At 65.3% G+C, this 111,801-nt stretch carries 111 protein-coding genes, 2 tRNA genes, 1 pseudogene and 2 riboswitches (2 of these 116 cut by a window edge); of the genes and pseudogenes, 58 read left to right on the top strand and 56 right to left on the bottom strand.

All coding sequences use genetic code 11. The annotated features are described in order from the left end of the window. A protein-coding gene (gene pgeF, locus ACODSN_RS06155; RefSeq protein WP_489053947.1) for a peptidoglycan editing factor PgeF crosses the window boundary here: on the bottom strand, positions 1–392 show its 5' portion. The gene continues 367 nt to the left of window position 1, outside the view; 392 of the gene's 759 nt are visible here — the first part of the coding sequence; the start codon lies at positions 390–392; its stop codon lies off the left edge, out of view. A 154-nt stretch (positions 393–546) separates the two neighbouring features. On the opposite strand from pgeF, the gene ACODSN_RS06160 reads away from it, so the two are divergent. Further along, entirely contained in the window at positions 547–2,163 is a 1,617-nt protein-coding gene (locus tag ACODSN_RS06160) for an amino acid permease (protein WP_489053948.1), read from the top strand. A gap of 40 nt (positions 2,164–2,203) precedes the next feature. Here ACODSN_RS06160 and ACODSN_RS06165 read toward each other — a convergent pair whose 3' ends face one another. Continuing rightward, positions 2,204–3,475, bottom strand: a complete 1,272-nt coding sequence (locus ACODSN_RS06165) for a multidrug effflux MFS transporter (protein WP_489053950.1) — start codon at positions 3,473–3,475, stop codon at positions 2,204–2,206. A gap of 214 nt (positions 3,476–3,689) precedes the next feature. Between ACODSN_RS06165 and ACODSN_RS06170 the strand changes: the two genes are divergently transcribed. Continuing rightward, positions 3,690–3,986, top strand: coding sequence for a hypothetical protein (locus ACODSN_RS06170; protein ID WP_489053952.1), 297 nt, complete (start codon positions 3,690–3,692; stop codon positions 3,984–3,986). Positions 3,987–3,992: 6 nt separating this feature from the next. Here the strand turns inward: ACODSN_RS06170 and ACODSN_RS06175 are convergent, their stop codons facing one another. The 5 genes from ACODSN_RS06175 to ACODSN_RS06195 are packed head-to-tail and all read right to left on the bottom strand — an operon-like array spanning position 3,993 to position 7,241. Continuing rightward, the gene (locus ACODSN_RS06175; RefSeq protein WP_489053953.1) at positions 3,993–5,129 is read right to left on the bottom strand and encodes a GNAT family N-acetyltransferase; all 1,137 of its coding nucleotides are present in this window, start codon (positions 5,127–5,129) and stop codon (positions 3,993–3,995) included. After that, a complete protein-coding gene (locus ACODSN_RS06180) occupies positions 5,122–5,850 on the bottom strand; it encodes a glycerophosphodiester phosphodiesterase family protein (RefSeq protein ID WP_489053955.1) in 729 nt (242 codons plus the stop codon). The genes ACODSN_RS06175 and ACODSN_RS06180 overlap by 8 nt, the downstream gene beginning before the upstream one ends. Beyond that, positions 5,834–6,295: a RidA family protein gene (locus tag ACODSN_RS06185; protein ID WP_489053956.1), complete on the bottom strand. Its 462-nt coding sequence runs from the start codon at positions 6,293–6,295 to the stop codon at positions 5,834–5,836. Before ACODSN_RS06185 ends, ACODSN_RS06180 begins: the two co-directional genes overlap by 17 nt. Then, on the bottom strand, positions 6,292–6,960 hold the full coding sequence (locus ACODSN_RS06190) for an HAD family hydrolase (protein ID WP_489053958.1): 669 nt from the start codon (positions 6,958–6,960) through the stop codon (positions 6,292–6,294). Before ACODSN_RS06190 ends, ACODSN_RS06185 begins: the two co-directional genes overlap by 4 nt. Beyond that, complete coding sequence (locus ACODSN_RS06195; protein WP_489053959.1) at positions 6,957–7,241, bottom strand: DUF3572 family protein; 285 nt, start codon at positions 7,239–7,241, stop codon at positions 6,957–6,959. Before ACODSN_RS06195 ends, ACODSN_RS06190 begins: the two co-directional genes overlap by 4 nt. A gap of 73 nt (positions 7,242–7,314) precedes the next feature. On the opposite strand from ACODSN_RS06195, the gene ACODSN_RS06200 reads away from it, so the two are divergent. After that, positions 7,315–7,677 (top strand): response regulator, encoded by a 363-nt coding sequence (locus tag ACODSN_RS06200; protein ID WP_489053961.1) that lies wholly within the window; start codon positions 7,315–7,317, stop codon positions 7,675–7,677. Between the two features lie 246 nt (positions 7,678–7,923). On the opposite strand, the gene rpmG is transcribed toward ACODSN_RS06200, so the two are convergent. Further along, the gene (gene rpmG / locus ACODSN_RS06205) at positions 7,924–8,091 is read right to left on the bottom strand and encodes a 50S ribosomal protein L33 (RefSeq protein ID WP_007687342.1); all 168 of its coding nucleotides are present in this window, start codon (positions 8,089–8,091) and stop codon (positions 7,924–7,926) included. Between the two features lie 212 nt (positions 8,092–8,303). Between rpmG and ACODSN_RS06210 the strand changes: the two genes are divergently transcribed. The 3 genes from ACODSN_RS06210 (at position 8,304) to ACODSN_RS06220 (ending at position 9,834) form a co-directional block, all read left to right on the top strand. After that, positions 8,304–8,636 carry a hypothetical protein gene (locus ACODSN_RS06210; RefSeq protein WP_489053963.1) on the top strand — a complete coding sequence of 111 codons (333 nt, stop codon included), beginning with the start codon at positions 8,304–8,306 and terminating at the stop codon, positions 8,634–8,636. Between the two features lie 18 nt (positions 8,637–8,654). Next, on the top strand, positions 8,655–9,221 hold the full coding sequence (locus tag ACODSN_RS06215; RefSeq protein WP_489053964.1) for a TMEM165/GDT1 family protein: 567 nt from the start codon (positions 8,655–8,657) through the stop codon (positions 9,219–9,221). Positions 9,222–9,342: 121 nt separating this feature from the next. Continuing rightward, positions 9,343–9,834 (top strand): Dps family protein, encoded by a 492-nt coding sequence (locus ACODSN_RS06220; RefSeq protein WP_489053965.1) that lies wholly within the window; start codon positions 9,343–9,345, stop codon positions 9,832–9,834. A gap of 57 nt (positions 9,835–9,891) precedes the next feature. Here ACODSN_RS06220 and ACODSN_RS06225 read toward each other — a convergent pair whose 3' ends face one another. The 6 genes from ACODSN_RS06225 to ACODSN_RS06250 all read right to left on the bottom strand — a co-directional run bounded on the left by ACODSN_RS06225 (position 9,892) and on the right by ACODSN_RS06250 (position 16,052). After that, positions 9,892–10,362, bottom strand: coding sequence for a GreA/GreB family elongation factor (locus ACODSN_RS06225; RefSeq protein WP_489053967.1), 471 nt, complete (start codon positions 10,360–10,362; stop codon positions 9,892–9,894). A gap of 6 nt (positions 10,363–10,368) precedes the next feature. Beyond that, positions 10,369–12,198 (bottom strand): cobaltochelatase subunit CobT, encoded by a 1,830-nt coding sequence (cobT, locus tag ACODSN_RS06230; RefSeq protein WP_489053969.1) that lies wholly within the window; start codon positions 12,196–12,198, stop codon positions 10,369–10,371. Continuing rightward, on the bottom strand, positions 12,195–12,980 hold the full coding sequence (locus ACODSN_RS06235; protein WP_489053971.1) for a tyrosine-protein phosphatase: 786 nt from the start codon (positions 12,978–12,980) through the stop codon (positions 12,195–12,197). Before ACODSN_RS06235 ends, cobT begins: the two co-directional genes overlap by 4 nt. Next, positions 12,977–13,984 carry a cobaltochelatase subunit CobS gene (cobS, locus tag ACODSN_RS06240; protein WP_489053972.1) on the bottom strand — a complete coding sequence of 336 codons (1,008 nt, stop codon included), beginning with the start codon at positions 13,982–13,984 and terminating at the stop codon, positions 12,977–12,979. The genes ACODSN_RS06235 and cobS overlap by 4 nt, the downstream gene beginning before the upstream one ends. 84 nt (positions 13,985–14,068) lie before the next feature. Then, positions 14,069–15,364, bottom strand: a complete 1,296-nt coding sequence (locus ACODSN_RS06245) for an Hsp70 family protein (RefSeq protein WP_489053973.1) — start codon at positions 15,362–15,364, stop codon at positions 14,069–14,071. 73 nt (positions 15,365–15,437) lie between these two features. Then, positions 15,438–16,052, bottom strand: coding sequence for a molecular chaperone DnaJ (locus ACODSN_RS06250; protein WP_489053974.1), 615 nt, complete (start codon positions 16,050–16,052; stop codon positions 15,438–15,440). A 44-nt stretch (positions 16,053–16,096) separates the two neighbouring features. Between ACODSN_RS06250 and ACODSN_RS06255 the strand changes: the two genes are divergently transcribed. Then, positions 16,097–16,381, top strand: a complete 285-nt coding sequence (locus tag ACODSN_RS06255) for a BolA family protein (RefSeq protein ID WP_489053976.1) — start codon at positions 16,097–16,099, stop codon at positions 16,379–16,381. 37 nt (positions 16,382–16,418) lie between these two features. Continuing rightward, positions 16,419–17,324: a pirin family protein gene (locus ACODSN_RS06260; protein WP_489053977.1), complete on the top strand. Its 906-nt coding sequence runs from the start codon at positions 16,419–16,421 to the stop codon at positions 17,322–17,324. A gap of 8 nt (positions 17,325–17,332) precedes the next feature. Here ACODSN_RS06260 and ACODSN_RS06265 read toward each other — a convergent pair whose 3' ends face one another. Next, positions 17,333–18,133: an MJ0042-type zinc finger domain-containing protein gene (locus tag ACODSN_RS06265; protein ID WP_489053979.1), complete on the bottom strand. Its 801-nt coding sequence runs from the start codon at positions 18,131–18,133 to the stop codon at positions 17,333–17,335. A 169-nt stretch (positions 18,134–18,302) separates the two neighbouring features. Here ACODSN_RS06265 and ftsE point away from each other — a divergent pair, with 169 nt between their 5' ends. Genes ftsE through ACODSN_RS06285 form a run of 4 tightly spaced genes read left to right on the top strand, consistent with a single transcriptional unit; the run spans position 18,303 to position 21,176 of the window. Further along, complete coding sequence (gene ftsE, locus ACODSN_RS06270) at positions 18,303–19,016, top strand: cell division ATP-binding protein FtsE (RefSeq protein ID WP_489053981.1); 714 nt, start codon at positions 18,303–18,305, stop codon at positions 19,014–19,016. Next, the gene (locus ACODSN_RS06275) at positions 19,013–19,933 is read left to right on the top strand and encodes a cell division protein FtsX (protein WP_489053983.1); all 921 of its coding nucleotides are present in this window, start codon (positions 19,013–19,015) and stop codon (positions 19,931–19,933) included. Before ftsE ends, ACODSN_RS06275 begins: the two co-directional genes overlap by 4 nt. Beyond that, positions 19,930–20,460, top strand: coding sequence for a YdcF family protein (locus ACODSN_RS06280; RefSeq protein WP_489053984.1), 531 nt, complete (start codon positions 19,930–19,932; stop codon positions 20,458–20,460). Before ACODSN_RS06275 ends, ACODSN_RS06280 begins: the two co-directional genes overlap by 4 nt. A 17-nt stretch (positions 20,461–20,477) precedes the next feature. After that, the gene (locus tag ACODSN_RS06285; protein ID WP_489053985.1) at positions 20,478–21,176 is read left to right on the top strand and encodes a lysophospholipid acyltransferase family protein; all 699 of its coding nucleotides are present in this window, start codon (positions 20,478–20,480) and stop codon (positions 21,174–21,176) included. 64 nt (positions 21,177–21,240) lie between these two features. Here the strand turns inward: ACODSN_RS06285 and ACODSN_RS06290 are convergent, their stop codons facing one another. From ACODSN_RS06290 to ACODSN_RS06300, 3 genes and pseudogenes are all read right to left on the bottom strand, one after another. After that, entirely contained in the window at positions 21,241–22,146 is a 906-nt protein-coding gene (locus ACODSN_RS06290) for a prephenate/arogenate dehydrogenase family protein (RefSeq protein ID WP_489053986.1), read from the bottom strand. A gap of 3 nt (positions 22,147–22,149) precedes the next feature. Continuing rightward, positions 22,150–23,247, bottom strand: coding sequence for a histidinol-phosphate transaminase (hisC, locus tag ACODSN_RS06295; protein ID WP_489053988.1), 1,098 nt, complete (start codon positions 23,245–23,247; stop codon positions 22,150–22,152). Between the two features lie 40 nt (positions 23,248–23,287). Next, positions 23,288–24,239: pseudogene (locus ACODSN_RS06300) on the bottom strand (2-hydroxyacid dehydrogenase). 84 nt (positions 24,240–24,323) lie between these two features. Between ACODSN_RS06300 and metX the strand changes: the two are divergent. Both metX and metW read left to right on the top strand, forming a co-directional pair. After that, the gene (gene metX / locus ACODSN_RS06305; RefSeq protein ID WP_489053989.1) at positions 24,324–25,460 is read left to right on the top strand and encodes a homoserine O-acetyltransferase MetX; all 1,137 of its coding nucleotides are present in this window, start codon (positions 24,324–24,326) and stop codon (positions 25,458–25,460) included. A 14-nt stretch (positions 25,461–25,474) separates the two neighbouring features. Then, positions 25,475–26,065 carry a methionine biosynthesis protein MetW gene (metW, locus tag ACODSN_RS06310; RefSeq protein WP_489054134.1) on the top strand — a complete coding sequence of 197 codons (591 nt, stop codon included), beginning with the start codon at positions 25,475–25,477 and terminating at the stop codon, positions 26,063–26,065. A gap of 309 nt (positions 26,066–26,374) precedes the next feature. Here the strand turns inward: metW and ACODSN_RS06315 are convergent, their stop codons facing one another. The 10 genes from ACODSN_RS06315 to hisN all read right to left on the bottom strand — a co-directional run bounded on the left by ACODSN_RS06315 (position 26,375) and on the right by hisN (position 36,176). Further along, the gene (locus ACODSN_RS06315; protein WP_489053991.1) at positions 26,375–27,253 is read right to left on the bottom strand and encodes a TIGR03619 family F420-dependent LLM class oxidoreductase; all 879 of its coding nucleotides are present in this window, start codon (positions 27,251–27,253) and stop codon (positions 26,375–26,377) included. Between the two features lie 127 nt (positions 27,254–27,380). Continuing rightward, positions 27,381–28,958, bottom strand: a complete 1,578-nt coding sequence (locus ACODSN_RS06320; protein ID WP_489053993.1) for a peptide chain release factor 3 — start codon at positions 28,956–28,958, stop codon at positions 27,381–27,383. A gap of 69 nt (positions 28,959–29,027) precedes the next feature. Further along, positions 29,028–29,693 carry a DsbA family oxidoreductase gene (locus ACODSN_RS06325; RefSeq protein WP_489053994.1) on the bottom strand — a complete coding sequence of 222 codons (666 nt, stop codon included), beginning with the start codon at positions 29,691–29,693 and terminating at the stop codon, positions 29,028–29,030. Beyond that, complete coding sequence (locus ACODSN_RS06330) at positions 29,690–30,616, bottom strand: aldose 1-epimerase family protein (protein ID WP_489053996.1); 927 nt, start codon at positions 30,614–30,616, stop codon at positions 29,690–29,692. Before ACODSN_RS06330 ends, ACODSN_RS06325 begins: the two co-directional genes overlap by 4 nt. A gap of 19 nt (positions 30,617–30,635) precedes the next feature. Continuing rightward, complete coding sequence (pheT, locus tag ACODSN_RS06335; protein WP_489053997.1) at positions 30,636–33,053, bottom strand: phenylalanine--tRNA ligase subunit beta; 2,418 nt, start codon at positions 33,051–33,053, stop codon at positions 30,636–30,638. After that, positions 33,050–34,141 (bottom strand): phenylalanine--tRNA ligase subunit alpha, encoded by a 1,092-nt coding sequence (gene pheS, locus ACODSN_RS06340; RefSeq protein WP_489053998.1) that lies wholly within the window; start codon positions 34,139–34,141, stop codon positions 33,050–33,052. Before pheS ends, pheT begins: the two co-directional genes overlap by 4 nt. A gap of 61 nt (positions 34,142–34,202) precedes the next feature. Further along, positions 34,203–34,529, bottom strand: coding sequence for a GIY-YIG nuclease family protein (locus ACODSN_RS06345; RefSeq protein WP_489053999.1), 327 nt, complete (start codon positions 34,527–34,529; stop codon positions 34,203–34,205). 125 nt (positions 34,530–34,654) lie between these two features. Continuing rightward, positions 34,655–35,020, bottom strand: a complete 366-nt coding sequence (gene rplT / locus ACODSN_RS06350) for a 50S ribosomal protein L20 (protein ID WP_489054001.1) — start codon at positions 35,018–35,020, stop codon at positions 34,655–34,657. 13 nt (positions 35,021–35,033) lie between these two features. Continuing rightward, positions 35,034–35,237 carry a 50S ribosomal protein L35 gene (gene rpmI, locus ACODSN_RS06355; RefSeq protein WP_007711873.1) on the bottom strand — a complete coding sequence of 68 codons (204 nt, stop codon included), beginning with the start codon at positions 35,235–35,237 and terminating at the stop codon, positions 35,034–35,036. A gap of 144 nt (positions 35,238–35,381) precedes the next feature. Beyond that, positions 35,382–36,176, bottom strand: coding sequence for a histidinol-phosphatase (gene hisN / locus ACODSN_RS06360; protein WP_489054003.1), 795 nt, complete (start codon positions 36,174–36,176; stop codon positions 35,382–35,384). 96 nt (positions 36,177–36,272) lie between these two features. On the opposite strand from hisN, the gene ACODSN_RS06365 reads away from it, so the two are divergent. After that, positions 36,273–36,509 (top strand): hypothetical protein, encoded by a 237-nt coding sequence (locus tag ACODSN_RS06365; protein ID WP_489054004.1) that lies wholly within the window; start codon positions 36,273–36,275, stop codon positions 36,507–36,509. An 81-nt stretch (positions 36,510–36,590) separates the two neighbouring features. On the opposite strand, the gene ACODSN_RS06370 is transcribed toward ACODSN_RS06365, so the two are convergent. Next, a complete protein-coding gene (locus ACODSN_RS06370) occupies positions 36,591–37,526 on the bottom strand; it encodes a ribose-phosphate pyrophosphokinase (RefSeq protein WP_489054005.1) in 936 nt (311 codons plus the stop codon). A gap of 179 nt (positions 37,527–37,705) precedes the next feature. Between ACODSN_RS06370 and ACODSN_RS06375 the strand changes: the two genes are divergently transcribed. The 9 genes from ACODSN_RS06375 to gltB all read left to right on the top strand — a co-directional run bounded on the left by ACODSN_RS06375 (position 37,706) and on the right by gltB (position 50,366). Further along, entirely contained in the window at positions 37,706–39,367 is a 1,662-nt protein-coding gene (locus ACODSN_RS06375) for an NAD+ synthase (RefSeq protein WP_489054006.1), read from the top strand. Further along, positions 39,364–39,570, top strand: a complete 207-nt coding sequence (locus ACODSN_RS06380) for a hypothetical protein (RefSeq protein WP_489054008.1) — start codon at positions 39,364–39,366, stop codon at positions 39,568–39,570. Before ACODSN_RS06375 ends, ACODSN_RS06380 begins: the two co-directional genes overlap by 4 nt. Beyond that, on the top strand, positions 39,567–40,910 hold the full coding sequence (gltX, locus tag ACODSN_RS06385; RefSeq protein WP_489054009.1) for a glutamate--tRNA ligase: 1,344 nt from the start codon (positions 39,567–39,569) through the stop codon (positions 40,908–40,910). Before ACODSN_RS06380 ends, gltX begins: the two co-directional genes overlap by 4 nt. Positions 40,911–40,914: 4 nt before the next feature. Further along, a riboswitch (yybP-ykoY riboswitch) is annotated at positions 40,915–41,117 on the top strand. A 12-nt stretch (positions 41,118–41,129) separates the two neighbouring features. Further along, entirely contained in the window at positions 41,130–41,708 is a 579-nt protein-coding gene (locus ACODSN_RS06390) for a TMEM165/GDT1 family protein (RefSeq protein ID WP_489054010.1), read from the top strand. Between the two features lie 97 nt (positions 41,709–41,805). Further along, a complete protein-coding gene (locus tag ACODSN_RS06395) occupies positions 41,806–42,732 on the top strand; it encodes a complex I NDUFA9 subunit family protein (RefSeq protein WP_489054011.1) in 927 nt (308 codons plus the stop codon). A gap of 36 nt (positions 42,733–42,768) precedes the next feature. Next, a complete protein-coding gene (locus tag ACODSN_RS06400; RefSeq protein ID WP_489054013.1) occupies positions 42,769–43,578 on the top strand; it encodes an undecaprenyl-diphosphate phosphatase in 810 nt (269 codons plus the stop codon). A 178-nt stretch (positions 43,579–43,756) separates the two neighbouring features. After that, positions 43,757–45,205 carry an NAD(P)-dependent oxidoreductase gene (locus ACODSN_RS06405; protein WP_489054014.1) on the top strand — a complete coding sequence of 483 codons (1,449 nt, stop codon included), beginning with the start codon at positions 43,757–43,759 and terminating at the stop codon, positions 45,203–45,205. Then, positions 45,205–45,768 carry a hypothetical protein gene (locus tag ACODSN_RS06410; RefSeq protein WP_489054016.1) on the top strand — a complete coding sequence of 188 codons (564 nt, stop codon included), beginning with the start codon at positions 45,205–45,207 and terminating at the stop codon, positions 45,766–45,768. Before ACODSN_RS06405 ends, ACODSN_RS06410 begins: the two co-directional genes overlap by 1 nt. Before the next feature lie 83 nt (positions 45,769–45,851). Next, positions 45,852–50,366: a glutamate synthase large subunit gene (gene gltB / locus ACODSN_RS06415; protein WP_489054018.1), complete on the top strand. Its 4,515-nt coding sequence runs from the start codon at positions 45,852–45,854 to the stop codon at positions 50,364–50,366. Between the two features lie 6 nt (positions 50,367–50,372). On the opposite strand, the gene ACODSN_RS06420 is transcribed toward gltB, so the two are convergent. Further along, the gene (locus tag ACODSN_RS06420) at positions 50,373–50,807 is read right to left on the bottom strand and encodes a hypothetical protein (RefSeq protein ID WP_489054019.1); all 435 of its coding nucleotides are present in this window, start codon (positions 50,805–50,807) and stop codon (positions 50,373–50,375) included. A 177-nt stretch (positions 50,808–50,984) separates the two neighbouring features. Between ACODSN_RS06420 and ACODSN_RS06425 the strand changes: the two genes are divergently transcribed. Together ACODSN_RS06425 and ACODSN_RS06430 are read left to right on the top strand one after the other, a co-directional pair. After that, a tRNA-Leu gene (locus ACODSN_RS06425) sits at positions 50,985–51,071 on the top strand. After that, on the top strand, positions 51,042–51,554 hold the full coding sequence (locus tag ACODSN_RS06430; protein ID WP_489054021.1) for a hypothetical protein: 513 nt from the start codon (positions 51,042–51,044) through the stop codon (positions 51,552–51,554). The genes ACODSN_RS06425 and ACODSN_RS06430 overlap by 30 nt, the downstream gene beginning before the upstream one ends. A gap of 830 nt (positions 51,555–52,384) precedes the next feature. Here ACODSN_RS06430 and ACODSN_RS06435 read toward each other — a convergent pair. The 10 genes from ACODSN_RS06435 to pspF form a co-directional block, all read right to left on the bottom strand. Beyond that, positions 52,385–52,663, bottom strand: a complete 279-nt coding sequence (locus tag ACODSN_RS06435; RefSeq protein ID WP_489054023.1) for a hypothetical protein — start codon at positions 52,661–52,663, stop codon at positions 52,385–52,387. A 1,299-nt stretch (positions 52,664–53,962) separates the two neighbouring features. Continuing rightward, positions 53,963–54,307, bottom strand: coding sequence for a hypothetical protein (locus ACODSN_RS06440; protein ID WP_489054025.1), 345 nt, complete (start codon positions 54,305–54,307; stop codon positions 53,963–53,965). Continuing rightward, positions 54,300–54,638, bottom strand: coding sequence for a hypothetical protein (locus ACODSN_RS06445; RefSeq protein ID WP_489054027.1), 339 nt, complete (start codon positions 54,636–54,638; stop codon positions 54,300–54,302). Before ACODSN_RS06445 ends, ACODSN_RS06440 begins: the two co-directional genes overlap by 8 nt. A gap of 98 nt (positions 54,639–54,736) precedes the next feature. After that, positions 54,737–55,837 carry a tyrosine-type recombinase/integrase gene (locus ACODSN_RS06450; RefSeq protein ID WP_489054135.1) on the bottom strand — a complete coding sequence of 367 codons (1,101 nt, stop codon included), beginning with the start codon at positions 55,835–55,837 and terminating at the stop codon, positions 54,737–54,739. Positions 55,838–56,137: 300 nt separating this feature from the next. After that, a tRNA-Val gene (locus ACODSN_RS06455) sits at positions 56,138–56,213 on the bottom strand. Between the two features lie 85 nt (positions 56,214–56,298). Beyond that, complete coding sequence (locus ACODSN_RS06460; protein ID WP_489054137.1) at positions 56,299–57,291, bottom strand: MarR family transcriptional regulator; 993 nt, start codon at positions 57,289–57,291, stop codon at positions 56,299–56,301. A gap of 230 nt (positions 57,292–57,521) precedes the next feature. Further along, positions 57,522–58,373 carry a D-amino-acid transaminase gene (locus ACODSN_RS06465; RefSeq protein WP_489054029.1) on the bottom strand — a complete coding sequence of 284 codons (852 nt, stop codon included), beginning with the start codon at positions 58,371–58,373 and terminating at the stop codon, positions 57,522–57,524. Between the two features lie 81 nt (positions 58,374–58,454). Next, a complete protein-coding gene (locus ACODSN_RS06470; RefSeq protein ID WP_489054030.1) occupies positions 58,455–59,906 on the bottom strand; it encodes a DNA recombination protein RmuC in 1,452 nt (483 codons plus the stop codon). A 30-nt stretch (positions 59,907–59,936) separates the two neighbouring features. Further along, entirely contained in the window at positions 59,937–61,145 is a 1,209-nt protein-coding gene (locus ACODSN_RS06475; protein ID WP_489054031.1) for an aminotransferase, read from the bottom strand. A 47-nt stretch (positions 61,146–61,192) separates the two neighbouring features. Continuing rightward, the gene (gene pspF / locus ACODSN_RS06480; RefSeq protein WP_489054033.1) at positions 61,193–62,206 is read right to left on the bottom strand and encodes a phage shock protein operon transcriptional activator; all 1,014 of its coding nucleotides are present in this window, start codon (positions 62,204–62,206) and stop codon (positions 61,193–61,195) included. 181 nt (positions 62,207–62,387) lie between these two features. Here pspF and ACODSN_RS06485 point away from each other — a divergent pair, with 181 nt between their 5' ends. The 8 genes from ACODSN_RS06485 to ACODSN_RS06520 all read left to right on the top strand — a co-directional run bounded on the left by ACODSN_RS06485 (position 62,388) and on the right by ACODSN_RS06520 (position 65,533). After that, positions 62,388–62,540 carry a hypothetical protein gene (locus ACODSN_RS06485; protein WP_489054035.1) on the top strand — a complete coding sequence of 51 codons (153 nt, stop codon included), beginning with the start codon at positions 62,388–62,390 and terminating at the stop codon, positions 62,538–62,540. Between the two features lie 37 nt (positions 62,541–62,577). Then, the gene (pspA, locus tag ACODSN_RS06490) at positions 62,578–63,258 is read left to right on the top strand and encodes a phage shock protein PspA (protein WP_489054036.1); all 681 of its coding nucleotides are present in this window, start codon (positions 62,578–62,580) and stop codon (positions 63,256–63,258) included. A gap of 4 nt (positions 63,259–63,262) precedes the next feature. After that, positions 63,263–63,529 (top strand): envelope stress response membrane protein PspB, encoded by a 267-nt coding sequence (gene pspB, locus ACODSN_RS06495; RefSeq protein ID WP_489054037.1) that lies wholly within the window; start codon positions 63,263–63,265, stop codon positions 63,527–63,529. 1 nt (position 63,530) lies between these two features. Then, positions 63,531–63,911: an envelope stress response membrane protein PspC gene (gene pspC / locus ACODSN_RS06500; protein WP_489054039.1), complete on the top strand. Its 381-nt coding sequence runs from the start codon at positions 63,531–63,533 to the stop codon at positions 63,909–63,911. Positions 63,912–64,007: 96 nt separating this feature from the next. Further along, positions 64,008–64,259 carry a hypothetical protein gene (locus ACODSN_RS06505; protein ID WP_489054040.1) on the top strand — a complete coding sequence of 84 codons (252 nt, stop codon included), beginning with the start codon at positions 64,008–64,010 and terminating at the stop codon, positions 64,257–64,259. Between the two features lie 27 nt (positions 64,260–64,286). Next, positions 64,287–64,520 (top strand): hypothetical protein, encoded by a 234-nt coding sequence (locus ACODSN_RS06510; protein ID WP_489054042.1) that lies wholly within the window; start codon positions 64,287–64,289, stop codon positions 64,518–64,520. A 57-nt stretch (positions 64,521–64,577) separates the two neighbouring features. After that, positions 64,578–64,991: a SufE family protein gene (locus ACODSN_RS06515; RefSeq protein WP_489054043.1), complete on the top strand. Its 414-nt coding sequence runs from the start codon at positions 64,578–64,580 to the stop codon at positions 64,989–64,991. Positions 64,992–65,044: 53 nt separating this feature from the next. Continuing rightward, the gene (locus tag ACODSN_RS06520; RefSeq protein WP_489054045.1) at positions 65,045–65,533 is read left to right on the top strand and encodes a hypothetical protein; all 489 of its coding nucleotides are present in this window, start codon (positions 65,045–65,047) and stop codon (positions 65,531–65,533) included. On the opposite strand, the gene ggt is transcribed toward ACODSN_RS06520, so the two are convergent. Further along, entirely contained in the window at positions 65,534–67,243 is a 1,710-nt protein-coding gene (gene ggt / locus ACODSN_RS06525) for a gamma-glutamyltransferase (RefSeq protein ID WP_489054047.1), read from the bottom strand. Positions 67,244–67,258: 15 nt separating this feature from the next. Next, on the bottom strand, positions 67,259–68,296 hold the full coding sequence (locus ACODSN_RS06530; RefSeq protein WP_489054048.1) for a quinone-dependent dihydroorotate dehydrogenase: 1,038 nt from the start codon (positions 68,294–68,296) through the stop codon (positions 67,259–67,261). 357 nt (positions 68,297–68,653) lie between these two features. On the opposite strand from ACODSN_RS06530, the gene ACODSN_RS06535 reads away from it, so the two are divergent. From ACODSN_RS06535 to ACODSN_RS06580, 10 genes are all read left to right on the top strand, one after another. After that, complete coding sequence (locus ACODSN_RS06535; RefSeq protein ID WP_489054049.1) at positions 68,654–69,607, top strand: AraC family transcriptional regulator; 954 nt, start codon at positions 68,654–68,656, stop codon at positions 69,605–69,607. 170 nt (positions 69,608–69,777) lie between these two features. After that, a complete protein-coding gene (locus ACODSN_RS06540; protein ID WP_489054050.1) occupies positions 69,778–70,218 on the top strand; it encodes an RrF2 family transcriptional regulator in 441 nt (146 codons plus the stop codon). After that, the gene (gene sufB, locus ACODSN_RS06545) at positions 70,215–71,702 is read left to right on the top strand and encodes a Fe-S cluster assembly protein SufB (RefSeq protein WP_489054052.1); all 1,488 of its coding nucleotides are present in this window, start codon (positions 70,215–70,217) and stop codon (positions 71,700–71,702) included. Before ACODSN_RS06540 ends, sufB begins: the two co-directional genes overlap by 4 nt. 31 nt (positions 71,703–71,733) lie before the next feature. Further along, on the top strand, positions 71,734–72,189 hold the full coding sequence (locus tag ACODSN_RS06550; RefSeq protein WP_489054053.1) for a hypothetical protein: 456 nt from the start codon (positions 71,734–71,736) through the stop codon (positions 72,187–72,189). A gap of 2 nt (positions 72,190–72,191) precedes the next feature. Then, the gene (sufC, locus tag ACODSN_RS06555; protein ID WP_489054054.1) at positions 72,192–72,938 is read left to right on the top strand and encodes a Fe-S cluster assembly ATPase SufC; all 747 of its coding nucleotides are present in this window, start codon (positions 72,192–72,194) and stop codon (positions 72,936–72,938) included. Then, positions 72,935–73,687, top strand: coding sequence for a SufD family Fe-S cluster assembly protein (locus ACODSN_RS06560; protein WP_489054055.1), 753 nt, complete (start codon positions 72,935–72,937; stop codon positions 73,685–73,687). Before sufC ends, ACODSN_RS06560 begins: the two co-directional genes overlap by 4 nt. Continuing rightward, positions 73,684–74,910, top strand: a complete 1,227-nt coding sequence (locus tag ACODSN_RS06565; RefSeq protein ID WP_489054057.1) for an aminotransferase class V-fold PLP-dependent enzyme — start codon at positions 73,684–73,686, stop codon at positions 74,908–74,910. Before ACODSN_RS06560 ends, ACODSN_RS06565 begins: the two co-directional genes overlap by 4 nt. Next, complete coding sequence (locus ACODSN_RS06570; protein ID WP_489054058.1) at positions 74,903–75,361, top strand: SUF system Fe-S cluster assembly protein; 459 nt, start codon at positions 74,903–74,905, stop codon at positions 75,359–75,361. The genes ACODSN_RS06565 and ACODSN_RS06570 overlap by 8 nt, the downstream gene beginning before the upstream one ends. Then, positions 75,361–75,720, top strand: a complete 360-nt coding sequence (locus ACODSN_RS06575) for a HesB/IscA family protein (RefSeq protein ID WP_489054060.1) — start codon at positions 75,361–75,363, stop codon at positions 75,718–75,720. Before ACODSN_RS06570 ends, ACODSN_RS06575 begins: the two co-directional genes overlap by 1 nt. A gap of 29 nt (positions 75,721–75,749) precedes the next feature. Further along, positions 75,750–76,547, top strand: a complete 798-nt coding sequence (locus ACODSN_RS06580; RefSeq protein ID WP_489054062.1) for a Rossmann-fold NAD(P)-binding domain-containing protein — start codon at positions 75,750–75,752, stop codon at positions 76,545–76,547. A gap of 5 nt (positions 76,548–76,552) precedes the next feature. Here the strand turns inward: ACODSN_RS06580 and ACODSN_RS06585 are convergent, their stop codons facing one another. Continuing rightward, positions 76,553–77,581 (bottom strand): threonine aldolase family protein, encoded by a 1,029-nt coding sequence (locus tag ACODSN_RS06585; protein WP_489054063.1) that lies wholly within the window; start codon positions 77,579–77,581, stop codon positions 76,553–76,555. Positions 77,582–77,716: 135 nt separating this feature from the next. On the opposite strand from ACODSN_RS06585, the gene ACODSN_RS06590 reads away from it, so the two are divergent. Continuing rightward, positions 77,717–78,808, top strand: a complete 1,092-nt coding sequence (locus tag ACODSN_RS06590; protein WP_489054064.1) for a branched-chain amino acid aminotransferase — start codon at positions 77,717–77,719, stop codon at positions 78,806–78,808. 63 nt (positions 78,809–78,871) lie between these two features. Further along, entirely contained in the window at positions 78,872–80,080 is a 1,209-nt protein-coding gene (locus tag ACODSN_RS06595) for a UbiH/UbiF/VisC/COQ6 family ubiquinone biosynthesis hydroxylase (protein ID WP_489054066.1), read from the top strand. Positions 80,081–80,437: 357 nt separating this feature from the next. Here the strand turns inward: ACODSN_RS06595 and acs are convergent, their stop codons facing one another. Beyond that, on the bottom strand, positions 80,438–82,396 hold the full coding sequence (acs, locus tag ACODSN_RS06600) for an acetate--CoA ligase (protein ID WP_489054068.1): 1,959 nt from the start codon (positions 82,394–82,396) through the stop codon (positions 80,438–80,440). Between the two features lie 153 nt (positions 82,397–82,549). On the opposite strand from acs, the gene ACODSN_RS06605 reads away from it, so the two are divergent. Then, positions 82,550–83,221, top strand: a complete 672-nt coding sequence (locus tag ACODSN_RS06605; RefSeq protein WP_489054069.1) for a glutathione S-transferase family protein — start codon at positions 82,550–82,552, stop codon at positions 83,219–83,221. Positions 83,222–83,248: 27 nt separating this feature from the next. Here the strand turns inward: ACODSN_RS06605 and ACODSN_RS06610 are convergent, their stop codons facing one another. Next, on the bottom strand, positions 83,249–84,403 hold the full coding sequence (locus ACODSN_RS06610) for a GGDEF domain-containing protein (protein WP_489054071.1): 1,155 nt from the start codon (positions 84,401–84,403) through the stop codon (positions 83,249–83,251). A 75-nt stretch (positions 84,404–84,478) separates the two neighbouring features. Beyond that, positions 84,479–85,357, bottom strand: coding sequence for a LysR substrate-binding domain-containing protein (locus ACODSN_RS06615; protein WP_489054073.1), 879 nt, complete (start codon positions 85,355–85,357; stop codon positions 84,479–84,481). Positions 85,358–85,689: 332 nt separating this feature from the next. On the opposite strand from ACODSN_RS06615, the gene ACODSN_RS06620 reads away from it, so the two are divergent. The 3 genes from ACODSN_RS06620 (at position 85,690) to ACODSN_RS06630 (ending at position 90,108) form a co-directional block, all read left to right on the top strand. Next, positions 85,690–87,978: a CDC48 family AAA ATPase gene (locus ACODSN_RS06620; RefSeq protein WP_489054074.1), complete on the top strand. Its 2,289-nt coding sequence runs from the start codon at positions 85,690–85,692 to the stop codon at positions 87,976–87,978. Positions 87,979–88,115: 137 nt separating this feature from the next. After that, the gene (locus ACODSN_RS06625; RefSeq protein WP_489054076.1) at positions 88,116–88,763 is read left to right on the top strand and encodes a class I SAM-dependent methyltransferase; all 648 of its coding nucleotides are present in this window, start codon (positions 88,116–88,118) and stop codon (positions 88,761–88,763) included. 79 nt (positions 88,764–88,842) lie between these two features. Then, the gene (locus tag ACODSN_RS06630; RefSeq protein WP_489054138.1) at positions 88,843–90,108 is read left to right on the top strand and encodes a glutamate-5-semialdehyde dehydrogenase; all 1,266 of its coding nucleotides are present in this window, start codon (positions 88,843–88,845) and stop codon (positions 90,106–90,108) included. 44 nt (positions 90,109–90,152) lie between these two features. Here the strand turns inward: ACODSN_RS06630 and kdsA are convergent, their stop codons facing one another. Further along, positions 90,153–90,983: a 3-deoxy-8-phosphooctulonate synthase gene (gene kdsA, locus ACODSN_RS06635; RefSeq protein WP_489054078.1), complete on the bottom strand. Its 831-nt coding sequence runs from the start codon at positions 90,981–90,983 to the stop codon at positions 90,153–90,155. Beyond that, the gene (locus ACODSN_RS06640; protein ID WP_489054079.1) at positions 90,980–91,273 is read right to left on the bottom strand and encodes a hypothetical protein; all 294 of its coding nucleotides are present in this window, start codon (positions 91,271–91,273) and stop codon (positions 90,980–90,982) included. Before ACODSN_RS06640 ends, kdsA begins: the two co-directional genes overlap by 4 nt. A gap of 21 nt (positions 91,274–91,294) precedes the next feature. On the opposite strand from ACODSN_RS06640, the gene ACODSN_RS06645 reads away from it, so the two are divergent. Both ACODSN_RS06645 and ACODSN_RS06650 read left to right on the top strand, forming a co-directional pair. Beyond that, positions 91,295–92,428: a hypothetical protein gene (locus ACODSN_RS06645; RefSeq protein WP_489054081.1), complete on the top strand. Its 1,134-nt coding sequence runs from the start codon at positions 91,295–91,297 to the stop codon at positions 92,426–92,428. Next, positions 92,425–93,801 (top strand): cytochrome P450, encoded by a 1,377-nt coding sequence (locus ACODSN_RS06650; protein WP_489054082.1) that lies wholly within the window; start codon positions 92,425–92,427, stop codon positions 93,799–93,801. Before ACODSN_RS06645 ends, ACODSN_RS06650 begins: the two co-directional genes overlap by 4 nt. Before the next feature lie 7 nt (positions 93,802–93,808). On the opposite strand, the gene ACODSN_RS06655 is transcribed toward ACODSN_RS06650, so the two are convergent. From ACODSN_RS06655 to ACODSN_RS06670, 4 genes are all read right to left on the bottom strand, one after another. After that, the gene (locus tag ACODSN_RS06655) at positions 93,809–94,690 is read right to left on the bottom strand and encodes a transglutaminase family protein (RefSeq protein WP_489054084.1); all 882 of its coding nucleotides are present in this window, start codon (positions 94,688–94,690) and stop codon (positions 93,809–93,811) included. Next, positions 94,687–97,155 (bottom strand): circularly permuted type 2 ATP-grasp protein, encoded by a 2,469-nt coding sequence (locus tag ACODSN_RS06660; protein ID WP_489054086.1) that lies wholly within the window; start codon positions 97,153–97,155, stop codon positions 94,687–94,689. The genes ACODSN_RS06655 and ACODSN_RS06660 overlap by 4 nt, the downstream gene beginning before the upstream one ends. Positions 97,156–97,157: 2 nt before the next feature. Next, a complete protein-coding gene (locus ACODSN_RS06665; RefSeq protein ID WP_489054087.1) occupies positions 97,158–100,502 on the bottom strand; it encodes a transglutaminase family protein in 3,345 nt (1,114 codons plus the stop codon). 78 nt (positions 100,503–100,580) lie between these two features. Beyond that, the gene (locus ACODSN_RS06670; RefSeq protein ID WP_489054089.1) at positions 100,581–102,677 is read right to left on the bottom strand and encodes a prolyl oligopeptidase family serine peptidase; all 2,097 of its coding nucleotides are present in this window, start codon (positions 102,675–102,677) and stop codon (positions 100,581–100,583) included. An 84-nt stretch (positions 102,678–102,761) separates the two neighbouring features. Further along, positions 102,762–102,868, top strand: a riboswitch (TPP riboswitch). A gap of 36 nt (positions 102,869–102,904) precedes the next feature. Here ACODSN_RS06670 and thiC point away from each other — a divergent pair. The 3 genes from thiC to ACODSN_RS06685 all read left to right on the top strand — a co-directional run bounded on the left by thiC (position 102,905) and on the right by ACODSN_RS06685 (position 106,453). Further along, positions 102,905–104,800 carry a phosphomethylpyrimidine synthase ThiC gene (gene thiC / locus ACODSN_RS06675; RefSeq protein WP_489054090.1) on the top strand — a complete coding sequence of 632 codons (1,896 nt, stop codon included), beginning with the start codon at positions 102,905–102,907 and terminating at the stop codon, positions 104,798–104,800. Positions 104,801–105,007: 207 nt separating this feature from the next. Next, a complete protein-coding gene (locus ACODSN_RS06680; RefSeq protein WP_489054091.1) occupies positions 105,008–105,313 on the top strand; it encodes a LysR family transcriptional regulator in 306 nt (101 codons plus the stop codon). Between the two features lie 285 nt (positions 105,314–105,598). Continuing rightward, complete coding sequence (locus tag ACODSN_RS06685) at positions 105,599–106,453, top strand: cupin-like domain-containing protein (protein ID WP_489054092.1); 855 nt, start codon at positions 105,599–105,601, stop codon at positions 106,451–106,453. A gap of 13 nt (positions 106,454–106,466) precedes the next feature. On the opposite strand, the gene ACODSN_RS06690 is transcribed toward ACODSN_RS06685, so the two are convergent. From ACODSN_RS06690 to ACODSN_RS06700, 3 genes are all read right to left on the bottom strand, one after another. Continuing rightward, the gene (locus ACODSN_RS06690) at positions 106,467–107,915 is read right to left on the bottom strand and encodes a helicase HerA domain-containing protein (RefSeq protein WP_489054094.1); all 1,449 of its coding nucleotides are present in this window, start codon (positions 107,913–107,915) and stop codon (positions 106,467–106,469) included. 50 nt (positions 107,916–107,965) lie between these two features. Then, the gene (locus ACODSN_RS06695) at positions 107,966–108,151 is read right to left on the bottom strand and encodes a hypothetical protein (protein ID WP_489054096.1); all 186 of its coding nucleotides are present in this window, start codon (positions 108,149–108,151) and stop codon (positions 107,966–107,968) included. A 133-nt stretch (positions 108,152–108,284) separates the two neighbouring features. After that, positions 108,285–108,839 carry an outer membrane beta-barrel protein gene (locus ACODSN_RS06700; protein WP_489054097.1) on the bottom strand — a complete coding sequence of 185 codons (555 nt, stop codon included), beginning with the start codon at positions 108,837–108,839 and terminating at the stop codon, positions 108,285–108,287. A gap of 328 nt (positions 108,840–109,167) precedes the next feature. On the opposite strand from ACODSN_RS06700, the gene ACODSN_RS06705 reads away from it, so the two are divergent. Then, positions 109,168–109,749 (top strand): hypothetical protein, encoded by a 582-nt coding sequence (locus tag ACODSN_RS06705; RefSeq protein ID WP_489054098.1) that lies wholly within the window; start codon positions 109,168–109,170, stop codon positions 109,747–109,749. Continuing rightward, positions 109,749–110,444, top strand: a complete 696-nt coding sequence (locus ACODSN_RS06710) for a hypothetical protein (protein ID WP_489054099.1) — start codon at positions 109,749–109,751, stop codon at positions 110,442–110,444. Before ACODSN_RS06705 ends, ACODSN_RS06710 begins: the two co-directional genes overlap by 1 nt. Here the strand turns inward: ACODSN_RS06710 and ACODSN_RS06715 are convergent. Continuing rightward, entirely contained in the window at positions 110,425–110,877 is a 453-nt protein-coding gene (locus ACODSN_RS06715; RefSeq protein ID WP_489054100.1) for a peptidylprolyl isomerase, read from the bottom strand. The genes ACODSN_RS06710 and ACODSN_RS06715 overlap by 20 nt on opposite strands. A 147-nt stretch (positions 110,878–111,024) precedes the next feature. On the opposite strand from ACODSN_RS06715, the gene mgtE reads away from it, so the two are divergent. Then, positions 111,025–111,801 carry the 5' portion of a magnesium transporter gene (mgtE, locus tag ACODSN_RS06720; protein WP_489054101.1) on the top strand. 657 nt of this gene lie beyond the right edge of the window, so 777 of the gene's 1,434 nt are visible here — the first part of the coding sequence; it begins with the start codon at positions 111,025–111,027; its stop codon lies off the right edge, out of view.

Here is a 111,801-nt window from a genome sequence, read left to right on the forward strand (position 1 = left end):
AGAGCGCCCTTCCAGCCTGCATGGGCCGCACCCACCACGCCCGCCACAGGGTCGGCAAAGAGGACGGGCACGCAATCGGCGGTCAAGATACCCAGCACCAGCCCCGGCCGCGCCGTCACCATGGCATCCGCCGCCGGGCGGGCCTCCTCGGCGATCGCCTCCTCCACCGTGACGACATCGGCGGAATGCACCTGCCGCACGGTCACAAGAGACGCGCCCGGCAACAGCGCATCGCGCGCCATTTCGCGGTTGCGCACTATCGCCTCGCGATCGTCTGTCGATCCCAGCCCGACGTTCAATCCCGCATGCACCCCGGTCGAAACGCCGCCGCGCCGCCCGGCAAAGCCATGCGGCACATCGGCCAGCGCCCCGGCCTGCAACAATTCGATCATCCTGGCTCCTGTTTCCGGCATCGACGCGGGCGTCGCCCGGTGACGCAACATACTTGCGCGCGCCGGATTAGGCGATAGTCTCCCGCACCATGGCAAGACGGGATGCGCCGGTCGGCATCCCGCCTCACGCAAAAACAGACAAGGGGCTCCATTCATGATCTTCGGGCGCATCAAGCCGCTGGACGCGATATTGGCGACAGCGGCGAAAAAGTCGCTGGCGCGCACGCTGGGTCCGGTCCAGCTCACCCTGCTCGGCATCGGCGCGGTGATCGGCACCGGCATCTTCGTGCTCACTTCGGCGGCCGCGCAAAAGGCCGGGCCGGGCATGATGTGGAGCTTCGTCATCGCGGGCGCCGTCTGCGCCATCGCGGCCCTGTGCTATTCCGAACTCGCATCGATGGTGCCGGTTTCGGGGTCGGCCTATACCTATACCTATGCGGTCGTGGGCGAACTGCTCGCCTGGATGGTGGGATGGGCGCTGATCCTCGAATATGCCGTGGCCGCGAGCGCGGTTTCGGTGGGCTGGTCCGGCTATTTCATGGGCCTGCTCAAAAGCGTGACGGGGCTGGAATTGCCCCGAGCGCTGGCGTCGGGGCCGGTCTGGACCATGAACGGTTTCATGCCCCATGCGGATTTCAGCGCGGGCGTCATCAATATTCCGGCGATCGCGGTCGCATTGGGCATCACCTTGCTGCTGATGATCGGCACGACCGAAAGCGCACGGGTCAACGCCGTGCTGGTGGCGATCAAGGTGACGGCGCTCACCGTGTTCATCGCGCTGACCCTGCCGGTGCTCAAGACCGGCAATTTCTCGCCCTTCACACCGCAGGGCTGGTTCGGCCCCGCCGGCACCAGCGGCATGGGCGTGGTAGGCGCCGCCGCCTCGATCTTCTTTGCCTATGTGGGCTTCGACGCGGTGTCGACCGCCGCCGAGGAAACCAAAAATCCGCAACGCAACGTGCCGATCGGCCTGATCGGCAGCCTGACCATCTGTACCATTTTCTATCTGCTGGTGGCGGCGGGCGCGATCGGTGCGATGGGTGCGCAGCCGGTCGTCGGTCTTGACGGTTCGGTGGTCCAGCCGGGTTCGGCCGGCTTCGTCGCCGCCTGCGCCACGCCGGCCTATGCCGAGAGCCTGGTCTGTTCCAACGAGGCGCTGGCCCATGTTCTGCGCGTCATCAACTGGCCGCTCGTCGGCAACGCACTCGGCCTTGCGGCCAACCTCGCGCTGCCTTCCGTCATCCTGATGATGATGTTCGGCCAGACCCGCATCTTCTTCGTCATGGCGCGCGACGGCCTGCTGCCCGAAAAGCTCGCCAGCATTCATCCCAAGTGGAAAACCCCCCATATCGTCACGCTGGTAACAGGCGTATTCGTGGCGATCGGGGCTGCGTTGCTGCCGGTCGGGCAACTGGCCGACATCTCCAATTCGGGCACCCTGTTCGCCTTCTTCATGGTGGCGGTCGCCGTGTTGGTGCTGCGGATCAAGGACCCGACGCGCCACCGCCCGTTCCGCACCCCGGCGATCTTCGTCGTGGCTCCGCTGGCGGGAGCCGGGTGCCTCTTCCTGTTCTTCAACCTGCCGGTGGACGCGATGCTGGTGCTGCCGCTCTGGGGTGGTATCGGCCTCGTCATCTATTTCCTCTATGGCTATCGCAAGAGCCATGTCGGGCGCGGCCTGATCGAAACGCATGAGCAGGATGCGGGCACGCCGCCCGTTCCGGTGCCGCCACTGCCCGGAGCGCCGACGCCGGGCGGCCGCGACGCCTGAACTCAATAAGGGGGCGGTTCGATGGCCGCCCCTTTTGCATTCAGGCGACGGTTTCGAATTCGGGATCGCGCAGCGCGTCGCGACGGGGTCGGGTGAACATCCGCCCCCGTTCTGTCCAGACGAGCACAAGCAGCGCGCTCGAACCAAAGCACAGCAGCCCCAATGTCAGCGGGATGGTGGTGCCGTCGAACGCCATCCCCACCATCCCGCCCAGCACGCTGGACACAGCGGTGGTGAGGAACGACTGGAACGACGATGCCACCCCTGCCCCCCGCCCGAACGGCTCCATCGAGATCGAGCTGAAATTGGAGCCGGTGAACGAGAAGGTCATCAGGATCAGCGCCTGGAACAGGATGAAGCTGCCAACGCTTTCCCAACCCGCGGCGATCACGCCGAGATGCAGCAGCGCCAGCATGATCAGCCCGCAAAGCGCGCCCTGACTCAATCGCCGCGCGCCAAACCGCGACACGAGGCGGCTGTTGATGAGGGCGCCGACCCCCATGCTGCCCGCCATCACCGCAAAGGCCAGCGGGAAATAGCGCTGGGCGTGGAAGATATCGAAGAAAATCTGCTGCACCGACAGGATGAAGGCGATGATGCACGACATCACGATGCCGCTCGCCACCATATAGCCGATCGATTCGCGGATGATGAAGATACGCTTCACCGTTCCCAGAATCGCGCGGGCGCTTATCGGCAGCCGGTTTTCGGCCGACAAGGTTTCAGGCAGGCGCAACAGCATCCATGACAGGATCATCGTCGCCAGTATCGCCAGCGCCCAGAAAATCCAGCGCCACGGCGCGAACCACAGGATGAACTGGCCAAAACTTGGCGCGAACACCGGGATCAGGATGAAGACGGAAAAGATCAGCGACATGACCCGCGCCATCGCATCGCCCCTGAAGCGATCGCGCACGATGCTGACGGTGATGACCCGGCTCGCGCCGGCGAAAAACCCGGCGCACAGGCGCCCCGCCAGCAGCATGGTGAAGCTGTGCGCGCTGGCGCAGGCGATGGAGGACAGGATAAACAGGACCATGGCGCTGCCCATCACCCGCTTGCGCCCGAACCTGTCGGAAAGCACGCCGAACAGTAACGATCCAACGCCCAGCCCCACAAAATAGAGGCTGATGATCAGCTGCCGGTCGTTGGGATGGGGAATGCGCAGATCGCGGGCGATGTCCGGCAACGCGGGAAGCATCGGATCGACCGACAGCGCGTTCATCGCCATCAGGCAAGCGCACAGCAGCACGAATTCGCGAAAGTGAATGTCCCGGACGGGGGAATGCGGGGTGGAGGCAGGATCGGACATGCCGCCGCTATGGGCAGATTCGCCATGCCGCGCCACCCTTAAACTGGACCCGCCAGAGGAGGGGCGCTGACGGCATTAACCCTGCCGTCGCCGGTAATGTCTCCAGCGCGGGCGAAATTTGTCGCGATCGCGTTAACCATTTTTTAGCGCGCTGCGGTCCACCCTGTTTCCTGTCGAAATCCATAAAGTCGAAATCCATACAGGGGGGTTCGTCATGGCGAATGGGAGCAAGAGCGCGCAGTTTCTGATGGAGAGTCGATTCTCCGGCGCGGATTATGGTTCAGCGGAGGCATGCTTCGACCGGGGCGTGGCCTATAGCTGCGGTACGGGCGGCATGCCGATCGATCTGGTCGAGGCGCATAAATGGTTCAATCTCGCGGCGCTTGGCGGTTGCGAGCATGGCCAGACGATGCGGGCGGAGATCGCCGGGGAAATGACCGCGCGCGAAATCGCCGAAGCGCAGAAACAGGCGCGTGCGATCCTCGCCGCTACGCACAGAGGCGCCGCCTGACGTTCATTACTGGCTGCTTTTCCTGAACGGCGTCCGCTCGACCAGCCATTCGCGGTCATTCTGCACGCTGGCCCGCTCAGCGGCGAGAAAATCCCCGACGGCGCGGCGAAACCCCGGATCGGGAATATGATGCGCCGACCATGTCGGCTGGGGCGCATAGCCCCGCGCGAGCTTATGGCTGCCCTGCGCACCGGCCTCCACCCTCTTCAGCCCCAGCGCGATGGCGACATCGATCGCCTGATAATAGCACAGCTCGAAATGCAGGTTGGGCACCTCTTCGCTGCACCCCCAATAGCGCCCATAAAGCGCATCCACGCCGATCATGTTGAGCGCCCCGGCGATCGGTCGCCCGTCGCGCTGCGCCAGGATCAGCAGTACCCGGTCGGCCATGGTTTCGCCGATCAGCGAGAAGAAGGCTCGGGTCAGATAGGGCTGCCCCCATTTGCGCGCGCCCGTATCCTGATAGAAATGCCAGAAGGCGTCCCAATGCGCTTCGGTGAGCGCCGCGCCGGTCAGATGGACGATCTCCAGCCCCTCAACCGCCCGCGCCCTTTCCTTGCGGATCGTCTTGCGCTTGGCGCTGGACAGCGCGTCGAGGAAATCGCCGAAATCGCGATAGCCGCCATTGGTCCAGTGGAACTGGCTATCCTCGCGGATCAGCCAGCCCGCCGCCTCGAACAGGGGGATCTGGCTTTCCGCGATGAAGGTCGCGTGCGCCGACGACAGATTATTGCGCTCCACCAGCGTCTCGACCCCGGCGATCAGCGCGGGCGCGAGCGCCGGGTCGCGCAACAGGAGGCGCGGGCCGGGCACGGGGGAAAAGGGCGACGCGATCTGAAGCTTGGGATAATAGCGCCCGCCCGCGCGCTCCCACGCATCGGCCCAGCCGTGGTCGAACACATATTCGCCCTGGCTGTGGGTCTTGGCATAGAGTGGCGCAGCGGCGGCGAGCGCGCCATCCGCTCCGTCGATCAGCAGCGGCAGCGGTTGCCAGCCAGTCCCCGGCCCGACGCTACCCGATTGTTCGAGCGCGGCCAGGAAATCCCAGCTGACGAACGGATTGCCATCGCCCGCACAGGCGTCCCACTGCGCGCGGGGCACATCGGCGACACCCGCCGCGATCCGCGCCACCACGTCAGTCATGCGCCTGCTCGAAGATGATCTGGTCGGCATGATCCGCTGCGGTCGCCCGGTCCGCCGCACTGCGCACCGTCCAGCTCAGCACCGGCAATCCCCGGCGGCGGAAGGCGCGGGCGAAGGGGGAGGGCAGGTCGCGAATGTCACAGGCCAGAAAATCGGGCCTCGACAGCCAAAGTGCAAGAGCGCGCGACACGCGACCCCGCCATTTCCCCTTATTCCGCTGCGTCACCACCAGTCCGCGCACCACCTGCGGCGCATGCCACGCGAACCAGAACGGCACGAGCGGGTTGAACGACATGATGGCAACGGGCGCACCGGGATGCCGGCGAAGGTCCGCCGCCACCGCCGCACATAACGGTCCCGCCCACCGCTCGTCGGCCTTGATCTCCACCAGCAGCGGGGTCACGCCACCGCACCGATCGAGCAGCGCCGCCAGTCGCGGCGGCGCGCTGCCATCCGGCAACGGAATCGCGCCCAGTTGCGCCGCCGACAGGTCACGCACCCGCTCGGGCCTGTCCATCAGGCGGTCCAGCGTGGCGTCATGAAAGGCGATCGCCTGGCCATCGCGGCTCAGCCGCACGTCGCATTCGATGCCGAACCCGGCGGCGAACGCCGCGTCGAACGCCATCATCCCGTTTTCGCTTCGCCCCTGCCCATGCAGCCCGCGATGCGCGAACGGTCGCGTCGTCAGAAACGCGCGCGCCGCCTCAGGACGGCCGGACAAGCACGACCGCATCGATTTCCACCACCGCGCCCAGCGGCAGCACCGGCACGCCCACTGCGCTTCTGGCGTGACGGCCTGCATCGCCAAAAATCTCGACCATCAGGTCCGACGCGCCATTGGCGACCTTGGGCTGGTCGGTGAAGCCCGGCGCGCTGCTGATGAAGGCGCCGAGCTTCACGATCCGCTCGACCCGGTCAAGGTCGCCGAGCGCGGCCTTAATCTGCGCGATCAGGTTGAGCGCACAGGCGCGGGCCGCCCGGACTCCATAGTCCAGATCGCGATCCTCGCCGAGCCGGCCGGTCATCAACGCCCCGTCGCTGAGCGAAATCTGGCCGGAAATATGCAGCAGGCCGTTCGCCTCGACAAAGGGAACATAGGTGGCCACGGGCGCAGCCGGTGCGGGCAGGGTGATGCCGAGTTCGGCAAGGTGGGCGTCGATGCTCATGGGATGGCTCCATCGGTATGGGAAGATAAGGTGGGCGCGTCCGGCTGCGCCGGCCCTTCGGCCAGCCGCTCGACGATCCAGCGTTCCGCCTGCGCCCATTGGTCGATCCGTGCATGCGCGTCGGGGCAGGGGGGCATATTTTCGGCGATTTCGGGTTCGCCGATCAGATGCAGCCGCCACACCGATGGCGCATGCTGCGCGACCGATTCGTGATTTTCCGCAATATCGTCGATGAACAGCGCCACCGACGGCTGACGCTCGTCGACGATCCGCGCCAGTTGCGGTCCCTTGCCGCCCCTGTTCCAGAAAACCGGGACATGCAGGCCGTGGTTCGCCAGTTGCTCCACCCGCCCCTGCGCATGGTCCTCGCCGATATTGGTCAGCACGACGATGTCGGCGATTGCGCTCAGCCGGTGCATCGCCTCGATCGCGCCGGCGATCGGCGTCTGACGCGCCATCTCGGTGTCGAAAAAGGCGACGAGCAGCTTCCACACCAGGTCCCGCTCGACCGTCAGGCCGCTATCCTTGTGCCGCAGCGCGTCGCCAAAGCCCTGCATGCGAAAATCGAAATGCACGCCATGCGCTTCATCGAGCCAGCTACGAAAGGGAACGACCATATGCAGCAGCACTTCGTCGCAATCGGTGATGATGAGCGGGCGGGTCATCGGGTCAGTTCCTGTCGCGCGGCGATCAGCGCCGTCGGCGTCGAATCGATCGCGTCGGCGCAGGCGATCAGGTCCGGCTCGTGATCGGCCAGGAACGCCAGCACTTCGCCCAGCACCGCCGGATTGTCGATCCCGTCGCGCAGCGCCTGCGCATCCAGCCCGGTCAGCGCCAGCAGACGGTCGGCGCGGCGTTCGTCCGCGAGCGTCCAGCCAAGCGCGAGCAGCGCCAGCGTGGCCGCGTCGGCGCCATCGCGCTTGCCATATTCGGGATCGGGTCGCATGATCGGGCCTTGAACGAGGAAGCGGCGGGAACGGGGCGCATCCGTCGTCTATTTTTCCGGAAGCGGGTGACTGGTGACAAAGCGCGTGCTCGTTGTCGAGGACAACGAACTTAATCTCAAACTTTTTTGCGATCTGCTGCGCGCCCATGGCCATGAGGTGCTGCCGGTGCGCGACGGGCGCAATGTGGTGGAACTGGCGCGCGAGTTCGGTCCCGACCTCGTCATCATGGACATTCACCTGCCCCATGTCAGCGGCATCGACCTCATCATTTCGCTGAAGGCGGACGGGGACCTCGCGCGCGTCCCGATCATGGCCGTCACCGCCTATGCCGGGAAGGGTGACGAGGACCGCATTCGCGAAGCCGGGGCGGAAGCCTATGTTTCCAAGCCGATCTCGGTCCTGCGCTTCGTCGATCAGGTGAACGCGCTGCTGTAAGAATCTGTTTGGAAATGCGCGGAAGAGCGCATTTCACGAGACCGCACCAGCCCTCACCCCCACCCGACCGCCCATCAGGATACCATGTCTGGGCGGTCGGGTGGGGGTGAGGGCTGGTGCGGATGCGCCAAAAGCGCATTTCCAAACAGACTCTAGCAACGCACAAGAAAAGGCCCGTTCCCTCATGCGGGACGGGCCTTTTATGGATCAACGATCAGGCGCGCGAGCCGGGCGGCCCGCAGCGGCTTACTTGATCTTGGCTTCCTTGAACTCGACATGCTTGCGCACGACCGGGTCATATTTGCGGAAGCTCAGCTTCTCGGTCTTGGTGCGCGGGTTCTTCTTGGTGACATAGAAGAAGCCGGTGTCAGCCGAGCTGACGAGGCGGATTTTGACGGTTGCTGGCTTGGCCATGGCCCTGATCCCTGGTCGAAAATTGCGTAAATAGAAAAGCGGCCCCCAGCATCGGAAGGGAACCGCCCGTTTCAGCAGCGGCCCTTGCGGCAGATTCGCGCCGCTGTCAAGGCGAAGGCCGGTATCCGGCCCCATGCTCTCACGCTTTACGCGCCCTTAACCAGCGTGCGCGCATGCTGCGATCCGGGACGAGTGGATGGGGGAGTGATCCCATGAGACAGGATGCGATGCTGGCCATTTTTGCAGATCTGCTGCGGCGGATCGACGGGCTTGCGAACCAGCGCGGGCATCTGTCCGTGCCGCGCCTGTATGACGAGGTCGACCAGATTCGCCATATCGCGCGCGCTTTCCACATCGACGGCGTCGAATCGCTGGCTGACACGTTGCAATCGGCGCTGTCGCTGCACGGCCTCGGCCCCGTGGTCCTTTCCTACCTCGATCTGATGCGCGACGCGATCGCGACGGATATGCCGCCGGTCGGGATATTGACGCTGCCGATGACCGTCCGGTCGCCGCACGCCCTGGGGGCGGCGCTGCGCGCCTGATCGCGTCGGCCTTTCTTCATGGACGCATTGCTCATCGCCCTGCTCGGCTGCCTGCTCGGCGAAATCGGCGACAAGAGCCAGTTGCTCGTGCTGGCGCTCGCCACCCGCTATGATCGCAACGGTGCGGTCATTGCCGGACTCATTGTCGCCGCCATCGCAAACGCCACGCTATCCGCGCTCGCCGGGGCCTATATCGGGCCGATGCTGGGCGCCGATGCGCGGCTGTTGTTCTTCGCCCTGTCGCTGCTGTTTTTGGGCGCCGGCCTGCTCTGGCCGGTCAAGTCCCCCGATCCGCTGGCGAAATGGCCGATCGGCGCCTTCCTGACCACAACGCTTGGTCTTTTCATCCTCGGCTTTGGCGATGGTCCCCAGTTCCTGATCCTCGGTATCGCGACCCATAGCGCCAATCCGGCGCTGGCGGCGATCGGCGGGGCCGTGGGCGTAATCGCGGCGTCCTTGCCCGTCGTCCTGCTGCGCGGGCGCATTTTCGCCATGCTGCCCGTCCGTTCAATCCGGCTTGGCGGCGGCGTTCTGATCCTGCTGATTGGCGGGACATCGGCCTTGTCGGCGCTCGGCCTGTTCTGATCGAGCCGCTCCATCAGACTGAACGACAATTTGCACATGCGAATCGCGGGTGCACGTGGCACCATGTCGACCGCCGATCATTATATGTCCGAAATCAATTTCCCGAGCAGGAGGACCCCGCATGACCGCGCCCGATCTCAAGACGCCCACGGACCTGAAAAGCAATGCGACCAAATCGGTGGCGCAGGCGCTGAATGGCGTGCTGGCCGACAGCTATGCGCTGTATTTCAAGACGAAGAATTTCCACTGGCATGTGTCCGGCCCGCACTTCCGCGACTATCATCTGATGTTCGACGATCAGGCGACGCAGATTCTCGCCACCACCGACCTCATCGCCGAGCGCGTGCGCAAGACCGGCAACACCACGCTGCGGTCGATCGGCGACATCTCGCGCCATCAGACGGTGACGGACAATGACGCCGATTATGTCAGCCCCGCCGACATGCTGAACGAATTGCGCGAGGATAATCTGCGGCTGGTCGAGGCGTTGCGGGCGGTGAAATCGGCCGCGACCGAGGCAGGCGACAATGCGACCGAAGGCATCGTCGACGACTGGACCGACCAGGCCGAGGAACGCGCCTGGTTCCTGTTCGAAGCCGGCCGCGGCGCGTAAACAGCGTTAATGGCAGCCATCCGGTTCAAGCTTCGAGCGAACCGGATGGCCATCGCTTCAATCCTGATCGACTATTTCAATCGCCAGGATGTTGATCGCATCGTCCTTGCCCGCGAAATCGACCGTCTCTCCCTTGCCGGCGCCCATCATCGCGCGGGCCAGCGGTGACGTAAAGCTGATCCGTCCTTCATTCGGATCGGCTTCATCATCCCCGACCAGTGCAACGCGTTTCTCGCGCCCGTTCAGCCTGTAGGTCACGCGGGTGCCGAACGCGACGCTTTCGCCGTCCGGCACCGGCCGCAGCTCCGCCGTCGCCAGCCGCGTGCGCCAGTAGCGCAACACCCGCTTGTGCTTGTTGCCATCCTCTTCGGAAAAGCCCTCAATCGATACCGCCTCCAGCGCTTCGACCTTCTCCCGCGTCAGCCGCAATCCGCGCGCCGTGACCCAGTTGGGACCGGGCGGGATCGGCAGTTCGAATTTTGGTTCGAGATGTTCGTCATCGCCCTCGCGACGAAAGGCGACGCTCATCGCCGCCTAATCCTCATCGAACAGCCCGGCGAGCTGCTCCACCATCGTGCCGCCCAGCTGCTCGGCGTCCATGATCGTCACCGCGCGCCGGTAATAGCGGGTCACGTCATGGCCGATGCCGATCGCGACGAGCTGCACCGGCGAGCGATTCTCGATCCAGTCGATCACCTGCCGCAAATGTCGTTCCAGATAGGTGCCGCTGTTGACCGACAAGGTGCTGTCGTCGACCGGCGCACCGTCGCTGATGACCATCAGGATGCGGCGTTCCTCGTTACGCGCCAGCAGGCGGTTATGCGCCCATAATAGCGCTTCGCCGTCGATATTTTCCTTCAGCAGCCCCTCGCGCATCATCAGGCCCAGATTCTTGCGCGCGCGCCGCCATGGCTCGTCGGCCTTCTTGTAGATGATATGGCGCAGGTCGTTCAGCCGTCCCGGCATCGGCGGTCGGCCCGCCGCCAGCCAGTCCTCACGGCTTTGCCCGCCCTTCCAGGCGCGCGTGGTGAAGCCCAATATTTCGGTCTTGACGCCGCAGCGCTCCAGCGTGCGCGCCATGATGTCGGCGCTGATCGCCGCAATGCTGATCGGCCGGCCGCGCATCGAGCCTGAATTGTCGATCAGCAGCGTGACAACCGTATCGCGAAACTCGGTATCGCGCTCGATCTTGTAGGATAGCGACCGCGTCGGATCGATGACGATGCGCGCCAGCCGCGCCGCGTCGAGCATCCCTTCGTCCTGATCGAAGTCCCAGCTACGCGATTGCTGCGCCATCAGCCGCCGTTGCAGCCGGTTGGCGAGTTTCGTCACCGCGCCCTGAAGGCTGACCAGCTGCTGATCGAGGAAGCCTCGCAACCGCAGCAGTTCGTCCTCATCGCACAGGTCCGCGGCGGTGACGATCTCATCATGTTTCGACGAATAGGGCTTATAGTCGAAGCCGGGCGGCAGATCGGACAGCGGACGGTTGGGCCGGACGGGCATCATGCCCTCCTCACCCATATCGCCGCCGCCATCGCCGCCGTCGCCCTCAAAATCGTCGCCGGAATCATTGTCGCCGTCGTCGGTGTCGCCACCATCATCCTCGGCGCGGGCTTCGGCGTTCACGTCGCTGTCGCCGGGCTGATCCTCGCCCGAATCGCCTTCTTCCTGCTGCTCCTGCTCGTCCTCTTCGCCTTCGTCCTGCTCTTCAGGCTCGTCGGTCTGGGGCGGCACATCGGCGTCGATCAGCGCGAGATGTTCGAGCATCGCCGTGGTCAGCTTCTGGAACGCGCGCTGATCGTCGATGGCAAGCGCGAGCGCGTCCAGATCGGCCCCGGCCTTGTCCTCGATCCAACGATCGATCAGCGCCATGGCGGGTACGACGTCGGCGGGCGTCGGCTGTCCGGTCAGCCGCTCGCGTACCTTGAGCGCCAATGCGGTCGAGAGCGGCACTTCATCGGCAGAGCGCGCGCGGCGCATCGGATCGGATTTCAGCCGCATCGCCAGTGCTTCGTTCAGGTTGGCGCGCACGCCCTCCATCTGGCGCGATCCGATCGCCTCGACCCGCGCCTGCTCGACCGCGTCGAACACCGCGCGCGCGACGGGATCGCCCGGCGCGGACCCATTATGCGCCCTGGCATCATGATGGCGCAGACGCAGCGCATGAGCATCGGCGAAGCCCCGCGCCAGCGCGACCTGTTCGGCGGGCAGCGCGCGGCTGGGCGTCGGCACCTTGATCGCCTTGCCCGCCATATGCGGCGCGTCGGCGGTGAAGCCCACCTCCACTTCGGCATCGCGCGCGATCGATCGCGCCGCGCCCGACAGCACGTCCTTGAAGGCGTCGAGAGGTGTCCGCTCGCTCATGCTTCGAGCAGCGCATCCTGCAAGGCCGCGCGCGCGGCAGCATCGATGCCCAGCACATCCTCCAGATAGGCTTCGATCCCGCCATGCGCGGCGTCCAGCGTCTCGAACAGGGTTTCGATATAGAGAGCATCGGCCAGTAGCACCGGCGCGATCACCTCCTTCATCGAGCGATGCGCACGGGCGAGGCGGCTTTCCTCAAGCGACAGGCGCCAGTCCCAGTCGGCATGGGTGTTGGTCAGCAGATAGTCCTCGACGATCGTGGCGCGTGGCACGCCAAGCGCCGCCAGTATCAACGCCGCGCCGACGCCCGTGCGGTCCTTGCCCGCCGAACAGTTGATGAGGATCGGTACGCGCCCGCCCGCGATCTGCCCGAACATCGCACGATAGGATGGCGCATATTCCATCGCGATCTCGCGATAGAGCGCGACCATCGCGTCATGCATCTCCTGCCGCGTCACCGCCTTGCCGTGCAGCATCTCGCCGAGCACGCCGGTCGAACCGCTGTAATCCCGGCAATGATAATCGACCTCCGCCCCATGCCAGCGCGTCGGTTCTTCCTGGCGCTCGCTCGGACGCCGGAAGTCGCAGATCGCCCGGATGCCGAGCGCGCGAAACTGGTCGGAATCCTCGTCCGTCAGCAGCGCCATCGTGCCCGAGCGATAGAGCATGCCCCGCCGCACCATTCGTCCGTCCGCCGTCGCATAGCCGCCAAAATCGCGCAGGTTGAACGCGGTGGCGATCGGCACGCGCCGGTCGTGCGGTGTGGCAACGCCGGCCGTCATCCCGCCTTGCCCACGACGCTCTCGGGCAGGTCCTTGCCGAACACGCGCTGATAATATTCCGCCACCAGCGCGCGCTCGGCCTCGTCGCACTTGTTGAGGAAGCTCAACCGGAAGGCGAAACCGACATTCTTGAAAATCAGTGCATTCTGCGCCCAGCTGATGACGGTGCGCGGAGACATGACGGTGGAAATGTCGCCGTTGACGAAGCCCTGCCGCGTCAGCTCCGCCACCTTAATCATATTCTCGACTTCCTTGCGGCCGCCCTCATGATCATATTCGCCAGACTTGGCCAGCACCACCTGCGCTTCGGTCGCGGCCGGCAGATAGTTGAGCGCCACCACCAGATTCCAGCGGTCCATCTGGCCCTGATTGATCTGCTGCGTGCCATGATACAAGCCGGTCGTATCGCCAAGGCCGACCGTATTAGCGGTCGCGAACAGGCGGAAATTGGGGTTCGGCCGAATGACGCGATTCTGGTCGAGGAGGGTCATCTTGCCGTCTGTTTCCAGCACGCGCTGGATCACGAACATCACGTCCGGGCGGCCCGCATCATATTCGTCGAACACCAGAGCCACCGGCCGCTGCAACGCCCAGGGGAGCAGGCCCTCGCGAAATTCCGTCACCTGCTGCCCGTCCTTGAGCACGATGGCGTCGCGGCCCACCAGGTCGATACGGCTGATATGCGCGTCCAGATTGATGCGGATGCACGGCCATTTCAGGCGCGCGGCGACCTGTTCGATATGGCTCGACTTGCCGGTGCCATGATAGCCCTGCACCATGACGCGGCGATTATAGGCAAAGCCCGCCAGAATCGCGAGCGTGGTGTCCGGATCGAACACATAGGCGGGGTCGAGATCGGGCACGCGCTCGTCGGCCTGGCTGAACGCGGGCACGCGCATGTCGATGTCCACCCCGAACAGCTCGCGCACATCGACTTCGCGGTCGGGCTTATCGAGCAGCGTGTCGGCGCGGGTATCGGGCTGGACGTTCGAAATCTCGGTCATATCGTCATCTTCCTGCGAGTCACTCCAGCCCCTAACCGATCGGGGAAGGGCGTGTCGATAGCGTGGGGTTTGGGCGCTTAACGATCAAGCGGCCCATTCGCCCAAATTGGCTTCCTGTCCGACCAGCGCCAGTCCATGGGCGATCGAGGTCAGTTCGCCGCCGGTCGCGATCCGGTCCCGCCCGAAACGCCGGTCGAATATCGCCCGGATCGCCGGGATCAGCGACGATCCGCCGGTCAGGAACACGCGGTCGATCGCTTCGGGCGCGACCCCCGCCTTACCGAGCGCACGATCGACCGTCGCCTCGATCCGTTCGATGTCGGGCGCGATCCAGCGTTCGAAATCGGCACGCGCCACCTCGACCTCGATCGACAGGCCACCGCCCTCGAACCGGAATGGCGCTGTGTCGGCCGCCGAAAGCGCGCGCTTGAGCATGCCCACGGCGTCGTAGAGCGCATAGCCCAGTTCCCTTTCGATCACGGTGATCATCCGGCCGATCGCCGCGCCGTCGTCCGCGCTTTTCCGCAAGCGGGCCAGTTCCTCTAGCGTCCGCCGGTTGCGCATCAGCGCGAGCCGCGACCAGTCGGCAAAGTCGGCGAAATAGCTGCGCGGGATTTCCAGCGCCTTGCCGAAACTCTGATAGCTGCCGCCCTTGCCCAGCATCGGCAGGACGAGCTGGTCCATGATGCGATAGTCGAAGCGGTCGCCCGCGATGCCGACGCCCGCCGATCCCAGCGGCACGCAGCGCCGTGCCGCGCCCGGCGCTTCCACCCGTACGATTGAAAAATCGCTCGTGCCGCCGCCGAAATCCGCCACCAGGATCGTCGCGGGTTGCGTCAAGCGGCTCGCATAGCTGAACGCCGCGCCCAATGGCTCATAGACATAGTGAATTTCGGTCCCGAACCCGGCGAACATGGCGTCATAGCGTTTGCGCGCCAGCGCCTCGTCGGGCCGCGACCCGGCATATTCGACCGGGCGCCCGACGACGACGCGGTCGGGCCGCGCATCGAGCGCGCCGCCCGCATGGGCGACCATCCGCGCCAGAAACATCTGCCCCAACTCCTCGAAGCGGAAGCGCTTTTCGAAGATGTTCGCGCTTTCGAAGATCGGGCTGGCGGCGACCGATTTGAACGATTGGAGGAAGCGGCTATGTTCGGGATATTCCATATATTCCGCGATCGCCCACGGCCCTGCTTCGTGCGCGAGGCCGCCCTTTGCGCCTTCTTCATGCCAGAAACAGAGCGCCGATCGGAACACGGGACCGGATGCCTGCGCGCCGGTGAAGTCGATCAGGTCCGATTGCCCGTCGGCGGATGCGATGGCCGCGACACTGTTGGTCGTGCCGAAATCGAGGCCCAGGGCGCGGGGCTGGGGGGACATGGCGGTTCTCCGGAAAGGGCGGGGGCCTATGGCAGCGGCCCGCCGCCGTGACAAGCCCGCCGCCCGGCGCGGTTCAGGCGAACGCCGCAGCCTTGCGCAGATGGCCGTAAGCGGCGATCACGCCCTGCAACGCCCCTTCATGACTGCGGTCGCCGCCATTATGGTCGGGATGATAACGGCGCAGCAGTTCGGTATAGCGCTGGCGCAGCGCCCGGCGGTCGGCATCGATCGGCAGTTCCATCACGCCCAGCGCCTTGCGGTCATCGGCGGACAGGAACGCCCCGTCCTGCCGCACCTGCGCATCCGCCCGCGCCCTGGCCATGCGTTCCTTGAACTTCGTGCCGATGGCATCGAGCGGATCGGAGAAATCGGCCCATTTGGGCGGCGGGCTATGCGCATTGCTGGAAAAGGCGCGAGTCTCCCGCTCCCACCCGGCAAAGGGGCGTTGCGCCGCCGCGATCTCGTCCGGGGTCATGCCAGTGAAGAAATTATAGCCCTGATTGAATTCGCGTACATGATCGAGGCACAGCCAGCGCCAGCGTGGCCCCTCCTGATGCGGGGAACCATCGAGCGCTGGCGCGCGGAACTCACCCGGCTCCGGGCATCCGGGGACCGAACAGGGGCGGTCGCTCTCCACCCTTCCGTGAAAGCGGTTGAAGCGGCGGTTCGAGAAAGGGTCGGTCGACACGTCTGTCCTGATGCAAGGCGCGGCAAAGCGTCTATATAGGGGCCATGACCCAGATTCTGAAAGGCCCGGTGGCCACCGAAATCGAAGCCCGCCTGCGCGCGGCGCTCGACCCGCAGCAACTCGACGTGATCGACGACAGCGAAAAGCATCGCGGCCATGCGGGCCATGACGGGTCGGGCGAAAGCCATTTCACCGTCGAGATCGTCTCGGATCGCTTCGCCGGTCAAAATCGCGTGACGCGCCAGCGACTGGTCAATGCCGCGCTCGCCGACCTGCTGCGCGACAAGGTTCATGCGCTCGCGATCAAGGCGCGCGCGCCCGGCGAATGAACGCTGGCCCTTCTTCCTCCATCCGACTGGACGCAGCATGACCCTGGACGACCTCGTGATTCAGACGATCACGCCCACGACCCATGATCTCGGCGATTTCAAGGTGTACCGATCGCTGCCGGTCAAGGGGCGGACGATGGTCGGCCCCTTCATCTTCTTCGATCAGGCCGGTCCCGCGAAGTTTGGCGCGGGCGAGGGCATCGACGTGCGACCCCATCCGCACATCAGCCTCGCGACCGTCACCTACATGTTCGAAGGCGCGTTCCTGCACCGCGATTCGCTGGGCAGCGAGCAGTTGATCGAGGCCGGGGCGGTCAATCTGATGACGGCGGGCAAGGGCATCGTTCATTCCGAACGCTCGCCCGATAGCGAGCGCGCTAAGCCTTCCAAACTCTCCGCTATCCAGACCTGGCTGGCGCTGCCCGACGCCCGAGAGGAAATGGACCCGGCGTTCGAGCATGTCGCCGAGAACCGGCTGCCAGTAATCGATTTTGGCCAGGCGCGCGCGCGCATCATCATGGGGTCGCTCTGGGGCGAACGCGCGCCCGTCACCACCTATGCGCAGACCCTCTATGCCGATATCCAGCTTTCGCCCGGCGGGATGGTGCCGATCGAGCCGACGGCGGACGAACGCGCTATCTATGTCGCGGGCGGCGACGCGGCGCTGGACGGCGTCGGCCTGTTGCCCCAGACGCTCTACGTGCTGCGCCCCGGTACGCACGCCACGCTGACCAGCGTCGATGGCGGGCGGGTGATGCTGTGCGGTGGCGAGGCGTTTACGACACCGCGCCATGTCTGGTGGAATTTCGTGTCGTCGAATCCCGACCGGCTGATGCAGGCGCGTGAGGATTGGGAAGCGCTGCGCTTCCCGCTGATACCCGGCGACGATTCGGAGTTCATCCCGGTCCCGCAGGGCCGGCCAAAGACGGTCAGCTATCCGTAGCTGCGATCTTACTGCACGAAGGCGAGCGAAAGATTTTCGGCATTTTTCGGAATGTCGATCCGGCTTTCGTTGATCGACGCTTCTTCACCGGGCTTTAGCAGGGTGCGGTCGGCCTTGGTCGTCCAGCTGAACACCAGCCGGTTCTGCCGGTCGCGCAGCTGCACCAGCACCGGGGGCACCGGCAGCGCCTGCTTGCCGCTGTTCACGATCCGCGCGCCGAACGCGAAATATTCCTCGCCGGTCGGCAATTTGCGTCGCTCGGCGGGCTTGGACAGGTAGAAAAGTAGGTCGGGATCGCCCTCGTCCGCGACCAGCCCGAGATTGACCGCCCAGCTGGGTGGCCCGAACATATAAAGCGCGCCACCCGTCGCCGCGACGATCAGGAAAAAGCCCACTGCGGCATAGGTCCACAGCTTGAGCGGATTGCGGCGTGGCCGGGATAGCGACGCGGGCGCGACCGGAACATCGCTTTCCACCCGCGCTTCCGGGGCGCGGGCATAGATATCGTCGAAGCGGTTATCCGGCACGGGCGAAGGCGCGTCGGCGACTGGTTCCGGTATGGACGGGGGCGAAGCTTCGGCGTCAGGCTCGTTCACCACCGCAGCCGCAGCCGCTGGCGCAGTCGCGACAGGGGCGGGTTCCGGGACGGGCGCGGATGCAGCTGCATCCGGCGTGCGATCGGGCAGCGCGGCGGCGTCCTGAAACCAGCTATGCTTGCACGCCGCGCATCGCACCTGGCGACCATTCGCACCGACTGCGGTGTCGGGAACAATGTAGCGCGTGGCGCAGTTCGGGCACACCAGGATCATTCCGCTTCATAGGCATGGCAGGGACTCGAGGGCAAGCGGTCGATGACGCTGCCTGTCGCATGGTCGCGACTCGCGGTTTGCGGCCATGGGCTTTACGGCTCCCCGCCCGCTGTGCCATGGCTGTGCAGTTGGGGAAGCAGGGGAGCGCGAAAGCGCCGGTTTTTATAGCATGTCGACCATCGTCCAGTTCGAGAATGTCGGTCTGCGCTATGGTCTGGACAGCGAAACCCTGTCCGACGTCAGTTTCTCGCTGCATGGCGGCGGCTTCTATTTCCTCACCGGCGCCTCCGGTGCAGGCAAGACCTCGCTTCTGAAGCTGCTATACCTCGCCCAGCGGCCCAGCCGGGGCGTCATCCGCCTGTTCGGCGAGGATGTGGTGACGCTGCCGCGCAACCGCCTTCCCGGCTTTCGCCGTCGCATCGGGGTGGTGTTTCAGGATTTCCGCCTCGTCCCGCATTTGTCCGCCTATGACAATATCGCGCTGCCGCTGCGCGTCGCTGGCATGGAAGAAGCGGAGGTGGATGCGCCGGTCAGCGAAATGCTGAACTGGGTCGGCCTGGGCGATCGCGGGCAGTCGCGACCAGCGACATTGTCCGGCGGAGAGCAGCAGCGCGTCGCGATCGCCCGCGCGGTGATCGGCCGCCCCGAAATCCTGGTCGCGGACGAGCCGACGGGCAATGTCGATGCGGACATGGCGCACCGGCTCATGACCCTGTTCGAAGCGCTCAATCGGCTCGGCACGACGATCGTCGTGGCAACCCACGACCTGCCGCTGATCGGACAGGTGGCGGGCGCGCAGATGATGCGGCTCGACAAGGGACGACTGGCCGATCCCACAGGAGCGTTGCGCTATCCGCCGCGCGCACCGGGCACGAACGGATGACCGCCGGCCTTGACACAATCAGGCCCGACAAGGCCGGGGCGGCGGCGGCGCGCCACAGGCTGCTGCCGGAAGGGCGGGTGGCAGGCCCGATGCCCTGGATCATCGCGATCATGATGTTCCTGACCGTGCTCGCCGCTGCGGCTGGCCTGGCCCTGGGTGCAGCAGTGCGATCGATGGGCGCGGATCTGGCGGGACGCGCCACCGTTCAGATCGTGGAGGCCGAACCGCAGGCGCGCGACCGGCTCGCGGCGCGTGTCGTGCAATCCCTGCGCGCCGCGCCGGGGGTCCGCGCCGTCAACCCGGTCGATCCGGCGACTCTCTCCGATCAATTGCGCCCCTGGCTTGGTCAGGATGCGGCCAGCGGCGACCTGCCCATTCCCGCGCTTATCGACATCGAACTGACGCCCGGCGACGCCACCGCGAAGGTCGGCCAGTTGCGCCGCCTGTTGACCGGCCTGTCGGACAAGGTGCGGATCGAGCCGCATGCCGCTTTCCTGCTGCCGATCGCTGGCTTGTTGACCGTGCTCGGCTGGCTCGCCGCCGGTGTCGTCGCGCTGATGACGCTGGCGACCGGCGCGGTCGTCGTGCTGGCCGCGCGGGGCGCGCATGACAGCCATCGCGTGACCATCGACGTGCTGCACCTGATGGGCGCGACCGATGTGCAGATCGCGCGGCTGTTCCAGCGCCGCATCGGTCTCGACGCGCTGCTGGGGGCGGTCGCGGGCTTCATGGCGGCGCTGATCGTCGTCGCTTTGCTGGGCGCGCGCCTGATGGCGACCGGGTCCGATCTGTTGCGCGCCGTCCATCTGGCCCCGAGCAGCTGGCTGTGGCTCGCGCTGCTGCCGGTGGGTGGCGTCGTCCTTGCGACCGTGGCCGCGCGCTGGACCGTGCTGCGCGCGCTGGGTCGCTCGCTATGATCGTCCGGGCGGCGGCTCTTTCCCTGCTCGCCTGGATGCTGGGCTTTGCCTGGTTCGCGATCTTCCTGCCACAGCCGCTCGACGGGCGGGCGACGGACGCGATCGTGGTGCTGACCGGCGGGGCGGGCCGGATCGACCGCGGCATCGCACTGATGGAGGCGGGCGCGTCTCGCCGCATGCTGATTTCGGGCGTGGATCGCGCCGTGCGCCCGTCCGAACTGGCGGCGCAGTATAAGGCGCCGGATCGGCTTTTCACTTGCTGCATCACCCTGGGCCGCGAGGCGATCGACACCCGGTCCAACGCGATCGAAACCGCGCGCTGGCTGGAGCGGCGCAATTATGCGACGGTGCGTCTTGTCACGACGGACTGGCATATGCGCCGCGCCGCGCTGGAATTGCGGCAGGCTTTGCCCGATCGGGTTACGCTGGTCTATGATGCGGTGCCCAGCCGGCCGACGCTGCCGGTGCTGGTTCGCGAATATAATAAATATCTGCTCCGCCGGGCCGCGGCGCTGATCGGCATCTGACGGATATTGATCCTCCCATGATTACAGCATTGCGTTCCCTCGCCTTCACAATGGCCTTTTATCCCGGCAGCCTGCTGTTCGTGCTGGCCGCGCTGGCGGTGAGCGGGATCGCGCCGGGGCAGGTCCAGCATATCGCCACGCGCTGGAGCCGCTATCATCGCTGGTGCGCACGCTGGCTGCTGGGGCAAAAGGTGCATATCGACGGGGAGATTCCGCGCGGCCCCTATCTCTACATCGTCAAACATGAATCGATGTTCGAAACGATTGATATTCTCAGCATCTTCGACCGGCCGGTACTCGCCGCCAAACGTGAACTGTTCAATATTCCGCTGTGGGGCGTGATCGCGGCGCGCTACGGCCTGTTGCCGGTGGAACGAAGCGGTGGCGCGAGTGCGATGCGCGCGTTGCGGGCGGGTGCGAAGGCGGCGCATGCGGAAGGCCGCGCGCTGTGCATCTTTCCGGAGGGCACCCGCGTCCCCCATGGCGAAGCGCCGCCGCTGCGGTCTGGCTTCGCCGGGCTATACGCGCTGCTCAAATTGCCGGTGGTGCCGATCGCGATCGACAGCGGCCGGGTGTCGCCGCGCGGCAGCTTCCTGAAACGGCCGGGGGTCATCACCTACAAGGCGGGAGAGATTGTTCCCGCCGGTCTCGATCGCGAGGAAGCCGAACGCCGTGTCCACGCCGCGATCAACGCGCTGAACAAAAAATCGACTTAATGACTTGTCTGGAACTGCCGGTGCGGCAAACCTGAAATACGCTCTTCCGCACATTTCCAACTACCTAATGACTCCGCCCGAAATCGGGCTTGGCGTCGTCCTGACCCTGTTCGATGATCGACCGGCGGATCGCGCGGGTGCGGGTGAACAGGTTGAACAGCGCATCGCCATCGTTCCAGCGGATCGCGCGTTGCAGCGCCGAGAGATCCTCCGAAAAGCGCTGGAGCATTTCCAGTACGGCGTCCTTGTTTGCCAGGAACACATCGCGCCACATCGTCGGGTCAGACGCGGCGATGCGGGTGAAGTCGCGAAAGCCGCCGGCGGAATATTTGATGACTTCGGACTGGGTGACGTCCTCCAGATCGCTGGCGGTGCCCACGATCGTATAGGCGATCAGATGCGGCAGATGACTGGTCACGGCCAGCACCAGATCATGATGGGCCGGGTCCATGATCTCGACATCGGCGCCCACACGCCGCCACAGTTCCGACACGCGCTCGACGGCGGCGGGATCAGCTGACGGTGGCGGGGTGACGATGCACCAGCGCCCCTTGAACAGCGTCGAAAAGCCCGCTTCCGGTCCGCTATTCTCGGTGCCCGCGACCGGATGAGCCGGAATGATCGAGCGGCCGGGCAAGGCGGCGGTGATCTGCGCCAGCACATCCGCCTTGGCCGACCCCACATCGCTGACGATCGCGTCGGCCGGCAAGTCGTCGGCGATTTCCGCCGCCGCCGCGCCCATCGCGCGCACGGGTACGCACAGCACCACCAGATCGGCGTCGATGACCGATGCGCCCGCCGTGTCGGTGATGTCGTCGCACAGGTCGATCGCGCGGGCGATCTCCCGCACCGCCGGGCTGGTGTCATGCCCGGTGACGCGCACTGTCGGCATCGTCTCGCGAATGGCGCGGGCCAGCGAAGAGCCGATCAGGCCAAGACCGATGATGGTGACGCGGGCGAAAGGCAGCATGGCTCAGGCGGCTTCCGCCATGGCGCGCAGCTTGGCCGCGACCGCGCGCACCTGCTTCTTGGTGCCGATGGTGATACGCAGGCCGTTGGGCAGGCCCTGCCCCGGCAACCAGCGGGTCGCATAGCCTTCGTCCCACAATCCCTTCATCGCGGCTTCGGCGGTCAGCGTGCCGTCGAACAGCACGAGCAGGAAATTGGTCTTGCTCGGCACCGCGCGCAGGCCGTGATTGGAAAGCGCCGCGATCTCGTCCGCCAGCCAGCTGCGCCAGCGGGCGTTGTGCGTCCGGCTGAAGTCGACCCATTGCGTGTCCGCGATGGCCGCCGCCGCCGCCGCCTGCCCGGCGCTGGTGACGTTGAACGGCGCGCGGATGCGATGGAGAATGTCGATCACCTGCGCGCTCGCATAGCCCCAGCCGATCCGTTCGGCGGCGAGGCCATATATTTTCGAGAAGGTCCGCGTGACCAGCACGTTACCGGCATTCTTCGCAAGCGCCAGCCCGTTATCATCCTCATCGGCGTCGAGATATTCGGCATAGGCCTGATCCAGCACGAACAATATGTCCGGACGCAAACCTGCATGGAGGCGCGCAATCTCCGCCGCGCTCGTCATCGTGCCGGTCGGATTGTTGGGATTGGCGAGGAACACGACCTTCGTCTTGTCCGTCACGGCGGCGAGCAGTGCATCGACATCGGTCGCATAGTCGGCGTCGGGGGCGATCACTGGCGTAGCGCCTACGCGCCGCGCGGCGATATCATAGACCGAGAAGCCGTAGCGAACGTAAAGAATTTCGTCCCCCGGCCCCGCATAGGCGCTGGCTGCGAGGTGCAGCAGTTCGTCCGAGCCGGTGCCGTAGATGACCCGCGCGGGATCGAGACCGTAATGACCGGCGATCGCCTCGCGCAGCAGGGTCGCGCCGGGATCGGGATAGGTGGCGAGGTCGGCGGTCGCGGCGACCATCGCCTCGCGCGCCGCCTGCCCCGTGCCAAGCGGATTTTCATTGGCGGACAATTTGATGAGCGGGCGGCCATCGTCCGCCGCCGACTTGCCGGGAACATAGGGCGCGATGCCCAATATCCAGTCCTTGGGTGCTGGTGTCGTCATGCCGCGCGCTGTAGCCTTGTCTCGAACAGAAGGCAAAGCGCTAGACGACCGGCGTCGGCAGTGGTTGTCCGGCGAAATGCGCATCGAGATTGGCGAGCACGAGATCGGCCATCGCGGTGCGGGTTTCCACCGTGGCGCTGGCCTGATGCGGTTGCAATACGACATTGTCCATTGTGAGCAGCGCGGGCGGCACATGAGGTTCATGCGCAAAACACGTCGAGGCCCGCTCCGCCGATCCGCCCTTGTTCCAGCGCCGTCACCATGGCCTGCTCGTCGATCACCGCGCCGCGGCTGATATTGATGATGACCCCCTTAGGCCCGAGGGCTTCGATCGTTGCGGCGTCGACCAGACTGGTCGCCTCCGGTCCACCCGAGGTCGCGACGATCAATATGTCGCTCTCCCGCGCAAGCGTGACCGGGTCGGCCACATAGTGATAGCCGCAATCTGCTACCTCCCGCCGGTTGTGATACATGATTCGGGAGGCAACCGGCTCCAGACGGATGGCGATCGCACGGCCGATTCGTCCAAGCCCCAATATGCCGATCCGCTTGCCCGTCACGCGCCCGGACAGCGCCGGAACCGCGCCGCGTTCCCAAGCGCCCGACCGTATCAGCCGATCGTTGGCGGCAATATTGCGCACCGTGGCGTATAACAGCCCGATCGCGAGATCCGCGACATCGTCGGTCAGCACATCGGGCGTATTGCTTACCCGAATGCCCCGCATCCGCGCATGATCGATATCGACCTTGTCGTAGCCGACCGAGAACAGGGCGATGATCTCCAGAGCCGGCAACGCGTCCATAACGGCGGCGGACGCGCCCGCGCCACCGAAACTGACGAGCGCCCGCGCATGCCGCACGGCTGGCGGCGGCGTGGCCGGATCGGCCCCGACCGGCAGGCCATGGACCGCGAAACGCTGCTCCAGCGCAGTCAGCAGATAGGGGGACAGCGCGCCATAGGCGACGATGGGTATACGGGCGGAGTCGATCATCGCCGCTTCATAGTCATGCCGATCGCCTCTCGCTATCGCAAAGGCCAGATTGACAGCTTCCGGTGGCGGTCCTAGCCGATTCTCATGGCATCCATCCCTCTATCCGATGACAGCCGCTTCGGCCTCCGCCGGCAGGTGCGTCTCGCCGGCCCGTTGCGGCTGGACAGCGGCGCCAGCCTCGCGCCGGTCGAGATCGCCTATGAAACCTATGGGGCGATGAATGCGGAGCGATCCAATGTCATCCTGATCTGCCATGCGCTGACCGGCGACCAATATGTGGCGTCCGATCACCCGTTTACCGGCAAGCCCGGCTGGTGGTGGCGCATGGTCGGGCCGGGGAAGCCGGTCGATCCGGCGCGGCATTTCATCGTCTGCGCCAATGTCATCGGCAGTTGCATGGGATCGTCCGGCCCGGCGACGCCCGATTCGGCCACCGGCGCGCCCTATGCCATGCGCTTTCCGGTGCTGACCATCGCCGACATGGTGCGGGCGCAGGCGTTGCTGCTCGACCATCTGGGCATCGACCGGCTGAGCGCGGTGATCGGCGGATCGATGGGGGGGATGCAGGCGCTGACCTGGCCGACGATATTCCCCGAGCGGGTCGAAAGCTGCATCGTCATCGCCTCCACCGCCCGGCACAGCGCGCAGAATATCGCCTTTCATGAAGTCGGGCGGCAGGCGATCATGGCCGATCCGCACTGGCGCGGCGGCGATTATTATGCCGACGGGCAGGTGCCGAGCGCGGGCCTGGCCGTCGCGCGCATGGCCGCGCACATCACTTATCTGTCCGAAGCGGGGCTGACCGAGAAGTTCGGCCGGCGTTTGCAGGCACGAGACGCCAAGACCTTCGGCTTCGACGCGGATTTTCAGGTGGAAAGCTATCTGCGCCATCAGGGGCTGAGCTTCGTCGAGCGATTCGACGCCAACTCCTATCTCTACATCACCCGCGCCATGGACTATTATGACATTGCCGAGGATCATGGCGGCAGTCTGGCCGGCGCCTTCACCGCGTCGAAAGCGCGCTTCTGCCTCGTCAGCTTTGATACCGACTGGCTCTATCCCACCAGCGAATCGCGAATCATCGTCCATGCGCTCAACGCCAGCGGCGCGCCGGCGAGCTTCGTCGAACTGTCCAGCCCGTTCGGCCACGACGCCTTCCTGCTCGAATGTCCGGAGCTGAACCGGGTGGTGGACGGCTTTCTCAAGGGCGGCCGGGCGTGAGCGGGGCAGTGGGAATCGAGCCGCTGCGTCCCGACCTCGCCCTCATCGCGCGGACGGTGCGGCAGGGCGCGCGGGTGCTGGACGTGGGCTGCGGCGACGGGGCGCTGATGGCGGCGCTGCGCGATGCCAAGCAGGTTGACGCGCGGGGGCTGGAGATCGACGGCGGCAATGTCGCGGCGGCGGTCGGGCGCGGGCTTTCCGTGGTGCAGGGTGACGCCGACACCGACCTAGGCTATTATCCCGACGCCAGTTTCGACTATGCGATCCTCAGCCAGACGCTCCAGACGACGCGGCGGCCCGACATGGTGGTGGACGAACTGCTGCGCATCGGGCGTCAGGCGTTCGTGTCCTTTCCCAATTTTGCCCACTGGCGCGGTCGGCTGTCGCTGATGTGGGGCGGGCGGATGCCGGTGACGCGGCTGTTGCCCGATACCTGGTATAATACGCTCAACATCCATCATGTGACGGTGGACGATTTCCGGGCGCTGGTTCGGACACGCGGCTGGACCATCGATGGCCAGTGGTTCCTCAAGGGCGACCGGGAAACCACCCACGCCAACGCGAATCTTTTCGCCGAACATGCGGTGTTCCTGCTGCGCAAATAGGACGCGGGCGGACGAATGGCTCGCCGCATCGCCGCTTTTCCGCCGAAGTATACGCTCTGGCGCGTGCGCGCCTGCGCGCGCGTAGGCGCGAGGGCAGGGATTTCCCGACAGTTCAAAGACCGGGAGAGAGTATTTCGGCAGACTGGCGATAGGACAGGGTGAAAATGCCGTTCCGGGAGGAAATAGGACGGCTTTCATCGCCCCTGTGGCCGCAGGGCGACAGCACGCCATCCGCCACGCCTCCCGTTCCACTGCGGACACCGCGCCGATGATAGGCGGGAAGGGAAGGCGTGACGGCTGGCGAACGACCTACTGGAACGCCTTGGCGATCGCGCCCAGCCGGTCCAGGCTTTCCCACTGGACCTCGGCGGGTTCCTGCATGAAATAGAGCAGCATGCGCTTGAAGCCCATCGCGTGCAGTTCCTCGACCCGCTTTTCCACGCCGCCGGACGTCGAAAAAGCCGCCAGCGGATCGATGAGGACCGTAAGATCCATATCGTCGAAGGACCGGCCGAGGCGGTCGCATTCTTCGCGCAGTTCGGTGACGCAACTGGCCATTCGTTCGCCCTGATCGACCGGCAGCCACCCGTCGCAATAGTCCGCGGCGCGGGGCAGAGCCAGCCTGTTCCATGCACCCATCAGCACGCGCGGGCCGCCCGGCTGGACCGGCTTGGGACCGCACCACATCGGATCGAAATGGATCATTTCGCCCGAAAATTCGGCGATTTCGTTGTTCCAGATCTCGCGCATCGCCAGGACGGATTCCCGCGTGAACTTCCAGCGATCCTTGAAGTCGATGCCATAATCCGCCATTTCCTCGGCGCTCCAGCCCGCGCCGACGCCCAATATCACGCGGCCCCCCGAAATCTGGTCGAGCGTCGAAATCATCTTCGCCAGACGGATCGGATGATGTTCGGGAAGGATGAGGATCGACGTGCCAAGCTTCAGCGTGGTGGTCGCGTCGGCGATGTTCATCAGGGTGAGGAGCGGATCATACAGCTCGCGATAGGTGGCGGGCGTTTCCTTATATTCGGGGCGCAGCGATTTTTGCCCGGTGGGAACGTGGGAATGTTCGCCGATCCAGATCGATTCGAAGCCATTCGCCTCCGACCATTGGGCGACTTCCTTGGGCGAAAGCATGAAGTTCGTGAAAGCGCTCGTCAGACCAAAGATCGGGCCGTCACCCATATTGTCTCTCCCATAGGCACCAGGCGTCGCGTTGCGCCTGCGGGCTTATCGAAGTCTGGCGATGCGTTGGCAACAACCCACCGGATCGACCAGTAGCTGCCCTTCGTCGTGCCTGAACGGACGGCCCTTACCGTTCCTTTGTTGCGCTGAACTTCACCTTGGGGTGGCGTTCCTGCTGGTAGCCGATGTCCCACGCGCTTTTCGCCATGAAGACGAGGTTGCCGTCGCGATCCTTGGCCATGCTGCCGCCATTATAGGCGACCAGATCCTTGATCGCGGCTTCGTCGCCGCTGATCCAGCGCGCGGTGTCGTAGGGGGAGGGTTCCAGCCCGGCGGCGACCTTATATTCCGCCTCCAGCCGGGAAATCAGCACTTCGAGCTGCAATTGCCCCACGACGCCGACAATCCAGTTGCTGCCGATGTCGGGATAGAAAACCTGGATCACGCCCTCTTCGGACAGGTCATCCAGCGCCTTGCGGAGCTGCTTGGTCTTGGTCGGGTCCTTGAGTTGCACCCGGCGCAGGATTTCGGGCGCGAAATTGGGCAGGCCGGTGAAGCGCAGCCCCGGTTTCTCGCTCAGCGTGTCACCGACCCGCAGCGCGCCATGGTTGGGAATGCCGATGATGTCGCCGGGAAACGCCTCGTCCGCCAGTTCGCGGTCCTGCGCGAAGAAGAGGATCGGCGAATGCACCGCGAGCGGCTTGCCCGATCCGCTCGGGGTCAGCTTCATGCCGCGTTTGAATTTGCCCGACACCAGTCGCATGAACGCGATGCGGTCGCGGTGCATCGGGTCCATATTGGCCTGCACCTTGAAGATGAAGCCGGTGACTTCGCTGCCCTCCGGCTCGACCGGCGCGGGCTGCGCCGGCTGGGCGCGCGGCGGCGGCGCATGGGCGGCGAGCGCGTCAATTAGTTCGGTGACGCCGAACAGCTTGAGCGCCGAACCGAAATAGACGGGGGTCAGATCGCCATGGCGATAGCGGGCGAGATCGAAATGGGCATAGCCGCCCTGCGCCAGTTCCGCCTCCTCGCGCAGCTTTGCAAGGCCCCGCGGCGAGATGAAGTCGGCGAGCCTTGGATCGCCCAGCCCGGTGAACTGGTGCCGTGTCCCGTCAAATTCCTTGCTCGGCCCGGTCGGCTGCATCAGCCGGTTGGTGGCGAAGTCGTAGATACCTTCGAACTCGCCGCCCATGCCGACCGGCCAGCTCATCGGGCACACGTCGAGCTGCAACTGGTCCGCCACCTCGTCGAGCAGGCCGAAGGTCTCGCGCCCTTCGCGATCGACCTTGTTGACGAAGGTGATGATCGGCACATTGCGCAGGCGGCACACCTCGAACAGCTTGCGCGTCTGCGGCTCGATGCCCTTGGCCGCGTCGATCACCATGACGGCGCTGTCGACGGCGGTCAGCGTGCGATAGGTGTCCTCGCTGAAATCCTCATGCCCCGGCGTGTCGAGCAGGTTGAAGGTGATGGTTTCGCCATCGCGGGTCCGTTCGAACGTCATGACCGAGCTGGTGACGGAAATGCCGCGCTGCTGCTCGATCTTCATCCAGTCCGATCGCGCGCGCCGGTTCGCCCCGCGCGCCTTGACCTCGCCCGCCATATGGATCGCGCCGCCTTCCAGCAGCAGCTTTTCGGTCAGCGTGGTCTTGCCGGCGTCCGGGTGGGAAATGATCGCGAAGGTGCGGCGGGATGGAATGCTCATGGCCCGCTCCTATAGCGATTATCGCCGCCCGCGCCAGCATTCCGGGCCGCGTTCCGGCCACACTCCGAGTCAGTGCGGCAGCGCCTCCGCCGGCTCCGCCGCGATCTGGCGCAGGGCCTGTTCGAACGTCTCCACCGGCTGCCCGCCCGAGATCAGATATTTTCCGTCGATCACGATCGCCGGGACGGACTGGATACCGCGATTGCGCCACAACGCCTCGTCCGCGCTGACCTCCTGCGCATAGCGGTCGCTGGTGATGACGGCGCGCGCGGCATCCGGGTCCAGCCCGGCGCGGGCAGCGATGGCGGCCAGCACATCGGGATCGTCCATCGCCTCGCCCCGCGTGAAATGGGCGTCGAACAGGGCGCGCTTGCAGGCATGTTGCTTGCCTTCCAGCCCCGCCCAGTGCAGCAGCCGGTGCGCATCGAACGTATTATAGACGCGCGCTGCGTCCGACACGCGCATGTCGAACCCCTCCGCCGCCGCGCGTTCGGCAATGGCTCCGCGCTTCTCCAGCGCATCCTGCGCCGAGCCACCGAACTTGCGCTGCATCAGGTCGGTCAGCTTCTCGCCGCCGCGCGGCATGTCGGGTTGCAGCTGGAAGGGCTGGAAGTGGAAATCGACCGCGACCTCGCCTTCCAGCCGTTCGACCGCTTGTTCCAGCGCGCGCAACCCGATGATGCACCAGGGGCAACTGATGTCGGATATGAAGTCGATGCGGATGGATCTGGTCATGCGGCGTCTCCCGGTTGCGCCCCGACATAGGGTGCCGGGTCCGGCGGCGCCAGCGTCACAGCCATGCGGAAGGACCGCGTGTCGCCGGGCAACAGGCTCATGATCCCCTGTTTGTCCCAGACGTCGCCGGCGAAGCCGACAAGGTCCGCCATCCCCGCCCATGGCTCGACGCACAGATAATGCGCGCCGGGCTTCTGCCACAGGCCTAGCCAGGAGGTGTCGGGGAAGTCGATTTGCAACCGGGTCCGACCGGGCACGCCCCAATACAGGCTGCGGCTGTGCAAATCATCCCAGATCAGCGCGTCGCCCTCGAACATGGCATAGGTCGGTGCCAGCACGTCGCCGTCCACCGGTGAGGCGATGCTCTCCCGCGCGATCAGGCCCGGCTCGTCGCCGACTTTGCGGATCGGCGCTGGCTCGGATCGTTCGAACAGGATGCGATGATCCTCGACGGCACCGCCATAGGGCAGGGGCCAGGCGAAAGCGGGGTGATAACCGAAGGAAAAGGGCATGGCCGCCTCGCCCCGGTTGCTGACGGTCGCCGTCATCATCAGCGTCGCGCCGCTCAGGGCAAAGCGCATGTCGAGCCGGAAGTCGAACGGATAGACGGCGCGGGTGGCCGCGTCAGCCTCCAGCCGGAAGGTGGCGCTGTCCGTCTCCCGTTCGATCGGATCGAACGTCATTTTCCGCGCGAAGCCATGCTGCGCCATCGAATAGTCGCGCCCGTCGAGCCGATAGACGTCGCCGCGCGACCGGCCGACGAAGGGAAACAGCAGCGGCGCATGCCCGGTCCACCAGCGCGGATCGGCATCGGTCATCAGCGCGCGCCCGTCCGCATCGCTCAGCGACCACAATTCCGCGCCCAGCGGGTTGATGGCGGCGGACAGGGCCTCCGATCGAATCGAAACCAGATCGTCCGCCATGTCCCTCTCCTTTTAAGCCTCAGCCGCGCAGCACGCCGCCGATTTTCGCCGCCGCTTTCACGATCGCCGCGCTGATCGCGTCCAGTTCTTCCTGCGCGAAGCTCTTTTCGCCCGGCTGGAGCGTCACTTCGATCGCGACCGACTTATGGCCGTCCTCCACGCCCGGCCCGACGAAGATGTCGAACAGGCGCGCATCCACGATAGCTTTCTTGTCCGCGCCCCGCACGGCGCGCACCAGCGCATCGGCCTCGACCGCATCGGCCACGAGGAAGGCGAAGTCGCGCTTCACCGCTTGCAGCGCGGGCGGCGCATAGGGCGCGCGCATGAAGCCCGCTTTGCGCTTGCCCGGAATGGCGTCGAGGAAGATCTCCCCGGCCACCGCCGTGCCGCTCACGCCGAACTGTTTGGCGATGGCGGGATGCAGCACGCCATATTCGGCCAGCACGGTTTTCGGCCCGAGCCGCAGCGTGCCCGACTGCCCCGGATGATAGGCGGCCGACGCGTCATCGAAATTCTGGAGATTGGCGACCGGCGCGCCTGCGGCGGCGAGCAAAGCAAGGATTTCCGCCTTGGCGTCGAAGGCGTCGAACGGCTGCGCCTTGCCCGATCGCCAGCCGCGCGGGGTTTTGTCGCCCGCCAGCACGAAGCCGACCGTGGCGCGCTCGCCCTGCCTGAAATAGCGGCGGCCCAGCTCGAACAGCCGCACCGACGCCGCGCCGCGATCCATATTGCGGCGCGTCGCCGACAGCAGGCCGGGCAGCAGCGAGGGCCGCATGACCTTCAGATCCTCCGAAATCGGGTTGGCGAGCGACCATTGGCCGCCGCCGACCGACGCGGCTTCCTTTTCCGAGAGGAAGGACCAGTTGATCGCTTCGGAGAGGCCACGCGCGGCGGCGGTGCGGCGCACGCGGCGTTCGACCAGCTGTTCGGGCGTGGCGGTCGGACGGGCGACGCCGGGCAGGCGGGGCAGCGGCGTCGAGGGCACACGGTCGAGACCGACGATGCGCACGACTTCCTCGACGATATCGGCCCAGCCATCGACGTCGCGCCGCCAGCTCGGCACGGCGATGGCCCAGCTTGCGGGCACGCTCACCGGCACGCCGTCCTGATATTCGACGGCTGATGCTTCGCCGCTGACGGTGAAGCCCAGACTTTCGAGGATGCGCTTCTGCTCGTCCGCCGCGACATCGACGCCCGCGAGCGCGAGGCACTGCTCGGGGGCATAGGCGACCGCCTTGTTCGCAGCCGGCGGCGTGCCCGCGCGGGTCGCTTCGCTTGGGGAACCGCCGCACAGGCTGGTGACGAGGAAGGTCGCGATCGACAGGCCATCGTCGAGGAAGGCGGGATCGACCCCGCGTTCGAACCGGCCGCGCGCGTCGCTGGTCAACGCCAGCTTCTGCCCGGTCATCGCGATCCGTTCGGGCGTGAAATACGCGCATTCGATCAGCACATCGGTCGTATGCGGCTGCGCGCCCGAATGTTCGCCGCCCATGATGCCGCCGATATCGTGCACAGTCTCGTCGTCCGCGATGACGGTCATCGACTCGTCCACGCCATAGGTCTTGCCGTTGAGCGCCAGCACCTGCTCGCCGCTGCGCCCCTTGCGCGCGACGAGGGGGCCTTTCAGCGTCGCCATGTCATAGACATGGAGCGGGCGGCCGAGGTCGATCATGATATAGTTGGTGATGTCGACGAGCGCGCTGATCGGCTTTTGCCCGATCGCCTTTAGCCGCCGCGCCATCCAGTCGGGCGACGCGCCATTGGTCACGCCGCGCACCGATCGGGCGAAGAAGGCGGGGCAGCCTTCCGCATCCTCGATCCGCACGTCGGGACCGGGACTCGCGCCCTCGATCGTGGGCACGATGATGGCGTTGAGCGTGCCGAGGCCCGCCGCCGCCAGATCGCGCGCGATGCCGCGTACGCCCATGCAATCCTGCCGGTTCGGTGTGATCGACACGTCGATGACGGGGTCGTTCAGCCCCGCATATTGGGCATAGACCTGCCCGACCGGCGCATCGGCGGGCAGTTCGATGATGCCGTCATGATCCTCGCCCAGTTCCAGTTCGCGGGAAGAGCACATCATGCCGTTGGATTCGACGCCACGGATCGCGGTTTTCTTCAGCACCATGCCGTTCGACGGCACCACCGCGCCTTCGACCCCGAACACGCCGATCAGGCCCGCGCGGGCGTTGGGCGCGCCGCATACGACCTGAAGCGGTGCGCCGTCGCCCTGATCCACTGTCAGCACTTGCAGCTTGTCGGCCTGCGGGTGGCGCTCGGCGGTCAGCACCCTGGCGATGCGGAACCCGCCCAGCTTTTCGGCGGGGTCATCGACGCCCTCGACCTCCAGCCCGATGGCGTTCAGCGTCTTGAGGATCGTCGGCAGGTCGGCATCGGTCGCCAGATGCGTCTTGAGCCAGTTCAGCGTGAATTTCATGCGCCGACTCCTCCCGACAATGTGGGCACGTCGAGAGCGGAGAAGCCGTAATGTTTCAGCCAGCGCAGATCGCCGTCGAAGAAAGCGCGCAAATCGTTCATCCCATATTTCAGCATGGCGAGCCGGTCGACGCCGGTGCCAAAGGCGAAGCCCTGCCATTCGTCCGGGTCCAGCCCGCACGCCTCGATCACCTTGCGATGGACCATGCCGCTGCCCAGCACTTCCAGCCAGCCGCCATCGGGCGCATCGCCATCGCCGCCGATGACCCGCTGGCCGTTGATCGCAGTATAGCCGACATCGACCTCGACCGACGGTTCGGTGAAGGGGAAATAGCTGGGGCGCAGGCGCAGGACGATATCCTCACGCTCGAAAAATGCCTTGAGAAAGGTTTCCAGCGTCCATTTGAGATGGCCTAGCGTGATCCCCTTGTCGATCACCAGCCCTTCGATCTGGTGGAACATCGGCGTGTGGGTCGCGTCGCTGTCGCTGCGATAGACGCGGCCGGGCGCGATGATGCGGATCGGCGGGGGCGTCGTCATCATCGTGCGGATTTGCACCGGCGAAGTATGGGTGCGGAGCAGCATCCGTTTCTGCCCCTCTTCATCGGGGAAGTAGAATGTGTCGTGCATCGCGCGCGCGGGATGGGTTTCGGGAATGTTGAGCGCGGTGAAATTATGCCAGTCATCCTCGATCTCCGGCCCGGTGGCGACCGAGAAGCCGAGATCGGCGAAGATCTCCGCCAGTTCGTCCATCACTTGGCTGACCGGGTGGACGCTGCCCTGCGGACCCGGATCGGCGGGCAGGGTCATGTCGACCGTCTCCGACGCGAGCCGCGCGTCGAGCGCCGCCTGATCGAGCGCCGCCTTCTTCTCGCCAATCGCGGCGGCGACCGATTCGCGCAAATCCTGGATCGGGGGTCCCTGTTCCAGCCGCTCGTCCGCGCTCATGCCGCCCAGCGTCTTGAGCAATGCGGTGACGACGCCGCTCTTGCCGAGCGCGCCGACGCGCAGCGCTTCCACAGCCTCGGGCGTCTGCGCGGCGGCAATGTCGGCCAGCAGGCCGGCTTTCAGATTGGCAATCTCAGTCATACTCAGTCATCCAAATTCCGTCATTCCCGCGCAAGCGGGAACCCATCTCCTGACCTTTCAATCAGCCGCCACGCAAGGACGGTAAAGGCTCAAAACCCAAACTGAGAGCCAGGTCGTCCCAGTCGGGGTTGCAGGCTTCGATCAGGTCGATCTTCCACTGCCTGTTCCATTTCTTGATCCGCTTTTCCCGCAAGATCGCGCTGCCCATATTGTCATGCGCCTCGAACCAGACGAGGCGTTTGACGCCGTAGTCGCTGGTGAAGCCCTGTATCAAGCCGTTTCGATGCTCGTACAGGCGCTTTATCAGGTCGGAAGTGACGCCGGTATACAGCGTGCCGTTCCTGCGGCTGGCGAGGATATAGACTGTCGGGTCAATCTCGCGTTTCAAGGCTTGCTCAGAAAATGGGTTCCCGCTTTCGCGGGAATGACGAAACAAATGTCAGTCGACCAGCAAACGAAAAGGGCGCCGGAAGCTTCCGCCCGGCGCCCTTTCGGTTTACTGTCGCTGTCTGCTTATGCAGCCGCGGGCAGAGCCGCCTTCGCCTGGGCGATGATGGCGCTGAACGCTGCGCCTTCATGCATCGCGATGTCGGCCAGAACCTTGCGGTCGAGGTCGATACCGGCGAGCTTGAGGCCGTGCATGAACTGCGAATAGGTCAGGCCCTCGGCGCGGACGCCGGCGTTGATGCGCTGGATCCACAGGCCACGGAAGCTGCGCTTCTTAACCTTGCGATCGCGATACGCATATTGGCCGGCCTTTTCGACCGCCTGACGGGCGACGCGGATGGTATTCTTGCGACGGCCATAATAGCCCTTCGCCTGTTCCAGAATCCGCTTGTGCTTGGCGCGGGTGGTTACACCCCGTTTGACGCGTGCCATGGTGCTCTACTCCTTATTTCAGGCCGTAGGGTGCCCAGAGGCGGACGTGCGCGACGTCGGCATCGGACAGCACGGACGTGCCACGGTTCTGGCGAATATATTTCGCATTGTGGCTGATCAGCCGGTGACGCTTGCCGGCGACGCCGTGCTTCACTTTGCCGGTGGCGGTGAATTTGAAGCGCTTCTTCACACCGCTCTTGGTCTTCATCTTGGGCATTTTCGTCTCCTTATCCAGCGCGACGATTACAGACAGCCACGGCAGCCCTAGTTAGCCGGGCGGTCCCTCTTGAATATCGCGAAGGGCGCGCCTTAGGGGGCCGGGCGCCGAAAGGCAAGCGATTCGCGAGCCTCTCACCTCTGCTCAGTGGTGATGAGGACCCTCATGGCCCTGCGCCAGCGCTTCCAGTACATCGTCGAGCCGTGCGGGATCGCCCAGCGCGATCACCTGCCCGTCGCTGTCGGCGGTCAGCGGGTCGCCGCTCCAGTCGCACATCCGTCCACCCGCACCCTCGACCACGGGCACCAGCGCGGCGATATCGTGCAGCTTGAGGCCCGCTTCGACCACGATATCGACATGGCCGGACGCGACCAGCCCGTAATTATAGCAATCGCCGCCCCAGATCGTGTCGCGGCACTGCCCCGCCAGCCGCGCGAAATGCTCGCCGGTGCAGCCGGGGAAGAGTTGCGGCGCGGTCGACGCGAGGATTGCCTGATCGAGATCGCGGCAGGCGCGGGTGCGGATGGGCTTGCCGTTGAAGGTCGTGGGTTGGCCCGTCATCCCGGCCCAGCGCTCGCCTGCGACCGGCTGGTCGATGATCCCGACGGTCGGCCAGCCGCCGAGCGTCAGCGCGATCAGCGTGCCGAAGATCGGCCGACCGGCGATGAAGCTGCGCGTGCCGTCGATCGGATCGAGAATCCACACCCGTTCGGCATCTTCGCGCGTCGCGCCATATTCTTCGCCGATAATGCCGTCGCCGGGACGTTCCTTCTCCAGAATCGAGCGGATCGCGATCTCCGCCGCGCGATCGGCTTCGGTCACGGGCGACTGGTCGCTCTTGAAATCGGTATCGTAGCGCGCGCGGAAAAAGGGGCGGATCGCGGCGCCGGCGGCGTCGGCGAGGCGGTGGGCGAGGGCCAGATCGTCACGGGTCGTCATGCCCCCCGCCTAGCGGCTAAGTCGGGCGGGCGCTAGGCTGGCAAGGCCGGTCGCGCTTAAGCCTTCCGCAACCTCGCCACGCTAAGTCTCTTGTCCATGGCGTTTGTGGGTTGGATCATCGGCTTTGTCGCCCTGTTTGCGGGGCTGGCGCTGCGGCAGGATATGCCGGTCGGCGGATCGGCGATGCTGTCCAATCTCCTGCTGGCGCTGGCGGTGCTCGCCTGTCCGATGCTGTGGGGCGCGAAGCCGCTCGGCATCACACGCGGACAGCGCGTGATGCTGGGGCTGGCGCTGCTCTTCTGCACGCCGATGCTGCTGTTTCCCGCCGCCTGAGCGAAAGTCGCGCCGCGCGACTTTGTTATGGAACGGCACCGGCCCGCGCGGGCCGGTGCAGAATCCGCCTAAGCGGACAAATCAATCGAACAGGCTGGACACCGAACTCTCGTCCGCGATGCGCTTGATCGCTTCGCCGAGCAGCGGCGCGATCGGCAACTGGCGGATGCGGGATGCGCCGTTCACCGCCTCGGTGCCCTGAATCGAATCGGTGATGACCAGTTCCAGCAGCGAAGAGGCTTCGACTCGCGCCACCGCGCCGCCCGACAGCACGCCATGGGTCACATAGGCGACGACTTCTTCCGCGCCCGCGGCCTTCAGGGCGGCGGCGGCGTTGCAGAGCGTGCCAGCCGAATCGACGATATCGTCGATCAGGACGCAGAATCGGCCCTTCACGTCGCCGATGATGTTCATGACTTCCGATTCGCCGGCCCGCTCGCGGCGCTTGTCGACGATGGCGAGCGGCGCGTTATCGAGTCGCTTGGCGAGCGCGCGGGCGCGCACCACGCCGCCGACGTCGGGCGACACGACCATCAGGTTGCGGTCGCCAAAGCGCGCCTGGATATCGGCCGACATCACCGGCGCGCCGAACAGATTGTCGGTCGGAATGTCGAAAAAGCCCTGGATCTGCCCCGCATGCAGATCGACCGAAAGGACGCGGTTGGCCCCGGCGGTGGTGATGAGGTTGGCGACCAGCTTGGCCGAGATCGGCGTACGCGGGCCGGGCTTGCGATCCTGCCGGGCATAGCCGAAATAGGGCACGACCGCCGTGATCCGCTTGGCCGACGCGCGCTTGAGCGCATCGACCATGATGAGCAGTTCCATCAGATTGTCGTTGCACGGATAGCTGGTCGATTGCAGCACGAACACATCTTCGCCCCGGACATTTTCGTGGATTTCCACGAACACTTCCTCATCGGCGAAGCGGCGCACGCTGGCGTCCGTCAGGGGAATTTCGATATAGTCGGCGATGGCGGCGGCCAGCGGCTTATTGGAATTGCCGGTCATGAGCTTCATGGCCAAATCCCCCGATATAAATGGCGTGACGAATTGATGACGATGGTCGGAACGCCGCCCCTTTAGCGACGAGCGTCCCCGGTGGGAAGGCGCTTTTGCGCGGGCGGCGATTCTGAAAATGCGATATCAAATCATAGAGCATTTTCGCATCGGGCGAAAATGCTCTAGGGGCGCGGCCCATGACCGACAAACTTGTGATCGCGCTGGCGCAAATGACCCAGTCCGTAGGCGATCTGGCCGCCAATGCCGACGCCATGCTCGCCTGGCGCGATCGGGCGACAGGCGCCGACCTGATCGTCTATCCCGAATTGCAGCTGATCGGCTATCCGCCCGAGGATCTGGTGATGAAGCCAGCGCTGATCGAGCGGGCGAATCAGGAACTGGACCGGCTCGCGCGCGCCACCGCCGATGGCGGCCCGGCGATGCTGGTCGGCACCGTCGTCGCGGCACAGGGCGTGTTGTTCAATGTCGTCGCGCTGCTGGAAGATGGCGCAGTGACGGCGATCCGGCAGAAGCGCGAATTGCCCAATTACGGCACGTTCGATGAAAAACGCCTGTTCGCGCCCGGCCCGCTGCCCGCCCCGATCGACTTTCGCGGCGTGAAGATCGGCGTGCCGATCTGCGAGGATATCTGGTTCCCGTTCGTCACCGCGCATCTCAAGGCCGAAGGAGCGGAGATCCTCATCAGCCCCAATGGCAGCCCGTTCGAAGTGGACAAGGACGACCGCCGGCTGAACGGCGTCGCGGGCACGCGCGTCCGCGAAACCGGCCTGCCGCTCGCCTATGTCAACCGTGTCGGCGGGCAGGATGAACTGGTGTTCGACGGCGCATCCTTCGTGATGAACGCGGATTTCGGCATCGCCCACCAACTGCCGGACTGGGAAGAGGCGCTGGTTCTCACCCAGTGGGAAAAATGGGAAGGGCAGTGGGTCTGCCTGCCGGGTGAGCGCCATGCGCTCGATGAACGGCCGGCCGATATCTATAATGCGATGGTGCTGGGCCTGCGCGATTATGTGAACGGCAATCGCTTCCCCGGTGTGGTGCTGGGCCTGTCGGGGGGCATCGATTCGGCCCTGTCGGCGGCGGTCGCGGTCGATGCTCTGGGCGCGGACCGGGTATGGTGCGTGATGATGCCGTCGCGCTTCACCAGTCAGGACAGCCTCGACGATGGGCAAGAATGCGCGCGGCTGCTCGGCGTGCGTTATGACAGGATTCCGATCGAGCCGGGCGTCGCCGCGTTCGATTCGATGCTGGCCGGTGTCTTCGCCGATCAGCCCCGCGATCTGACCGAAGAGAATATCCAGTCGCGCATCCGGGGGCTGACGCTGATGGCGATCAGCAACAAGTTCGGCCACATGCTGCTGACCACCGGCAACAAGAGCGAGATGTCGGTCGGCTACGCCACCATCTATGGCGACATGGCGGGCGGCTATTCGGTGCTCAAGGATGTCTACAAGACCACCGTGTTCGACCTGTGCCGCTGGCGCAACGCCAACGTCCCCTCGCTGGGGGAGAGTTTCGGCCCCGCAGGCCCGGTCATGCCCGAGCGTGTCATCACCAAGCCGCCGAGCGCGGAATTGCGCGACGATCAGAAGGATGAGGACAGTCTGCCGCCCTATGAGGTGCTGGACCCGCTGCTTTACGGCCTGATCGAAGAGGAATTGTCGGTCGAACAACTGGTCGCGCGCGGCTTCGACCGGGATACCGTCGCCCGGATCGAGCGGCTGCTCTACGTCGCCGAATATAAGCGCCGCCAGTCGCCGCCGGGGGTCAAGATCGGCATCCGCAATTTCGGCCGCGACCGCCGCTATCCGATCACCAACGCGTTTCGATCATCATGAACAGGAACAGCCAGCTGAAGGCCATCGGCTATCTGATATCGACGGTCAGCGTCCTGCTGATCGGTGTCGTGGCATGGGACAGCGCGAAGGATGATCGCCTGCTGCGCCTCTGCCTGATCGCTGGCATGGCCAGTTCGATCATCGGCATGGGACTTCGCTGGTGGTCCCACCGGCGCGAACAGCGGCAGGAGGGCAAGGCATGACCGTCATCACCCGCTTTGCGCCGTCGCCGACCGGGCATCTGCATGTCGGCAATATCCGTGCCGCGCTGCATAACTGGCTGTGGGCGCGCAAGAGCGGTGGACGCTTCCTGCTGCGCCTCGACGATACCGATCTGGAACGGTCGCGCCCCGAATATGTCGACTCGATCCGCGCCGATCTGCGCTGGCTCGGGCTTGAGTGGGACGCGGAAGAGCGCCAGTCGGATCGCTTTGCGCTGTATGAAGCGCGGTTCGAAGCGCTAAAGGCGGCGGGCCGGGTCTATCCCGCTTATGAAAGCGCACAGGAACTGGACCTGCGCCGCAAGGTGCTGCTCGGGCGCGGACTGCCGCCGGTCTATGATCGCGCCGCCTTGTCGCTGACGCCGGACCAGATCGCCGCGTATGAGGCGGAAGGCCGCCGGCCGCATTGGCGCTTCCGGCTGGATCATGAGCAGCCGATCGTTTGGGACGATCTTATCCGCGGGCCGCAGCAATTCGACCCGCGCCTGTTGTCGGACCCGGTGATCCGCCGCGCGGACGGGTCGTGGCTCTATATGCTCCCCTCGGTGATCGATGACGTCGATATGGGCGTGACCCATGTGCTGCGGGGCGAGGATCATGTGTCGAACACCGCGACGCAGATCCAGATGTTCGCGGCACTGGACGCGCCCTTGCCCGCTTTCGCGCACGAGGCGCTGCTGACCGGCAGCGAGGGCAAGCTGTCCAAGCGGTTGGGGTCGATCGGCGTCGCCCATTTCCGCGAGGCCGGGATCGAGCCGATGGCGCTGTTGTCGCTACTCGCGCGGCTCGGCAGCAGCCAGCCGGTCGAGCCGTTCGTCACCGCGGAGCCGCTGATCGACAGCTTCGATTTCGGCCATTTCGGTCGCGCGCCCGCCCGCTTCGATGAGGGTGAGCTGGCGACGATCAATCAGAAGATCGTCCATCAACTGCCGTTCGACGCGGTGGAGGCGCGCCTGCCCGATGGCATGGGCGCGGTGGCGTGGGAGGCAATCCGGCCCAATCTCGATTCGCTGGCGCAAGCGGCGGACTGGTGGCGGATCGTCACCGGGCCGATCGATGCTGCGGAAATCGATGCGGAGGATCGCGATTTCCTCGTCGCGGCCCATGCGGCGCTGTCCGAACTCGGCTTTGACGACATGGTGTGGCGCGCACTGACGGACCGGCTGAAGGGCGAGACAGGGCGCAAGGGCAAGGCGTTGTTCCTGCCGCTCCGCCGCGCGCTGACGGGGTTGGATCATGGGCCGGATATGGCGCTGTTCCTGCCGCTGGTCGGCCGGGACGAAGCATTGCGCCGGCTTGCCATGGCTCACGGCAACGCCTAGAGACTCAGGCGTCATCTGGGGAGTAGCCAGCCGTTGCGCGTCAAGCCAGCGGGCCGTGCGTCAACATATTCGGTCGAGAGGCCGTGGCGTACGGGATGCGGCGGGACCAAAAGTCCGCGACTGCATCGGGTGAGACCAATGGCATCGGCTTTTCCTGTCCGGCCGGGCGGGGAAGGGCGGTGGCATTGTGTCTTTCATAACCCGGCCCGGATGTTTCGCATGGAAGCCTTTCTCACCTCCGCCGCGCTGGTGGCGCTCGCCGAAATGGGCGACAAGACGCAATTATTGGCGATGCTGCTCGCGACTCGTTTTCGCAGGCCCGCGCCTATCATCCTCGGCATTTTCTGTGCGACCATCGTCAACCATTTCCTCGCCGCGCTGGTCGGCCATTCCATCGCGGGCGTACTGACCCAGCCCTGGTTCCGTTATGCGGTCGCGGCGAGTTTCATCCTGATGGCGGGCTGGACCCTGATCCCCGATTCGATCGATGCGGATGCGCCACTCGCCGCCCCGTCAAAGGCCGGGGTGTTCATGACGACGCTGGTGGCCTTCTTTCTGGTGGAGATGGGCGACAAGACGCAGGTCGCGACCGTGGCGCTGGGCGCGCAGTTCGACAATCTGCTCGCCGTGACGGCGGGAACCACCTTCGGCATGATGGCGGCGAATATCCCCGCCGTGCTGTTCGGCGAAGCGCTGGCGAAGCGGGTGCCGATGCGGGCGCTGCAAATCGGCGCGGCGCTGCTGTTCCTGGGACTCGGGTTGTGGATGATCGCTTCGCTGCAAGGTTGGACCTCTTAAAAAGCGGCAAGGTTTCGCCGCGGCGGTTGTCAGCATGGCGCGGCTGCGGCAAGGGGAGCATGGATATTCCCTCAAGAACAGGCATGGGACGCGCGTGATGAAGGACAGTCTGGTTACGGTGTTCGGCGGTGGCGGATTTCTGGGTCGTCAGGTCGTGCAGGCGCTGCTGGCGCAGGGCGCGCGGGTGCGCGTGGCGCAGCGTAACCTGTCCACCGCCCTGCGGGTCAAGCCGCTTGCCGGCCTCGGTCAGATCCAGTTCGTTGCGGCGGATATCCGCAAGCCCGCCACCGTTGCGAACGCCGTTGCCGGCAGCGATATCGTCATCAACCTCGTCGGCGTGCTGAGCGGCGATTTCGACGGCCTGCATCATCAGGGCGCGGCCCATGTCGCTCGGGCCGCCGCGACGGTTGGCGCGCGCGCGCTCGTCCATGTCTCCGCGATCGGCGCCGACGCGGAAAGCCCGTCCGCCTATGGCCGGTCGAAGGCGGCGGGCGAACAGGCTGTGAAGGCGGCTTTCCCGCAAGCGACGATCATCCGCCCGTCGATCATCTTCGGACCCGAGGATCAGTTTGTGAACCGCTTCGCCGAGTTGATCCGCATCGCGCCCGTCGTGCCGGTGATCGGTGCGGGCACGAAGTTCCAGCCGGTCTATGTGAAGGACGTCGCCCATGCGATCGCCAACGCCGCCGTCGATCCGCAAGCGTTCGGGGGCAAGATCTTCGAACTGGGCGGGCCGCAGACGCTCAGCATGCTCGAACTGAACGGCTGGATCGCCAGCGCCATCGGCCGGAGCCGCACTTTGGTGCCCGTTCCCGCGCCGCTGGCGAAATTCATCAGCTTCCTCCCCGGTGGCCCCATCACCGGCGATCAACTGGCGATGCTGTCGCGCGACAATGTGGTCGCATCGGGCGCGCAGGGGTTGGCGGCGCTCGGGGTCGCGCCGACGCCGCTTGGCGCGGTCGCGGACAAATGGCTGGTGCGCTATCGCCGCCACGGCCGCTTCGCCGGGCGCGCGCGGGCCTGATCCTCGCCGCCACGACGCTGGCAAGATGGAGCCGTTATGGACATGCATTATATCACCGTCATCCTGCTCGGCATTGTCGAGGGGCTGACGGAATTTCTGCCGGTGTCCTCCACCGGGCATCTGATCCTCGCGAGCGAGTTGCTCGGCTATGATGCGTCCACCTGGGCGATGTTCAACGTCATCATCCAGCTGGGCGCGATTTTGGCAGTGGTCGCGCTCTACTGGCGCACCTTCTGGGCGGTCATGCTCGGGCTGATCCGGCGGGAACCCGCAAGCTGGCGCTTCCTGCGCAACCTGATCGTCGCCTTCATCCCGGCTGCGGTCATCGGCCTAGCGCTTCACAAGCAGATCGAGGCGCTGCTCGGCGCGCCAAGGGTCGTCGCCTGGGCGCTGATCGTCGGCGGCTTCGCCATATTGGCGGTCGAGCGCATCGCGAAGAGCGCGCGCTTTCATGGCATCGCGGACGTGCCGCTGGCCCGCGTCGTGGGTATCGGCTTCATCCAGTGCTTGGCGATGGTTCCGGGCGTCAGCCGGTCCGGCGCGACGATCATGGGGGCGCTGGCGCTGGGGGTCGAACGGCGCACGGCGGCGGAGTTCAGCTTTTTCCTCGCCATCCCGACGATGCTGGGCGCGACCCTGCTCGAACTGGTGAAAAATGGGGACCGCATCACCTCATCCACCGTCGGCTGGGACAGTATCGCCTTGGGCTTCGTCACCGCGTTCATCGTCGCGCTGCTGGTCATTCACTGGTTTGTCGGTCTGGTGTCGAAGCGCGGCTTTGCGCCCTTCGCCTGGTATCGGATCGCGGCGGGAATCGGCGCTCTCCTGTGGCTTTCGATGAGATAGGGCCGAAACGGTCTTATAATTTTGCTGGATAATCCGATATTTGCAACATTCGGTCGAATTTCCCAATATAATAGGTCAATTTCACTGACTTAAATGTCAGAATCCGCGTGACTCTGCGGGTTTTTCTGCTATGAGCGCGCCTGAAGCTATTCAGACCATCCAACGCGGGAACCCAGCCATGGCCGATACTCCGATGCTGAAGTTCGTTGGGACTGGACAGTCCTATCCCGAGAAGCGCAGCCCTGACGATCGCGCGGATGACTTCCGCGAAATCAGCCGGAGCTTCCTGATCGAGAAGGCGGAGGAGCAGGCCTCGCGTTGCTCGCAATGCGGCGTGCCTTATTGCGCGACCCACTGCCCGCTGCATAATCATATCCCGGACTGGCTGCGCCTGACGGCCGAGGGCCGGTTGCGCGAAGCCTATGAGCTGAGCAACCTGACCAGCACCATGCCCGAAATCTGCGGCCGCATCTGTCCGCAGGACCGGCTGTGCGAGGGCAATTGCGTCATCGAATTTTCCGGCCACGGCGCCGTGACCATCGGCTCGGTCGAAAAATTCATCACCGACACCGCCTGGAAGAAAGGCTGGGTCGAACCGCTCGTGGCAGGTGCGCCCACCGGCCAGTCGGTCGGCGTCATCGGCGCAGGGCCTGCCGGTCTCACCACCGCCGAATATCTGCGCGCGGCGGGGCATGAGGTGCATGTCTACGACCGGCACGATCGCGCCGGCGGGCTGCTGACCTACGGCATTCCGGGCTTCAAGCTGGAAAAGGACATCGTCATGCGCCGCATCCAGCGGCTGAAGGACGGCGGCATCGTCTTTCACGACAGTTTCGAAATCGGCCGCGACGCCAGCCTGGAGGAATTGCGCGGGCGGCATGACGCGATCCTGATCGCCACCGGCGTCTACAAGCCGCGCGACATCAAGGCGCCGGGCGTCGGCGCGAAGGGCGTGGTCAAGGCGCTCGATTTCCTGATCGCGTCGAACAAGGCGGGCTTCGGCGACGCGGTGCCGGGCCATGAGGACGGATCGCTGCTGGCGACGGGCAAGCATGTCGTCGTCATCGGCGGCGGCGACACCGCGATGGATTGCGTGCGCACCGCCATCCGCCAGGGCGCCAAATCGGTGAAGTGCCTCTACCGCCGCGACCGGGACAATATGCCGGGGTCGCAGCGCGAGGTCGCCAATGCGGAGGAAGAGGGCGTCGAGTTCGTCTGGCTGACCGCTCCCATTGCTTTTGAAGGGACGGACCATGTGACCGGCGTCAAGGTGACGAAGATGCGGCTGGGCGCGCCCGACGCCTCCGGCCGCCGCGCGCCCGAGGCCGACCCCGGCAGCGAATATAGCATGGAAGCCGATCTCGTCATCAAGGCGCTGGGCTATGATCCCGAGGAATTGCCCAAGCTGTTCGGCAGCGAGGACCTGTCCGTCACGCGCTGGGGCACGCTGCGCGTCGATCACAAGACGATGATGACCAGCGTGGACGGCGTGTTCGCGGCGGGCGACATCGTGCGCGGTGCCTCGCTGGTGGTGTGGGCGATCCGCGACGGGCGTGACGTGACCGACCATATGCATAAATATCTGCGCGCCAAGGCGAAGGCCGGGGCGGAGAGGGTCGCGGCGTGATGCTACTGCAACTGGCCTTGCTGGGCGCCGCCGCGATGTCGGCAAATACCCTACCCGAACCGGGCAAGGCAGCGCGCGTGCTATCGCATCAGGTGGTGGAGCAGATTGGCGGGCGTTTTCGTCTGACGCCGGATAGCGCGCGCAGGAGGCTGGTCCAGTCGCTTGTCGGTCAGATCAGGGCCTACAAGCCTGCAAGCTGCGATCCGGTCGTGCCCGCGTGTCGCAGCGCCGCCGAGAGCTTGGCGAGCGAGAAGGCGACTGACTATGGCGCGCACCTCGATACCGCGTTTGAAGAGGGCTATGCAGCGCTGTTCGAAAGCCGGATGTCCGAACCGGAGATCGAGGCTGCAAGTCGTTTCGTAAAGTCGCCGTCCGGTGCGAAATTCGCTGCCGCATTGGTCAGTAGCGAAATGCAGCCAATGATCGTGCTGTCCTATATAAGTTCGCGACTAAGGGATTATGAAGACGATCTCTATGATCGCTTCCTCGCGGCGACGACCGCCCTGCCGCGACGGGTCCTAAGGGTTCCGCCCCCGGTCTGGCCGAGCGGCGACAAGAAATAAAATGGCCGGGCAACAACCCGGCACCATTGGAACGACAGCGGCCGCGACCGGAAACCGGACGGCCCCAGCAAGGGTAAGTCATCATGACCACCGAAGCCGAACGCAATCGCCTAGCCGAAGAAGGCATGTACCGCCCCGAGTTCGAAGGCGACGCCTGTGGCGTCGGCCTTGTCGCCGCGACGGATGGCCGGCCGAGCCGCCGCGTCGTCGCCTCCGCGATCGACGCGCTGAAAGCCGTGTGGCATCGCGGCGCGGTGGACGCGGATGGCAAGACCGGCGACGGCGCGGGCATCCATGTCGACCTGCCGGTGCGATTCTTCGACGACGCCATCGCCGACTCCGGCCACAAGCCGCTGCCCAACCGGCTCGCGGTCGGCATGATCTTCCTGCCGCGCACCGATCTTGGCGCGCAGGAAACCTGCCGCACCATCGTCGAAAGCGAGGTGATCGAGGCGGGCTATACCATCTATGGCTGGCGTCAGGTGCCGGTCGACGTCTCCGTCATCGGCGAAAAGGCGCAGCGCACGCGGCCCGAAATCGAGCAGATCATGATCGCCGGGCCGATGCCCGAGGAGCGTGACGTCGCCGAGTTCGAAAAGGACCTCTACCTGATCCGCCGCCGGATCGAGAAGAAGGTCATCGCCGCGCAGATCCAGGATTTCTACGTCTGTTCGCTGTCGTGCCGCTCGATCATCTACAAGGGGCTGTTCCTCGCCGAATCGCTGTCGGTCTTCTATCCCGACCTGCGCGACGACCGCTTCGAAAGCCGGGTCGCGATCTTCCATCAGCGCTATTCGACCAACACCTTTCCGCAATGGTGGCTGGCCCAGCCGTTCCGCACGCTCGCCCATAATGGCGAGATCAACACGATCCGCGGCAACAAGAACTGGATGAAGAGCCACGAGATCAAGATGGCGAGTCTCGCCTTCGGCGAGCAGTCGGAGGACATCAAGCCGGTGATCCCGGCGGGTGCATCCGATACCGCCGCGCTCGACGCCGTGTTCGAGGCGATCTGCCGTTCCGGCCGCGATGCGCCCACGGCCAAGCTGATGCTGGTGCCCGAAGCGTGGCAGGCGGACGCGGAAACGCCGCAGGCGCATATCGACATGTATGAATATCTCGCGTCCGTCATGGAGCCGTGGGACGGCCCCGCCGCGCTGGCGATGACCGATGGCCGCTGGGTCGTGGCCGGGGTCGACCGCAACGCGCTGCGGCCGCTGCGCTACACGCTGACCGGCGACAATCTGCTGATCGTCGGATCGGAAACCGGCATGGTCGTGGTGCCCGAAACCACCATCGTCCAGAAGGGGCGGATGGGTCCGGGCCAGATGATCGCGATCGACCTTCAGGAAGGCGTGATCTACGACGATCGCGCGATCAAGGACCGGATCGCGGCCGAGCGCCCCTATGGCGACCTCATCAAGAATTTCATGACCATCGGTGATCTGACGGACGCGCCGAGCGCTCTGCCGATCTGGGATAAAGCGGAACTGACCCGGCGTCAGGTCGCGGCGAACCTGACGCTGGAGGACATGGAACTGATCCTCAGCCCGATGGTCGAGGACGCGAAGGAGGCCATCGGGTCGATGGGCGACGACACGCCGCTCGCCGTCATTTCCGACAAGCCGCGCACGATCAGCCATTTCTTCCGCCAGAATTTCAGCCAGGTCACGAATCCGCCGATCGACTCCTTACGCGAACGGCATGTGATGAGCCTCAAGACGCGCTTTTCCAACCTGCACAATATATTGGAGGAGGACGCGCAGAACAGCCATGTGCTGGTGCTCGACTCGCCTGTGCTGACATCGGCGGACTGGGCGCGGCTGCGCGCGCATTTCGGCGCGGCCGTGGCTGAAATCGACTGCACCTTCCCGGCCGAAGGCGGTCAGGAACAGCTGCGGGCGGCGATCGCCCGCATCCGGGTAGAGGCGGAGCAGGCGGTGCGCGAAGGGCGCAGCGAATTGTTCCTGACCGACGAGGCCCTGAACGCCGATCGCGTCGCCATCCCCGGCGTGCTGGCGGCGGCGGCGGTGCACACGCATCTGGTGCGCAAGGGGCTGCGCTCCTACGCGTCGATCAACGTGCGGTCGGCCGAAGCGCTCGACACCCATTATTTCGCGGTGCTGATCGGCGTCGGCGCGACGACGGTGAACGCCTATCTCGCCGAAGCCAGCATCGCCGATCGTCATGCGCGCGGCCTGTTCGGCGATCTGGCGCTCGACGCCTGTTTCGAACGCTATCGCGTCGCGATCAACGAGGGCCTGCTCAAGATCATGTCCAAAATGGGCATCGCGGTCATCAGCAGCTATCGCGGCGGCTATAATTTCGAAGCGGTCGGCCTGTCGCGCGCGCTGGTGAACGATTTCTTCCCCGGTATGCCGGCGAAGATTTCGGGCGAGGGCTATGCCTCGCTGCATCACAGCGCGACGCTGCGGCACCAGGGCGCTTATGACGAGGCGGTCGTGCGGCTGCCGGTCGGCGGTTTCTATCGCCAGCGCAACGGCGGCGAGGCCCATGCCTATTCCGCGCAGCTCATGCACCTGTTGCAGACCGCGGTCGGCACCGACAGCTATTCCACCTATCTCCAGTTCGCGCGCGGCGTGCGCGACCTGCCGCCGGTCTATTTGCGCGACCTGCTCGAATTCAACTTCGCCCGCGAAGCCGTGCCGATCGACGAGGTCGAGGCGACCACCGAAATCCGCAAGCGGTTCGTGACGCCGGGCATGTCGCTCGGCGCGCTCAGCCCTGAAGCGCATGAAACGCTGGCGATCGCGATGAACCGCATCGGCGCGAAGGCGGTGTCGGGCGAGGGCGGCGAGGATGCGAACCGCTTCAAACCCTATGAAAATGGCGACAACGCCAATTCGGTCATCAAGCAGATCGCGTCCGGGCGCTTTGGCGTCCACGCCGAATATCTGGGTTCGGCCGAGGAGATCGAGATCAAGGTCGCGCAGGGCGCCAAGCCCGGCGAGGGCGGCCAGTTGCCCGGTTTCAAGGTGACCGAGTTCATCGCCAAGCTGCGTCATTCGACGCCCGGTGTGACGCTGATTTCGCCGCCGCCGCACCACGACATCTATTCGATCGAGGATCTGGCCCAGCTCATCTACGACTGCAAGCAGATCAACCCGCGCGCGCGCGTCTGCGTCAAGCTCGTCAGCCAGGCGGGCATCGGCACGGTCGCGGCGGGCGTGGCGAAGGCGCATGCGGACGTCATCCTGATCGCCGGTCATGTCGGCGGCACCGGCGCATCGCCCCAGACCAGCATCAAATATGCCGGGACGCCATGGGAAATGGGCCTTTCCGAAGCCAATCAGGTGCTGACCCTCAACGGCCTGCGCCACCGCGTGAAGCTGCGCACCGATGGCGGCCTCAAGACCGGGCGCGACATCGTCATCGCCGCGATCCTGGGGGCGGAGGAATATGGCATCGGCACACTGAGCCTCGTCGCCATGGGCTGCATCATGGTGCGTCAGTGCCACAGCAACACCTGCCCGGTGGGCGTGTGCGTGCAGGATGAGAAACTGCGCGCGAAGTTCACCGGCACCCCGGAGAAGGTCATCAACCTGATGACCTTCATCGCCGAGGAAGTGCGCGAAATCCTGGCTCGCCTGGGCTTCCGCAGTCTGGACGAGGTGATCGGGCGGACCGAACTGCTCAAGCAGGTCAATCGCGGGGCCGAGCATCTCGACGATCTTGATCTCAACCCGATCCTCGCCAAGGTCGATGCGAGCGACGAGCATCGCCGCTTCTCGCTCGACCAGTGGCGCAACGAAGTGCCCGACAGCCTCGACGCGCAGATGATGAAGGATGCGCGCGCGGTGTTCGAGCGCGGCGAGAAGATGCAGCTCACCTATACGGTGCGCAACACGCATCGTGCGGTCGGTACGCGGCTGTCGTCGGCCGTGACGGAGCGGTTCGGCATGTCGACGCTGGCCGACGGGCATCTGACCGTCCGTCTGCGCGGATCGGCGGGCCAGTCGCTCGGCGCGTTCCTGTGCAAGGGCATCACGCTCGAAGTGTTCGGCGACGCCAACGACTATGTCGGCAAGGGATTGTCTGGCGGCATCATCGCGGTGCGCACTACCGTATCCAGCCCGCTGAGCAGCAAGGACAATACGATCCTTGGCAACACCGTCCTCTACGGCGCGACCAGCGGCAAGCTGTTCGCGGCAGGGCAGGCGGGCGAGCGCTTCGCGGTCCGCAATTCGGGCGCGAAGGTCGTGGTCGAAGGCTGCGGTGCCAATGGCTGCGAATATATGACCGGCGGCATCGCCGTCATTCTCGGCCGCACGGGCGCCAACTTCGGCGCGGGCATGACCGGCGGCATGGCCTTCATCCTCGACGAGGATGGCAGCTTCCCGACGCGCGCCAATCCCGAAGGGATCGTCTGGCAGCGGCTGGAAAGCAGCTACTGGGAAACCGCGCTGCGGGCGCTGATCGCCGAACATGCGGTCATGACCGACAGCAAATGGTCCAACACGATCCTGGAGGACTGGGATCGCTGGCGGCGCTATTTCTGGCAGGTCTGCCCCAAGGAGATGCTGGGCCGTCTCGCCCATCCGCTGAGCGATGCGGTAGAGGTGGTCGCGGCCGAATAAGGCCGGTCAGGGCGCGGGGGTATCCTGCGCCACCGGCTGCATCATTACCGGGCCCTGACCGGCCGCCAGGACGGTCGGCGAGGTCGGTGGCGCGGCATCGGCGATCGGGCGCGTCATGGCAAGGTCAGGCAAAGGCGGATCGTCATAACTCTGCTCGCCATAGTCGGGAACCGGCAATGCCGCCATGTCCGCCGCCATGCGGCGTTCCGGCAGCGTCGGGCCGCAGCCCTTGCAGTCGATCTCCATCGGTCCGCGCAGCTCATCCGGTGAAGGACCCGAATCAGCCAGACCGCTGGTCGACGCGCTCGCGCTGCCATCATCCGCCTGCAAGGATGACGGCGGGGACGCCGGGATATGGGTCACATAGGACCCCAGCCCCATGCCGGCCATTAGCCCCGATATCATGACCCCACCACCAGCCAGCCAAAAGCGCATCACCACCGGATATCTCCGCATTCCGTGCTGCCGCGCGACCGTTAAGGTCCGTCAGGGACAGCAGAGCCAGTCCAACATCATTCTGCTGAACGCCCGTGCAGATCGGTGGTTGCATGGGACGAAAGCCTTTGCTAATGGCCAGCGCCTACCAGGTGCCGGCCCCGCCGGTTTCCCTTTGAATGTGCGGTCGTGGCGGAACTGGTAGACGCGCAACGTTGAGGTCGTTGTGGCCGAAAGGCCGTGGAAGTTCGAGTCTTCTCGACCGCACCAAACAGTGTTAAGTTATTGAAATGGAATGATATTTTTGGCTTCGGCCGGAAATGTCGCGCATTTCTGCGCGGTTTTGGCCCAGCTGAACCAGCACCTGAAGACAGAGACTACTTGCTGACCGCATTTCTCGTCCCGAAAACGCCATCATTCTCAACCCTTCAAAAACCTGTCTTCACCTCCCTGAGCGCCCCCCCAATTGCTTTAATATTCTGCATTGTTCCAAAGAATGCTGACCTCTCCATCAAACAGATCGGCGGCACGACAAATATGCTTAAGCACAGGCCGGCGGCTGGATTTCTGGAAGAATTTGCCCGTACGCGCACGCCGGTCAAGTTCGACATAGGACATGCCCATCGATCGCGCGCGCTGGCGAATCATGTCCAACGCGGGCACGCCGAATTCCGCGCTGGCGGGTTGCCTATGCGGCGCGCGAATATGCCCGGCCTTCGCTTTTATCTACCCAAGACGAAGTCCAGGAAATAATGGTTCGAGATCCCGGTCTGATACGAAATCAGCGAATGCCCGGCGTAATCGCTCGACCTCTATGTTGGTCCATATGTGACGACGCCGTACGATGCCCAAATGGCGGACACGATTTTTGAGCGCGGCAAGAGAACGGCCGGGAAGTCCTGTTCGCAAAAGACGATAAGATGGATAATGTTTGATGAGATACGCGTCTTCTTCGGCGGTCCAAGGCGCCCCGCTGCTGAAGCGGAGAGGTTCCGTCCGATGGGCCACTGGATGACCTCAAGCACCGCGCCAGCTTATAATCGGTGTTCCATCTAGCAGGTGCATCGCCCGCCCGTGCGTTCAATATGGAGGAGCAGGCGATCCCGCCCTTTAAGCCCACGGTCGTCAGCCATCCTGAGAATCATGCGGCGCTCCAACTGTCGAATCCGCGGCGCGAGGTACGAAAAGATCGCGGCCCTTGCCGGCGGGCATCAGAGAAAATTCCCATAAAATCAACGAAATTCAGTTAGTTAAGATGAAACGAGTCTCAAATCGCACATTGCCTGATGCGCTCAGTAACCGCCCGGCATTACGGGATAATTTCAGTCCATTCCCCCTGTTGCCGCCGATGCAACAAAGTTCGAGACTTCTCGAGGGCACCAGACAGTCCTGCAAGCAAACCAAAGTCACCCCCTTGGGGGCGCCCCGTTCGAATCTGGCCCGGTTCCGCGAGGTTTCGCGGCGCATCATCTGCGGGTGAAGCCAGAGACGCGGTTCAGGCCGCAGTCTTGCCCCGGAAAATGACCGGATTCTCTGGTCGGAAGAACCCCCGCTTCACCGTCATTTGGTGGATGGTCCAGCAATCAACCGGCGAAGCCGAGCAGCCGCTCCTGCTCCGCCCAATCGATTGGCACGTTCGCCGCGAGGAGCATCTGGCGGTTTAGCTTGCGGGGCTGCTTTCCCTCGACAATCGCCTCGACGATCCGGGGGCTGAGCCATGCGATGCGCAACAGCCGGGCGAGATGGGTGCGGCACCGCCCTTCGCGCTTGCCGATCTGATGCAGGCTGAGTTCCAGGCTGGATTGAACCAACTCCAACGCGGCGCGCGCGTCTGACAGCAACCTCAACAAGTCGTCGTTCACGGGTTTGGCGGGTTCTCCGCCATCGATCCTCAGCTTCGCCTCGCGAAATGGCTTGCGAGCTCTGCCCTGAAAGCCAGCGCCGTCTCATCGTCGGCTGGCAGCTCGGATTGGCTGAAAATCTCTTCGATAAATCCTAGAAACATGCGCGCGTCATTTATGGCAACGGACGCTTGGCCGGGCGTCGATGGATTGGCCACACTAGGTCCGAAGGCTTCCAACTGCGCGGCGATATATCCGGCCGCCCAAGCGACTGTTTCGGCAGGATCGCCCTCCAATTCGCCATGCAGCGCATACCAAGCTCATGGCTGGTCCGATCGTCGCGGGATTAGGCTCGAAAGGCACCGGGCCATCCCAGCGGCTGGGGTCGGCTGGGGCGTTAGCCATCATTCAGCTCGCCGGCTGGCGGGGCGATGGGGAGGCCACACGCGCGCGGAATTTCCTGTCTCGGGATCGGACTTTTCTGTTCCCATGTTCCCAAAGTCGCGCGGAAGGCTGGGAACAGGTTCGCACTCTCCAAAGGTGAAGCTTTCTGCGGATTTGACATACTATGTTCCCAAGTTCCCACTGTTCCCTTCAAAAACATAGCTCTCCGAAAGCCGTAAGAAAAACGGGAAAATAATAGGTCGGAAATCCAGCTCGCACAGGCGATCGGAAACCCGCCTCGCGACAACGCTAAGATTGGCCCCGCAAGGCCAGGGCGGCAGGCTTGGGAGCAATTTGCCACCGTCTGCCGCCTTCCCTCATGCTGGCGCTCCTGCGTGAGCAACCTCGATCGACCCATCCGAAAATATCGAGAACGAAGAAAAAACTCTCTCGATGAGACCAGATGCGGTGCACTGGGGCGCTGCCTTCAAGACTTTTGACCCGCCCCCTTCGTTGCCCACTCGGCCTGAGGGTGCATGACGCCAAAGCCGCCAGATGCCGCGCGCGTGTGGCATCCCCCCCCTCGCAGCCGCGCGCCTCGACCTATCGGCCCCTATCTCGATCGGTCGGCAACGAAGACCGGCCGAAGTCACATATCGCTTCCCATGCCCGCAGATGAGCCGGATTGCTGGGATCGAATGGCGGCACGTCTGCCCGCAATTCCAGCGATTGCGCAGCCTGCTCGGCAGCACGCCAGGAAGGGAGCAGGTGTGGAAATGCCACGGTCTGGCGTGCTATCAGTTCGCGCTTTGCCTTCGCAAAGGCACGTCCATAGCACTGCTTCACTTGTCGCTCCTGCGCGGCTGGCAGAATAACCACGTTCGCAGGACATGCGCGTCGGAGAGCGCGCAGCGATGGGGTGTGAGCCATAGCCGCCTATTCTCCATCCCGGCCGGGCACCACGGTTTCCATATATTCGAGCAGTCGTGCCCGCTGCCAGTCGGTAGCTGCGTCATATAGCGCTTTGAACCGCTCCAGCTTTTGCATCTCGCTAAAGGCCTGCCGCATATACTGCGCTATCCCGTGTGCGTCCGCATGGCTTGCACACCAATGGCGGCGATCGTCATGGCCTTTGCGGCGGGCCACAGCATACCATCGGGTCCGATGGCGCACTTTCACTAAGCGCCGTTCGCTTTCGACAGTGACAATCCAGCGATCCTTGACCGCAAAGGGAAGCACTGTGGGATCGGATCCCGAAAGCCCCTCGATCGAATTAGCCATGTTGCGCGCTCCGTTGCCGGCGGTCGCTATCTGCACAATCCAAATGATATTGGGCCAAGGCGATCAGCGTGCCGATACCTTCGAGCGCTCTCCCCTGGATTTCATGTCGAACATTATCGAACGCATCGGCAATGGCAGGTTCGGCGGCCTCGCAGACATCATGGGCGCTGCGAAGCATGGTAAGGAGCCGGTAGGCTTCGGCCAGGCGTTCGCTGGCTCCGCCGTGCGAGTAAAACGGCCGCACGCCATTGATTTTGAGGTCGCACAGGGGCGGATGCTGGACTTTTAGTTTCTCTTGAGCGGGTTGCTCCCTTAGTTGCGCTGTAGCCATCTTCGACTCCTTTTCAGTCGGTTGTGGTGAGGGCCAGCGGGGAAGGTAGTAGCTCCCTAGCTGGCCCGTTCTCATCGGGCCGAATGCCCGGTGAAACTCTATCCCGCCTCCCTTTCAGGAAACGGTACAATTTCAGCGCCCTTGCGCAGCGTGTCGAGATGGCCGCTCCACCATTGGGCCATCTCCACCCGCTCTTTCCAGTGGGCACCACGATGATAGGCGGCCCGCACCCGATCCTCATCGCCATGGGCCAGAGCGCGCTCGATCGCGTCGGGGTGCCACTTGCCGCTTTCGTTCAGCAGCGTTGACGCCATCGCGCGAAAGCCATGGGCGGTCATCTCATCGCCAGCGAAGCCCAGCCGCCGCAGGCCGGCATTGATGGTGTTTTCGCTCATCGGCCGGGCGCGCGTGCGAATCGAGGGAAAGACGTAGCCGGCCGGTCCGGTGATCTCATGAACCTGCCGTAGCAGCTCCACGGACTGGCGGGACAGCGGCACGCGGTGCGGCCGGCGCATCTTCATCTTGCCGGCCGGGATGGTCCACAAGCTGCCTTCCAGATCGATTTCGCTCCATTCCGCATGGCGCAGCTCACCGGGCCGGACAAAGACGTTGGCGGACAGCTGCATGGCGATCCTGGTCATCACCTGCCCGTCATAGCCATCGATCGCGCGCAACAGATCGCCGGCGCGCTTGGGCTCGATGATCGCGCCATAATGTTTCGGCTGGGGAGCAGTCAGTGCACCACGCAAATCGCGGCTGGGGTCGGATGCCATCCGTGCGTTGGCGATAGCGTATCGAAAGACCCGGCCGGACAGTTGCAGCACCCGCCGCGATGTCTCGAAATTCCCCTTCGCCTCGATCCTGCGCAGCACGGCCAGCAGATCCGGCGCGGTGATCTCCGCGATCGGCATACGGGCAATCACCGGCCCCATGCGGCGGATATAATATGTGCTCTGTCGGCCGTGGATGGAGACATGCCTTCGCGGCGGCGCTTGTCGATATTCCTGCGCGATCTCCCCGAAGCTGTTTGCGGCTGAAACCTTGGCCCTGTGCTTTGTCTGCTGCTTTTCGCGGGCAGGGTCGGCACCGGCCGCGAGCGCCGCGCTCGCCTTGCCCCGGTGCTGCGCGCGGTGACGCGGCTCACATCTGGCCAGCCGCCCAGCGAAAGGAGCATTTCCTTCCGCGACCCGGAATTTCAGCTTCTATAGCCGACCGCCCGCTGGCGCCACCATCAGGTAAAGGCCGCCAGCATCACCCATTTAATACGATTTGGCGGCCGGCTTCGCATGCGGATCGCCACATCGATAAGAGCCATGGCCTGCGCGCACCTTCTTCACACTGGGTATGTGATCGGCGCATCTTCGAGATACCCCAAATCATACCCCCATTTGAGGCAGGCCGTCAGCGAACGCGACTGAACGCCTATGCCTAATGACATAAGAATATCGCTTGTTTGCGGGGTTTGTCCAGACGGATACGGATGCTGCCGGACGGGAATATGGTGGGCGATGACGGGCTCGAACCGCCGACATTCTCGGTGTAAACGAGACGCTCTACCAACTGAGCTAATCGCCCGATGCGCGTCCCTTGAAGGGTGGACCGGCGTTTGCCTCTCTAGGGCAATCGGCGTGGCCGTCAAGCCGGGACGCGCCGGAGCGGGTCAACAGCAGAGATAGCGGCGGCTCGCCAGGAACCAGCGCGTCAGGGCCTCGGCCGCGCTGTCGGCCAGCGCGATGAAAATCCGGCGACCGTCATGGGGATCGGCCTGCCGCACCACGAGACCATCGTCGGTCAGCGTGCGGATCCAGCGCAGCGCCGTCGTGGGCGGCACCGCCGAGGCGATGCACAGGCTCGACACCGACACCCGTTCCTGTTCCAGCCGCGCCGCCAGCAGATCGAGCAGCATGTCCCAGGCCGGATCGGCGAACAGCCCGCCGGCGAGGAAATCCGCGCGCATCCGCCGCGCGCGCAGCAGATCGCGGACCCGCGCGGCGGTGATCTCGACGCCCTGCTCCGCCACCGGCTCGCCGCCGATCGGCGCCAGCGCGGGCATGCCGATATAGTCGCTCGCCCGGTCGGATATGCGCGTGCCAAGATCGAACGAGGGCACCGCGGCGCGCGGGCGGGTGGTGAGCGATTCGATCGTGCGGGCGAGCCGGCTGACCTCCGCGCTCAACTGGTCGAGGCGGTTGGCTTCGCCCTCCCGCGTCGCATCGTGCAGATGGCGTGGGCTGTCCTCGCTCCGCGCCGCCGCCAGCAGCGCGGCGGCAAGGTCGGTATTGTCGGGATTGCACAGCAATTGGGTGCGCGGACCACGCATGCAGGCATAAGCCAGGTCCAGCGTCTCGATCCCCGCGAGCAGGATGACCGCCATATTATTCTGGATCGCGATGGTCTCGATCTGGACCATCAGCCGTTCGAGCAGAGGGCCGGGCTGTTGACAGCAGAGCAGGACGATGTCGCAGCCGATCTGGATGTCGAGCCGAGCGGGCGCCTGTTCGAGCGCCACGACATCGAGCAATCGCAGCCCCGCCGCCTGCGCCACGGCTTGCGCATCGTCGAACCAGCCATCATCGGCGACGATCAGCAGGCCGGGCCGTTCGTCGCGCGCCCCGAAGGCCATGCCCATGTCGGCGGAAAAGGGATCGACCATCACAAATTGGCTCCTGTGCGCGTTATGTTCCTCACCATATCCGTCCTTGGCGCGGATGCAGCCACAGCTTTCTCCGCATTGGAGCAAGAATATCCGGCTTGCCGTAACGGCAAGCCGCGGGGGCCGACGAGATCAGTCCACATCGCGACCGCAATGGCGGGTGAGCCGCACCGATATGGCGGCTTTTCGGCGGAAATCGATCTTCATCCATTATGGTGACAATTGCTCGGTCAGGTCGCGGTGCGGCGCGCGAAATCGAGATAGAGCTGGCGCAGCCGTATCGCGACGGGACCGGGCGCGCCGTTCCCGACCGGGTGGCCATCGATCCGCACGACCGACTGGCAGAGCGTCGATGCGCTGGTGATGAAGGCTTCCTTCGCGGCCAGCGCCTCCGCCACGGTGAAGGGCCGGCGGACGAGCGGGATGCCGTCCTCCTGCGCCAGCACGGTCAGCGCCGCGCCGGTGCAGCCCGCCAGCACCGCCTGCGAATAGGGGCGCGCCACGATGCCCTCGTCGGTCAGGATGAAGGCGGTGGAGGAGGCCCCTTCGGTGACGAAGCCGTCCTCGACCATCCACGCTTCCTGACAGCCTGCCGCCGATGCCGCGCGCTTGGCCATGACCTGCGCGAGCAGGCCGGTGCTCTTGATGTCGCGCCGCGCCCAGCGCAGATCGGGCATCGTCGCCACCGCGATGCCGGTGCGCGCGGCCGGTACGTCCACAAAAGGCTTAGCGGCCACGAACAGGATGAGCGACGGGGCGACATCGGGCGAAGGCAGGAAGTCGCGCGCGGCTTCGACGCCGCCGGTCAGCTGGAGATAGACAAGCCCCTCGTCCAGCGCGTTGCGGGCGATCAGCTGCTTTTGCGCGGCTTCGATTTCCGCCAGGCTGATGGGTAGAGGCACCCCGATCGCGCTGGCCGATCGCTCCAGCCGTGCCAGATGCGACGCGCTGTCGATCAGCTTGCCGTCGATCACCGCCGCAACCTCATAAACGGCCTCGGCAAACAGGAAGCCCCGGTCCAGCACCGAAATCTTCGCGTCGGCCAGCGGCAGATACTGGCCGTTCAGATAGGCGATGGACATCTTGCGCAAATTCCCCCGAGTGATGCGCCCGCGATCTTGCCGGGGCGGCGGGCGCGGTCAAGCGCGGATCGATGCCCCCGCTTACTCCGCCGCGTTGGGCAGGGCGCGCGCTTCCTCCGCCTGGCTTTCGCGCGCCAGCACATCGAGCGGTTCGCTCGACTCCAGCTCCTTGCCGCCGGTCTCGATAGCGAGATCGCGGAACTTGCGCCCGGTCGCCAGCACACGCGTATCGAAGCTGCCGACGAAGCTGTTATAGTTGGTGACGGCGCTGTTGAGGCCGGAGCCGAGCCGTTTCAAATGGGTCGCGGCCACCGCCAGCCGTTCATATAATTCCTTGCCCAACTGCCCGACCTGCCGCGCCTGATCCTGCATGCTGGCCTGCCGCCAATGGCCCGCGAGCGTGCGCGCGAGCGGCAGGAAGGTGGCCGGACCACAGATGATGACGCGGTTGCGCGCGGCGCGTTCCCACAAGTCCATGTCCGCTTCCAGCGCGGCGGTGACGAAGTTGTCGCCGGGCACATACATGATGACGAAGTCGGGCGCCTTTTCGAACTGTTCCCAATAGGCCTTGCGCCCGAGCGCGTCGGCATGGGTGCGCATGGCGCGGGCATGTTCGAGCATATGGGCGTCGCGGATCGCCGGATCGACCTGATCCACGGCGTTCAGATAGGCGACGAGCGAGCATTTGACGTCGACCACCATCTGCTGGTCGCCGGGCAGGCGGATGATGAAATCCGGGCGCAAGCGGCCGTCTTCCACAGTAACCGACACTTCCTCGCTGAAATCGACATGGGGCGACAGACCGGCCGTCTCGATCAGGTTCTTGAATTGCTGCTCGCCCCAGCGGCCCCGCGTTTTGGGCGCGGCGCGCAAGGCGTTGACCAGCTTGGCGGTCTCCTCGCGCACCTGCCCCTGGCCAAGCTGCACCTGGCTCACCGCCTCGCGCAGTTCGGCATAGCTGCCGACCCGGTCCTTTTCGACCCGCGCAAGCCCTTCCTCATAGCGTTTAAGCGTGGTTTCGACCGGGGAGAGCAGGGTGCGCAACTGCGCCTCGCTCTTTTCGTTCGCCTGCGCGAACCGCTGGTCGGCGCGGGTGAGGAAATCGGCCTTGGCATGATCGAGCAGCTTGCCGCCAATCTCGCTAAACTGGGCGGACAGTTGGTCGCGGGCATCCTTGAGCACCGCGATCTGCGCCTCGAACGCTTCGGCGCGCGCCCGCGCATCGGACCGCAACGCCGCCAGCTCACGCAAGGCATCCTCCCGCTCGGCCTGCGCCGATTCGGCCCGCTCAGCGAGCGCCGCGCGCTCCTGCGCCAGCCGGTCGTGCGCCGCCCCGGCCTGCGCCACCCGTTCCTGCATCACCGCAAGCTCGCTGATCGCGCCATTGCGCTGGCTGGCGGCGATGTCGAGCCGGGCTGTCAGATCGGCCTTCTCCGCCAGTAACGGCGCCAGCGCCTTGCCGCGCAGCAGCCAGCCAGCGGCAAGCCCCGCCAGCAGGGCGATGACGATCAACAATGCGGCGATGCTGTCCATGAGTGCCCTTTGCTGGAACGAAAAGGGAACTTAGCCGCCGTCCGCCGCGCCCGCAAGCACCGTCTGCCGGAAAGCGGCGAGCCGGGCGACCGCCTCGTCCAGCACCGCGTCGGCTTTCGTGAAGCACAGGCGGACGAGATGGGTGACGGGATCGTCGGGGTAGAAGGCCGAGATCGGGATCGCCGCGACCCCCGCCTCGCGCACGGCCCGTTCGCAAAATGCCCGGTCGTCCAGCGCGATCCCCGACGCGGCCAGATCGATGCAGACGAACCACGTCGCCGCGCCGGGCAGCACCGCGAACCCTGCGTCCTCCAGCCCGCCCACCAGCCGGTCGCGCGATGCGGCGGTCGCGGATCGCTGCGCATCGAACCGGTCGCGCGGCTGGCCAAGCCCCTGCGCCACCGCCCATTGCAGGTTGGGCGGCGTGGTGAAGGTCAGATATTGATGCGCCCGCGCCAGCAGCGTCGCGATCGGCGGGGCGGCGCACATCCAGCCGACCTTCCAGCCGGTAAGCGCGAAAATCTTGCCCGCCGATCCGATCTTGACCGACCGTTCGCGCATGCCCGGCAGCGCCATCAGCGGGCGATGCACCGCGCCGTCGAACACCAGTTGCTCCCACACCTCGTCGCAGATCGCGATGAGATCATGCGCGACGCAGAATGCCGCCAACAGCGCCAGTTCGTCGGCGCCGATCACCACCCCGGTCGGATTGACCGGATTGTTGAGCAACAGGAAGCGCGTGCGCGGGGACACCGCCGCCTCCAGCGCATCGCGGGTGATGCGCCAGTCGGGCGGGGTCAGCCGCACCACCCGCGCGATGCCGCCCGCGCGCTCGATCAATGGAATATAGGCGTCGTAGAGCGGTGCCAGCAGCAATATCTCGTCCCCCGGCCGGACCAGCGCCAGCAGGCTCGCGGCGAGTGCCTCGGTCGCGCCGGCGGTTACAATCACCTCCTGCGGGTCGAGGTTCAGCCCCTGATGCGCGGCATAATGCGCCGCCACCGCGCCACGCAGCTCGGGCAGGCCAGGCATCGGCGGATACTGGTTCGACCGGGTCAGCAAGGCGTCGGCAGCGGCGGCCAGCAGTTCAGGCGGTCCGGGCGCATCGGGAAAGCCCTGCCCCAGATTGATCGCCCCCGTTTCCCTCGCGAGTCCCGACATGGTTTCGAAGATGCTCGTCGTCATCGCGCGATAGACGGGGTGGCCGGTGTCGCGCGCGGCGGTGAATGGTTCGGCCATGGCTCGGTTCGGCTCCCTGATATCCATGCGCCGGGGGTATCGCCCTGCTAGCGGACCGTCGAGTCCTGCCCGGCCAACCCATGTTTGCGCAGACAGTGGCGCAACTGGTCGTAGCTGAGGCCAAGGCCCTTCGCGGTCGCGCGCTGATTATAGCGATGCCGCTCCAGCGCGGCGCGCACGATCGCCGCTTCATGCGCATCGACCGTCGCGCGCAGATCGGTGACGATGGGGGCGGACACCGGATCGGGCGGCGGGGCGCTCTCCGGCGTCGCCATAGGCGCGGGTTTCCAGGGCGAGGCGAAGGGGTCGAAGCTGATGGCGCTCACGGGCCGCGCCGGATCGTTCCAGCGATAGACCGCCCGCTCGACCACATTGCGCAATTCGCGCACATTGCCGGGCCAGGGATGCGCTTCCAGCGCCGCCATGCAGTCCGCGTCGAAGCCCGGCCATTGCGGCCAGTTCAGTTCGGCGGCCATGCGCCGGGCGAAATGGTCGGCCAGCACCGCGACATCGCCTTCCCGCGCGCGCAGTGGCGGCAGGGTGATGACCTCGAAACTCAGCCGGTCGAGCAGATCGGGACGGAACCGTCCCGCGAGCGCGGCGGCGGGCAGATCGTCATTGGTGGCGGCGACGATGCGCACGTCGACCCGCATCGGCCGCGACGCGCCGATCCGCGTCACCTCGCCATATTCGACCACGCGCAGCAGCCGTTCCTGCGCCGCCATCGACAATGTGCCCAGCTCGTCGAGGAACAGCGTGCCGCCATCGGCTTCCTCGAACCGGCCGGGCCGCGCTCGCGACGCGCCGGTGAACGCGCCTTGCTCATGGCCGAACAGCTCCGCCTCGATCAGCGTTTCGGGCAGGGCGGCGCAGTTCATGACGATCAGCGGCTCGCCCCAGCGCGGCGACAGCCGGTGCAGCCGTTCGGCGATCAGCTCCTTGCCCGTGCCCCGCTCGCCGATCACCAGCACCGGGCGGTTGAGTTCGGCCGCGCGCCCGGCCAGTTCGACCGCATCGAGAAAGGCGAGCGACTGGCCGACAAATTGGGTATTCCTGTCCATTGCCAACTTATGGTGAGTTTCACCACTTATCGGCAAGGAAAATGTGCAGACTATGAGGTTTGGTGCGCGAAACGCCTGAAAATCGGGCCTCCCGCCATTTGGCACGCCCTATGCAATGATCTTGGCAAGCCGCTGCACAGACAGCGGCATCGTGAAGGCCAAGGTTCAGGGAGTCTCAGACATGCAAGACAATGCACACAACACGATCCGCGATATCGGCCGGGTCTTGTCGGTCGCCATCGCCGCACTGCTGTTCGGATCGACGATGATCCTGTCGGCGGTCGGCCCGGCGCGCGCCGGCGAGGCCCCGGCGACCCTGCGCTATATGGCGTAAGCCGTCCGCCTCGTAAAACACCAGGAGTGAAGTTCAGATGGGTATTTTTTCCCGCACCCGCGACATCATCGCCGCCAATGTCACCGACCTGCTCGACAGGGCGGAAGACCCGGCGAAGATGGTCCGCATGATCATCCTCGAAATGGAGGAGACGCTGGTGGAGGTGCGCGCGGACGCGGCCCGCACGATCGCCGACCAGAAGGAGATGCGCCGTCATATCGACAAGCTGCGCAGCCTTCAGGACGGCTGGACCGACAAGGCGCAATTGGCGCTGAGCAAGGATCGCGAGGATCTGGCCAAGGCCGCGCTCATCGAAAAGCAGAAGGCCGCTGACATGGCGGAGCAGCTTTCAGAGGAGATTGCGGTGCTGGACGACGCGCTCAAGGCGTCGGAAGAGGATATCGCCAAATTGCAGGCCAAGCTGCGCGAGGCGCGCGCCCGCCAGGCCAGCCTTACCGCCCGCATGCAGACCGCGGAAAATCGGCTGCGCATGCGCGAAGCCTATGCCGGGGAGAAGGTCAACGAGGCGTTCGCCCGCTTCGACCTGCTCGAACGCCGCGTCGATCTTGCCGAAGGCCGCGCCGATGCGGCCGCGCTGGGCGCTGGTCCCAAGACGCTGGAGGAGGAGATTGCCGAGCTGCAATCGTCCGACAAGGTCGATGCCGAGCTGGCGGCGCTCAAGGCCAGCATGAATGTCGGCCGGATCGGGGAGGGCTGACGCGATGGAGGATGTTCTCGTTCCCATCGTTGTCGTCGGCATGCTGTTCATCGGCATGCCCTGGCTGATCTTCCACTATCTGACCAAATGGAAGCAGGCGCCGCGCATCACCGACGAGGATGAAAGGCTGCTGGACGAGCTGCATCTGCTCGCCCGGCGGCTCGAAGACAGGCTCCAGACGGTCGAACGGATCGTCGCCGCCGACAACCCCGATTTCCGTGCCGCGCGCCCTGCCGACACGGATGATTACAGCCTCGATCGGAGGAACTGATATGACGGCCCGTCGCACGAAATTCTATCTCGACAAGCAGAATGGCAAATGGCTGGGCGTCTGTTCGGGGATTGCAGACTATAGCGGCATCGACGTCGTCTGGGTCCGCGTAGGCGCGGTGCTGGTGACGCTGATGGGGGCCTTTCCCTGGACGCTGATCGCCTATTTCGCTGCCGCCTATTTCGCCGACAAAAAGCCGCTTGGCCTCTATTCGGATCGGGCGGACGAGAAATTCTGGCAGGGCGTGCGCACCAATCCGGCGCGCTCCACCCGCGATGTGCGATCCAAGTTTCGCGATATCGACCGCCGTCTCGCCGACATCGAAATCCACTATACCAGCCGCAACACCCGGCTGGCGGAAGAGATCGACCGGCTGCGCTGACACCGCCGGTCGAAGCGGCCCAGCATTTCATCGAAAAGTTGCGCCGGTCCGGCGGCTGATCGGGCGAAGCGCCACAGACAAAAGGGGAATCACGCCATGAATCCGTTTGAAATGGTCGTCGCCATCGTCGCGATCACCGCCATCGCCAGCGTCGTCCGCGCCAGATATGGCGTCGTGCGCCGTCACAAGGGCGAGGACTTCATCGCCCGGACGCCCGATCCCGAGGCCGAACGGCTGCGGGCGGAGGTTAAATCGCTCAAGGATCGCGTCGCCGTGCTGGAACGGCTCGCGACCGACGGCTCCATTGCGCTGGAGCGCGAGTTTGAGAAGCTGCGCGACCGCGACTGAGCGGCAGCCGCACATAGGGAGGATGTGATGCACGAACCCTTCTTCTACCTCAGCATGGCGGCGGCGGGACTTGCCGCGCTCGTCATCGTCGCGCTCGCGGGCCTACGCGGCTGGGCCGGCTGGCTCGACCTCAAGCGCGCGGAGCTGGCGCGCCGGCTGGACGATGGGACGCCGCCATCGGCCAGCGCCCGCATCGAGGTCGCCGACCTCAGGGAGCGCATCCGCAAGCTCGAAGCGATCGCCGCCGGCGTCGATCTTTGATCCCCGCTGGCGGGAAAGCGGCTTTCCGCGCGGGCATTTCGCCCTATATGGGCCGCCATGACCGACATGCCGACCCTTGCCGACCTTGCCGAAGAATATGAGTTCCTCGACGCCGACGACCGCTATCGCCTGCTGATCGACCTCGGCCGCGCGCTGGAGCCGATGCCCGACGCGCTCAAGACCGATGCGACGCTGGTGCGCGGCTGTTCGGCGGCGGTGTGGGTCTATCCCACGGCGCTGGAGGATGGCCGCCTGCATTTTCTGGCGGATAGCAATGCGGCGATCACCAAGGGCATCATCGCGCTCGTCCTGCTGACGGTGCAGGACCGCGCGCCCGCCGACATCAGCGCCGCCGATATCGAGGGCGCGCTCGCCCCGTTCGACCTGAAGAACCAGCTCAGTTCCAACCGCACCCAGGGCATCCCCAACATGATCGCCCTGATCCGCGACACCGCCGCCCGCTACGCCTGAAGGCAACTCCTCCCGCCACCCGCGCGTTTATGCCGGGTCAAGGAGGATGAGCGATGCGCAATATGATGATGCTGGCGGGCCTTGGCCTGCTGGCGGCGTGCGGTGGCGGTTCGAAGGAGCCGACCCAGCGCGACCAGATCGGTCAGGTTTGGAAATATCGCGATGCGGGGCAGGGTGCGAAGCTCGCCTATCTGGGCAGCGCGAACACCGTCCAGACGATGACCGCGCCCGACACATTCTCCGTCCTGCTGATCCAGCCGATGAGCAATGGCGAGAAGGATGTGACGGTCAAGCTGGTCGGCGCGCCCTTCCACTGCGACCTGTCCGACTGCGCGGTGACGGCTGTGACCGACGATGGCAAAACCCACCGCTGGCAGGGCCGCCTGGCCGACACGAACGATGGTATCGAGATCAAGCCGTCCGAAAAAGCCTATGAGGCGATCGCTCGATCGAAATCGGTGAAGATCAACCTCGCGGTCGGAGCGAAGGATGAAAGCTTTCCGTTCGAGTTTACCGTCGCCGGTCTCGACCTGAAGGGTTGATTATTCCTGCAAGGACACGCCGGGGCTGCGCGGATCGGCGGCGCCGATCCAGCGGCCGTCGGCGGCGCGTTCGGCGGCGTTGGCCTTGAGGCCGAGGCGATTGATCGTCACATGATGGCCGAGCGCTTCGAGCGGGGCCTTGAGCGCTTCGAGCGCCGTGCCCTGTTCCAGCACAAGCCCGTCCTTGTCGAAATATTCGAGGCCCATCGCGATCGACTCCTGCGCCGACAGGCCCCAGTCGAGATGCGCGACCAGCGCCTTGGTGACCTGCATGATGATCGTCGCACCCCCGGCCGCGCCTACGGTGAACACCGGCCTGCCGCTCGCATCATAGACGATCGTCGGCGACATGGAGGAGAGCGGCCGCTTGCCCGGCTCGACCCGGTTGGCGACCGGCGCGCCGTCCTTTTCGGGCGTGAAGCTGAAATCGGTCAGTTCATTGTTCAGAATGACACCGTTGGCGATCAACTGGCTACCGAAAAAGCTTTCGATCGTCGATGTCCAGGCGGTGATGTCGCCTGCCTTGTCGATGGCGAGGAAATGGCTGGTGCCACTTTCGGGCTGAGGCAGGGCGGCGGTGCGCTTGCCCGCGCCCTCGGGCGTCCCCGGCGCATAGAGGCCAAGCGAGCGGTCGAGCCGGATCGCGGCCGACCGCCCCTTGAGATAGGCGGGGTCGATCAGCCCGGCGACCGGCACGTCGACGAAATCGCGGTCGCCCAGATATTGCCCGCGATCGGCATAGGCGAGCCGCATCGCTTCGCCGATGACATGCCAGGAGCGGACATCCTCCTTGCCCCATGTGCCCAGCGGAAATCGCTCGATCATGCCCAATATCTGAAGCACGGTGATGCCGCCGCCCGACGCCGGACCCATGCCGCAGATCGTGTAAGTGCGATACGGGCCGCAGACCGGCTTCCTCGGCTTGGCCTGATAACCCGCCAGATCGTCCGGCGTCATGGGCACCGGATTTTTGGGCGCATTCGTGACCGTTTCGGCGATCTGCCGGGCATTGTCGCCGGTGTAGAAAGCGTCCGGCCCCTCCGCGGCGATGCGCCGGAACAGCGCTGCGAGCGGCGGATTTTTGAGCAGGGTGCCGACCGGCGGCGGCGCGCCGTCTACCCAGAAATATTTCTGGATCTCCGGAAAATCCTTCCAGATGCCCTGTGTCGCGTTCAAGGCCGTCGCGGTTCGCTGCCCCAGCTCGAACCCGTTTTCGGCATAGCGGATCGCGGGCGCGAACAGATCGGCCCAGGGCAGCTTCCCCCATTTGCGATGCGCTTCATAGGCCATGCGCAGATTGCCGGGCACGCCCACCGAATAGCCGCCGGGCCACGCCTGAATGAACGGCAGCGGCTTGCTGTCGGCGCCCATGAAGCGGTCGGGCCGGGCGGCGGCCGGGGCGGTTTCGCGCCCGTCGATCGATTCGAGCACGCCCGTCCGCCCGTCATGATGCAGGATGAAGCCGCCGCCGCCGATGCCGCTATTATGCGGTTCGACGACGTTGAGCGTCAGCATCATCGCGATCGCCGCGTCGGTGGCGCTGCCGCCCTTGCGCAGAATCTCCTGCCCCGCCGCCGCCGCGCGGGGATCGGCCGCCGATACGATGGCGTTCGCGGAAACCGGCTCCCGCGTCCACCCTGGTAGCGGCGCGGCGCAAACCAGCGCGAACGCGGCGAGAGGGCGGAAAAGCTTCACGATCATGCGCGTCATCCCTGTTGAAACGGATCAGGCGTCGATTCCCACAGCGTCGCCGATCGTGGCGATGCCATCGCGCGCCAGCAGCGCCTTCAGCCCGGCATTGATCCGGCGCGGCAGCAGCGGACCTTCATAGACGAGGGCGCTGTAGAGCTGGACCAGCGATGCGCCCGCGCGGATGCGGGCATAGGCCTGCTCCGCCGTGGCGATCCCGCCCACCCCGATCAGCGGCAGTCGCGCGCCCAGCAACCGGCGGAAATCGCGCAACCGGCCAAGCGACAGATCGTGCAAAGGCGCGCCCGACAGCCCTCCGCTCTCCTGCGCGTGGCGCGACCGCAGCGGCGGGCGGGCGATGGTGGTGTTGGACAGGATCAGCGCATCGACCCGGTGGTCGAGGCAGGCGGCGGCGATATCCTCGACATCGGCGGGTTCCAGGTCTGGCGCGACTTTGAGGAAAATCGGCGTCCGGTCCGCGCCGCGCGCCGCCATCACCGCGCCCAGCAACTGATCGAGCGCCGCGCGATCCTGCAAGGCGCGCAGCCCCGGCGTGTTGGGCGACGAGATATTGACCGTCAGATAATCGGCGAGCGGCGCCATGCAGGCCACGCCGGTCACATAGTCGGCGATGCGGTCCACCGCGTCCTTGTTGGCGCCGATATTGACGCCGACGATCGCGCCATCCTTGCGCCGCCGTTTCGCGATCCGTTCGGCCCCGGCCGCCTGACCGCCATTGTTGAAGCCCATGCGGTTGATGACCGCGCGGTCCTCGACCAGCCGGAACAGGCGCGGCCGGGGATTGCCGCTCTGGGGCAGGGGGGTCAGCGTGCCCAGCTCGGCGAAGCCGAAACCCAGGCCATGCATCTTGTGCGCGACCAGCCCGTCCTTGTCATAGCCCGCCGCCAGACCCACCGGATTGGGGAAGCACAGGCCCGCGATCGTCTGCGTCAAAACCGGATCGGCGACCGGCGGCGCAGGCGGCGGCATCAGCCGCAACAGCCGCAACGACAGATGATGCGCGCGTTCGGCATCCAGAGCGAACAGAAATGGGCGAAGCAGGCGATAGGACATGGCGGCGCTATGCCAGCCCGGCCACCCATGGTCGAGTCGCGTTGCGCCGCTGCGAAAATTTGGCCCTCAGCAACTTTTTGTAACTCGGATTAATCCGAAACGGTACTTTTCGTCGGGGAAATGGCGAATCCATCCAATAAAGCGTCCGCGATTAGCGGGTAGAAGCAACTTGCGACCCGAAGGCTCCTTGGCTCTTGGCCAAAGAGACCTTTCCCTGACCCGGCGATCTCATTTCGCCGGGTCGTTTTTTATCCCCCGCATTGCTGACGGGCGGGATAGAGATATTGGATTATCCGCGACGCCGCGCTTGCGCAGCCCCCGCAATAGCGCATAGTAGGGCACTGCGGGGGCACGCATATGGGGTTGCAACACGTCAATATCGGCAAAGCGGCGGCTATGCTCGCGCTCACCGACCCTGAGAACAAGCTCTCCTTCACCGTAGATGCCGCACAAGGCCCTGTACGACTGCGCTATTTTGCGCCGCCCGTGCATCTGCGCCCTTATTTCGGCTCCATCTATATTTTCACGGTTTCGGTGCACGGCTATTCAGACGTCACGCGGGCCGATGTACCGCAGTTGCGCTTCATGATCGAAGGCAGCGGCAATTATCATTTTCATGACGGCACCGTGATGGCGACGCCGGAAACCTGCCTTCTGGGGCCGACCATGGGCGCAACGCGCTTCGCGCTGGACGGTCCGGCGCATGCTCTGGGCGTGTCGCTGCTGCCGGCGGGTTGGGCTGCGCTGCTGGGCGGCGATGCCAGCGCCATGGCGGATCGATTGGTCGATCCTGTGGCCCAACGGGGTCTGAAGCGGTCAAAGCTGATGGATGAACTGCGCGGCATCACCGATGCGGAGGCCATGGCCGACCATATGTGGGCGATATTGACCGAACAAATCGCGCTCGCGCGCCCGATTGCGGAGAATGTCTGGCAGATACTGGAGGCGATCGACCAGTGGCTGATGCATGAAGGATCGCCGCGGATCGAGGCGCTGGTCGAAACCACCGGCCTGTCGGCGCGGCAGCTCGCGCGGCTGACCAACCGCTATTATGGCGCGCCGCCCAAGTTGCTCGCGCGCAAATATCGGGCGCTCCGGTGCAGCGCCCGGATCGCGCTGGACCGGGAAAACTGGCAGTCGCTGCTGGAGGATGGCCGCTTCTACGATCAGTCGCACCTGATCCGCGAGATCAAGCATTTCATCGGCCTGACGCCGCACCAGCTATTGACCGAGCCGTCCGCCGTGGCGCAACTGACGCTACTGCGGCGAACCCTTGGCGCGGACGTCGCGGTGCTCAACCGGCTAAGTTGAGGGTCTGTCTGGAACTGCGCGGAAGAGCGCATTTCAGGTGCCGATGCGCCAGAGGTGCATTTCCAAACAGATCCTGAGCCGGGCGTAAAAGACCTTGATTCCGCGCCGCTGCGGGGCCACATGCCAATCGGATTGATTCGATCCGATTTGAGAATGGTTCGCAACCGGGCATGAAATTGTCGAGTTTCGCTGATTATGCGGTCGTGCTGATGGCCGCCGCCGCGCGTCATTGTGGCGGAGCGGGGCTTGGTCCTGCGACCCGCAAATATGCGCGCATGAACGCGACGACGCTCAGCGCCGAAACCGGCATTCCGCTGCCCACCGCGCAAAAGCTGGTGAGCCGGTTGTCGGCGGCTGGCCTGCTCGAATCCACGCGCGGGACCGGCGGCGGCGTGCGCCTGTCGCGGCCTCCTTCCGCGATCAGCCTCGCCGATGTGGTGGAAGCGGTCGAAGGGCCGATCGCCATGACCGCCTGCGCAGATAGCGGCGCGCATGATTGCATGCTGGAGCCGGACTGCCGGATCAAGCCGCATATGAACATCGCCAGCGCCGCCGTGCGCTCTGCGCTCGCCGGCGTCAGCATCGCCAGCCTTTCCCGGGAACCCGCATGACCGAAGCGACCACAAGAGAAGCCCGTAACGCGCAGGCACAGGAGGCCGCCGACCGCGCGTCCACCTATGAACATGGCTGGTCGTCGGCGATCGAGCAGGATTTCGCGCCCAAGGGGCTGAACGAGGACACGGTTCGCTATATCTCCGCCAAGAAGAAGGAGCCGCAATGGCTGCTCGACTGGCGCTTAAAGGCGTTTGCGCTGTGGCAGACGATGGAGGCGCCCGACTGGGCCAAGCTCGACGTGCCGCCGATCGACTATCAGGACGCCTATTATTACGCCGAGCCGAAGAAAAAGGTGGAGCTGGATTCGCTGGATCAGGTCGATCCCGAAATCCTCGCCACCTACAAGAAGCTGGGCATTCCCATCGCCGAGCAGGAGATGCTCGCCGGGGTGAAAGGCAGTCGCAAGATCGCGGTCGACGCGGTGTTCGATTCGGTATCCGTCGCCACGACCTTCCGCAAGGAGCTGGAGGAAGCGGGCGTCATCTTCCGTTCGATTTCGGAAGCGGTGCGCGAATATCCCGATCTGGTGAAGCGCTGGCTCGGCAAGATCGTGCCGATGCACGACAATTATTTCGCCACGCTCAACTGCGCGGTCTTTTCCGACGGCACCTTCGTCTACATTCCCAAGGGCGTGCGCTGCCCGATGGAACTGTCCACCTATTTCCGCATCAACGCGGAGAATACCGGGCAGTTCGAACGCACGCTGATCGTCGCCGACGAGGGCAGCTATGTGAGCTATCTCGAAGGCTGCACCGCACCCATGCGCGACGAGAACCAGTTGCATGCGGCTGTGGTCGAACTGGTCGCGCTTGACGATGCCGAGATCAAATATTCGACCGTCCAGAACTGGTATCCGGGCGACGCCGATGGCAAGGGCGGCATCTATAATTTCGTGACCAAGCGGGCGCTGTGCCAGGGCCGCAACAGCAAGGTTTCCTGGACGCAGGTCGAAACCGGCAGCGCGATCACCTGGAAATATCCAAGCTGCGTGCTGAACGGCGAGAATAGCGTTGGCGAATTTTATTCGGTGGCGCTCACCAACAACCGCCAACAGGCCGACACCGGCACCAAGATGATCCACAACGGGAAAAACACCCGCTCGACCATCGTGTCGAAGGGGATCAGCGCCGGCCGTTCGAACAACAGCTATCGCGGCCTCGTCCGCGTCGCGCCGGGTGCGGAGGGCGTGCGCAACTTCACCCAGTGCGACAGCCTGCTTTTGGGCGACCAGTGCGGCGCGCACACCATCCCCTATATCGAGGTGCGCAACCCGAGCGCGCAGATCGAGCATGAAGCGACGACCAGCAAGATCAGCGACGACCAGCTTTTCTACGCGATGCAGCGCGGGCTGGATCAGGAAAGCGCGGTCAGCCTGATCGTCAACGGCTTCGCGAAGGAAGTGCTGCAACAACTGCCGATGGAATTCGCGGTTGAGGCGCAGAAGCTGCTGGGGATTTCATTGGAAGGATCGGTGGGCTGAGGCCCGTCCCATATTCTCAAGGACAAGAATTTTGAGCGACGAAGACGATATTCAGGATGCACTCGCCGATTTCGCGGAGGATGTCGGCAACGGTCAGGCGTGGACCGCCGCGATCCGTATCCTGACCGAGGATTATGAGCTGGAGGAGGGCGAGCTGGAGCCGCGCGCGCGGGCCGAGTTCGGCGATCTCGACGCTTATCAAACGCACTGCCGCGCCGCGCTGGAAGCGGGCGACAAGGCGATGACCGAGAAGCTGCGCAAGGACAAGGCGTTCCACAAGGCGAAAGCCCCGAACCTCGCCCGCATGGGGCCGGTCAGCGAATTCGTCGTCGCGCTGCTGGAAAAGGGACCGCCCGAGGATGGCGCCGACTGGTGGCCCTATATGCCGGTCAAGCGCCATATCGACACGCTGTTTCCTGCGCCGGGCGATGTGCGCGACATAGCGTTCTGGACCGCGCGGACGCTCCAGCGGGCGCACAAGGGATAATCATGCTCAAGATTGAAAACCTCACGAATGAAATCGACGGCAAGCCGATCCTCAAGGGCCTGTCGCTGACCATCAATCCGGGCGAGATCCACGCGATCATGGGGCCGAACGGCGCGGGCAAATCGACGCTCGCCTACACGCTGGGCGGCCGGCCGGGTTATGAGGTGACAGGCGGAACGGCCTCGTTCGACGGTGTGGACCTGTTCACACTGGACCCGCATGAGCGCGCCGCCGCCGGGCTGTTCCTGGGCTTCCAGTATCCGGTCGAGATACCCGGTGTCTCCAACCTGCAATTCCTCCGCGAGAGCCTGAACAGTCAGCGCCGTGCGCGCGGCGACAAGGAACTGAACGGCGGCGAATTCATCAAGCTCGCCAAGGAAAAGGCCGGCTTGCTCGGCCTCGACATGGACATGCTCAAGCGTCCGGTGAATGTCGGCTTTTCGGGTGGCGAGAAAAAGCGCGCCGAAATGGTGCAGATGGGCATTCTCGATCCCAAGCTGGCGATCCTCGACGAGACCGACTCGGGCCTCGATATCGACGCGCTCAAGATCGTCGGCGCGGGGATCAATGCGATCATGCGCAAGCCCGACAAGGCGGTGCTGCTCATTACCCATTATCAGCGGCTGCTCGATTATGTGCAGCCGGACTATGTCCATGTCCTCGCCGCCGGACGGATCGTGAAGTCGGGCGGTCCCGAACTCGCGCTGGAGCTGGAACGCGAAGGCTATGCGCAGGTGCTGGCGGCGTGACCACGCTCACCCTTCCCACGCGTCGACAGGAAGAATGGCGCTATAGCGATCTCGACGCGCTGGCGGCGATCTGGCCGACGCCCGCGCCGGTACGCATCGACGTCGCTGCCGGGGGATCAGCGCGTCATCATCTGTTGCAGGATGCGGCGACCGGCGCGGCGGTGGTGCATGACTATGCGATCACCCTCGCCGATGGCGCGCGCTGCGATTTCCATGTGCTCAACATCGGCGGCAAGCTTGGCCGCGTGACCTTTACCGTCACGCTCGGCAAGGGCGCGCATTTCGAACTGAACGGCGCGATCATCGGCGGCGGCGATCAGGTGCTGGAGATCGTGACCAAGGTCGTCCACGCGCAGCCGGACGCGACCAGCGGCCAGACGATTCGGTCGATCCTGGGCCAGCGCGCGACGGGCAGCTATCTTGGCTCCATCAACGTCGCGCGCGACGCGCAGCGCACCGACGCCTTCCAGTCGATCAAGGCGATGCTGCTCGACCGCACCGCCACCGCCAATGCCAAGCCGGAGCTGGAGATTTTCGCCGACGATGTGAAATGCGCCCATGGCGCGACGGTGGGCGAACTGGACAAGGCGGCACTGTTCTACATGGCCAGTCGCGGCATGGACCCGGCGACCGCCAAGACGCTGCTGCTCAAGGCCTTTGTCGCCGGGGTGTTTGACGATGTCGCGGATGAGGCGGTCAAGGACCGGCTCGAAGCCGCCGCGCTTGCCAAGCTGGAGGCGCTGGTATGAACGACCTCGCCGAAGCCCTGCGGTTGCGTGACGATTTCCCCGGCCTTCTGAATGCAAAGGGGGGCGACTGGCACTATCTCGACAGCGCCGCCACCGCGCAAAAGCCCCGCGCCGTGATCGACGCGATCGCCCGCGCCTATGGGCCGGACTATGCCACGGTCCATCGCGGCGTCTATGAACGCTCGGCCAATATGACGCTCGCCTATGAAGCGGCGCGGCGCAAGGTGGCGGACTTCATCGGCGCGGCATCGGACAGCGAGATCGTCTATGTGCGCGGCGCGACCGAGGGCATCAACCTCGTCGCGCAGTGCTGGGCGGGGACGCAACTCAAGGCGGGCGATCGCATCCTGCTGTCGATGCTGGAGCATCACAGCAATATCGTTCCCTGGCAGATGGTCGCCGAGCGCGTCGGCGCGGCGATCGACGTCGTGCCGCTGACGGCGGATGGCCGGATCGATCTCGACGCGATGCGCGCGATGATCACGCCGCGGCACCGGATGGTCGCGCTCGCCCATGTGTCGAACGTGCTGGGCAGTGTGCTGGATGTGCGCCGCGCCGCCGACATCGCCCATATGGTTGGCGCCAAGATCCTGATCGACGGCTGTCAGGCGGTGCCGCGCCTCGCCGTCGATGTGGCGGCGCTCGGTTGCGACTTCTACGTCTTTTCCGCGCACAAGCTCTATGGCCCGACGGGCATCGGCGTGCTGTGGGGTCGCAAAGACCTGCTCGACGCCATGCCGCCCTATCAGGGTGGCGGATCGATGATCGACAAGGTGACGTTCGAGAAGACCACCTATGCCCCCGCCCCGACCCGGTTCGAGGCGGGGACGCCGCACATCACCGGCGTCGTCGGCCTGTCGGCGGCGATCGATTATGTGGAAGGGATCGGGCTGGACGCGATCCATGCGCATGAATGCGCGCTGGTCGGCAAGGCGCGCGCCGCGCTGGAAGGTCTCAACAGCGTTCGCCTGTTCGGGCCGGAGGATAGCGCCGGCATCCTCTCCTTCGAGGTGGAGGGGGTGCATCCGCACGATGTCGGCACCATATTGGACGAAACCGGCGTCGCGATCCGGGCGGGGCATCATTGCGCCCAGCCATTGATGCGGCATCTGGGCGTCGAGGCGACCGCGCGCGCGAGCTTTGGCATTTACAGCGACGACGGCGATGTGGACGCGCTGGTCGCGGGACTCGAACGGGTAAGGAAGATCTTCGGGAATGGCTGAGGAACGCAAGATCATGGTGGAAGAAGTGGACGCGGTGGATGCGCCCCTCAAGGCGCGGGTCGAACCGCTTGCAGCCGAGCCGCGCCAGCGCGACTATCTCGACGGCTTCCTTGCCGCGAAGCCCGCGAGCGCGCCTGTGGGCGAGCCGGGCGGCGACCTGTATGAGAGCGTGATCGATGCGCTCAAGGAAATTTACGACCCGGAAATTCCGGTCAACATTTACGACCTTGGCCTGATCTACGGCGTCGAGGTGAATGAAGGTCATGTCATGGTGACGATGACGCTGACGACGCCGCATTGTCCGGTCGCCGAATCCATGCCCGGCGAGGTCGAGATGCGCGTCGGCGCGGTGCCCGGCGTCGGCGATGCGGAGGTCAGTCTGGTCTGGGACCCGCCATGGGACCCGGCCAAGATGAGCGACGAGGCGAAGCTCGAACTGGGGATGCTGTGATGACCACGGAGACCAAAAGCCGCGTCCGTCCCGCCGCCGTCATCCTGACCCCGGCGGCGCAGGCGCGCGTCGCCGACCTGATGGCGCAAGCGCCGGAGGGGGCGATCGGCGTCAAGCTCTCCACGCCCAAGCGCGGCTGTTCGGGCCTCGCCTATTCGGTCGATTATGTCAGCGAAGAGGCGAAGTTCGATGAGAAGATCGAAACGCCCGGCGGCGTCCTCTATATCGACGGCGCGTCGGTCCTCTATCTGATCGGATCGACGATGGACTGGGTGGAGGATGATTTCACCGCCGGTTTCGTCTTTGCTAATCCCAATGCCAAAGGCAGCTGCGGCTGCGGCGAAAGCTTCACCGTCTGATCGGCGCAGGCCCGTCCGTCCCGCCGCACATGCTGATCCTGGGCATGGGCTTTAGCGGGTCGCGGCTGGCGGGGCGCCTCGCGATGGACGGATGGCGCGTCACCGGCGTGCGGCGGACGGGCGAGGACGGCGCGATCGCCTTCACCGACGAGGCTGCGGTGCAGGCGGCGATCGGGAGCGCGACCCATATCCTCTCCTCCGTTCCGCCCGAGGGGGAGGATGATCCGGTTCTTGTCCGCCATGGCGCCGCCATCGCCGCCGCGCCCGCCATCTGGACCGGCTATCTCTCCTCCACCGGCGTCTATGGCGACAGCGGCGGGGCGTGGGTGGACGAGGCCAGCCCGGTGGGGCAGGGCCGCCGCGCCGCGCGTATTCGCGCCGATCTCGCCTGGGGAGCGTTGCGTGCCGACATGCGCCGCTTCCGCCTGCCCGGCATTTACGGACCCGGCCGGTCGGCGCTGGAGCGGGTGCGCGAGGGCAAGGCCCATCGGGTCGCCCTGCGCGACCAGCTGTTCAGCCGCGTCCATGTCGACGATATCGTGTCGGGCGTGATCGCCTCGTTCAACGGCCCGCCCGGCGTCTATAACCTCGCCGACGATCTCCCCTGCGCGCAAAATGCGGTCGTTGAGGCGGCGTGCGACCTGCTGGGCCAGCCCTGGCCGCCGCTGCTCGGACTGGACGAGGCCGGTCTGTCGCCGATGGCGCGCGGTTTCTATGCGGAAAATCGCCGGGTCGCCAATGGCCGCGCGAAGAGGCTGCTCGGCTGGACGCCGCGCTATCCAACCTATGTGCAGGGGCTGGCCGCCTGCCTGCGGGAACGCGGCTGAGTCTATCAGGCGGCCTCGCCCGCATTCAGGGCGGCCAGCGCCTGTGCTAGCGGCGCGACGCTTGACCCGTCCTGCGACCAGTTGGTGACGATCCGCACCGCGCCTTCGCCCCAGTCGTGAAAATCGAAGCCCTGTACGCGCAAGGTTGCGGCTTCATCCGCACTCAGCCGCAGGAACAGCTCGTTTGCCTGCACCGGATGGAGCAGCCGCCCGCCCGCCGCCTGCGCGAGCGCTTGGGCCGCCGCATTGGCCGCGCGCGCGTTGGCGAGCCACAGATCATCCTCCAGCATCGCCAGAATCTGCGCGGCACAGTATCGGCCTTTCGACAGGAGATGCCCCGATCGCTTGCGCCATCGCGCTGCCTCCGTCGCCCGCGCGTCCGCCGCCTCGCCGAAAAAGATCAGCGCCTCGCCGATCATTCCGCCGTTCTTGACGCAGCCGAAGCTGAGGATGTCCACGCCCGCGCGCCATGTCACATCGGCGGGCGAACAGCCCAGATGCGCCACCGCATTGGCGAAGCGCGCCCCGTCCATGTGGAAACCAAGGCCATGCGCTTCCGCGATGTCGCCCAGCTCGGCGACCTCTTGCGGCGTGTAGACCAGCCCATATTCGGTCGCGTTGGTGATGCTGATCGCGCTGGCGGGGGTTTGATGCACGTCCGGGCGGATCGTGGCGAGCCGGGCTTTCACCCCCTCCGGCGTCACCTTGCCGCCCACGCCCGGCAGCGTCATCAGGCTCGCGCCATGGGTGAAGAAGCCGGGCGCGCCGCATTCATCCACCGCGATATGCGACTCCTCATGGCACAGGATGCCGCCATAGGGCGGGCACAGGCAGGCGAGCGCGATGCTGTTCGCCGCCGTGCCGGTGGCGACCCACAGCGCCCGGACCGGCGTTTCGAACAGGGTGGAAAAAGCGCCGTCGAGCCGGTCGCTCCACGCGTCGCCATCATAGGCGTGGTCGGCCCGGTCGGCGGCGAGGATTGCGGCCATGACCGAAGGCGACAGCGGGGTCGCATTGTCCGAGAAAAAATGCATGCGCCGGAATACCGCCGCGACGGGCATCGGCCAAGCGCAACATGGCGCCCATATCGGTCAGTAACGCTGACATTGTTTTGCGGGCGCAACTATGACATAGGCTCACGCGTCCAAGCCCCGAAGGAGAGTCCCGTCATGGACGTCGAGCAGTCATCGCGCTTCACCATCACCCCCAGCCCCAAGGCTGTCGTGGCGGAGGAACGCGCCCGCTTGCTTCAGGACCCCGGATTCGGGCGCATTTTCACCGATCATATGGTGACGATCCGCTTTACCGAGGGGCAGGGCTGGCATAGCCACAGCGTCGGCGCGCGCGAACCCTTCACGCTCGATCCGGCCTGCGCGGTCCTCCATTATGCGCAGGAAATCTTCGAAGGCATGAAGGCCTATCGGCTTGGCGATGGCAGCATCGCCATGTTCCGGCCGGAGGAAAATGCCCGCCGCTTCGCCGAGTCCGCCGAGCGCATGGCGATGCCCGCTCTTCCGGAAGAGATTTTCCTCGAAGCGGTCGAGGCGCTGGTGAAGATCGACGCCGACTGGATTCCGGACGGGGAAGGCAGCCTGTATCTGCGACCCTTCATGTTCGCGAGCGAGACCTTCCTGGGGGTGCGGCCGGCGGCGGAGTATATTTTCTGCGTCATCGCCTCGCCTGCCGGCGCTTATTTCAAGGGCGGGAAGAAGGCGGTCACGCTCTGGGTTTCCGAACATTTTACCCGCGCCGCGCGCGGCGGCACCGGCGCGGCCAAATGCGGCGGCAATTATGCCGCGTCCCTGATCGCGCAGAAGGAAGCGATCGAACAGGGCTGCGACCAGGTCGTTTTCCTCGATTCGGCCGAAAATAAATGGGTCGAGGAGCTGGGTGGCATGAACATCTTCTTCGTCATGGACGACGGGTCGATCGTCACGCCACCGCTCGGTGGGACGATCCTGCCCGGCATCACCCGCGAAAGCATCATCACGCTGGCCCGCGCGAGCGGCCATGACGTGCGCGAGGAACCCTACAGCTTCGCCCAGTGGCGCGCCGACGCCGCCAGCGGCACGCTGCGCGAGGCCTTCGCCTGTGGCACCGCGGCGGTCGTCACGGCGATCGGCACGGTCAAGAGCGCGGGCGGCGACTTCACCATCGGCAATGGCGACGGCGGCATCGTCACCGAAACGCTGCGCGCGCAACTGACCGGCATTCAGCGCGGCACGGTGGAGGGACCAGCGGGCTGGCTGCGGACGCTGTGATGCTGGCAATGGGAAGCATGTGGGCGCTTCCCATGCCGGACAGGACGCCCTAGAACCCAGGTCATGCAACGCTTCGACGTCGTGATTCTGGGTGGGGGCCTTGTCGGCCTGACCCTTGGCATCGCCCTTTCCCGCCATGGCGTGTCCTGCGCCGTCATCGACCCCGCCGATCCGGTCGACACGGTTGTCGCCGGGTTCGATGGCCGCGTCTCCGCGATCAGCTCGACCAGCTTCGCGATGCTCGACGCGATCGGCGTGGCCGCGCATCTGGCGGGCAAGGGCTGCCCTATCGAACGCATCTGGGTCAGCGACGGATTGCAGCCGGGCGCGCTCGATTTCGCGCCCGATGGCGAGGATGGTCATATGGGCGTCATGGTGCCCAATCGCGAGTTGCGCGTCGCGCTGGCGCGGGCGGCGGACGAGGCCGACCGTCTGACCCGCTTTCAGCCCGACCGGGCGGTGGATGTCGTCCGCAACGCCGATGGCGTGACGCTGCGGCTGGCGAGCGGCGTGGAGCTTGGCGGCGCGCTGCTGGTCGCGGCGGAGGGCCGCAACAGCCCGACGCGCGAGGCCGCCGGCATTAACACGACGCGCTGGCAATATAAGCACACCGCCATGGTCACGGCGATCGACCATGAAATCCCGCACGCCAACACGGCGTACGAGATTTTCTATCCCGGCGGGCCGTTCGCGCTGCTGCCGATGCTGCCGGGCACCCGATCGGCGATCGTGTGGACCGTACCGACCGATCAGGCGCCGGCGATGATGAAATTGTCCGAACGGGCCTGGCTGGCCGAAGCGCAGAAGCGCATGGGCGGGTTCCTGGGCGAGATCAGTCTTGCCGGGCCGCGCTCCTCCTATCCGCTCGGCTTTCATCATGCGGCGCGGATCACTGACACGCGGCTCGCGCTGGTCGGCGACAGCGCCCACGCGATCCACCCGATCGCCGGGCAAGGGCTGAACCTCGGTTTCCGCGATGTCGCGGCACTGGTCGAGGTGCTGGTGGACGGCCTGCGCCTCGGCCTCGATCCGGGCGACGCGCAACTGCTCGCCCGCTACCAGCGCTGGCGCGGGCTGGACGCGCTGTCGGTCAGCGTCGCGATGGACGGTCTCGTGCGGCTGTTCGACGTGCCGGGCAAGCTGCCCTCGGCGATCCGCCGCGCGGGTCTGGCCGCTGTCCAGCGCACACCGTTGCTGAAAAACCGCTTCATGAGCGAGGCGCGGGGCCAGTCCGGCGCGCTGCCGAGGTTGCTGACGGGCGAGATGGTTTAGGACTGTTGCGAACTTAAGGGCGCAACGAACTCGCTTGAAATACGACCCTGTAATGGAGGAACATTCCATGTGGCGATTGTGCCGCTCATGGAAGGAAATATGCGTGACATTTGCAGAAGCGTGCATCTCTCTTGGAGTGATGATTGCCTTTACGACCTTGATCCTCAAGATCGTGGAGGTTTCGCGCTCTAAATAGAGTGTGCGACGGGCAGGGGGCGGGCGGCAACCCGCCCCTTGAACGATTGAACCCCCGCCACGGCAATGACGGGGGTTCTATCGAAAGGCGTTAAGCCAATGACATTTGCTTTCTCAATATACAGATTGAGCCAAAAATTTCAACCTTCAGTTGAAACGCCCTCACCCCACCCGGTTCGCGACCAGATTCTCCACAACGCCCGGATCGGCCAGCGTGCTTGTGTCGCCCAGTGCCTGCGCCGACACTTCGCCCTCGGCGATCTTGCGCAGGATGCGGCGCATGATCTTGCCTGAGCGGGTCTTGGGCAGGCCAGGGGCGAACTGGATCGCGTCGGGGGTGGCGATCGGGCCGATTTCCGTGCGCACCCATTTGACCAGCGATTGCTTGAGCGCGTCGCTCGGTTCCTCGCCGCTGTTCAGCGTCACATAGGCGTAGATGCCCTGGCCCTTGATGTCGTGCGGGAAGCCGACCACCGCCGCCTCGGCCACGCTTTCGTGCAGCACCAGCGCGCTTTCGACCTCGGCCGTGCCCATGCGGTGGCCCGACACGTTGATGACGTCATCGACCCGGCCGGTGATCCAGTAATAGCCGTCCGTGTCCCGCCGCGCGCCGTCTCCGGTGGTATATTTGCCGGGAAAGGTCGTGAAATAGGTCTGGAAGAAGCGGTCATGATCGCCCCACACGGTACGCATCTGCCCCGGCCAGCTTTGCGCGATGACGAGATTGCCCTCGGTCGCGCCTTCCTGCACCACACCCTCTGCATCGACAATCTGCGGCACCACGCCCGGCATCGGCAGCGTCGCGCTGCCGGGCTTGAGGTCCGTGGCGCCGGGCATCGGCGCGATCATCGCCGCGCCGGTCTCGGTCTGCCACCAGGTATCGACGATCGGGCAGCGGCCTTCGCCGACGACGCTGTGATACCAACGCCAGGCTTCGGGATTGATCGGCTCGCCGACCGTGCCGAGCAGCTGGAGAGAGGCGCGGCTGGTCGCCTTCACATAGGCGTCGCCTTCCTTCATCAGCGCGCGCAATGCCGTGGGCGCGGTAAAGACGGTGTGGACCTGATGCCGGTCGATCACTTCCCAGATGCGGCTGGGCGTCGGGTAGTTGGGCACGCCTTCATACATCAGCGTGGTCGCGCCGTTCGCGAGCGGGCCGTAGACGATATAGCTGTGCCCCGTGACCCAGCCGATATCGGCGGCGCACCACCAGATGTCACCCGGCCGATAATCGAAGCACAGTTCATGCGTCAGGGCAGCCCACAACAGATAGCCGCCGGTCGTATGCAGCACGCCCTTGGGCTTGCCGGTCGAGCCGGAAGTGTAGAGGATGAACAGCGGGTCCTCCGCGTTCATCGGCTCGGGCGGGCAATCGGCCGACACCCGGCCACTTTCCTCATGCAGCCACAGGTCGCGGCCATCTTTCATCGTCACCGCGCCGCCGGTCGCCCGGACGACGACGACGCGGCGGACGCCGGGGCATTCCTTCAGCGCGGCATCGACATTGGCCTTGAGCGGCACAGCCTTGCCGGCGCGGCGACCTTCGTCGGCGGTGATGACGAGGGTGGAGTCGCAATCGATGATCCGCCCGGCGAGCGCCTCGGGCGAAAAGCCGCCGAACACGACGCTGTGGATCGCGCCGATCCGGCCGCAGGCGAGCAGGGCGAAGGCGGCCTCCGGGATCATCGGCATATAGATGGTGATACGATCGCCCTTCTTCGCGCCCGCGCCCTTGAGCACATTAGCGAAACGGCACACTTCCTCATGCACCTCAGCATAGGTGAAGCGGCGCGGCTCTTCCTGCGGCGCGTCAGGTTCCCAGATGATCGCGGTCTGGTCGCCCCGGCGGGCCAGATGGCGGTCGATGCAGTTGGCGCTGACGTTGAGCACACCGTCAGCGAACCATTTGACGCCGAAATCCGCCTCGTCAAAGCTGCTTTCATCGGCGCGCGTCGGCGGGGTGATCCAGTCCAGCCGCTTCGCCCGCTCCAGCCAGTACGCGTCGGCGTCCCCATTCGACCGGGCGCCGATCGACCGGGCATAGTCGGCGGCGCGTCCGTCGCGGTCCAGCAGCGCGCGTTGCGCCCATTCGACGGGAACCGGGAAGAAATCGTCCGACATGAAGCATCCTTTCAGGGGCGAAACTGCGCACGCCTCACGAGCGTTCTAAAGGCCGTCGGCGGATATCGGAAGAGCGCGCGCCGCATCGCACGCGGCTTTTTTTGCCGCTTGCCGCTTTCCCATGGGCGCGGGTCCGCTTAACAGGACAGACATATGTGGCAACTTTTCCAATTTCCGCTCTGCCCCTTTTCGCGCAAAGTGCGTTTGCTGCTGGGGGAAAAGGGCGTGGGCTATGATCTCGTGCGCGAATCGCCGTGGCTGATGCGCGACGAGTTTCTCGATCTCAACCCGGCCGGGACGACGCCGGTGATGGTCGATCAGGACAAGGGGATGACGCTGATCGACAGCCAGGCGATCTGCGAATATTTCGAGGAGACGGTGGAAAAATTCCCGCTGATCTCCGGCACGGCGGTCGGTCGCGCCGAAGTGCGCCGCCTGACCGCCTTCTTCGACCAGAATTTCTACGGCGACGTCGTCGGCCCGCTGCTGCACGAGCGGATGAAGAAGCGGCTGATCGAGCGGGCGCCGCCGGACGCGCGGGTACTGCGCGAGGCGATGAAGCGCGCCAACATCCATATGGATTATATGGACTATCTGCTCGACCATCGCAGCTGGATGGCGGGCGGCACGCTCAGCCTCGCCGATATCGCGGCGGCGGCGCATCTGTCGGTGGCGGATTATCTGGGCGGCATCGACTGGGCCGGGCACGAGCCGGTCAAGCGCTGGTATGCGGGGTTCAAATCGCGCCCGTCCTTCCGCCCGCTCCTGTCGGAACGGATGGAGATCATCACCCCGCCGCCCCATTATGAAAAGCCCGATTTCTAGGGCGTTCGGGCAAAAGGCGCCGAAGCCTCAATCCGTTTCCGCTGCCAGATAGACGCGGTTGCGGCCATGCTCCTTGGCCAGATAAAGCGCGCGGTCGGCGGCCTTGAGTGCGGCGCGCGGATCTTCGAACGCCAGCACATTGGCGACGCCGGCGGAAAAGCTGACCCGTTCCATCCGCTCGCCATTGGTTCGGTTGACGAGGCTTCGGGTGGCCAGATCCTCCCGCACGCTGTCGACCGCCTCGCAGGTCTGGGCCGCTGTCTTGCCGCGGAACAGCAATACGAATTCTTCGCCGCCATGACGGGCGACATGGCATTTGTCGTCGGATATCTTGGCCAGCAGGCTTGCGATGAACTTCAGCACCCGGTCGCCGGTGTCATGGCCGTGGGTGTCGTTGATATTCTTGAAATGGTCGATATCGCAAAAGGCCACGGAAAGCTGTTCCTGTTCCGCCTGCGCCACCGCCACTTCCGCGCGCAGCACGGTTTCGAAGGCGCGGCGATTGGGCAGGCCGGTCAGATGGTCATGCTCGGCGGCGCGGCGCGCGCTTTCCAGGCTGGATTTGAGCGCGACCGTCTGTTTCTGGTTCTCGCGCATCTGGCTTTCGACCTGACGGGTCTTTTCGACCATCGACCGGGTCAGGCCGACCAGTTGGGCCAAGATCGGTTCGGCGTCCTGACTTTCGGTCAGATTGCGGGCCTGTTCCTGCAAGGCCGCGCCATAATCCTTGGCCGAACTGCGCGATTCATGCACCAGCCCGGTGAACTGGGCGAGATTTTCCTCGACCTTGTCCAGCATCGACGCCAGCGCTTCGGGGGTGACCTCGTCCGCGCGCTGTTCCGCCGCGACCGATTCGACCCAGCCATTGGTGATCTTGCCCCGCTCCATCAGCACGGCGCGCACGGCCTTTTCCACGCCGATATTGGCGCCGGTCAGATAGTCGAGCGCCACGCCGAAATTGAGCGGATTGAGATCGAGATCATGGGCGAAGATGAAGTCGCCAATCTCCTCATAGAGCTGGCGGCGGCGATTGACCTCCCGGCTCGACGCCGTGCCGGGGCGGGGACGGGGGCTTTCCGCCTCATCCTCGTCGGGCTTGCCGGAAAGGCTCCTGGCCCATCGCGTCAGACGGTCGGTCAGCCCATGTTGCGGACTCGCGGAAGAAGAAGGTGCCCCGGTCATAGTGGCTATAACGGTCCCGGCTAAACAGGGTTAAGTTTTTTCACCAATAAACGCACCTCGCATGGCCGCAACCCGTCACAGGTCCGCCGTCAGCAGCCAGTCGCGGAAGATCCGCACCGCCCTGTTCTGCAAGGCGCGCGGGCGGCATACGAAGAAATAACGATAGGGGCTTTCCACATGGACGGGCAATAGTCGCGCCAGCCGTGAATCCTCCGCCTCGTTGAAATGGGATGCATGCATCACCGCAACGCCCAGCCCCTGCGCCGCTGCTTCCAGCATCAACTGGCCGGAATCATAATTGTCGATCGCCAGCGGTTGCAGGTCGGGCAGGCCCACCGCCTCTTTCCACGCATCGAACGCCAGCACCATGTCGCGGTGGAGCAGGACGGTGTGCTGGGCCAGTTCGGCGGGGGCCTTGATCGCCCTGTCCGATTCGATCAGGTCGCGGCGGCCGATCAGATAGACTTCGTCGCGATCGAGTTCATGGGCATAGAGCGCCGGGTCGATATCCTTGGTCAGCACGATGGCCGCGTCCAGCCCTTCGCCGAGGCGGGCCAGGGCATAGGGGTTGGTTTCGATGTCGATATGCAATTGGGGGTGCAATTGCCGCAGCGCGCCCAGCTGGGGGAACAGCCGCTGGGTGGCGAAGAGCGGCATGACGCCCAGCCGCAGCCGCAACTGGTTCGCCCCGCTCTGGATATTCTCCAGCGCCTGGCTGACGGAATCGAGCGCGGGCGCAATGTCATCGAGCAGCTTTTGCCCGTCCACATTGATTTCCAGCGCCTGATGCTTGCGGTCGAACAGCGGCTTGCCGATGAAGCGTTCCAACGCCTGCACCCGTCGGCTGAGCGCGGGCGTCGACAGGGCGAGTTCCTCCGCCGCCGCCTTCACCGATCCTAGGCGCGCGACCTGAACGAAGGCCTCCAAGGCCGTAAGCGGCGGCAATCTACGCATGTCTGTCCAAAATCCGAAGCCAATCCGCTGCGTCGCATCATATCTATTATCAGGCGACGGCGCGGCAATTTACAAGCATCCCGCCACATTGAGCAGGAAAATACGGCAAATGGCAAGATGCAATTTATGCAACCAGGTTCGATCTTTTCGCACTTGCAAGATTTCGTCGTGCAACCGATAAGGTACGTGCCTTTCAGGCATCCTCTCCTAAAACTTTTCAGGCTGGCCTTCGGGCTGGCCTTTTTTTTGTTCCGCTCGCGGCATGGTGTGGCTCTTCCGTTTTATCCTGGGTGTTCTTATCTGGCTGCTGAACCAAAGGAGCGGGTGGCATTATGGCGGACCAGGAAAGCGCAGGACGCAAGATTCAGGTAGCGAATGCCCGGCCCGAAGATGCGGGACGGGGCCTTGCGCGCCTGCCGCTTGGCGTGATGGCCGAACTCCATCTGGCCGAGGGCGATGTGGTCGAAATCGTCGGCAAGCGATCGACCCCGGCGCGGGCGGTGCGCCCCTATAAGGAGGATGAAGGACTGGACGTCCTGCGCCTCGACGGGCTTCAGCGCGCCAATGCCGGCGTCGGTTCGGGCGATTTCGTCGTTATCCGCAAGGCGGAGCCACGCGGCGCGCAGCGCGTCGTTTTCGCTCCTGCACAAAATAATCTGCGGCTTCAGGGGAATCCCGAAGCCTTGAAGCGGGTTTTTTACGGCCGGCCGCTGACCGCCGGCGATGTCGTGGCGACCGCCGGGCAGCAGCAGGTGCCGCCGGGCGAAATGCCCGCCCATCTGCGCCAGATGCTGGCCGCGCCCGCCTATGCGCTTCAGGAAATCCGGCTGGTGGTGGTGTCGACGGTCCCCAAGGGATTGGTGCAGATCGACGAGGATACCGAGATCGAGCTGCGCGCCGAATATGAGGAACCGCGCGAATCGCGCCGTGCCGACGTGACCTATGATGATGTCGGCGGCATGGCCGATACGATCGACCAGTTGCGCGAAATGGTCGAGCTGCCGCTGCGCTATCCTGAGCTGTTCCAGCGGCTTGGCGTCGATCCGCCGCGCGGCGTGTTGCTCTATGGTCCTCCGGGCACCGGCAAGACCCGGCTCGCCCGTGCGGTCGCCAATGAATCGGAGGCCGAATTTTTCCTCATCAACGGTCCTGAAATCATGGGTTCGGCCTATGGCGAATCCGAAAAGCAGTTGCGCGAGATATTCGAGGCGGCGGCCAAGGCTGCCCCGTCCATCCTGTTCATCGACGAGATCGATTCGATCGCGCCCAAACGCGGCCAGGTGACGGGCGAGACTGAAAAGCGGCTTGTCGCCCAGTTGCTGACGCTGATGGACGGGCTGGAGCCGCGCACCAATCTGGTCGTCATCGCCGCCACCAATCGTCCCGAGGCGATCGACGAAGCGCTGCGCCGGCCCGGCCGCTTCGACCGCGAGATCGTCGTCGGCGTGCCCGACGAACGCGGGCGGCGCGAGATATTGGGCATCCACACCCGCGGCATGCCGCTGGCCGATTCGGTCGATCTTGGCGAACTCGCCCGGATGACCTACGGCTTTGTCGGCGCGGATATCGCCGCGCTGGCCCGTGAGGCGGCGATCGACACCGTGCGCCGTTTCATGCCGCGCCTCAATCTGGAGGACGGCACGATTCCCGCCGACGTGCTGGAGGAATTGTCCGTCACGCGCGAGGATTTCATGGCCGCGATCAAGCGCGTCCAGCCATCCGCCATGCGCGAGGTGATGGTGCAGGCGCCCACTATCGGCTGGTCCGACATTGGCGGGCTGGACGATGCGCAGATGCGTCTGAAAGAAGGGGTAGAACTGCCGCTCAAGGACCCGGAGGCGTTTCGTCGCCTCGGCATCCGTCCGGCCAAGGGCTTCCTGCTCTATGGCCCACCGGGAACCGGCAAGACCTTGCTGGCGAAGGCGGTCGCGCGGGAGGCGCAGGCCAACTTCATCGCCACCAAGTCGAGCGATCTCCTGTCCAAATGGTATGGCGAGAGCGAGCAGCAGATCGCCCGGCTGTTTTCGCGCGCACGGCAGGTCGCGCCGACCGTCCTGTTCATCGACGAACTCGACAGTCTCGTGCCCGCGCGCGGCAACGGCATGGGCGAGCCGCAGGTGACGGAGCGGGTGGTCAACACCATCCTCGCCGAAATGGACGGGCTGGAGGAATTGCAGTCGGTCGTCGTCATCGGCGCGACCAACCGCCCGACCATGGTCGATCCCGCCTTGCTGCGGCCCGGTCGCTTCGACGAACTCATCTATGTCCCTGTGCCCGACGAAGCGGGACGTCGCCGCATCCTCGCCATCCATACGGGCAAGATGCCGCTGGCCGATGATGTCGATCTCGATGTGCTGGCGGCGCGTACCGATCGTTTCACCGGCGCCGACCTCGAAGATCTGGTGCGTCGCGCGGGCCTCGTCGCGCTGCGGCAGTCGCTTTCCATCGAAAAAGTGGGGCAATCCCATTTCGAAGCGGCGCTGGAGGAAACCCGCGCGTCGGTTACGCCGGAAATGGAGCGGGAATATGAGGAAATCCGCGCCAAGCTGAAGCAGAACGCGATGCAGGTCGACCCGATCGGCTTCGTTTCGCCCGGCATGCTGCGGCCCCGGCAGGGATAATTTTGATGCGTCCGGCACGGGCGACGGGCGGAAACCCGTTTGTCGTCCGTGCGTTGGTCGCTACTGAAGGGGTCAGCCGCTTGCCAGCGGCACCCATATTTGCGACGCGGCTATGATGGAAACACAGGCGGATATTGATGGCCTCCCTACCCTATGAACGAAAAAACAGACTGGCCGATCTCGCGCGGCGCTACGGCCGGTTCATGGGCCAGTGGGGGCTGTTCTTCCGTCAGTTCGTGAAGCATCCCGGCATGATCGGCTCGGTCATCCCATCGTCACCGGCGCTTGTCGATGGCATGCTGGCGGATGTCGACTGGCATCGCACGCGCCTGTTTGTGGAATATGGGCCGGGCGTCGGCACCTTCACCCGCACCATCCTGGATCGGCTGCATCCCGATGCGACCTTGCTGGCGATCGACCTCAATCTCGATTTCGCCGCCTATCTCGATAGCCAGATCGATGATCCTCGCTTGCGCACGGTGCATGGTTCCGCCGCCGACGTCGCGCGCTTCATCGCGGAGGCGGGGCATCGTCAGGCCGATTATATCCTGTCGGGCATCCCCTTTTCGACCCTGCCGGCGGGCGTCGGCGAGAAGATTTGCGTCGAAACGCGCAATGCGCTGCGTCCGGGCGGCGCGTTCCTCGTCTATCAATATTCGAACCGGGTGAAGAGCCTGCTCGCCCCGGTGTTCGGCGCGGTGGACGAAAAAACGGAATGGCGCAACATCCCGCCCTGCCGCATGCTCACCGCCGTCAAGTCGCAGGCGCTCGCCCAGGCCGCCTGACCGCCCCGTTCCTGAACGACGCTTTCGCCTACGCGCGCTTTCATGCTAAGGCGCGCGACAAATAATGGCGAGACCGACAATGAACGACCTGACCCAGACCCCGGAAATGCTGATCGCCCTGCTCGGCGCGCGGGCGCGGCTGGCGGGCGCAAAACTGGCGTCCGTGAGCGACGCGCAAAAGGTCGATGCGTTGCGCCGCGCGGCGCAGGCGCTGCGCGATCATGCGCCGGATATTCTCGCTGCCAATGCGCGCGACATGGAAAATGCCGCCGCCGGTGGCCTGTCCCCGGCGATGCTCGACCGGCTGCGGCTGGACGAGGCGCGGGTCGCCGCCACCGCCGACGGAGTGGATCAGGTCGCTGCGCTCGACAATCCCCTCGGCCGTGTGATCGATTCGATCGATCGGCCCAACGGCCTCAAGCTTTCGCGGGTGCGCGTGCCGCTCGGCGTCATCGGCATCATTTATGAAAGCCGCCCCAATGTAACGGCGGATGCGGCGGCGCTCTGCCTGCGCGCGGGCAATGCCGTGATCCTGCGCGGCGGCAGCGAAGCGAAGGAAAGCAATCGCGCGATCCACGCCGCGCTGGTCGAAGGCATCGTCGCCGCCGGTCTGCCCGCCGAAGTGGTGCAGCTCGTTCCCACCACGGATCGCGCGGCGGTCGGCGCCTTGCTCAAGGCGGCGGAGTTTATCGACCTGATCGTGCCGCGCGGGGGCAAGAGCCTCGTCGCGCGGGTGCAGGAGGAGGCGCGCGTGCCCGTGCTCGCGCATCTCGACGGCATCAACCACAGCTATGTCGATGGCGCGGCGGACCCTGCCATGGCGCGGGCGCTGGTCGTCAATGCGAAGATGCGCCGCACCGGCGTCTGCGGCGCGACCGAAACCGTACTGGTGGATCGCGCGTTCGGCGATACCGCCGCGCTGGTCGCGGCTCTGCTCGATGCCGGATGCGAAGTGCGCGGTGACGAAGCCATTGTGGCGGTCGACAGCCGGGTCAAGGCCGCGACCGACGAGGATTGGGACACCGAATATCTCGAAGCCATCGTCTCGATCGCGACGGTCGACGGCGTCGAAGCGGCGATCGACCATATCGCCGCCCATGCGAGCCATCACACCGACGCGATCATCACCGAAGATGCGGGCGTGGCGGAGCGGTTCCTCAATGCCGTGGACAGCGCGATCGTGATGTGGAACGCCTCGACCCAGTTCGCCGATGGCGGCGAGTTCGGGCTGGGCGCGGAGATCGGCATTTCGACCGGCCGCCTCCATGCGCGCGGTCCGGTCGCGCTCGAAGGGCTGACCACTTATAAATGGATCGTGCGCGGCACCGGCCAGGCGCGGCCATAAGGTCCCGATCTTGCCTCACCCGGAAGCGTGAAGGGGAGGGCGATTTACCCCTTCACCACCGCGTCGATCGCCTTCAATTGCGCCAGCATCGGCGCGATCCAGTCGAGCGGCAGCATGACCGGCCCGTCCGATGGCGCATTGTCGGGGTCCTCATGCGCTTCGGCAAAGATCGCCGCGACCCCGGCGGCCACCGCGCTGCGCGCCAACAGCGGCGCAAATTCGCGCTGCCCGCCCGACGCTGAGCCAAGTCCGCCGGGCTGCTGCACCGAATGGGTGGCGTCGAACACCACCGGATAGCCGGTCCGCGCCATTTCCGGCAGCGCGCGCATGTCGCTGACCAATGTGTTGTAGCCGAAACTCGCCCCCCGCTCGGTCAGCAGGATGCGCTCATTCCCGGTCGAGGCGACCTTGCCCGCCACCGCCGCCATATCCCACGGCGCGAGGAATTGGCCCTTCTTGACGTTGACGACCGCGCCCGTCCGCCCCGCCGCCAGCAGCAGGTCGGTCTGGCGGGAAAGGAAGGCGGGGATCTGGAGAATATCGACCGCCTGCGCCACCGCCTCCACCTGCCCCGCTTCATGCACATCGGTCAGCACCGGACAGCCGATCACCGCCTTGACCTCCGCGAGAATGGCGAGGCCCGCATCGATGCCCACGCCCCGCTGCCCGGACACCGATGTCCGGTTCGCCTTGTCGAAGGAGGATTTGAAGATGAAGGGCACGTCCGCCGCCCGCGCGATCCGCGCCAGCGTCTCCGCCGTGCGCAGCGCATGGTCGCGGCTTTCGATCTGGCATGGCCCGCTGATGAGGACGAAGGGCAGGTCGTTGCCGAACGTCACCGGACCCACCGCGACCCGTTTCACAGGGGCGCTCATTTCGGCGCCTTCGCGAAACGCCGCAACAACTGGCCGCGCCACAGCCCCCGGCCCGGATGATAATTCCAGCAGAACCAGCCAAAGGCGAGGCAGGCCAGCAGCGACGGCAGCGCCATCGGGTCGCCATGGGCGCGCATGTGGCGGTAAAAAGTAAAATCCGCGCGCCAGCGGTCGCGTTCCGATCCACCGCCATTGATGCCATAGGCATTGTCATGGCGTCGGCAACCGATGTTTCGGTTGTACTTGCGATGGTCGATGAAATAGCAATAGTCGCGTTCGGATATGGTCATGATCCGATTAGGGCGGGGGCGGTGGAAAAGTTCAAGCGTAAAGTCTTTTACCTGGGTGGTTTCGACCCTCGGGGGGTGCGTTTCTATCATCAGCTCTATCGCGATCAGGCCGCGCGCTTCGGCCCGTTGTCGGGCGAGGCGCTGACTGTCGGCGCGCGCCGTGCCGGCCCCGCCGGTTCTGTCATCTCGACGCAGTGGGATGTGGATAATCCGCAGGCCGGGGTCGAGACCGACTATGAATTTCTCCGCTGGGAGGATCTGGTCGGCAAGGTGTGGATTCGCAATCCGCTGAAGCTCGGCCTGCGCTCCATCGCCACCTATGTCGGCCATGCCCGCTTCATGCAGTTCAAGCGGATGAAGCGCCTGCGGCCGGGGCCGGTGCTGACGATCTGCTACCCGCCTTTCCTCGCGGTCGTCATCCCGCTGCTGCTGGCCCTGCTGCCCGCGCTGCTGTTGTGGATCGTCCTGCCCTTCTGGGCGGCGGCGCTGGCGGGGGTCGCGATCAGCGCCGCACTGTCGGGGCGGTGGCTCAACAAGCTGGTCGTGCCCTGGCTGCTGCGTTTCACCTATTATCATCATACCCTCGCCGCCGGTGGGCCGGGGCCGGATCTGGATGCACGGCTCGATCGGTTCGCAGAGCGGATCGTCGAGGAGATGGACGAACCATGGGACGAAATCCTGTTCCTCACCCATAGCGCCGGCACGATACTGGGCATGTCGGTGATGCGGCGCGTGTTCGAACGCCGCTCAGGTCCACTGCCCGATCGCTTCGCCATGGTGGGCATGGGACAGGTGGTGCCGGTGATCGCGCTGCGCACCGATGCGCGCTGGTATCATGCCGATCTGGCGGCGCTGGCGGACAAGGCGTTCCGCTATGTCGATCTGTCCTTCCCACCGGACGGCGCGGCCTATTTCAACGTCAATCCGCTGCTGCTGTGCGCCAATGCCCACGCCGCGCGGGTCGACATGCTCTCGCCGCGATTCCATTTGTTCTACGAGCCGGAAAATTATCATGGCGGCTGGTCGAACAAATATGAGGCGCATTTCGACTATCTGCGCGTGGGCGACCGCCTGTCGCCGGTGGATTTCGTCAGCCTCACGGCGGGCCGTCGCGCGCTCGATCAGGCCATCGCAGCTTTCAGGACGATCTCATGACCGATCCGCTCTTCACCCCGCCCTATCCGCAACCCACGCGCAACAAGCGCACGATGCTGCGGCGCTTCTTCATCGGCTGGGACAGCTGGATCCACGTCCTGTTCGAAAAAAGCTACACGATGAAGATGGGCGAGGTGCGCGGGCGCGGCCAGCTTATGTATATCGCCAACGAATTGCCGCTGGTCGATCGCATCCTGCGCGGCGGTACGGAATTTCCCAAGCATCGCGAACTGGTGAAGGGGCTTTCGCCGCTGATCGGCAACAGCGTCTTTTCCGCCAATGGCGAGGATTGGGAAAATCAGCGCGCGATGGTCAATCCCGCCTTCGCCCATACCGCGCTGGCGAAGTCCATGCCTTTGATGGTCGGGGCCGCCGATGCGCTGGTCGCGCGGCTGGAGGCGGCGGACCGATCGAAGCGGATCAATATCGATCCGATGATGACGCATGTCGCCGCCGATATCATCTTTCGCACCCTGTTTTCCCAGACGCTCGATACCGAGCGCTCCTTCATCATCCATCGGGCGTTCGGCCGGTTCCAGCGCCTGTCCCACTCTGCCTCGATGCTGGGCCTCTACGGCCTGCCCGGCGGCTGGTTCGAACGGCGCTCGGTGAGGCCAGCGGAGGCGATCCGCAACGTGTTCCGCCCGATCGTGGAGGAACGGTTCGAGGGGTTTCATGCCGGCGAACCCGCCCCGCATCAGGATATCCTCCAGTCGCTGATCGAGGCGAAGCATCCCGAAACCGGCGCGCATTTCACGTTGGCGCAGGTGATGGATCAGGTCGCGACCATCTTCCTCGCCGGGCATGAGACATCGGCCAGCACCATGACTTGGGCGCATTATCTGCTCGCCGAATGCGCCCATATTCAGGATCGCGCACGGGCGGAGGTGATGCAGGTCGCGGGCGACCAGCCACTGACCGCCGCCATGCTCAAGGACATGCCGGTCATCCGCAACATCTTCCGCGAAACGCTGCGGCTGTATCCGCCGCTCGCTTTCTTCCCGCGCGAGGTGCCCTGCCCGATGCAGATGCGCGACAAGGATCTGGTGCCGGGCGCGATGCTGGTGGTCGCGCCCTGGCTGACCCAGCGGAATAAGGATAACTGGGCCTGTCCGCACAGTTTCGATCCCGACCGCTTCGACGACCCCGCCAATGCGGACATGGTGAAACAGGCGTGGTTCCCGTTCAGCCGGGGGCCGCGCGTGTGCGTGGGCGCGGGCTTTGCCCAGCAGGAGGTGATGACCGTGATCGCCACCATGGTGCGCCGCTACCGCATGTCGGTGCCGCGCGGCTGGAAACCGGAGCCAATCAGCCGCCTCACCATCCGCCCGCGCCGGGGCATGACGCTGATGTTCGACCAGATCGGCGAATAGCGCCGCGTCAGGCTTCGGGCACCACATCGACCATGGTGCGAATGCCCTGTCCCGCGCCGCCCACGAACAGTCCGTCGATCGGCGTGACATCGGCGAAGTCGCGGCCCATGGCGACGAACACATGGCCATCGCCGGTGGTGACGCCGTTGGTAGGGTCGAAGCCGATCCAGCCGCGCGCCGGGCCGCACCACAGCATCACCCAGGCGTGCATCGCATCCGCCCCGACCAGCCGGGCGCGGCCGGGCGGCGGATCGGTGCGCAGATAGCCACTGACATAGGCGGCGGGCAGGCCCGCGAGCCGCAGCGCGACGACCATGACATGCGCGAAATCCTGGCACACGCCATGGCGCGCGGCAAAGGCGTCGGCCACCGGGGTGCTCGCATCGGTCGCACCCGGATCATAGGCGAACTCCGCCCTGATCCGCTGCGCCAGCTCCAGCGCCGCCGCCACGACCGGACGCCCGGCGTGCAGGCCCTCGCCGACCCAGCGTTCGATTTCCGGCAGCAGCGGGGCGCGTGGCGAGGCGAACAGATAATGCGCCGGGGCGGCCGGTCCCATCGCCCGGTCGGCGAGGGCGGCTTGCGCGACCGCGCCGATCGTCGGATCGTCGGGCAGCGGCGTGACTGGCGCACCCCCGTCCACGCCCGCGCGGAACCGGCTTTCGATGGTCAGTTGCCGCAACGGGCTGTCGATCACGATCCGCGCGACGTCGACCGGCCAGGCGCTGGGGCGCGACTGCATCAGGGCGGGGGCGGGATCGACCGTCAGCGCATAGTCGGCGGTCCATTGCCCCGGCCAGGGCATCGGCCGCAGCCGCAGATTGAAGCGCGCGAGCCGGATCGGCGAGGCATAGCCCACGATCGTCACATGCCGGACGGAATAGATCATGACAGCAGGTCCGCGCCTTCGCTCTTTTCCTTGCGCACCGGCAGGAAATAGCGCTGGCCGATCGCGTCGGACAGGGCCAGCAGCCGCGCTTCGATATCGGCCAGGCCCGCCATGGTCAGCATGTCGCCGGTCAGCGGCGCGAGCAGCGCGGTCAGCCCACCGGCCAGCCGCTGCGGCTCCTCCGGCATGCCGTCGGTGCGCAGCGTCGGCAGCGCCGCGATATGATCGGCGATCCGTTGCGCCTGATAGGCGATTGCGCGCGGATTATGCGGTTCCAGCGCGACGATATCGCGCACCGGGCCGAGCGACGGGCCGGTCAGATAGCGGTTGCGATAGCTGATCTGGCTGTCGTGCAGGTCGAGCAGCACGGTCAGGTCGTCGGCGCTCGCCCAGTCCGCGCCGAACCGCGCCGTCAGGCGGCAGCCATTGATCGCCCGCTCCATCCGCCGCCCCATATCGTGAAAGCGCCAGCCCTCGCTATGGCCCATATTTTCCGCCGCCAGACCCGACAGCGCCGAAATCCGCTCGATCATGCGCGACGATGCGGCGAGCAGCGAGTCGATGACCTCGCCGTCGAACGCGGGCAGGGGCAGGCGCACCAGCCGCCAGAAGTCGGTCGCCAGCCGATCGCGCAGGCCTTCGCCGATATTGGCGACCACGCCCATCAGCGCGCGCACACTGCCCGGTCGCGCGGCGTCGCCCAGCGCGCGGGCACAGAGCGGCCCGATCCGGCCCACAGTGCCGCCGGTCGCCCCCCACAGCGCCAGCTGGTCGATCAGCCGTTCCATCGTCGGCGATCCGGCGGCGGGACCCAGATCGGCCTCGATCGACCCGCCGACGATGGAGCGGATCAGGCGCAAGGTCATTTCGGCGCGCTCGATATAGCGGCCGAGCCAGTAGAGATTGTCCGCCGCCTTGGCCGGCAGCATCCCGCCGACGCGGCGAATGGCGGGCGCGCTGTCAGGGCGGGACATATCGTCGGCCGCCGCGGGCTGACTGTCCACGACGCACATGTCGGCGGACAGATCGCCCTCGCCCATCAGCGCGGCGCGAATATCGCCATGGGCCGCGAGCCGGGCGAACGCCCCCGGCATGATCCGCCAGCCACCCTGCTCGTCGCGGGCGACAAAGACGCGCAGGGTGAAGGGCAGGGGGGCCAGCCGTCCATCGACGATGGCGGGGGTGGTGGACAAACGCACCACTTCCTGCCCGACATAATCCATCGGGCGGCGGCCGATCGCGTCGATCAGCGCGGCGCGCTGGTCCGGGGCAAGCGCCGATCCGGCCGCGAAATGCGTCTCCGAAAGACCCGTGGCGTCCTGATCGAAGGCCGAACCCACGACCAGATCGTCGATATGCGCCAGTACATGATCGCGCTCCGCCCCCTGCCCGCACCACCATGTCGCGATATTGGGCAGCAGCAGGTCGGCATTCAGCAGCGCTTTGGCGAGTTGCGGCAGGAAGGCGGCGAAGGCGCGCGATTCGATGACGCCCGCGCCCGGCCAGTTGCTCAGCATCAGCCCGCCGCGCGCGCAGGCGTCGAACAGGTCGGGCACGCCGATGCGCGACTTGCCGTCGAAGGCGAGCGGATCGAGGAAGCGGCTGTCCATCCAGCGCCACAGGCCGTCGATCCGCTTCAACCCCTGAATGGTGCGCACGAACAACTGGCCATCGGTGACGATCAGATCCTCGCCCTCGACCAGCAGCAGCCCCAGATAGCGCGCCAGATGCGCCTGTTCGGCATAGCTCTGGTTGAACCGCCCCGGCGTCAGCAGGCCGATGCGCGGTTCGCTCCGCTCGCAATCCGCCGCCAGCCCGCGCCGCAACTCGCTGAAGAAGGGCGCCAGCCGCCGCGTGTTCATCGCCCCCAGCAGATCGCCGGTCGCGCGCGACAGAGCGAGCCGGTTTTCCAGCGCATAGCCGACGCCGACGGGCGTGCGCACCCGATCCGCCAGCACGCGCCATTCGCCGCCCGGCCCCCGCGCCAGATCGGCGGCGTAAAAGTGGAGATAATGGCCATGGGGCGGTGGATTGCCGGTCATCAGCCGCCAATAATGCGGGCTTCCGGTGATGACGGTGGCGGGCAACCGGCCGTCGCGCACCAGTGACTGGTCGCCGTAAATGTCGGCGATCACCCGTTCCAGCAGGTCGGCGCGCTGGACCAGCCCCTGTTCGATCCCGCGCCATTCCGCCGCGCCGATCAGCATCGGGATGGGGCTGAGCGGCCACGGGCGCTCCTGCTCGTCGCCCGTCAGGCGGAACGCCATGCCAAGGTCGATCGCCTGCCGCGCGGCATTGTCGGCCAGCGTCGCCGGGTCGCCCTGCGCCTGCACCGACAGGCGATCCAGCATCCCCCGCCAGCGCGCCGCGAGATCGGGCGCGGCCCCGGCGAACAGGTCGCCCCCTGCCGGCGTGGCTGCGACCCGCGCGAGATACTCGTCCGCCCAAACGGGCGCATCGACCATCGTCAAAGGCTCCGGTGCCGCAAACGCAGGTCGAGCGTCATCGGAAACTCGCTCGGGGCTTCGGGTGGAGGCATATCGACGGGTCCGGGGGTATGGCCATGATCCTGGAACCGCGCCTTGCGCCGCGCTTCCGCTTCGTAGGCGTTGACCGGCACATCATCATAATTGCGCCCGCCCGGATGCGCGACATGATAGACGCAGCCGCCCAGCGACCGCCCGCTCCAGCTATCGAGGATATCGAACGTCAGCGGCGCGTCGGCGGGCAGATTGGGATGCAGGCAGTTGGCCGGCGCCCACGCCTTGTAACGGACGCCGCCCACGCCCTCACCCGGCACGCCCGTCGCCGTCATCGGCACCCGCCGCCCGTTGCAGGTGACGATATGCCGCCCGTCGACCAGCCCGGTGGCGCGCACCTGCAACCGCTCGGTCGAGCTGTCGACATAGCGCACCGTGCCGCCGATCGCGCCGGTTTCGCCCAGCACGTTCCACGGTTCGAGCGCGTGGGAAATCTCCAGCCCCACGCCGCCCGCATTCACCGCGCCATGCACCGGGAAGCGGAACTGCTTCTGCGCCTCGAACCAGTTGGGATCGAAATCATAGCCCGCGCCGCGCAGGTCGGCGAGCACCTCCATGAAATCGGCCCAGACGAAATGGCCGAGGAAAAAGCGGTCGTGCAGCGTCGTGCCCCAACGCACCAGATTGCCCTGCTGCGGCTCCCGCCAGAACCAGGCGGTCAGCGCGCGCAGCAGCAATTGCTGCGCCAGGCTCATCTGTGGGTCTGGCGGCATCTCGAAGCCGCGAAACTCGACGAGGCCGAGCCGCCCGGTCGGGCCATCGGGCGAGAACAGCTTGTCGATACAGATTTCGGTGCGATGGGTGTTGCCGGTGACATCGACCAGCAGGTTGCGGAACAGGCGATCGACCAGCCATGGCGGCGGCAGCGTGTCAGTGCCGTCCGTCACCGGGCCAGATTTCAGGGGGTTGGGCACCTGCGCCAGCGCGATCTCCAGCTCATAGAGGCTGTCGTGCCGCGCTTCATCAATGCGCGGGGCCTGACTGGTCGGGCCGATGAACATGCCCGAAAACAGGTAGCTGAGCGCGGGGTGCCGCTGCCAGTAAAGCACAAAGCTCTTGAGCAAATCGGGTCGACGGATAAAGGGCGAATCATTCACCGTGGCGCCGCCCAGCACCAGATGATTGCCGCCGCCGGTGCCGACCGACCGGCCGTCCACCATGAATTTGTCGGCGGTCATCTCCGTCTCGCGCGCGGCTTCATAGACAGTCTGCGTAATCGCGACCGATTCGGCCCAGCTTTTCGCCGGCTGGACATTCACCTCGACCACGCCGGGATCGGGCGTGACTTTGAGGAGGTGGAGGCGCGGGTCGGCGGGCGGGGTATAGCCTTCGATCCGCACCGGGATGCGCGTTGCTTCCGCCACATGCTCGACCTGCGCGATCAGTTCCAGATAGTCGTCCAGCGTCTTGACCGGCGGAATGAACACGGACAGGAAATTGCCGCGCGGCTCGACCGTCACGGCGGTGCGCACCGCGCCTTCGATAAATTCCTGCTCGACCCGTTCCTGATGCTCGGCCTGCGCCATCTGCGACCGCTCCACGCGCTCCCTTGGGTCGGCCGCCGCACGGTAATCGGGTAAGGGTTCGCGCGGCTCGCTCGGGTCCTGCGCGTGGATATAGGGGAAGTCGGACGGCGGCACATAGGGCAGGGTGCCAAGCGGCAGGCGATAGCCAAGCGCCGAATCGCCCGGCACCGCGAACAGCGCCTTGCGCCGCACCTTCCACACTTCGCTTTGCCAGCGCGGCGCGCGCGCCTCGCTCTGCCAGCGCTGGATCGGCAGCACATAGCCGACCGTCTTGCTCAGGCCGCCCTCGAACGCGCGGACCATGCGCGCGCGCTCTTCGGGATTGTCGAATTTCGGATCGCCGGGATCGGTATTGGCGGGCAATTCCGCCTCCTTGACCGACCAGGCCAGCGCATCCTCATAGACGGGCTGCACGAAATCCGTCTCGACTCCCAGCCCATCGGCGAAGGCATTCAAAAACCGCCCGGCATCCGCTGCCGTCACCGTCGCGTCGCCCACTTCCGGCTCGCCCGCGATCAAGCTGATGTCGCGCCACACCGGCACGCCGTCGGCGCGCCAGAAGATTGAATAACCCCAGCGCGGCAAGCTTTCGCCCGGATACCATTTGCCCTGCCCATGGTGCAGCAGCGCGCCCGGCGCAAAGCGATCGCGCAGCCGCCGGATCAGCCGGTCGGCATAGCCCGCCTTGGTTGGCCCGACCGCGTCGCCATTCCACTCATCGGCCTGCGGATCGTCGGTCGCGACGAAGGTCGGCTCGCCGCCGGTAGTCAGCCGCACGTCCTGCGCGATCAGATCCGCGTCCACCTGCGCCCCCAGCGCGTCGAGCGCCGCCCAGCGGCCTTCGGTGAAGGGCTTGGTGATGCGCACCGCTTCGGCGATGCGGCTGACGCTCATTTCGAAGTTGAAATCGACCTCGGCGGGTTCGGCCATGCCGCTGATCGGCGCGGCGGAGCGATAATGCGGCGTCGCGCACAGCGGGATATGCCCTTCGCCCGCAAACATGCCGCTGGTCGCATCGAGCGCCACCCAGCCCGCGCCCGGCACATAGGCTTCGGCCCATGCGTGCAGGTCGACCACGTCCTGCGTGACGCCTTTGGGACCCTCGATCGGTTCGACATCGGCGACCAGCTGGATCGAATAGCCCGACACGAACCGCGCGGCAAAACCCAGCCGCCGAAGCAATTGCACCAGCAGCCACGCCGAATCGCGGCACGATCCGGTGCCGATATCCAGCGTCTCCTCAGGGCTTTGCACCCCGGTTTCCATGCGGATGACATAGCCGACCCGCTGTTGCAGCTTGCTGTTCACATCGACCAGAAAATCGATCGTCCGGCCCCGGAACGCGGCATGTTCCGCCACCAGCGTCTCGAAACGCGGTCCCTGCATCTCGACGTCGAAATAGGCCGTCAGATCGGTCCTGATCTGCTCGTCATAGGCGAAGGGATAGTTTTCGGCATAGGGTTCGACGAAGAAATCGAACGGATTGATGATGTCGAGGTCGGCGAGCAGATCGACCTCGATCGAAAAGCGATCGACCGGATCGGGAAAGACGATGCGCGCCAGCCAGTTGCCGTGCGGGTCCTGCTGCCAGTTGAGAAAATGGCCCTGTGGCTCGATCTTCAGCGCATAATTGGGCACCTTGGTCCGGCTGTGCGGCGCGGGGCGCAGGCGGATGACCTGTGGTCCCAATCGGATCGGGCGGGAATAGCGATAGGCGGTGAGGTGATGCAGCGCGGCTTTCAGCATGGCGCGATCAGACGCTACCCTTTGCTGCAATGCAATGCCGAATTAGCGGGACGGGTCGATTGTCACTCGGCGGCAACGCTATTTCCCCTCCAGCCGCTGGCTGAAATAGACCATCTGCATCGCCTGCAACCGCGCACCCTGTTCGATGTCGGCGTCCCCAGAATGGCCCCCGGCGGTGTCCTCGTAGAACAGATAGGGCAGGCCATAATCCTTGAGCCGCGCCGCGAATTTGCGCGCATGTTGCGGCCCGACCCTGTCATCCTTGGTCGTCGTCCAGATATAGGGCAGGGGATATTTTACCCCGCGCCGGATATTCGCATAGGGCGAGATCGTCTCCAGAAACGCCTTTTCCTGCGGCACCGACACGCTGCCATATTCATCGACCCACGACGCGCCCGCCGCGATCCGTTCGTAACGGATCATGTCGAGCAGCGGCACCTGAATGACCACCGCGTTCCACAATTCGGGATGCTGGTTGAACTCCACCCCCATCAGCAACCCGCCATTCGACCCGCCATAGATGCCGAACTTCGCCGGGCTGGAGAGTTTGCGCGCGAAAATATCCCGCGCGACGGCGGCGAAATCATCATAGATGATCTGGCGTTTCGTCTTGCGCCCCGCCTCGTGCCAGGCCGGGCCGAACTCGCCGCCGCCCCTTATATTGGCCAGCACGAAGCTGTTGCCGCGTTCCAGCCACAGCTTGCCGGTGATCGCGGGGTAGCTTGGGGTATTGGAAATCTCGAAGCCGCCATAGGCCGTCATGATCGTCGGGGTGGAGCCATCGAGCGGAACATCCTTCCGATGGACGATGAAATAGGGGATTTTGACCCCGTCGCTCGACACCGCCTCGAACTGCTGGACGACAAGGCCGTCAGCATCGAAGCGGGCGGGCGTCGCCTTGACCTGCCGGGGCGCGGGACTGGCGGCATCGACCGACCACAGCGTCGTCGGCGCGAGGAAACCGGAAACCGACAGATAGGCCGTGTCGCTCCGATCGGTCGCGGCGACGGTGGCGATCGTCGCATTGTCGGGCAGGGACAGCGGCGAGGCGCTCCACTTGTCCACGCCCGGCGTCAGGATGATCGCCCGCCCGCGCACATTATCGTTGATCGTCAGGATTACGCGGCTTTTCGTCGCCACCACCCCGTCGATCGACTGGCGCGGACTGGGCGCGAACAGGATGCGCGGTTTCAGCGTCTCGCCCGCTTCCAGCGCGCTCAGCGGCACGCTCGCCAGCGCGCCCTGCGCCACGGTCACGCCGCCGCTGGTCCAGTCCTCGCTGGTGCGGATCAGCACTTGGCCATCGACCATGCCGACGATGCTGCTTTTCGCCGGAAGCGGCAGCTTCTTCACGCCATCGCCTGTCACCAACCCATGTTCGAAGCCGAAAAAGGTGACGCCGCGCTGGATGAAGGCGGCGCGGTGGCCCGCCCCGTCAGACAGGATGAACGGCGCGGACATGAGCTGGTCGTCCGGCGCGCCGCGATAGACTTCGGTCGCCTCGCTCAACGCCTGCCCGCGTTTCAGCCGTTTCACCACGAAGGGATAGCCCGACGCCGTGGTCGTCCCCGCGCCCCAGTCGCGCGCCAGCAGCAATGTGTCCTGATCGATCCACGCGACATCCTGCTTGGACGTCGGAATATCGAAGCCACTATCGACAAACCGCCCGGCGCGCAGATCGAACTCGCGCAGTGCCACCGCATCCTCGCCGCCATCGGACAGATGCACCAGCGCCAGCCGCTCGTCGGGGTCGAGCAGGCTCGCCCCCTTCCACACCCATTTGCGCCCCTCCGCCTTCGACAGCGCGTCGAGATCGAGCACCGTCGTCCAGTTCGGGCTGGCGCTGGCATAGTCCGTCGCGCTGGTGAAGCGCCATATGCCCTGCGGATGATCGGCATCGCGCCAGAAGTTGAAGATGCGCCCGTCGATCAGGCCGGGCATCGCGATCCGGTCCTTCGCCGAGGCGATGGCCAGCGCCTCTGCATGATAGCCCGCATAGCGCGAATCGCCTTGCAACGCCGCGACCGTCGACTTGTTCTCCGTCTCGACCCATTGCATCGCGCGCGGCCCGGTCCAGTCCTCCAGCCAGATGAACGGATCGTCGAGCGGGGCGGGGCCGGGCGCACCCGCGCCGGTCAGCAGGGCAGCGGAAACCAGGGTCAAAATCCTTTTCATCGCTTGGCGCATCCCACGGTGGCCGCAAAAGGGCCGGGTCAGGGCATAAGATGCTGGACCTTGTGCACCGCCGCCCCTATCCTGTCCACATCCCCGGGGAGCCATGAGGCTGAGAGGGGCGGTGCAATTCCGCCCGACCCGCCGAACCTGATCCAGTTGACACTGGCGTAGGGAGGGAGTGGCCCGCCTTGGGAACCCGCTTCCTCTCCGCCCAAGGAGAGAAATGTATGGCCGACGTTCCCGCCCGCACCGAAATGCGCGTTACGACTGGTCCGATCCGTGGCTCGAAGAAGATCCATGTCGGTCCCCTGAACGTCGCGATGCGCGAAATCGCGCTGGAGCCGGGCAGTGGCGAGCCGCCGGTACGGGTCTATGACACGTCCGGCCCCTATACCGATCCCGATGCCCGCATCGACATCATGGCGGGCCTGCCCGCGCTGCGCCGCGACTGGATCATGGGGCGCGGCGATGTCGAGGAATATGATGCCCGCGCGATCAAGCCCGAGGATAATGGCCTCAAGGGTCCCGACCGTTCCGGCGGCGTCGCGCAATTCCCCCACGCGAACCGCCGCCCGCTGCGCGCGAAGGCCGGTGCGAACGTCTCCCAGATGCACTATGCCCGGCGCGGCATCATCACGCCGGAGATGGAATATGTCGCCGAGCGCGAGAATCTCGGCCGTGCCCGGCTCGCCGATTATGCCCGCGACGGCGAAAGCTTCGGCGCGGCGATCCCCGATTATGTAACGCCCGAATTCGTCCGTGACGAGGTCGCGCGCGGCCGCGCCATCATCCCCAACAATATCAACCATCCCGAATCCGAACCGATGGCGATCGGCCGCAATTTCCTGGTCAAGATCAACGCCAATATCGGCAACAGCGCGGTTGCCTCCAACGTCGCGTCCGAAGTCGACAAGCTGGTCTGGTCGATCCGCTGGGGCGCGGACACGGTGATGGACCTCAGCACAGGCCGCAACATTCACGACACCCGCGAATGGATCATTCGCAACAGCCCCGTGCCGATCGGCACCGTGCCTATCTATCAGGCGCTCGAAAAGGTCGGTGGCGTCGCCGAGGACCTGACCTGGGAGATTTTCCGCGACACGCTGATCGAGCAGGCGGAGCAGGGCGTCGATTATTTCACCATCCATGCGGGCGTGCGCTTGGGCTATATCCCGATGGCGGCCAAGCGCGTCACCGGCATCGTTTCGCGCGGCGGATCGATCATGGCGAAATGGTGCCTCGCCCATCACAAGGAAAGCTTCCTCTACGAGCGGTTCGACGAGATCACCGAGATCATGAAGGCGTATGACATCGCCTATTCGCTGGGTGATGGCCTGCGCCCCGGCAGCATCGCCGACGCCAATGACGAAGCGCAGTTCAGCGAACTCTACACGCTGGGCGAACTCACCCACCGCGCCTGGAAACAGGATGTGCAGGTGATGATAGAAGGCCCCGGCCATGTGCCGATGCACAAGATCAAGCAGAATATGGAAAAGCAGCTCGAAGTCTGCGGCGAAGCGCCCTTCTACACATTGGGGCCGCTCACCACCGACATCGCGCCGGGTTACGACCATATCACCAGCGGCATCGGCGCGGCGATGATCGGCTGGTATGGCACGGCGATGCTTTGCTACGTCACGCCCAAGGAGCATCTGGGCCTGCCCGACCGCGACGATGTGAAGGTCGGCGTCGTCACCTACAAGCTCGCCGCCCACGCCGCCGATCTCGCCAAGGGCCACCCGGCCGCACAGGTCCGCGACAATGCGCTCAGCAAGGCGCGCTTCGAATTCCGTTGGCGCGACCAGTTCAACCTGTCGCTCGACCCCGACACGGCGGAGGAGTTTCACGACCAGACGCTCCCGGCCGAAGGCGCAAAGACCGCGCATTTCTGTTCGATGTGCGGTCCCAAATTCTGTTCGATGCAGATCAGTCAGGAAGTCCGCGACTTCGCGACCAAACAGAATCAGGGCGTCGAAGGCTTCATCGCCACCGGGCCGACAGGTGCGGAAACCGCAGCGGCAAGCAAGGCCGCGGCGCTAAAAGGCATGGAAGAAATGAGCGCCATGTTCAAGGCGAAGGGCAGCGAGTTGTATATGGGCGCTGGCGGGCGGGAGCATGATTGAGAGGGCGAGACGAAGGTGAGAATGACGTCGGATTCGCAACGTGGTGGGACGTGACTTAGGTCTCGGCGGCGGAAATCTATGTGTTGCTAGATGATCTGGTTGCAGCCCTGAAGAGATATTGGGGTGTCCAGCGCGTCTCGGTCACCTTGCTCCGGCTGGTCCTCAATCCCCTTCCAAAATAGGATTTCCTCTGCTCCATACTCTCCGATGGAACAGCAGCCCTCCGATCCCCCATCTGTCCTGCCGCCCGTGCCACTCGCGCAGGCTCCGGCCGACCGCACGCACTGGACGCCTGCCCGGCAGCGGCTCTTTCTCGTCGCGCTGCTCGAAACCGGCAGCGTCGCGCAGGCGGCGCGCGTGGCCGGCATGTCGCGATCCAGCGCGCATCGGCTGCGCCAGCGGCTCGCGGGCACGCCGTTTGACCGCAGCTGGGATCGGGCGCTGGCGCTCCATGCCCGGCGTCTCGCCGACCCCTTCGGTCCCGATCCCGCCGCCCCGCAGGCGCGCCGATGATGCGTCCCTGTCGCCATCCGTCGCCTCGCGCCCGCGCCAATGTCGCGCCCGCGTCGCTCCAATGTCGCCCCGGCGTCGCCCCCATGGCGCGCACCTGTCGCGTCCCGGTGGCCTTACCGGCGCAACTGGGCCGAATTGTGCCTCGCAGACCCGACGACGGTGTGAACTTCGCCTCCGCCCCGCCGTCCGTCAGCGCTCCACCGGCGGCGCGCGGGCCATTTACCCGCTCTTCATGCCCGCTTGTTACAGTCCGGCAATCGTTCAGACATGGCAGGGGATCGGTGCATGCAAAATGTCATCCCGGATTCATCGAAGCAGATTTTTCGCGATATCTATCCGCATCGCCCGGCGCGGATCGCCCATGGTTTTGCCGATCATCCGCTGCTGACGCTGGACGCGCTCGCCGCCCTGGCCGCGCGGATGCGGCCCGACACGCTGGAGCATAATGCCGCGATCGACGTGCCGCTGGGCACGCCGACGACGAAGTTGCCGCCCAATGGCCTCACGACGCTTCAAACGATCGAGCGGATCGAAAGCTGCGGCTCCTGGGTGCTGCTGCGCGAAATCGAGCAGGATCCGGCCTATGCCGCGCTGATGGCCGATGTGCTGGGCGAGGTGCGGCCCATCATCGAAGCGCGCACCGGGCGCATGCACAAGCTGCGCGCCTTCGTTTTCATTTCCTCACCGCATGCGGTGACGCAGCCGCATTTCGACCCGGAATATAATATTCTGTTTCAGGCGCATGGCCGCAAGACGGTGACCCTGTTCCCCACCGCCGATGAACAGATTGTCGGCCAGCGCTTTTTCGAAAGCTATTTTGCCGGTGGCCAGCGCTATCTGCCGTGGCGCGAGGAGCATGGGCTGCGCGGGCAGGCGATTGCGATCGAACCGGGCGAATCGATCTTCGTGCCCCTGTTCGCCCCCCATCATGTGAAGGTGCATGCGGATGTGTCGGTCTCGCTATCGCTGACATGGTGTAGCGCATGGAGCTTCGCCGCGATCGACGCGCATAAATTCAACGCCCGGCTCCGTCGCCTGGGCCTCTCGCCCGCCGCGCCCCGGATGTTCCCGGCCGGCAACCGGATCAAGGCGCTGGGTGAACGCGCCGCCGAACGGCTGGAGCGGATGGCGGCCCGTTAAGCGGCCGGTGCGTCTATCCTTCCGCAGCCGCCGTCGACAGCCCGAGGACGGGAACGCCGATCGAGCGTCGTCCTCCGAAATCGGTGCGCGCGACGATAACGCCGAGCTTTTCCATATAATCGATCAGCCGCCGCACCCGGCCGGGCGAGCTTGTCCCATAGGCGCGGGCCAGCACGGCGTCATCGGGGCAGGCCGCTCCCGTCATCGCCGCCCGGGCGATCAGCAGGAAGGGCGCGAGCATGTCTTCGGGCAAAGGCGCGGCGGCGCGCATCGCATCGTCCCAGCGCGGATCGGCCGAATCGCTCATCCCCGCCATCGCCATCGCCAGCCGCTTGCGGAAGGCGGGCAGATCGAGCGGTGCGGCGCGCAACCCCTTCATCCGGCAGCGCACGGTGAAATCCTGATACAGCGTCGCCGGATTGGCGGGCATCTCGCCCAGATCGGCGACGATCGCTTCCAGCACCGCGATCACCACTGGCTCATTCTGGCCGAAGTCGAGTTCCGGGGCGGCGGGCTTGGCGCGCGGCGCGGCGGCGAGCCGCTGCATCACCGTCTCCGCGGGCACCGGCGCGGGTTCGGGCCGGGGCGGGGCGGGGCGCGCGTCGTCCATGGCGGGCGCGAACAGCAGTTCCGCGAAGTCTCCGGTCGCCGCCACCGGCGGCGGCATCAGCTTGTGGGTCCCGCCGCGCGTGCCCGTCTGTACGGCGCCGATCTTCACCGCCACCGGGCGGCGGGCGATGGCCGGTCCAAGCCCCAGAAAGCGCCCGCGTTCCAGATCGCGAATCTGTTCGGCCTGCCGCCGCTCCATGCCCAGCAGATCGGCCGCCCGCGCCATATCGATGTCGAGGAAGGTGCGCCCCATCAGGAAATTGGACGCTTCGGCCGCGACATTCTTGGCGAGCTTGGCCAGCCGCTGGGTGGCGATGACGCCGGCCAGCCCGCGCTTGCGCCCCCGGCACATCAGGTTGGTCATGGCCGCGAGGCTCAGGCGCCGGGCTTCGTCGGACACTTCGCCCGCCGATACCGGGGCGAACATCTGCGCTTCGTCCACCACCACGATCGCGGGATACCAGTGGTCGCGCGGCGCGTCGAACAGGGCGGACAGGAACGTCGCGGCGCATTTCATCTGCGCCTCCAGTTCCAGCGATTCGAGGCTCAACACCACCGACGCGCGATGCTCGCGAATGCGGCTCGCCATCCGCGCAATGTCGCGCTCATTATGGTCCCCCGCCTCGATCACGACATGGCCATGCGCGTCCGCCAGCGTCACGAAATCGCCCTCGGGATCGATCACTACCTGCTGCACCAGCGGGGCGCTTTCTTCCAGCAGACGGCGCAGCAGATGCGACTTGCCCGACCCGCTATTGCCCTGCACCAGCAGGCGGGTCGCGAGCAGTTCTTCCACGTCGATGGTCACGGCCTTGCCCGCGCCATCCGTGCCTATGGTGATGCTGGCTGTCACGGAAGGGTCTTTGGCCCAAGCGGCCCATGCAGCGCAAGCGGCTTGAAGGCTCAGGCCCGCGAATCGGCCGGTCGCGCGATGCGCTTGCCCTTGGTCCGACTGGTCAGATGATAATGGTGGCAGCGGTCGCAGCGATAATAGCGGAGGATGATCGCCGCCGCAGCAATGGCCGCAAGCGCTTCCTCGTCGGTGAGAAAGCGGCGCTTACGGGCGCAGATGCTCAGTCTCGTTCGCATGAAGAGAGTTATAGAGTGCGGGACGGCCAGCAGTCCATGGCCGCCCCGAACCCTCAACCCTCGCAAGCGGGGGGTGACTGACGGAAAACGGAGCGAACCATCAGGCTCGCCCCGTTTCCTTAAACCTTGACGATCAGAACTTCGCGACCACACCCGCCATCGGACGGATGGAATGGAAATTGCCATCGGTGTCGGCCTGAACGCGCAGGCGGATGTTGCTGCTGGCGGCCGAACCGCCCATGTCAGCGGGCGACAGTTCGACGCCCGCGCCATAGTTCATACCATGATAGTCGCGGCTGTTGGGGCCGAGCGCGTCGAAATTGACCCAGCGATATCCGACCTTGCCGAAGATCATGCTGTCCTTGCCGGCTTTCACGCCGACGCGCCCAGCCGCGCCATATTCCCAGTCGATATCGCCCGAAACGCCCTTGGCCGCATTGCCTTCGACGCCGAGTACGATCGGGCCGGCGACATTGACGTTCACGCCGGCGACGCCTTCGACCATGCGGCCCTTGTAGCCGACTGGCGGAATGCCCGACTTGCTGGTCTCGCTGTCGAAATTATGGATGCCGCCGAGGACGCCGACATAGGGTTCGATGCGGCGTGTCGATGCAGTGTCGTCCTGCGCCATGGCGGCGGCGGGAATCAGGCACGCGGCAGCGACCGCTGTGAGAAACAGTGTATTCATGGGATCAACCCTTTATCTGATCATGTGGAAAGCAAGCCGGGGTGTGGACCCTCCGGCGTCCCGGAGCGGCTGCAAGCGGCTCCACCCGGACAACAGACTTAATGATCAGGGGCGACAGAAGGTTTCCTGAACGAGAGATAAAAGCGCGGAAAATAGCCATTATGTGATGGAAAAGGCACGGTTCCTGTCGGATGGATGAACGGAGTGTCCGGTTCCTGAACCACGGATAAACACTGTCGATTCCGTCATTCATTCACAACCAATTCAAGCTGCGCGCGTTATGCTGTCATCAGATATTGGCCTCATATATTGAACAAGGAGACAGGCGATGACGTGGGCTGGACAGAAGTTCCTGGCTGCGCTGGGTCTGGCGGGCGCGTTGGCGCTTGGCGGCTGCGCCTATGATGACGGCTATGGCTATGGCGGCGTGAGCGTCGGCACCGGCTATTATGGCGGTGGCGGCTATTATGACGATTATTACGGCTATGGCCCGAGCGCTTATGGCGGCTGGTATGACGGCTATTATTATCCAGGCAGTGGCTACTATGTCTATGATCGCGGTGGCGCGCGTCGCCGCTGGGATGACGGACAACGCCGCTATTGGGAAAGTCGCAGGCCCGCGTGGCGCGTCGATCAGCGCGGACGCCCTGGCAACGGCAATGATGGCCGGGACCGTGGACAGTGGCGCAACGGTGATCGCGGACAGTGGCAAGGCGATCGTGGCCAGTCGCGCGGTGACGGGCGCGGCGACCGCGGGCAATGGCAGCGTGGCGACCGCAGTGGTCAGGCACAGCCTGAGCCGCGCGCTAATCCCAACCCTTGGGCCGGAAGGGAGCGCCGGGGCGATGCGCCAGCGGTTCAGGGCGGCGGAAGAGCTGCTCCGGCCTGGCGTCGGGGCCGTGCCGATTGATGCGGCTGGACACGCGGTCCGTCATACTGGCGGGAATATTGATACTCGGTGCTTGTGACGGCCGCGAGGAAAGCGCGTTGGACAACCTCGCTAACGGGGCCAACGCGACGCAGGTGGATAACAGCCTGCGCGCCGAGGCGCAGGCGGTGATGGAGCCGCTCGAACCGCCGGCGCCAGGCACGCCGGGCGGACTTCCGTCTGGCTCTCGGATAGCGGAAGGGAAAATCGATCCCAAATCGGCGGAAGGCGCGGCGCAAGTCGTGGAGGGCTATTATGGCCTGCTGGAGCATAAGCGCTATGACGACGCGCAGGATCTGTGGCTGGACGACAGCCCCGAGGGATCACAGGATGACGCGCATTTCGCGTTGCGCTTCCGTGGCTTCAGCGAAATTCACGCCCATATCGGCGCGCCGCGCGATCCGGAGGGCGCGGCCGGTTCCAGCTATGTGACGGTGCCGGTGCAGGTCTACGGGCGGCTCGCTGCGAATGGCAAACCCTGGTATCGCCTGCGGCAAGTCACGCTTCGCCGCGTGAACGATGTGCCGGGGTCCAGCGCGGCGGAGCGGCGCTGGCATATCGCCTCGATCCGCCCCTATGAACCCTTGCCGCAGGATGAAGGCGCGGCAGGCAATGCGGCGGAACCGGACAATGCCGTTTCCGCCGCCGATGCAACGGTCAGGCCACGGTCGCCTTGACAATCTTGCCGGGGGTACGCGGCGGCTCGCCCTTGGGCAGCGCGTCGACATGCTCCATGCCGGACGTCACTTCGCCCCAGACGGTATACTGGCCGTCGAGGAAGGTGGCGTCGTCGAAACAGATGAAGAACTGGCTGTTGGCGCTGTTGGGGTTGGACGAGCGCGCCATCGAGCAGACGCCGCGCACATGCGGTTCGCGGCTGAACTCCGCCTTAATGTCGGGCAGCTTGGAGCCGCCCATGCCGGTGCCGGTGGGGTCGCCACCCTGCGCCATGAAGCCGGGGATGACACGGTGGAACACGACGCCGTCATAAAAGCCGTCCTTGGCGAGCGTGGAGATCCGCTCGACATGGCCGGGCGCGAGGTCGGGACGCAGCTTGATAACGACGTCGCCGCCGCTGTCGAGGCTAAGGGTCAGGGTTTCGTCAGCCATGGGAATCCTCTCTGGTCGGAAAGCAGATATGCGCGCTCCATATAGAGGCTTGGGAAAGCGATGGAAGCGCTTCCAAGCCCATTGCAATTATATTGTGCATGAGCGAAAGCGTCACCATGCTTCAGGAACCCGACAGTTGGACGCGCAATGACCGAGCGCGCCGATATGGCCCAGCAGCGGCCGGATATCGAGGATAGCGAAGCGCTGATCCTTGACGCGGCGGAGTCGCGCCATGACGAGGATGACCGGCTGAAACATGCCTTCGTCACGGCCGTGCTCGACGCGGTCGAGGATGGCGAGACCGACAAGGCGCGCGATCTGGTCGCGCCGCTCCATCCCGCCGACATCGCCGATCTGCTGGAACTGACCCCCGGCGACCGGCGTGGCGCAGTGGCGGCGGCGCTGGGCGATCTGGTCGGCGCGGAAGTCCTGTCCGAACTTAATGATTATGTCCGTGAGGACCTGATCGGCGCGCTGAACCCCCAGCAGGTGGCAGGGTTCGCCGCCGAACTCGACACCGACGACGCCGTCGCCATCATCGAGGATATGGAGGAGGCCGACCAGCAGGCGGTTCTCGACGCGCTGGACCCGGCCGATCGCGCCGCGATCGAAAGCGCGCTCGGCTACCCGGAGGAATCCGCCGGTCGCCTGATGCAGCGCGATCTGGTCGCGGTGCCCGAACATATGACCGTTGGCCAGGTTATCGATTATCTGCGCGACAGCCGCGACCTCACCAATGATTTCTGGGAAATCTATGTTGTCGACGCCCTGCACAAGCCGATCGGCTATTGCCAGCTAAGCTGGATTCTGACCTGTCCGCGCTCCATCGCCATGGCCGATCTGATGAAGCGCGAACAGACGCTGATTCCGGTCGATATGGATCAGGAGGAAGTGGCGCTGCGCTTCCAGAAATATGCGCTGATT

Source organism: Sphingobium sp. FG11 (assembly GCF_057809915.1).

Excerpts from the sequence above, each read along its gene's own strand:
- ACODSN_RS06665 (WP_489054087.1), bottom strand. The coding sequence starts at position 100,502 with ATGCTGAAAGCCGCGCTGCATCACCTCACCGCCTATCGCTATTCCCGC.
- hisN (WP_489054003.1), bottom strand. The coding sequence starts at position 36,176 with ATGACGACCCGTGACGATCTGGCCCTCGCCCACCGCCTCGCCGACGCC.
- sufC (WP_489054054.1), top strand. The coding sequence starts at position 72,192 with ATGCTCAAGATTGAAAACCTCACGAATGAAATCGACGGCAAGCCGATC.
- ACODSN_RS06610 (WP_489054071.1), bottom strand. The coding sequence starts at position 84,403 with ATGACCGGGGCACCTTCTTCTTCCGCGAGTCCGCAACATGGGCTGACC.
- ACODSN_RS06695 (WP_489054096.1), bottom strand. The coding sequence starts at position 108,151 with ATGCGAACGAGACTGAGCATCTGCGCCCGTAAGCGCCGCTTTCTCACC.
- ACODSN_RS06485 (WP_489054035.1), top strand. The coding sequence starts at position 62,388 with ATGCAAGACAATGCACACAACACGATCCGCGATATCGGCCGGGTCTTG.
- pspC (WP_489054039.1), top strand. The coding sequence starts at position 63,531 with ATGACGGCCCGTCGCACGAAATTCTATCTCGACAAGCAGAATGGCAAA.
- ACODSN_RS06615 (WP_489054073.1), bottom strand. The coding sequence starts at position 85,357 with ATGCGTAGATTGCCGCCGCTTACGGCCTTGGAGGCCTTCGTTCAGGTC.
- ACODSN_RS06175 (WP_489053953.1), bottom strand. The coding sequence starts at position 5,129 with ATGACTGACGTGGTGGCGCGGATCGCGGCGGGTGTCGCCGATGTGCCC.
- acs (WP_489054068.1), bottom strand. The coding sequence starts at position 82,396 with ATGTCGGACGATTTCTTCCCGGTTCCCGTCGAATGGGCGCAACGCGCG.
- ACODSN_RS06330 (WP_489053996.1), bottom strand. The coding sequence starts at position 30,616 with ATGGCGGACGATCTGGTTTCGATTCGATCGGAGGCCCTGTCCGCCGCC.
- ACODSN_RS06315 (WP_489053991.1), bottom strand. The coding sequence starts at position 27,253 with ATGGGTGACGGCCCGATCTTTGGTCTGACGAGCGCTTTCACGAACTTC.
- ACODSN_RS06195 (WP_489053959.1), bottom strand. The coding sequence starts at position 7,241 with ATGCGACCCGATCCCGAATATGGCAAGCGCGATGGCGCCGACGCGGCC.
- ACODSN_RS06290 (WP_489053986.1), bottom strand. The coding sequence starts at position 22,146 with ATGCTGCCTTTCGCCCGCGTCACCATCATCGGTCTTGGCCTGATCGGC.
- ACODSN_RS06410 (WP_489054016.1), top strand. The coding sequence starts at position 45,205 with ATGCTACTGCAACTGGCCTTGCTGGGCGCCGCCGCGATGTCGGCAAAT.
- ACODSN_RS06255 (WP_489053976.1), top strand. The coding sequence starts at position 16,097 with ATGACCCAGATTCTGAAAGGCCCGGTGGCCACCGAAATCGAAGCCCGC.
- ACODSN_RS06400 (WP_489054013.1), top strand. The coding sequence starts at position 42,769 with ATGGACATGCATTATATCACCGTCATCCTGCTCGGCATTGTCGAGGGG.
- ACODSN_RS06190 (WP_489053958.1), bottom strand. The coding sequence starts at position 6,960 with ATGACCCGCCCGCTCATCATCACCGATTGCGACGAAGTGCTGCTGCAT.
- cobT (WP_489053969.1), bottom strand. The coding sequence starts at position 12,198 with ATGAGCGAGCGGACACCTCTCGACGCCTTCAAGGACGTGCTGTCGGGC.
- ACODSN_RS06215 (WP_489053964.1), top strand. The coding sequence starts at position 8,655 with ATGGACGCATTGCTCATCGCCCTGCTCGGCTGCCTGCTCGGCGAAATC.
- ACODSN_RS06320 (WP_489053993.1), bottom strand. The coding sequence starts at position 28,958 with ATGAGCATTCCATCCCGCCGCACCTTCGCGATCATTTCCCACCCGGAC.
- ACODSN_RS06405 (WP_489054014.1), top strand. The coding sequence starts at position 43,757 with ATGGCCGATACTCCGATGCTGAAGTTCGTTGGGACTGGACAGTCCTAT.
- metX (WP_489053989.1), top strand. The coding sequence starts at position 24,324 with ATGGCATCCATCCCTCTATCCGATGACAGCCGCTTCGGCCTCCGCCGG.
- ACODSN_RS06585 (WP_489054063.1), bottom strand. The coding sequence starts at position 77,581 with ATGCATTTTTTCTCGGACAATGCGACCCCGCTGTCGCCTTCGGTCATG.
- ACODSN_RS06685 (WP_489054092.1), top strand. The coding sequence starts at position 105,599 with ATGCAAAATGTCATCCCGGATTCATCGAAGCAGATTTTTCGCGATATC.
- ACODSN_RS06710 (WP_489054099.1), top strand. The coding sequence starts at position 109,749 with ATGCGGCTGGACACGCGGTCCGTCATACTGGCGGGAATATTGATACTC.
- ACODSN_RS06445 (WP_489054027.1), bottom strand. The coding sequence starts at position 54,638 with ATGGCTACAGCGCAACTAAGGGAGCAACCCGCTCAAGAGAAACTAAAA.
- sufB (WP_489054052.1), top strand. The coding sequence starts at position 70,215 with ATGACCGAAGCGACCACAAGAGAAGCCCGTAACGCGCAGGCACAGGAG.
- ACODSN_RS06625 (WP_489054076.1), top strand. The coding sequence starts at position 88,116 with ATGGCCTCCCTACCCTATGAACGAAAAAACAGACTGGCCGATCTCGCG.
- ACODSN_RS06160 (WP_489053948.1), top strand. The coding sequence starts at position 547 with ATGATCTTCGGGCGCATCAAGCCGCTGGACGCGATATTGGCGACAGCG.
- ACODSN_RS06170 (WP_489053952.1), top strand. The coding sequence starts at position 3,690 with ATGGCGAATGGGAGCAAGAGCGCGCAGTTTCTGATGGAGAGTCGATTC.
- pspA (WP_489054036.1), top strand. The coding sequence starts at position 62,578 with ATGGGTATTTTTTCCCGCACCCGCGACATCATCGCCGCCAATGTCACC.
- kdsA (WP_489054078.1), bottom strand. The coding sequence starts at position 90,983 with ATGAGCGCCCCTGTGAAACGGGTCGCGGTGGGTCCGGTGACGTTCGGC.
- ACODSN_RS06540 (WP_489054050.1), top strand. The coding sequence starts at position 69,778 with ATGAAATTGTCGAGTTTCGCTGATTATGCGGTCGTGCTGATGGCCGCC.
- ACODSN_RS06580 (WP_489054062.1), top strand. The coding sequence starts at position 75,750 with ATGCTGATCCTGGGCATGGGCTTTAGCGGGTCGCGGCTGGCGGGGCGC.
- ACODSN_RS06660 (WP_489054086.1), bottom strand. The coding sequence starts at position 97,155 with ATGGTCGATGCGCCCGTTTGGGCGGACGAGTATCTCGCGCGGGTCGCA.
- ACODSN_RS06670 (WP_489054089.1), bottom strand. The coding sequence starts at position 102,677 with ATGAAAAGGATTTTGACCCTGGTTTCCGCTGCCCTGCTGACCGGCGCG.
- pspF (WP_489054033.1), bottom strand. The coding sequence starts at position 62,206 with ATGGACAGGAATACCCAATTTGTCGGCCAGTCGCTCGCCTTTCTCGAT.
- ACODSN_RS06630 (WP_489054138.1), top strand. The coding sequence starts at position 88,843 with ATGAACGACCTGACCCAGACCCCGGAAATGCTGATCGCCCTGCTCGGC.
- rpmG (WP_007687342.1), bottom strand. The coding sequence starts at position 8,091 with ATGGCCAAGCCAGCAACCGTCAAAATCCGCCTCGTCAGCTCGGCTGAC.
- ACODSN_RS06165 (WP_489053950.1), bottom strand. The coding sequence starts at position 3,475 with ATGTCCGATCCTGCCTCCACCCCGCATTCCCCCGTCCGGGACATTCAC.
- ACODSN_RS06520 (WP_489054045.1), top strand. The coding sequence starts at position 65,045 with ATGCGCAATATGATGATGCTGGCGGGCCTTGGCCTGCTGGCGGCGTGC.
- ACODSN_RS06705 (WP_489054098.1), top strand. The coding sequence starts at position 109,168 with ATGACGTGGGCTGGACAGAAGTTCCTGGCTGCGCTGGGTCTGGCGGGC.
- ACODSN_RS06640 (WP_489054079.1), bottom strand. The coding sequence starts at position 91,273 with ATGACCATATCCGAACGCGACTATTGCTATTTCATCGACCATCGCAAG.
- rplT (WP_489054001.1), bottom strand. The coding sequence starts at position 35,020 with ATGGCACGCGTCAAACGGGGTGTAACCACCCGCGCCAAGCACAAGCGG.
- ACODSN_RS06280 (WP_489053984.1), top strand. The coding sequence starts at position 19,930 with ATGATCGTCCGGGCGGCGGCTCTTTCCCTGCTCGCCTGGATGCTGGGC.
- cobS (WP_489053972.1), bottom strand. The coding sequence starts at position 13,984 with ATGACCGAGATTTCGAACGTCCAGCCCGATACCCGCGCCGACACGCTG.
- ACODSN_RS06605 (WP_489054069.1), top strand. The coding sequence starts at position 82,550 with ATGTGGCAACTTTTCCAATTTCCGCTCTGCCCCTTTTCGCGCAAAGTG.
- ACODSN_RS06565 (WP_489054057.1), top strand. The coding sequence starts at position 73,684 with ATGAACGACCTCGCCGAAGCCCTGCGGTTGCGTGACGATTTCCCCGGC.
- hisC (WP_489053988.1), bottom strand. The coding sequence starts at position 23,247 with ATGACGACACCAGCACCCAAGGACTGGATATTGGGCATCGCGCCCTAT.
- ACODSN_RS06715 (WP_489054100.1), bottom strand. The coding sequence starts at position 110,877 with ATGGCTGACGAAACCCTGACCCTTAGCCTCGACAGCGGCGGCGACGTC.
- ACODSN_RS06285 (WP_489053985.1), top strand. The coding sequence starts at position 20,478 with ATGATTACAGCATTGCGTTCCCTCGCCTTCACAATGGCCTTTTATCCC.
- ACODSN_RS06265 (WP_489053979.1), bottom strand. The coding sequence starts at position 18,133 with ATGATCCTGGTGTGCCCGAACTGCGCCACGCGCTACATTGTTCCCGAC.
- ACODSN_RS06470 (WP_489054030.1), bottom strand. The coding sequence starts at position 59,906 with ATGGACAGCATCGCCGCATTGTTGATCGTCATCGCCCTGCTGGCGGGG.
- ACODSN_RS06380 (WP_489054008.1), top strand. The coding sequence starts at position 39,364 with ATGAACAGGAACAGCCAGCTGAAGGCCATCGGCTATCTGATATCGACG.
- ACODSN_RS06365 (WP_489054004.1), top strand. The coding sequence starts at position 36,273 with ATGGCGTTTGTGGGTTGGATCATCGGCTTTGTCGCCCTGTTTGCGGGG.
- ACODSN_RS06395 (WP_489054011.1), top strand. The coding sequence starts at position 41,806 with ATGAAGGACAGTCTGGTTACGGTGTTCGGCGGTGGCGGATTTCTGGGT.
- thiC (WP_489054090.1), top strand. The coding sequence starts at position 102,905 with ATGGCCGACGTTCCCGCCCGCACCGAAATGCGCGTTACGACTGGTCCG.
- ACODSN_RS06570 (WP_489054058.1), top strand. The coding sequence starts at position 74,903 with ATGGCTGAGGAACGCAAGATCATGGTGGAAGAAGTGGACGCGGTGGAT.
- ACODSN_RS06475 (WP_489054031.1), bottom strand. The coding sequence starts at position 61,145 with ATGGCCGAACCATTCACCGCCGCGCGCGACACCGGCCACCCCGTCTAT.
- ACODSN_RS06245 (WP_489053973.1), bottom strand. The coding sequence starts at position 15,364 with ATGTCCCCCCAGCCCCGCGCCCTGGGCCTCGATTTCGGCACGACCAAC.
- ftsE (WP_489053981.1), top strand. The coding sequence starts at position 18,303 with ATGTCGACCATCGTCCAGTTCGAGAATGTCGGTCTGCGCTATGGTCTG.
- ACODSN_RS06465 (WP_489054029.1), bottom strand. The coding sequence starts at position 58,373 with ATGTCCATCGCCTATCTGAACGGCCAGTATCTGCCGCTGGCCGACGCG.
- ACODSN_RS06620 (WP_489054074.1), top strand. The coding sequence starts at position 85,690 with ATGGCGGACCAGGAAAGCGCAGGACGCAAGATTCAGGTAGCGAATGCC.
- gltB (WP_489054018.1), top strand. The coding sequence starts at position 45,852 with ATGACCACCGAAGCCGAACGCAATCGCCTAGCCGAAGAAGGCATGTAC.
- ACODSN_RS06260 (WP_489053977.1), top strand. The coding sequence starts at position 16,419 with ATGACCCTGGACGACCTCGTGATTCAGACGATCACGCCCACGACCCAT.
- ACODSN_RS06375 (WP_489054006.1), top strand. The coding sequence starts at position 37,706 with ATGACCGACAAACTTGTGATCGCGCTGGCGCAAATGACCCAGTCCGTA.
- pheS (WP_489053998.1), bottom strand. The coding sequence starts at position 34,141 with ATGACTGAGATTGCCAATCTGAAAGCCGGCCTGCTGGCCGACATTGCC.
- ACODSN_RS06235 (WP_489053971.1), bottom strand. The coding sequence starts at position 12,980 with ATGACGGCCGGCGTTGCCACACCGCACGACCGGCGCGTGCCGATCGCC.
- ACODSN_RS06530 (WP_489054048.1), bottom strand. The coding sequence starts at position 68,296 with ATGTCCTATCGCCTGCTTCGCCCATTTCTGTTCGCTCTGGATGCCGAA.
- ggt (WP_489054047.1), bottom strand. The coding sequence starts at position 67,243 with ATGACGCGCATGATCGTGAAGCTTTTCCGCCCTCTCGCCGCGTTCGCG.
- ACODSN_RS06510 (WP_489054042.1), top strand. The coding sequence starts at position 64,287 with ATGCACGAACCCTTCTTCTACCTCAGCATGGCGGCGGCGGGACTTGCC.
- gltX (WP_489054009.1), top strand. The coding sequence starts at position 39,567 with ATGACCGTCATCACCCGCTTTGCGCCGTCGCCGACCGGGCATCTGCAT.
- ACODSN_RS06325 (WP_489053994.1), bottom strand. The coding sequence starts at position 29,693 with ATGACCAGATCCATCCGCATCGACTTCATATCCGACATCAGTTGCCCC.
- ACODSN_RS06650 (WP_489054082.1), top strand. The coding sequence starts at position 92,425 with ATGACCGATCCGCTCTTCACCCCGCCCTATCCGCAACCCACGCGCAAC.
- ACODSN_RS06575 (WP_489054060.1), top strand. The coding sequence starts at position 75,361 with ATGACCACGGAGACCAAAAGCCGCGTCCGTCCCGCCGCCGTCATCCTG.
- ACODSN_RS06595 (WP_489054066.1), top strand. The coding sequence starts at position 78,872 with ATGCAACGCTTCGACGTCGTGATTCTGGGTGGGGGCCTTGTCGGCCTG.
- ACODSN_RS06680 (WP_489054091.1), top strand. The coding sequence starts at position 105,008 with ATGGAACAGCAGCCCTCCGATCCCCCATCTGTCCTGCCGCCCGTGCCA.
- ACODSN_RS06440 (WP_489054025.1), bottom strand. The coding sequence starts at position 54,307 with ATGGCTAATTCGATCGAGGGGCTTTCGGGATCCGATCCCACAGTGCTT.
- ACODSN_RS06655 (WP_489054084.1), bottom strand. The coding sequence starts at position 94,690 with ATGATCTATTCCGTCCGGCATGTGACGATCGTGGGCTATGCCTCGCCG.
- ACODSN_RS06700 (WP_489054097.1), bottom strand. The coding sequence starts at position 108,839 with ATGAATACACTGTTTCTCACAGCGGTCGCTGCCGCGTGCCTGATTCCC.
- ACODSN_RS06370 (WP_489054005.1), bottom strand. The coding sequence starts at position 37,526 with ATGAAGCTCATGACCGGCAATTCCAATAAGCCGCTGGCCGCCGCCATC.
- ACODSN_RS06590 (WP_489054064.1), top strand. The coding sequence starts at position 77,717 with ATGGACGTCGAGCAGTCATCGCGCTTCACCATCACCCCCAGCCCCAAG.
- ACODSN_RS06505 (WP_489054040.1), top strand. The coding sequence starts at position 64,008 with ATGAATCCGTTTGAAATGGTCGTCGCCATCGTCGCGATCACCGCCATC.
- pheT (WP_489053997.1), bottom strand. The coding sequence starts at position 33,053 with ATGAAATTCACGCTGAACTGGCTCAAGACGCATCTGGCGACCGATGCC.
- ACODSN_RS06210 (WP_489053963.1), top strand. The coding sequence starts at position 8,304 with ATGAGACAGGATGCGATGCTGGCCATTTTTGCAGATCTGCTGCGGCGG.
- ACODSN_RS06220 (WP_489053965.1), top strand. The coding sequence starts at position 9,343 with ATGACCGCGCCCGATCTCAAGACGCCCACGGACCTGAAAAGCAATGCG.
- ACODSN_RS06275 (WP_489053983.1), top strand. The coding sequence starts at position 19,013 with ATGACCGCCGGCCTTGACACAATCAGGCCCGACAAGGCCGGGGCGGCG.
- ACODSN_RS06460 (WP_489054137.1), bottom strand. The coding sequence starts at position 57,291 with ATGGTCGATCCCTTTTCCGCCGACATGGGCATGGCCTTCGGGGCGCGC.
- ACODSN_RS06535 (WP_489054049.1), top strand. The coding sequence starts at position 68,654 with ATGGGGTTGCAACACGTCAATATCGGCAAAGCGGCGGCTATGCTCGCG.
- ACODSN_RS06515 (WP_489054043.1), top strand. The coding sequence starts at position 64,578 with ATGACCGACATGCCGACCCTTGCCGACCTTGCCGAAGAATATGAGTTC.
- ACODSN_RS06185 (WP_489053956.1), bottom strand. The coding sequence starts at position 6,295 with ATGAGCATCGACGCCCACCTTGCCGAACTCGGCATCACCCTGCCCGCA.
- ACODSN_RS06225 (WP_489053967.1), bottom strand. The coding sequence starts at position 10,362 with ATGAGCGTCGCCTTTCGTCGCGAGGGCGATGACGAACATCTCGAACCA.
- rpmI (WP_007711873.1), bottom strand. The coding sequence starts at position 35,237 with ATGCCCAAGATGAAGACCAAGAGCGGTGTGAAGAAGCGCTTCAAATTC.
- ACODSN_RS06390 (WP_489054010.1), top strand. The coding sequence starts at position 41,130 with ATGGAAGCCTTTCTCACCTCCGCCGCGCTGGTGGCGCTCGCCGAAATG.
- pspB (WP_489054037.1), top strand. The coding sequence starts at position 63,263 with ATGGAGGATGTTCTCGTTCCCATCGTTGTCGTCGGCATGCTGTTCATC.